86 protein-coding genes, 11 tRNA genes, 3 rRNA genes, 1 other RNA gene, 3 pseudogenes, 1 CRISPR repeat array and 1 riboswitch (2 of these 106 running past the window's edge) are annotated in these 115,343 nt (G+C 72.3%); of the genes and pseudogenes, 52 read left to right on the top strand and 52 right to left on the bottom strand.

The window, feature by feature from the left end:
- The 6 genes from ACSLIC_RS12260 to ACSLIC_RS12235 form a co-directional block, all read right to left on the bottom strand.
- Positions 1-164: the beginning of an RNA polymerase sigma factor SigF gene (locus tag ACSLIC_RS12260; protein WP_436740359.1), read on the bottom strand. 727 nt of this gene lie to the left of the window's left edge; only the first 164 of its 891 coding nucleotides appear in the window; it begins with the start codon at positions 162-164; its stop codon lies off the left edge, out of view.
- Positions 165-526: 362 nt separating this feature from the next.
- Complete coding sequence (locus ACSLIC_RS12255) at positions 527-703, bottom strand: hypothetical protein (RefSeq protein ID WP_436737696.1); 177 nt, start codon at positions 701-703, stop codon at positions 527-529.
- Between the two features lie 472 nt (positions 704-1,175).
- Positions 1,176-1,260 (bottom strand) — tRNA-Ser (locus tag ACSLIC_RS12250).
- Between the two features lie 68 nt (positions 1,261-1,328).
- Positions 1,329-1,757: a tRNA adenosine(34) deaminase TadA gene (gene tadA / locus ACSLIC_RS12245; RefSeq protein WP_436740358.1), complete on the bottom strand. Its 429-nt coding sequence runs from the start codon at positions 1,755-1,757 to the stop codon at positions 1,329-1,331.
- A 119-nt stretch (positions 1,758-1,876) separates the two neighbouring features.
- A complete protein-coding gene (locus tag ACSLIC_RS12240) occupies positions 1,877-2,419 on the bottom strand; it encodes a tRNA adenosine deaminase-associated protein (protein WP_436737695.1) in 543 nt (180 codons plus the stop codon).
- Positions 2,420-2,671: 252 nt separating this feature from the next.
- Positions 2,672-2,863, bottom strand: a complete 192-nt coding sequence (locus ACSLIC_RS12235) for a hypothetical protein (RefSeq protein WP_436740357.1) — start codon at positions 2,861-2,863, stop codon at positions 2,672-2,674.
- Positions 2,864-3,238: 375 nt separating this feature from the next.
- Here ACSLIC_RS12235 and upp point away from each other — a divergent pair, with 375 nt between their 5' ends.
- Positions 3,239-3,874 (top strand): uracil phosphoribosyltransferase, encoded by a 636-nt coding sequence (upp, locus tag ACSLIC_RS12230; RefSeq protein ID WP_436737694.1) that lies wholly within the window; start codon positions 3,239-3,241, stop codon positions 3,872-3,874.
- Between the two features lie 75 nt (positions 3,875-3,949).
- Here the strand turns inward: upp and ACSLIC_RS12225 are convergent, their stop codons facing one another.
- The 5 genes from ACSLIC_RS12225 to ACSLIC_RS12205 all read right to left on the bottom strand — a co-directional run bounded on the left by ACSLIC_RS12225 (position 3,950) and on the right by ACSLIC_RS12205 (position 8,533).
- Positions 3,950-4,675, bottom strand: coding sequence for a LytR C-terminal domain-containing protein (locus tag ACSLIC_RS12225; protein ID WP_436737693.1), 726 nt, complete (start codon positions 4,673-4,675; stop codon positions 3,950-3,952).
- A gap of 158 nt (positions 4,676-4,833) precedes the next feature.
- Positions 4,834-5,130, bottom strand: coding sequence for a type II toxin-antitoxin system VapB family antitoxin (locus ACSLIC_RS12220; protein WP_360849173.1), 297 nt, complete (start codon positions 5,128-5,130; stop codon positions 4,834-4,836).
- A gap of 130 nt (positions 5,131-5,260) precedes the next feature.
- Complete coding sequence (locus ACSLIC_RS12215) at positions 5,261-6,841, bottom strand: M28 family peptidase (protein ID WP_436740356.1); 1,581 nt, start codon at positions 6,839-6,841, stop codon at positions 5,261-5,263.
- A 221-nt stretch (positions 6,842-7,062) separates the two neighbouring features.
- Positions 7,063-7,656, bottom strand: a complete 594-nt coding sequence (locus ACSLIC_RS12210; RefSeq protein ID WP_436737692.1) for an HhH-GPD-type base excision DNA repair protein — start codon at positions 7,654-7,656, stop codon at positions 7,063-7,065.
- A gap of 64 nt (positions 7,657-7,720) precedes the next feature.
- Complete coding sequence (locus tag ACSLIC_RS12205) at positions 7,721-8,533, bottom strand: SDR family oxidoreductase (RefSeq protein WP_436737691.1); 813 nt, start codon at positions 8,531-8,533, stop codon at positions 7,721-7,723.
- Positions 8,534-8,781: 248 nt separating this feature from the next.
- On the opposite strand from ACSLIC_RS12205, the gene ACSLIC_RS12200 reads away from it, so the two are divergent.
- The 7 genes from ACSLIC_RS12200 (at position 8,782) to ACSLIC_RS12170 (ending at position 14,715) form a co-directional block, all read left to right on the top strand.
- Positions 8,782-9,531 carry a sulfite exporter TauE/SafE family protein gene (locus ACSLIC_RS12200; RefSeq protein WP_436737690.1) on the top strand — a complete coding sequence of 250 codons (750 nt, stop codon included), beginning with the start codon at positions 8,782-8,784 and terminating at the stop codon, positions 9,529-9,531.
- Positions 9,532-9,706: 175 nt separating this feature from the next.
- Complete coding sequence (locus tag ACSLIC_RS12195) at positions 9,707-10,198, top strand: DUF5994 family protein (protein ID WP_436737689.1); 492 nt, start codon at positions 9,707-9,709, stop codon at positions 10,196-10,198.
- A 234-nt stretch (positions 10,199-10,432) separates the two neighbouring features.
- Positions 10,433-11,140 (top strand): restriction endonuclease, encoded by a 708-nt coding sequence (locus ACSLIC_RS12190; RefSeq protein WP_436737688.1) that lies wholly within the window; start codon positions 10,433-10,435, stop codon positions 11,138-11,140.
- Between the two features lie 705 nt (positions 11,141-11,845).
- On the top strand, positions 11,846-12,187 hold the full coding sequence (locus ACSLIC_RS12185; RefSeq protein ID WP_436737687.1) for an ArsR/SmtB family transcription factor: 342 nt from the start codon (positions 11,846-11,848) through the stop codon (positions 12,185-12,187).
- A gap of 68 nt (positions 12,188-12,255) precedes the next feature.
- A complete protein-coding gene (locus ACSLIC_RS12180) occupies positions 12,256-13,875 on the top strand; it encodes a SulP family inorganic anion transporter (protein ID WP_436740355.1) in 1,620 nt (539 codons plus the stop codon).
- 20 nt (positions 13,876-13,895) lie between these two features.
- Positions 13,896-14,261, top strand: a complete 366-nt coding sequence (locus ACSLIC_RS12175; RefSeq protein WP_436737686.1) for a zinc ribbon domain-containing protein YjdM — start codon at positions 13,896-13,898, stop codon at positions 14,259-14,261.
- Between the two features lie 109 nt (positions 14,262-14,370).
- Positions 14,371-14,715 carry an ArsR/SmtB family transcription factor gene (locus ACSLIC_RS12170; RefSeq protein WP_436737685.1) on the top strand — a complete coding sequence of 115 codons (345 nt, stop codon included), beginning with the start codon at positions 14,371-14,373 and terminating at the stop codon, positions 14,713-14,715.
- A gap of 707 nt (positions 14,716-15,422) precedes the next feature.
- Positions 15,423-16,183: a CRISPR direct-repeat array (repeat unit 29 nt; unit sequence GGGACCACCCCCGCACACGCGGGGACCAC).
- 454 nt (positions 16,184-16,637) lie between these two features.
- Here ACSLIC_RS12170 and ACSLIC_RS12165 read toward each other — a convergent pair.
- Positions 16,638-16,725 (bottom strand) — tRNA-Ser (locus tag ACSLIC_RS12165).
- A 71-nt stretch (positions 16,726-16,796) separates the two neighbouring features.
- On the opposite strand from ACSLIC_RS12165, the gene ffs reads away from it, so the two are divergent.
- The 6 genes from ffs to ACSLIC_RS12135 all read left to right on the top strand — a co-directional run bounded on the left by ffs (position 16,797) and on the right by ACSLIC_RS12135 (position 26,201).
- An RNA gene (gene ffs, locus ACSLIC_RS12160) (signal recognition particle sRNA small type) lies at positions 16,797-16,895 on the top strand.
- 37 nt (positions 16,896-16,932) lie between these two features.
- Entirely contained in the window at positions 16,933-18,999 is a 2,067-nt protein-coding gene (locus ACSLIC_RS12155; protein ID WP_436737684.1) for a DNA polymerase III subunit gamma and tau, read from the top strand.
- Between the two features lie 60 nt (positions 19,000-19,059).
- A complete protein-coding gene (gene purD, locus ACSLIC_RS12150) occupies positions 19,060-20,334 on the top strand; it encodes a phosphoribosylamine--glycine ligase (protein ID WP_436737683.1) in 1,275 nt (424 codons plus the stop codon).
- 403 nt (positions 20,335-20,737) lie between these two features.
- On the top strand, positions 20,738-22,576 hold the full coding sequence (locus ACSLIC_RS12145; RefSeq protein ID WP_436737682.1) for a hypothetical protein: 1,839 nt from the start codon (positions 20,738-20,740) through the stop codon (positions 22,574-22,576).
- A 1,114-nt stretch (positions 22,577-23,690) separates the two neighbouring features.
- A complete protein-coding gene (locus ACSLIC_RS12140; protein ID WP_436737681.1) occupies positions 23,691-25,184 on the top strand; it encodes a N,N-dimethylformamidase beta subunit family domain-containing protein in 1,494 nt (497 codons plus the stop codon).
- A gap of 114 nt (positions 25,185-25,298) precedes the next feature.
- The gene (locus ACSLIC_RS12135; RefSeq protein WP_436737680.1) at positions 25,299-26,201 is read left to right on the top strand and encodes a phosphoribosylaminoimidazolesuccinocarboxamide synthase; all 903 of its coding nucleotides are present in this window, start codon (positions 25,299-25,301) and stop codon (positions 26,199-26,201) included.
- A gap of 119 nt (positions 26,202-26,320) precedes the next feature.
- Here the strand turns inward: ACSLIC_RS12135 and ACSLIC_RS12130 are convergent.
- From ACSLIC_RS12130 to ACSLIC_RS12095, 8 genes are all read right to left on the bottom strand, one after another.
- Positions 26,321-26,396 (bottom strand) — tRNA-Gly (locus ACSLIC_RS12130).
- 25 nt (positions 26,397-26,421) lie between these two features.
- Positions 26,422-27,087, bottom strand: coding sequence for a response regulator (locus ACSLIC_RS12125; RefSeq protein ID WP_436737679.1), 666 nt, complete (start codon positions 27,085-27,087; stop codon positions 26,422-26,424).
- A gap of 9 nt (positions 27,088-27,096) precedes the next feature.
- Positions 27,097-28,452 (bottom strand): sensor histidine kinase, encoded by a 1,356-nt coding sequence (locus ACSLIC_RS12120; RefSeq protein ID WP_436737678.1) that lies wholly within the window; start codon positions 28,450-28,452, stop codon positions 27,097-27,099.
- Between the two features lie 32 nt (positions 28,453-28,484).
- Positions 28,485-29,294 (bottom strand): ABC transporter permease, encoded by an 810-nt coding sequence (locus ACSLIC_RS12115; RefSeq protein WP_436737677.1) that lies wholly within the window; start codon positions 29,292-29,294, stop codon positions 28,485-28,487.
- Positions 29,291-30,277, bottom strand: coding sequence for an ABC transporter ATP-binding protein (locus ACSLIC_RS12110; protein ID WP_436737676.1), 987 nt, complete (start codon positions 30,275-30,277; stop codon positions 29,291-29,293). The genes ACSLIC_RS12115 and ACSLIC_RS12110 overlap by 4 nt, the downstream gene beginning before the upstream one ends.
- A gap of 159 nt (positions 30,278-30,436) precedes the next feature.
- Positions 30,437-30,512 (bottom strand) — tRNA-Gly (locus ACSLIC_RS12105).
- A 97-nt stretch (positions 30,513-30,609) separates the two neighbouring features.
- Positions 30,610-30,681: transfer RNA gene (locus ACSLIC_RS12100), tRNA-Gly, on the bottom strand.
- Between the two features lie 143 nt (positions 30,682-30,824).
- Complete coding sequence (locus ACSLIC_RS12095) at positions 30,825-31,142, bottom strand: histone-like nucleoid-structuring protein Lsr2 (protein WP_436740354.1); 318 nt, start codon at positions 31,140-31,142, stop codon at positions 30,825-30,827.
- A gap of 381 nt (positions 31,143-31,523) precedes the next feature.
- Here ACSLIC_RS12095 and purS point away from each other — a divergent pair, with 381 nt between their 5' ends.
- The 6 genes from purS (at position 31,524) to purM (ending at position 38,527) form a co-directional block, all read left to right on the top strand.
- A complete protein-coding gene (gene purS, locus ACSLIC_RS12090; protein WP_008409760.1) occupies positions 31,524-31,775 on the top strand; it encodes a phosphoribosylformylglycinamidine synthase subunit PurS in 252 nt (83 codons plus the stop codon).
- Positions 31,772-32,482: a phosphoribosylformylglycinamidine synthase subunit PurQ gene (gene purQ, locus ACSLIC_RS12085; protein WP_436737675.1), complete on the top strand. Its 711-nt coding sequence runs from the start codon at positions 31,772-31,774 to the stop codon at positions 32,480-32,482. Before purS ends, purQ begins: the two co-directional genes overlap by 4 nt.
- Positions 32,479-34,728: a phosphoribosylformylglycinamidine synthase subunit PurL gene (gene purL, locus ACSLIC_RS12080; RefSeq protein ID WP_436737674.1), complete on the top strand. Its 2,250-nt coding sequence runs from the start codon at positions 32,479-32,481 to the stop codon at positions 34,726-34,728. Before purQ ends, purL begins: the two co-directional genes overlap by 4 nt.
- Positions 34,729-34,905: 177 nt before the next feature.
- Positions 34,906-35,700, top strand: coding sequence for a sterol carrier family protein (locus ACSLIC_RS12075; RefSeq protein WP_436737673.1), 795 nt, complete (start codon positions 34,906-34,908; stop codon positions 35,698-35,700).
- 147 nt (positions 35,701-35,847) lie between these two features.
- Positions 35,848-37,365, top strand: a complete 1,518-nt coding sequence (gene purF / locus ACSLIC_RS12070) for an amidophosphoribosyltransferase (RefSeq protein WP_436737672.1) — start codon at positions 35,848-35,850, stop codon at positions 37,363-37,365.
- 91 nt (positions 37,366-37,456) lie between these two features.
- Positions 37,457-38,527: a phosphoribosylformylglycinamidine cyclo-ligase gene (purM, locus tag ACSLIC_RS12065; protein ID WP_436737671.1), complete on the top strand. Its 1,071-nt coding sequence runs from the start codon at positions 37,457-37,459 to the stop codon at positions 38,525-38,527.
- A 346-nt stretch (positions 38,528-38,873) separates the two neighbouring features.
- Here purM and ACSLIC_RS12060 read toward each other — a convergent pair whose 3' ends face one another.
- Both ACSLIC_RS12060 and ACSLIC_RS12055 read right to left on the bottom strand, forming a co-directional pair.
- Positions 38,874-39,125 carry a DUF3073 domain-containing protein gene (locus tag ACSLIC_RS12060; RefSeq protein ID WP_436737670.1) on the bottom strand — a complete coding sequence of 84 codons (252 nt, stop codon included), beginning with the start codon at positions 39,123-39,125 and terminating at the stop codon, positions 38,874-38,876.
- Between the two features lie 594 nt (positions 39,126-39,719).
- The gene (locus ACSLIC_RS12055) at positions 39,720-40,802 is read right to left on the bottom strand and encodes a Leu/Phe/Val dehydrogenase (RefSeq protein WP_436737669.1); all 1,083 of its coding nucleotides are present in this window, start codon (positions 40,800-40,802) and stop codon (positions 39,720-39,722) included.
- A gap of 184 nt (positions 40,803-40,986) precedes the next feature.
- Here ACSLIC_RS12055 and ACSLIC_RS12050 point away from each other — a divergent pair, with 184 nt between their 5' ends.
- Both ACSLIC_RS12050 and bldC read left to right on the top strand, forming a co-directional pair.
- Complete coding sequence (locus tag ACSLIC_RS12050; protein WP_436737668.1) at positions 40,987-41,865, top strand: hypothetical protein; 879 nt, start codon at positions 40,987-40,989, stop codon at positions 41,863-41,865.
- A gap of 472 nt (positions 41,866-42,337) precedes the next feature.
- A complete protein-coding gene (bldC, locus tag ACSLIC_RS12045) occupies positions 42,338-42,544 on the top strand; it encodes a developmental transcriptional regulator BldC (RefSeq protein ID WP_003949541.1) in 207 nt (68 codons plus the stop codon).
- Positions 42,545-43,555: 1,011 nt separating this feature from the next.
- Here bldC and ACSLIC_RS12040 read toward each other — a convergent pair.
- From ACSLIC_RS12040 to ACSLIC_RS12010, 7 genes are all read right to left on the bottom strand, one after another.
- Positions 43,556-43,630: transfer RNA gene (locus ACSLIC_RS12040), tRNA-Asp, on the bottom strand.
- Positions 43,631-43,765: 135 nt separating this feature from the next.
- Complete coding sequence (hrpA, locus tag ACSLIC_RS12035; protein ID WP_436737667.1) at positions 43,766-47,797, bottom strand: ATP-dependent RNA helicase HrpA; 4,032 nt, start codon at positions 47,795-47,797, stop codon at positions 43,766-43,768.
- 247 nt (positions 47,798-48,044) lie between these two features.
- Positions 48,045-48,118, bottom strand: a tRNA-Phe gene (locus tag ACSLIC_RS12030).
- 22 nt (positions 48,119-48,140) lie between these two features.
- Positions 48,141-48,215, bottom strand: a tRNA-Asp gene (locus ACSLIC_RS12025).
- Positions 48,216-48,251: 36 nt separating this feature from the next.
- A tRNA-Glu gene (locus ACSLIC_RS12020) sits at positions 48,252-48,324 on the bottom strand.
- Positions 48,325-48,435: 111 nt separating this feature from the next.
- Complete coding sequence (locus ACSLIC_RS12015) at positions 48,436-50,013, bottom strand: metallophosphoesterase family protein (protein WP_436737666.1); 1,578 nt, start codon at positions 50,011-50,013, stop codon at positions 48,436-48,438.
- A 96-nt stretch (positions 50,014-50,109) separates the two neighbouring features.
- On the bottom strand, positions 50,110-50,460 hold the full coding sequence (locus tag ACSLIC_RS12010; protein ID WP_436737665.1) for a metallopeptidase family protein: 351 nt from the start codon (positions 50,458-50,460) through the stop codon (positions 50,110-50,112).
- Positions 50,461-50,556: 96 nt separating this feature from the next.
- Here ACSLIC_RS12010 and ACSLIC_RS12005 point away from each other — a divergent pair, with 96 nt between their 5' ends.
- The 6 genes from ACSLIC_RS12005 to ACSLIC_RS11980 all read left to right on the top strand — a co-directional run bounded on the left by ACSLIC_RS12005 (position 50,557) and on the right by ACSLIC_RS11980 (position 58,521).
- Complete coding sequence (locus tag ACSLIC_RS12005; protein WP_436737664.1) at positions 50,557-51,246, top strand: hypothetical protein; 690 nt, start codon at positions 50,557-50,559, stop codon at positions 51,244-51,246.
- A 257-nt stretch (positions 51,247-51,503) separates the two neighbouring features.
- Positions 51,504-53,585 (top strand): DEAD/DEAH box helicase, encoded by a 2,082-nt coding sequence (locus ACSLIC_RS12000; protein WP_436737663.1) that lies wholly within the window; start codon positions 51,504-51,506, stop codon positions 53,583-53,585.
- Positions 53,586-53,974: 389 nt separating this feature from the next.
- Positions 53,975-57,022, top strand: a complete 3,048-nt coding sequence (locus ACSLIC_RS11995) for an FG-GAP-like repeat-containing protein (protein WP_436737662.1) — start codon at positions 53,975-53,977, stop codon at positions 57,020-57,022.
- A 138-nt stretch (positions 57,023-57,160) separates the two neighbouring features.
- A tRNA-Lys gene (locus tag ACSLIC_RS11990) sits at positions 57,161-57,233 on the top strand.
- A gap of 159 nt (positions 57,234-57,392) precedes the next feature.
- Positions 57,393-57,977, top strand: a complete 585-nt coding sequence (locus tag ACSLIC_RS11985) for a hypothetical protein (protein ID WP_436737661.1) — start codon at positions 57,393-57,395, stop codon at positions 57,975-57,977.
- Positions 57,978-58,050: 73 nt separating this feature from the next.
- On the top strand, positions 58,051-58,521 hold the full coding sequence (locus ACSLIC_RS11980; RefSeq protein WP_436737660.1) for a GNAT family N-acetyltransferase: 471 nt from the start codon (positions 58,051-58,053) through the stop codon (positions 58,519-58,521).
- 128 nt (positions 58,522-58,649) lie between these two features.
- Here the strand turns inward: ACSLIC_RS11980 and ACSLIC_RS11975 are convergent.
- Together ACSLIC_RS11975 and ACSLIC_RS11970 are read right to left on the bottom strand one after the other, a co-directional pair.
- Positions 58,650-59,118, bottom strand: a pseudogene (locus tag ACSLIC_RS11975) (nuclear transport factor 2 family protein).
- A gap of 107 nt (positions 59,119-59,225) precedes the next feature.
- A complete protein-coding gene (locus ACSLIC_RS11970) occupies positions 59,226-61,811 on the bottom strand; it encodes an ATP-dependent Clp protease ATP-binding subunit (RefSeq protein ID WP_436737659.1) in 2,586 nt (861 codons plus the stop codon).
- Between the two features lie 358 nt (positions 61,812-62,169).
- Between ACSLIC_RS11970 and ACSLIC_RS11965 the strand changes: the two genes are divergently transcribed.
- The 5 genes from ACSLIC_RS11965 to ACSLIC_RS11945 all read left to right on the top strand — a co-directional run bounded on the left by ACSLIC_RS11965 (position 62,170) and on the right by ACSLIC_RS11945 (position 67,606).
- Complete coding sequence (locus ACSLIC_RS11965) at positions 62,170-62,745, top strand: TerD family protein (protein WP_436737658.1); 576 nt, start codon at positions 62,170-62,172, stop codon at positions 62,743-62,745.
- A gap of 677 nt (positions 62,746-63,422) precedes the next feature.
- A tRNA-Met gene (locus tag ACSLIC_RS11960) sits at positions 63,423-63,496 on the top strand.
- Positions 63,497-63,691: 195 nt separating this feature from the next.
- Positions 63,692-64,864: a PP2C family protein-serine/threonine phosphatase gene (locus ACSLIC_RS11955; protein WP_436737657.1), complete on the top strand. Its 1,173-nt coding sequence runs from the start codon at positions 63,692-63,694 to the stop codon at positions 64,862-64,864.
- 258 nt (positions 64,865-65,122) lie between these two features.
- Positions 65,123-65,259, top strand: a riboswitch (cyclic di-AMP (ydaO/yuaA leader).
- An 11-nt stretch (positions 65,260-65,270) separates the two neighbouring features.
- Positions 65,271-66,338 carry a M23 family metallopeptidase gene (locus tag ACSLIC_RS11950; protein WP_436737656.1) on the top strand — a complete coding sequence of 356 codons (1,068 nt, stop codon included), beginning with the start codon at positions 65,271-65,273 and terminating at the stop codon, positions 66,336-66,338.
- 323 nt (positions 66,339-66,661) lie between these two features.
- Positions 66,662-67,606, top strand: a complete 945-nt coding sequence (locus ACSLIC_RS11945) for an aldo/keto reductase (protein ID WP_436737655.1) — start codon at positions 66,662-66,664, stop codon at positions 67,604-67,606.
- Between the two features lie 33 nt (positions 67,607-67,639).
- Here the strand turns inward: ACSLIC_RS11945 and ACSLIC_RS11940 are convergent, their stop codons facing one another.
- From ACSLIC_RS11940 to ACSLIC_RS11925, 4 genes are all read right to left on the bottom strand, one after another.
- Positions 67,640-69,157 carry a PrsW family intramembrane metalloprotease gene (locus tag ACSLIC_RS11940; protein ID WP_436737654.1) on the bottom strand — a complete coding sequence of 506 codons (1,518 nt, stop codon included), beginning with the start codon at positions 69,155-69,157 and terminating at the stop codon, positions 67,640-67,642.
- Between the two features lie 146 nt (positions 69,158-69,303).
- Positions 69,304-70,200 carry a tRNA (guanosine(46)-N7)-methyltransferase TrmB gene (trmB, locus tag ACSLIC_RS11935; RefSeq protein ID WP_436737653.1) on the bottom strand — a complete coding sequence of 299 codons (897 nt, stop codon included), beginning with the start codon at positions 70,198-70,200 and terminating at the stop codon, positions 69,304-69,306.
- 212 nt (positions 70,201-70,412) lie between these two features.
- On the bottom strand, positions 70,413-71,612 hold the full coding sequence (gene lhgO, locus ACSLIC_RS11930) for an L-2-hydroxyglutarate oxidase (protein WP_436737652.1): 1,200 nt from the start codon (positions 71,610-71,612) through the stop codon (positions 70,413-70,415).
- A 133-nt stretch (positions 71,613-71,745) separates the two neighbouring features.
- Positions 71,746-73,167: an MFS transporter gene (locus tag ACSLIC_RS11925; protein ID WP_436737651.1), complete on the bottom strand. Its 1,422-nt coding sequence runs from the start codon at positions 73,165-73,167 to the stop codon at positions 71,746-71,748.
- Positions 73,168-73,748: 581 nt separating this feature from the next.
- Here ACSLIC_RS11925 and ACSLIC_RS11920 point away from each other — a divergent pair.
- Complete coding sequence (locus ACSLIC_RS11920; RefSeq protein ID WP_436737650.1) at positions 73,749-75,962, top strand: asparagine synthase-related protein; 2,214 nt, start codon at positions 73,749-73,751, stop codon at positions 75,960-75,962.
- A gap of 7 nt (positions 75,963-75,969) precedes the next feature.
- On the opposite strand, the gene ACSLIC_RS11915 is transcribed toward ACSLIC_RS11920, so the two are convergent.
- Both ACSLIC_RS11915 and ACSLIC_RS11910 read right to left on the bottom strand, forming a co-directional pair.
- Complete coding sequence (locus ACSLIC_RS11915; RefSeq protein WP_436737649.1) at positions 75,970-77,955, bottom strand: sigma-70 family RNA polymerase sigma factor; 1,986 nt, start codon at positions 77,953-77,955, stop codon at positions 75,970-75,972.
- Positions 77,956-78,628: 673 nt separating this feature from the next.
- Positions 78,629-79,372 carry a TetR/AcrR family transcriptional regulator gene (locus ACSLIC_RS11910; protein WP_436737648.1) on the bottom strand — a complete coding sequence of 248 codons (744 nt, stop codon included), beginning with the start codon at positions 79,370-79,372 and terminating at the stop codon, positions 78,629-78,631.
- Between the two features lie 334 nt (positions 79,373-79,706).
- Here ACSLIC_RS11910 and ACSLIC_RS11905 point away from each other — a divergent pair, with 334 nt between their 5' ends.
- Positions 79,707-81,188, top strand: coding sequence for an NAD(P)/FAD-dependent oxidoreductase (locus ACSLIC_RS11905; RefSeq protein WP_436737647.1), 1,482 nt, complete (start codon positions 79,707-79,709; stop codon positions 81,186-81,188).
- Positions 81,189-81,458: 270 nt separating this feature from the next.
- Positions 81,459-83,117 (top strand): ATP-binding SpoIIE family protein phosphatase, encoded by a 1,659-nt coding sequence (locus ACSLIC_RS11900; protein ID WP_436737646.1) that lies wholly within the window; start codon positions 81,459-81,461, stop codon positions 83,115-83,117.
- 54 nt (positions 83,118-83,171) lie between these two features.
- Here the strand turns inward: ACSLIC_RS11900 and ACSLIC_RS11895 are convergent, their stop codons facing one another.
- Complete coding sequence (locus tag ACSLIC_RS11895) at positions 83,172-84,506, bottom strand: MFS transporter (protein WP_436740353.1); 1,335 nt, start codon at positions 84,504-84,506, stop codon at positions 83,172-83,174.
- Positions 84,507-84,623: 117 nt separating this feature from the next.
- Here ACSLIC_RS11895 and ACSLIC_RS11890 point away from each other — a divergent pair, with 117 nt between their 5' ends.
- From ACSLIC_RS11890 to rrf, 4 genes are all read left to right on the top strand, one after another.
- Positions 84,624-85,169 (top strand): MarR family winged helix-turn-helix transcriptional regulator, encoded by a 546-nt coding sequence (locus ACSLIC_RS11890; protein ID WP_436737645.1) that lies wholly within the window; start codon positions 84,624-84,626, stop codon positions 85,167-85,169.
- A 692-nt stretch (positions 85,170-85,861) separates the two neighbouring features.
- Positions 85,862-87,386, top strand: a 16S ribosomal RNA gene (locus ACSLIC_RS11885).
- A gap of 309 nt (positions 87,387-87,695) precedes the next feature.
- Positions 87,696-90,817, top strand: a 23S ribosomal RNA gene (locus tag ACSLIC_RS11880).
- A gap of 97 nt (positions 90,818-90,914) precedes the next feature.
- Positions 90,915-91,031 (top strand): 5S ribosomal RNA (rrf, locus tag ACSLIC_RS11875).
- The 16S, 23S and 5S rRNA genes sit together here, the layout of an rRNA operon.
- A 239-nt stretch (positions 91,032-91,270) precedes the next feature.
- On the opposite strand, the pseudogene ACSLIC_RS11870 reads toward rrf, so the two are convergent.
- The 7 genes and pseudogenes from ACSLIC_RS11870 to ACSLIC_RS11840 all read right to left on the bottom strand — a co-directional run.
- A pseudogene (locus tag ACSLIC_RS11870) lies at positions 91,271-91,434 on the bottom strand (IS5/IS1182 family transposase); the annotation flags it as partial.
- 111 nt (positions 91,435-91,545) lie between these two features.
- Positions 91,546-93,153 (bottom strand): type VI secretion protein, encoded by a 1,608-nt coding sequence (locus tag ACSLIC_RS11865; RefSeq protein WP_436737644.1) that lies wholly within the window; start codon positions 93,151-93,153, stop codon positions 91,546-91,548.
- A gap of 1 nt (position 93,154) precedes the next feature.
- Positions 93,155-94,609, bottom strand: coding sequence for an ATP-binding protein (locus ACSLIC_RS11860; RefSeq protein WP_436737643.1), 1,455 nt, complete (start codon positions 94,607-94,609; stop codon positions 93,155-93,157).
- 36 nt (positions 94,610-94,645) lie between these two features.
- Positions 94,646-96,199, bottom strand: coding sequence for an SCO6880 family protein (locus ACSLIC_RS11855; protein ID WP_436737642.1), 1,554 nt, complete (start codon positions 96,197-96,199; stop codon positions 94,646-94,648).
- Positions 96,196-97,500 (bottom strand): hypothetical protein, encoded by a 1,305-nt coding sequence (locus tag ACSLIC_RS11850; RefSeq protein WP_436737641.1) that lies wholly within the window; start codon positions 97,498-97,500, stop codon positions 96,196-96,198. Before ACSLIC_RS11850 ends, ACSLIC_RS11855 begins: the two co-directional genes overlap by 4 nt.
- Entirely contained in the window at positions 97,490-98,323 is an 834-nt protein-coding gene (locus ACSLIC_RS11845) for a hypothetical protein (protein WP_436737640.1), read from the bottom strand. The genes ACSLIC_RS11850 and ACSLIC_RS11845 overlap by 11 nt, the downstream gene beginning before the upstream one ends.
- A 175-nt stretch (positions 98,324-98,498) precedes the next feature.
- Positions 98,499-98,807, bottom strand: a complete 309-nt coding sequence (locus ACSLIC_RS11840) for a hypothetical protein (protein ID WP_003949576.1) — start codon at positions 98,805-98,807, stop codon at positions 98,499-98,501.
- Positions 98,808-99,968: 1,161 nt separating this feature from the next.
- Between ACSLIC_RS11840 and ACSLIC_RS11835 the strand changes: the two genes are divergently transcribed.
- Both ACSLIC_RS11835 and ACSLIC_RS11830 read left to right on the top strand, forming a co-directional pair.
- Positions 99,969-100,532 carry a hypothetical protein gene (locus tag ACSLIC_RS11835; protein ID WP_436737639.1) on the top strand — a complete coding sequence of 188 codons (564 nt, stop codon included), beginning with the start codon at positions 99,969-99,971 and terminating at the stop codon, positions 100,530-100,532.
- 234 nt (positions 100,533-100,766) lie between these two features.
- A pseudogene (locus ACSLIC_RS11830) lies at positions 100,767-101,258 on the top strand (GNAT family N-acetyltransferase).
- Between the two features lie 44 nt (positions 101,259-101,302).
- Here ACSLIC_RS11830 and ACSLIC_RS11825 read toward each other — a convergent pair.
- The 4 genes from ACSLIC_RS11825 to ACSLIC_RS11810 all read right to left on the bottom strand — a co-directional run bounded on the left by ACSLIC_RS11825 (position 101,303) and on the right by ACSLIC_RS11810 (position 104,127).
- A complete protein-coding gene (locus ACSLIC_RS11825) occupies positions 101,303-101,710 on the bottom strand; it encodes a RidA family protein (protein ID WP_436737638.1) in 408 nt (135 codons plus the stop codon).
- 563 nt (positions 101,711-102,273) lie between these two features.
- A complete protein-coding gene (locus ACSLIC_RS11820; RefSeq protein WP_436737637.1) occupies positions 102,274-102,963 on the bottom strand; it encodes a hypothetical protein in 690 nt (229 codons plus the stop codon).
- 143 nt (positions 102,964-103,106) lie between these two features.
- Positions 103,107-103,211, bottom strand: a complete 105-nt coding sequence (locus ACSLIC_RS11815) for a DUF397 domain-containing protein (RefSeq protein WP_436740352.1) — start codon at positions 103,209-103,211, stop codon at positions 103,107-103,109.
- Complete coding sequence (locus ACSLIC_RS11810) at positions 103,186-104,127, bottom strand: helix-turn-helix domain-containing protein (protein ID WP_436737636.1); 942 nt, start codon at positions 104,125-104,127, stop codon at positions 103,186-103,188. Before ACSLIC_RS11810 ends, ACSLIC_RS11815 begins: the two co-directional genes overlap by 26 nt.
- A 188-nt stretch (positions 104,128-104,315) precedes the next feature.
- Between ACSLIC_RS11810 and tgmA the strand changes: the two genes are divergently transcribed.
- Genes tgmA through ACSLIC_RS11795 form a run of 3 tightly spaced genes read left to right on the top strand, consistent with a single transcriptional unit; the run spans position 104,316 to position 105,851 of the window.
- The gene (gene tgmA, locus ACSLIC_RS11805) at positions 104,316-104,510 is read left to right on the top strand and encodes a putative ATP-grasp-modified RiPP (protein WP_436737635.1); all 195 of its coding nucleotides are present in this window, start codon (positions 104,316-104,318) and stop codon (positions 104,508-104,510) included.
- 3 nt (positions 104,511-104,513) lie between these two features.
- A complete protein-coding gene (locus ACSLIC_RS11800) occupies positions 104,514-105,464 on the top strand; it encodes an MvdC/MvdD family ATP grasp protein (protein ID WP_436737634.1) in 951 nt (316 codons plus the stop codon).
- 3 nt (positions 105,465-105,467) lie between these two features.
- A complete protein-coding gene (locus ACSLIC_RS11795; protein ID WP_436737633.1) occupies positions 105,468-105,851 on the top strand; it encodes a hypothetical protein in 384 nt (127 codons plus the stop codon).
- A 13-nt stretch (positions 105,852-105,864) separates the two neighbouring features.
- Here ACSLIC_RS11795 and ACSLIC_RS11790 read toward each other — a convergent pair whose 3' ends face one another.
- Positions 105,865-107,751, bottom strand: a complete 1,887-nt coding sequence (locus ACSLIC_RS11790; protein ID WP_436737632.1) for a serine/threonine-protein kinase — start codon at positions 107,749-107,751, stop codon at positions 105,865-105,867.
- Positions 107,752-107,920: 169 nt separating this feature from the next.
- Between ACSLIC_RS11790 and ACSLIC_RS11785 the strand changes: the two genes are divergently transcribed.
- The 4 genes from ACSLIC_RS11785 to ACSLIC_RS11770 all read left to right on the top strand — a co-directional run bounded on the left by ACSLIC_RS11785 (position 107,921) and on the right by ACSLIC_RS11770 (position 112,200).
- Positions 107,921-108,994 carry a DUF4034 domain-containing protein gene (locus tag ACSLIC_RS11785; RefSeq protein WP_436737631.1) on the top strand — a complete coding sequence of 358 codons (1,074 nt, stop codon included), beginning with the start codon at positions 107,921-107,923 and terminating at the stop codon, positions 108,992-108,994.
- A gap of 141 nt (positions 108,995-109,135) precedes the next feature.
- Complete coding sequence (locus ACSLIC_RS11780; protein ID WP_436737630.1) at positions 109,136-110,530, top strand: aspartate aminotransferase family protein; 1,395 nt, start codon at positions 109,136-109,138, stop codon at positions 110,528-110,530.
- A gap of 216 nt (positions 110,531-110,746) precedes the next feature.
- A complete protein-coding gene (locus tag ACSLIC_RS11775) occupies positions 110,747-111,439 on the top strand; it encodes a GntR family transcriptional regulator (RefSeq protein ID WP_436737629.1) in 693 nt (230 codons plus the stop codon).
- A 110-nt stretch (positions 111,440-111,549) separates the two neighbouring features.
- Complete coding sequence (locus ACSLIC_RS11770) at positions 111,550-112,200, top strand: hypothetical protein (protein ID WP_436737628.1); 651 nt, start codon at positions 111,550-111,552, stop codon at positions 112,198-112,200.
- Between the two features lie 23 nt (positions 112,201-112,223).
- On the opposite strand, the gene ACSLIC_RS11765 is transcribed toward ACSLIC_RS11770, so the two are convergent.
- Positions 112,224-112,970: an SLATT domain-containing protein gene (locus ACSLIC_RS11765; protein ID WP_436737627.1), complete on the bottom strand. Its 747-nt coding sequence runs from the start codon at positions 112,968-112,970 to the stop codon at positions 112,224-112,226.
- Between the two features lie 412 nt (positions 112,971-113,382).
- Here ACSLIC_RS11765 and ACSLIC_RS11760 point away from each other — a divergent pair, with 412 nt between their 5' ends.
- The 3 genes from ACSLIC_RS11760 (at position 113,383) to ACSLIC_RS11750 (ending at position 115,188) form a co-directional block, all read left to right on the top strand.
- Positions 113,383-113,724, top strand: a complete 342-nt coding sequence (locus ACSLIC_RS11760) for a YbaB/EbfC family nucleoid-associated protein (protein WP_436737626.1) — start codon at positions 113,383-113,385, stop codon at positions 113,722-113,724.
- 212 nt (positions 113,725-113,936) lie between these two features.
- Positions 113,937-114,536, top strand: coding sequence for a recombination mediator RecR (gene recR, locus ACSLIC_RS11755; protein ID WP_436737625.1), 600 nt, complete (start codon positions 113,937-113,939; stop codon positions 114,534-114,536).
- Positions 114,529-115,188: a DUF5063 domain-containing protein gene (locus ACSLIC_RS11750; RefSeq protein ID WP_436737624.1), complete on the top strand. Its 660-nt coding sequence runs from the start codon at positions 114,529-114,531 to the stop codon at positions 115,186-115,188. Before recR ends, ACSLIC_RS11750 begins: the two co-directional genes overlap by 8 nt.
- Before the next feature lie 22 nt (positions 115,189-115,210).
- Here ACSLIC_RS11750 and ACSLIC_RS11745 read toward each other — a convergent pair whose 3' ends face one another.
- Positions 115,211-115,343, bottom strand: partial view of a DUF7691 family protein gene (locus ACSLIC_RS11745; protein ID WP_436737623.1) — the end only. It continues 518 nt past the right edge of the window; only the last 133 of its 651 coding nucleotides appear in the window; its start codon lies beyond the right edge, outside the window — the gene reads right to left on this strand; the stop codon is at positions 115,211-115,213.

Genomic DNA, 115,343 nt, shown 5'->3' with positions numbered 1-115,343 from the left:
AGGAGCTGGGTGAGCGCACGGGTGTCCGCCCCGCGCTTGCGGGCGGCCGGGTCGGAGGCGCGCCCCGGCCGGAACGGCGCGCTGCGCTGCGTCCGCCCCGGCCCCGTACCGGTGCCGGAGCCGGGCACGGTTTCGGCACCCGGGGCGGGGCCGGCCCCGGGCACGGTGTTCGCGCCGCCGGGGCCGGGACCGTCCTGGGGCGGTGCGTGAGGCGCGGTTCTGGCCGGCACGGGCAACGCCACCCCTTGATCGTCCACTATCCGTCAAAAGCGGTCATAGCATCACAAGACGGACGCACTGTGTGCAAGCACCGCAGAAAGCCGTGTTGAGGGGCAAGTTGACGCGATCGATACCAACGTGCTGGGGCGCGCGTGGCGTGTGCGGAGTGTATGAGCGTGGGGACGCGCGCCGGGGCACGCGGCGCGCACGGTGCCGCGTCCGGAGGCCGCCGAAGGCGTACTCCCTCCGGATGGCCGCCGCCACTCGGGGGTGATGCCGCGCGGGCGGCGGGCGGGGGAGGGGCGGGTCAGGAACTTCCGCCGTTGGCGATCCAGGTCATGAAGTCGCCGACCGCCGAGGCGGCGTTGGAGATGCCCTCGAAGCCGAGCGTGACGTAGTCCCCCGCCGTGTCGGGGTCACTGATGATCACGTACAGCACGAAGACCACCACCACGCACAGCGCGATCTTCTTGGCCTGCGCCACCCCTGCCGCCTCCCCTGGCGTCCGACTCTCCGTGCCGGGGACTCCCCGGCCGGCCCTCCCGGTTCCGCCACCCGTCTGGTCGTCCGTGCGGCGATCGCGGAAGTCTAGCGCGATGAGCCGATCAACGACCGGTGAGCCGGGGGAGGTTCTGGGACCAATGGCCCCCCGGGTGGGGTCGTTCTCCGCTGTGCGGGCGGCTTCGGAGCGCGCAGCATGGAGGTGCGCCCGGCGGCCGGCAGGAGCCCGCCGGGCAGGAACGGGCCCGGACTGCGGGGTCCACGACACGGGTCTCCTCCCGTACGCGTGGACAACCGGGCCCGTTCCCGCCGGAGGGGGCGGCTCCTCCCCCGTCGCCGCTCCCTCCGACCCTCACTCGGCGGGGGCGGCGCCCGCGTGGGCGCGCAAGAGTCACCGGAGTCCCGGACAAGCAGAACGTCCCCCACCCGTTTTCATAGGTGGGGGACGTTGTCAGCGGTAGCGGTGGGATTTGAACCCACGGTGACTTGCGCCACACTCGCTTTCGAGGCGAGCTCCTTCGGCCGCTCGGACACGCTACCGAGAGAGAGCTTAGACCATCGGGGGCCATGGGCCGAAATCCGTATCCCGGGGGCGAGGGGGCGGAAGGTCAGCGGGCGCGGAAGAACTCGGTCAGGAGTGCCGCGCAGTCCGTGGTCAGGACGCCCTCGATCACCTCGGGGCGGTGGTTGAGGCGGCGGTCGCGGACCACGTCCCACAGGGAGCCCGCGGCGCCGGCCTTCTCGTCGCGGGCGCCGTAGACCACGCGGTCCACGCGGGACTGGACGGCCGCGCCCGCGCACATGGTGCACGGCTCCAGGGTGACGACCAGGGTGCAGTCGGTCAGCCGCCAGCGGCCGGAGCGGGCGGCGGCCCGGCGCAGGGCGAGGATCTCGGCGTGCGCCGTCGGGTCGCCGCCCGCCTCGCGCTCGTTGTGGGCGGCGGCGAGCAGGCGGCCGTCCGGGCCGAGGACGACGGCGCCCACGGGGACGTCGCCGCCGCGTCCAGCCCGCTGGGCCTCGGCGAGGGCCTGCCGCATGGCGGGCTCCCAGGGCGTGCGGACGGGATCGGGGACGGGGCCGGCCGGACCGGCCGGTTCCGGGCGTGTGCTCTTCACACCCGGAACCTACCGGCCCGGCCGGCCGACCGCCCGGGCGGTCAGCGGACCGCCTCCAGCACCTCGGCCGCGCCGAGCACCTCGGCGATCTCGCCGAGCGCGTCGCCGGGGCGCAGGGCGCGCAGTTCCCCTTCGCCGACGCCGAGGTCGGCGAGGAGCGCGCCGTCCCCGAGGGGACCGGCCCCGGCCTGGTCGGCCGGGTCGCCGGAGTCGTAGGTGTCGTCGTCCTGGTCCTCGCGGTAGGGCTCGCCCTCCTCCGTGCCGTCGAGGTCGAGGCCGGCGAGGACGTCGTCGTCCTCGGGGGTGCGGCCGAGCAGTTCGTCGGTGAGGAGCAGCTCCCCGTACGAGCTGCGGGCGGCTGCCGCGGCGTCGGAGACGTAGATCCGCGGGTCGTCCTCACCGTCCACCCGGACGATGCCGAACCACGTGTCCTCCTGCTCGATGTAGGCCAGGACCGTGTCGTCCTCCGAAGCGGCCTCGCGGGCCAGATCGGTGAGGTCCGACAGGGTCTCCACGTCGTCGAGGTCTGTGTCGCTCGCTTCCCACCCGACTTCGGTGCGCGCGAGCAGTGCGGCGAAGTACACCGTGACTCTCCCACTGTCCTAGGTGTGCCGGTCGGCGGTTCCTCCGGCGGAGGCAGGCGGGGTGCCCCGCCCACCGGAATCGTGGCAGAAAGGAGCCCCTCAGGTGAGGTCTTCCGCGTGCCGTGTGCGCGTCGTGCGTCCGGCGGGGTGGATCGGGGGTGTCCGGGGGCGCACCGGGCCGGGAGCGGGCGTGCGGCGCGTCGCGTGCCGGTCCGGTGGGGCGCCCGGGGGCCGTGGGGCCGACGGCGGCCGTCACCAGCGGAACGTACGCATCCGCATCTGCTGGCGCATCCGGGCGGCGCGGGCGCGGCGCGGCTGGACCCTGGCGCGCAGCTCCTTGGCCTCGGTCAGCTCGCGCAGGAAGGCGGCCCGCCGGCGGCGGCGCTCGGCGTCGGAATCCGGCTCGGCGGGGCGGACGGTGTCCTCGGCGGGCGGCGCGGATATCTCCGGGGCGCCGTCCGCGTCCGGTGCGCCCGTCGCGCGCCGGTGGGGGTCGGTCTCGCGGGCGGTGCCGGGGGTGTGCTCCAGGGCGCGTCCGAGGGCGCGCTCGCGCAGGCGGGCACGGGCCCGGCGCCGGGACAGCTCCTCCTCGCGGCCGGGGCCGGGCGTGGCGTCGGGCACACCGCCGCGGTCGCGGGCGTCGTCGCGCTCCGTGCGGCGTCCGGCCGGTTCCGGCATCATGCCCCCGTCCCTGGGCTGCTGTTCACGCCCCCCGCGCGGACCGGAGGAGCTTTCCTCCACTTTCCCCCCGCGCCCCGCGTTGATGCCATCGCGGGCGCCCGGGATGCCCGCTCCGACCTGCCCGTTACTGTGGATGGCATGCGGATACACGTCGTCGACCACCCTCTGGTGGCGCACAAGCTCACCACGCTGCGCGACAAGCGCACCGATTCCCCCACTTTCCGCCGTCTGGCGGATGAGCTGGTCACCCTGCTCGCGTACGAGGCGACGCGGGACGTGCGCACCGAGCAGGTGGACATCGACACCCCGGTCGCGCGGACGACCGGCGTCAAGCTCTCGCACCCGCGTCCGCTGGTCGTGCCGATCCTGCGGGCCGGGCTCGGCATGCTCGACGGGATGGTGCGGCTGCTGCCCACCGCCGAGGTCGGCTTCCTCGGCATGATCCGTGACGAGTCGACGCTCCAGGCGTCGACCTACGCGGCGCGGATGCCGGAGGACCTCACCGGCCGCCAGGTCTACCTCCTCGACCCGATGCTGGCCACCGGCGGCACCCTGGTCGCCGCCGTCCAGGAGATGATCCGGCGCGGCGCCGACGACATCACCGCCGTGGTGCTGCTGGCCGCGCCCGAGGGCGTCGAGATCATGGAGCGCGAGCTGGCCGGGACCCCGGTCACCGTCGTCACCGCCTCCGTCGACGAGCGGCTGAACGAGAACGGCTACATCGTGCCCGGCCTCGGTGACGCCGGCGACCGCATGTACGGCCAGGCCGACTGAGGCGTTCCGCATACCGGTACGACCGCGCCCCCGGGTCCGTGAGGACGTCCGGGGGCGCGTCGCGTGCCGGGCGGGTCAGCAGCGGGCGCCCGGTGCGGGCGTCGGGGAGGGCTTCGGGGCGTTGAGGGCCTTGAGGGCGCCGGTGGCGGCGGCCTCGGGGGCCAGCTTCTCGAAGCCGTCGCCGAGGATCAGGTCGACCTCGTTCGGCTTGCGGGGGCCCTTGGGGGCGTCCGCCTCGTCATCGGCCCCGGTCGCGTCGGTCTGGGCCGCCTCGGCCTTGGCGGGCTCGCTCCCGGCCGGGGTCTCGACCTTCTGCCGGGCGCCGCCGACCTGGGTGGCGAGGACCGGGAAGGCGCCGTCGACCGCGTCGGCCGCGCCGAGCAGCAGGACGGTGCCCTTGACCTTCTTGTCGTACTCCTCGGTGGCGTTGCCGACCTCGCCGATGGCGAAGCCGCGCTTCTTGAGGGCGTCGGCGGTCTTCTTGGCGAGGCCGCCGCGCTCGGTGGCGTTGAGGACGTTGACCTTGATCCTGCCCGGGGCGGGGAGCGGCTTGACCGCGGCGGGGGACGCGCTGGTGGCGGGCCGGGGGCAGCTCTTGCCGCCCGCCGCCGTGACGGTGGAGCCGCCGGTGAAGACGTCGACGAGCTGGAAGGTCCCCCAGCCGACGAGGCCGAGGGCCAGCAGGCCGCCGGTGGCCGCCAGGACCAGCTTGCGGCGGTTGCCCGTACGGCGCATGCGGGGGTACTTGTCCCCGGTGACGCGGTACTTGCCGCCCATACCGGGGGGAGTGAGCATGCTCATGAGGCGCAGCGTAGTGCGGGCCTGGGGCAATGCCTACTAAAGGATCTACCGCTTGGCCCTGACCGGTGGGAAAAGGGCCCATTCGGTCGCCTGCGGATGCGGAACGGTCACGTCCGTGGTCGGACGCGGGACGGGGCCGGGGTCACCCCCGGGTCCGCTCAGCCCAGTTCGAGGACGCGGGCGTGGAGGACCTGGCGCTGCTGGAGCGCGGCGCGGACGGCGCGGTGCAGGCCGTCCTCCAGGTAGAGGTCGCCCCGCCACTTCACCACGTGGGCGAAGAGGTCGCCGTAGAAGGTCGAGTCCTCGGCGAGGAGGGTTTCCAGGTCGAGCTGGCCCTTGGTCGTCACGAGCTGATCGAGGCGGACCGGGCGCGGGGCCACGTCCGCCCACTGGCGGGTGGATTCCCGGCCGTGGTCGGGGTACGGCCGGCCGTTTCCGATGCGCTTGAAGATCACACGGAAAGCCTACCGGGCCGGGGTGGGGAGCCGCAGCCCCGTGTGCCGGGCCCCGGCCGCGATGGGGGCAACTGTCCGGTTTGGTGCCCCCGGGGCGCCGGCCGGGGCCCGGCCGGCGCTCCGCGGCGGCCTACTCGGTCAGGCCGTGCTGGTGGCCTCCGGCGCGGGCCTCACCCCGCTGGCGCTGGGCCTTGGGGGCGGCCTTGCCCTTCACGGGCTCGGTGAGCGAGGAGAGGTCGTGCGCGTAGGTGCCGACCGCGTGGGCGATCACGTCGATGTTGGTGTCGAACGCCTCCGTCGAGATGTTCTCCAGGTCGTCGCAGGCCGAGTGGTAGCAGGGGTCGTACGCCTCGCCGGCGGTGCCGCCGTACCGCTTGGCCTGCTCCTTCGTCTTGAGGCCCTCGGCGCCGGTGAAGGTGCCGCCCGAGGGGATGCCCGCCTCGACGAAGGGGCCGTAGTCGGAGCGGCCGTCGAAGTCGGTGCCCTCGTGCGGCGCGCCCTGGCGGTCGAGGAAGGCGGTGATGTCCCGCTCGATCTGGGCGGAGCCCTCGGGGCCGGGGCCCTCACCCTCGCCGTCGGAGTCGTCGCCGTCGAAGACGAACTGGGCGGCGTTGGGCGAGGCGATCATGTCGAAGTTGAGGTAGGCCGGGATCTGGCCGCGCTGCTTCTCGGAGAGCGTGCCGACGTAGTGCTCGGCGCCTAGCAGGCCGTTCTCCTCCGCCGACCACCAGGCGAACCGGATCTTGTTGCGCGGCTGTTGCGCCTTGCCGTGCTTGCCCGGGCGGTTCTGGTTCGTGGCGTCGGCGAGGTCGAGGGCGACCTCGACCAGGCCGGCCGAGCCGGAGCCGTTGTCGTTGATGCCGGCGCCCTCGGTGACCGAGTCGAGGTGGGCGCCGAGCGTGACGGCCCGATCGGCGGAGCCGCCGCGGGTCTCGGCGAGGAGGTTGTCGGTCTCGCGCTCCTCCTGGAGCTGGCGGATCTCCAGGGAGACCTTCGCGCCCTTGGCGGCGTCGGCGGCCAGCGCCTTGCCGTCGGCCTGGGTCACGCCGCCGGTCGGGACGCGGCCCGCCCCGGCCTCGCCGAGGGTGCCGGAGAGGGCGCCCTCGGTGTTGTTGTAGATGATCGCGGCGGCCGCGCCCGCGTCGGCGGCGGCCGCCTGCTTCTCGCCGAAGGAGCAGCCACCGCGCTCGATCAGCGCCACGGCACCCTTGACCTCGGCCGGGAAGTCGGAGGCGGTGCAGCCGGGGGTGCCGTCGGAGTCGGCCGGGGTGTCGACGAGGGCCGCCTCGATGCCGCCCTCGGGGGTGGAGGCGGTGTACGTCATCGCGTGGACGCCGACGTCCCGGCCGTCGGCCCCGGCCACGGACAGCTTCTGGGCCAGGGTCTCGGTGTACGTGAAGGAGAAGGTCTGCCGGGTGACCTCGTACCCCGCCTTCCTCATCAGCTTCTCGATGTACGCCGCCGACGCCTCGTGGCCGGGCGAGCCCGCGGCGCGGTGGCCCTCGTTCCGGTCGGCGATCGACTGGAACGCGCGCAGATGGCGGTGGGCGTCGCGGGCCGAGGACTCCTCGACCAGCTCGCGGGCGAGCGCGGCGGCGTCCTTGGCCGGCGTCGAGGGCTGGTGGCCGTGGCCGGGCCTGCCGTGCCCGTGGCCGGGCGCGGCGCCGAGCAGCAGCGGTGTGGCGAGCGCGGTGGCGGCGACCACGGCCATGGTTCTGCGGGACAGTGCCTTCACAGGGTTCCCTCCCCAGTGTCCGGTATGAAAAGCCCCGCCTGAGGCGGGAGTTGGCTGAGTCGAACGAAAAGCGCGCAGGTGCTCGACGCGGCTGCTGGGAACCTAGCGATTCGCGCCACCCGGCGAAAGGGGCCCTCGTCGTGATGGGCGGGTTTCGCCGGATCGGTCCACCGGCCGCCGGACAGGCGGGCCGGTGCTCAGGGACCGTCGCCCCGGGCGGCCTTCGCGGCCCGCTTCATCTCCTGCTTGTGCGCGCGCACCCGGGCCAGTGACTCGGGCCCGGTGATGTCGGCGACCGAGCGGTAGGCGTGCTCCTCGCCGTAGACCCCGGCGGCCTCCCGCCAGCCGGGTGGGCGCACGCCGAGCTGCTTGCCGAGCAGGGCGAGGAAGATCTGCGCCTTCTGCGGGCCGTAGCCGGGCAGCGCCTTGAGGCGGCCGAGCAGTTCCCGGCCGTCGGCGGCGTCGCGCCAGAGGGCCTCGGGGTCGCCGTCGTAGTGGTCGGCCAGGTACTGGCAGAGCTGCTGCACGCGCCGGGCCATCGAGCCCGGGTACCGGTGCACGGCCGGTCTGGCGGAGAGCAGCGCGGCGAACCCGTCCGGGTCGTACGCGGCGATCTCGTACGCGTCGAGGTCGTCCGTGCCCATCCGTCGGGCGATCGTGTACGGCCCGTTGAACGCCCACTCCATCGGCACCTGCTGGTCCAGCAGCATCCCGATCAGGTCCGCCAGCGGGCTGCGGCTGAGCAGCGCGTCGGCCCGGGGCTCCTGCGCGAGCCGCAGTGTCTTCTCCATGCGGCCATGGTCACCCTGACCGCGCGGGCCCGCACGCGGTGCCCAGCCGCAGGTGGGACGGGGTTCACCCCAGCCCGTGCCGACGTGCCGTGATCCGCAGCACGGCCGCGCGCGGCAGCAGGCGGCCGAGGGCGTAGACGAGCGGGGCGTTGCTGCCGACGGCGTAGAGCGGGCGCGGGCGCCCGGCCTCGATGGCGCGCAGGATCGTCCTGGCCACCCGGTCGGCCGGGATGCCGGCGGCCTCGTTGGCGTCGAGGTGGCGGAGCATCGTGGCGTACTCGGCGCGGTACGGGGAGTCCGCGGCCAGGTACGCGGTGCGGCGCTCGCTGATCCCGGTGGCGATCGAGCCCGGCTCCACGGTGGCCACGCCGATGCCGTACGGGGCCAGTTCGCGCCGGGACGCGTCGGCGAAGCCCTTCAGGGCCGCCTTGGAGGCGACGTAGGAGGAGCGGTGGGCGAGCGGGAAGCTGGCCAGCATCGAGCCGACCATCACGATCCGGCCCGCGCGGCGCTCGCGCATGGCGGGCAGCAGGAGCTGGGTGAGGCGGACGGCGCCGAGGACGTTGACCCGGAAGAGGCGTTCCAGCGCCTGGGGCGGCAGTTCCTCCAACGGGCCGCTCTGACTCTCGCCGGCGTTGTTGACCAGCACGTCCACCGGACCGGCGGCCTCGGCGCAGGCCCGTACCGAGGCGTCGTCGGCGAGGTCGAGCGCCAGGTAGGCGACGCCGGGGACGGGCTCGGCGACCCGCTCCGGGTTCCGGCTGGTGCCCAGCACCCGGTAGCCGCGCTCCACCAGCCGGGCCGCGAGGGCCGCCCCGATGCCCGAGGAGGCCCCCGTCACCAGCGCCGTACGCCGTCCTCGTCCCGCCTGCTCCATCGGCCCGCCTCTTCCCGCTCGTCGCCTCGGCCGGGGGAACGTACCGGACGGTGGGCGGGGCGACAAGGGAACGGGGGCGGCGGCCGGCCTCCCGCGCCCGTCGGCGGGCACCGTTCGCCGGGCACCGAAACGTCCCGGGCGTACCGTCGCCGCATGTCCCGACAGCCCCACCCCGTCTCAGGCTCCCGCCGCCCGGTACCCCGCATACCCGGCGACCGCGGCCCGACCCCGACCGCCGAGGCGGCCTCGTGACGCTCGCGGAGGCGGTCGCGGTCCTGCTCGCCGGGTTCGCGGGCGGGGCGCTCAACACGGCGGTCGGCTCCGGAACCCTGGTCACCTTCCCGGTGCTGCTCGCCACCGGGCTGCCCCCGGTCACCGCCACCGTCTCCAACGCGCTCGGCCTCATCCCCGGCTCGATCAGCGGCGCCTTCGCCTACCGGAGTGAACTGGCCGGGCAGCGCCGCCTGTTGATCCCGCTCTGCGTCAGCGCGGCGATCGGCGGGCTCTGCGGGGCGGTGCTGCTGATGGTGCTGCCGCCCGGCGTCTTCGCCACCGTGGTGCCGGTCCTGGTGGGGCTCGCCCTGCTGCTGATCGCGGTGCAGCCGCTGCTGACCCGCGTGCTGCGTGGCCGCCTCACCCGCCCCGGCGGCGGCCTCCCGCTCCGTGTCGGCCTCGGCCTGGCCAGCGTCTACGGCGGCTACTTCTCCGCCGGGCAGGGCATCCTCTACGTCGCCCTCTCCGGCGCCCTGCTGGAGGCGCCCCTCCAGCGGATCAACGCCCTCAAGAACGTGCTGGTCGCCCAGGTCAACGCGGTCGCGGCCGGCTTCTTCCTGGTCGCCGCCGACCCCGACTGGACCGCCGCCCTGCTGATCGCCGCCGGGGCCACCGCCGGCGCCCCCTTCGGCGCCCGCGCCGCCCGGCGGCTGCGCCCGCTCGCCCTGCGCCTCCTCATCCTCACCGTGGGCACCGCCGGGCTGCTCCACATGACGCTGGGCTGACCGCCGGCTCCGGGGTGTTCCGGTCGCGCAGATTTCTGTGATCCGCCCTGGTCAGAGCCGACATCCGGGCTCCTCGCGCAGTACGTTGGAAGGAGCGGCACGCCCGTCGCGGCGGCCGTGCGACAGGCCCCCCGGGGGCGGCGTCGTCCCCGGTCACGTGGGAGGTGCGCAAGCCATGGCAGAGACGGACCCCGACACCGGAACCGTGTGGGACACCGGAGCCCACCGGGCCGCGGAGGCGGGCGGGTTCGGGCCCGGCCCGGTCCTGCGGCTGGAGATCACCGAGCACCGCGAAGGGCTCTTCGACGGCGCCTGGTGGCCGTACTCGCACCGGGTCGCCGTCGAACTGCCCCGGCTCGTCGCCGGGTTGTCCGGGCACTGGGACCCGGTGACGCGGATCGGCGTGGACCTTCAGGCCTGGGAGGCGCTGCCGACCCGGCTGGTGATGGACGGCCGGGTGGTACGGATCGACGGCTACCCGGTCGCGGACGACACCGCGCTCGTCACCCGCGGCGACCACCAGCTCTTCTCCCTCCTCGTCGTCCCGCCCGAGGCCGACCCCGAGGCCGCCCTCGCCGCGATGGCCCGCGCCCTGGACCCCGGCAACACCACGTCGGCGGGGGACCTCCTGCGGGAGACCGGAGTCAGGCGGACGCACGGCGGCTGAGCCGGGCGGGAGTGGCCGCCTTGCGCGGGGGGCCGGTACCGGGCGGGCGGGCCCGGACCGGTCGTACCGCGCGGTGAGCGGTTTCACGCCACCTGGCCACCAGGCGCCCTTCCGGGGCGGACCGCACCCCCGCAGACTGGCCGGCGGTCGTGCGCGCCGTACGGCCGGGGAGACGGGGGAAGGCGTATGGCGGCGAGGCGGGGTGGCCGGCGGCCGGCTGGGCGCGGGGCGCCGGTGCGGCGGGGGTACGGGAGGCGTCGCACCCGGCGCCGCAGCGCCCGGCGCCGTGACCAACTGGCCACGGCCCGGCTCGGGGTGGGCGCCGCCGCCCTGCTCCTGCTGGCCGCGTCCTGGTCGACGGTGTGGCCGTACCTCCTCGGGGCGGCCGTCGCGGGAGCGGGCGGCGGCGTGCTGTGGTGGCTCCGGCGCACCGACCGGCTGCGCCGGCGGTGGCGAGAGGCCGAGGCGGTGCGCGCCGGGCAGCTCTCCCTCGCCGAGGTCGACGCGTTGAGCTGGCAGGAGTTCGAGCGGTACGTCGCCGGCCTCTGCCGCCGCGACGGCTGCCGGGACGTGGTCGTCACCGGCGGCTCGGGCGACCTGGGCGCCGACGTGACCGCGACCCTCCCCGACGGGCGGCGCCTGGTGATCCAGTGCAAGCACTACGCCCCGCACCGGTACGTGCCCAGCGGCGACATGCAGAAGTTCCTCGGCACCGCCTGGCTCCACCACCGCGCCGACGTCGCGGTCTTCGCCGCCACCTGCCCCTTCGGCAAGGCCGCGCTCACGCTCGCCGCCGAACACCGCATCGTCGCCGTCCACCGCGACCTGCTCGGCCTGTGGAACACCGGCACCCCGCTCACCGCCCTGCTCGACCTCGGCGGGGCGGGGCAGGGCGACACCGCCCACCGGCGCCGGTGGCGCGAGACGTACGGCCGCGGGTGAGGCGGGAGCCCGCCCCACCCGCGCCGGGTGCGCCTATCCCCGCTTCTTCCGCCGCGGCTGCTGCCGGGGTGTCCACGTACCCCGGTGCAGCTGGCACCGGGAGTACCCGACCATCGCGGGGTTCCCGCACGGTCTGCCCGTCTTCGTCTGCGTCGAGCCGCACTTCATCTGCTTGCCCACGCGTCCTCCGTCCTGATGCGCCGGTATCGGTGGCAGTGCCCGGCCAGCCTGGTCCGGGGCCTCGCCCCGGGATGGCGGAATCCGCCAACTCGGCTGCATTTGCACGCTGTTGGGCTGATACCGCCCGCTCCCGCACAATCGGAAGCCTCCGCTCCGCCCGTACCGACGCCGGACGCGACGGCGGTCGCGTCGTCTTCGAAGGCGCCCCGGCCGACCTGGTGGCGGAACGGGGGGCGGTCGCGGGGGAGCGCCTGGCGGCGTACGTGGGGCGCTGAGCAAGGCCGGCCACCGGTCACCGGCCCGCCGGGCCGCCCGTGCGGGGTGCGGCGCGCACGGGCGGTTCCGGCGTGTTCGTCCGTCCGGGGTGCGGCTGGAGGGGAGCCGCGAATCAACGAATTGCGAAATTAAGCAATTCCCTACATGCTGTGTTCGCCGTGCCCGTCGTGTCCGCGGTGTCCGCTGTGTGCGCCGCGCCGGGGAGGTGCCCCGGGAGGTCGGCCGGGGCGACGAAGGGAGTCCGTGACCGTGGCGATTCCGCTGTACCAGGCCAAGGCCGAGTTCTTCCGGATGCTCGGGCACCCCGTGCGGATACGGGTCCTGGAGCTGTTGCAGAGCGGCCCGACCCCCGTCCGCGACCTGCTGAGGGCGATCGAGGTCGAGCCCTCGGCCCTTTCCCAGCAACTGGCCGTGCTCCGGCGCTCGGGCCTCGTCCGCTCGACGCGGGAGGGCTCCACCGTGGTCTACGCGCTGGCCGGTGGGGACGTGGCCGAACTGCTGCGGGCCGCCCGCCGCATCCTGACCGAGCTGCTGGCCGGCCGGTCCGAACTCCTCATCGAACTGCGGGAAGCCGAGGTGCGGACGCCGTGAGCACGCTGACTGCCCAGGTGTGGGGCCGGGTACGGTCCCTGCTGCCCGCCCGCGCGGACTTCGCCGCCATGACCCGCGACCCGCGCCGTGACCTGCTCGCCGGCCTCACCGTGGCGATCGTGGCGCTGCCGCTCGCGCTCGGGTTCGGGGTCTCCTCCGGCCTCGGTGCCGAGGCCGGACTGGCCACCGCCGTCGTCGCGGGCGCCCTCGCGGCGCTGTTCGGCGGCTCCAACCTCCAGGTCTCCGGCCCGACCGGCGCGATGACGGTGGTCCTGGTGCCGATCGTCGCCCAGTACGGCCCCGGCGGGGTACTGACGGTCGGACTGCTGGCCGGCGTCCTGCTGCTCGCTCTGGCCCTGCTGAAGGCCGGCCGGTACATGCGGTACGTCCCGGCGCCGGTGGTGGAGGGCTTCACCCTCGGCATCGCCTGCGTGATCGGCCTGCAACAGGTCCCGAACGCCCTCGGCGTCACCGCCCCCGACGGCGACACGGTCCTGGTGGTGGCCTGGCGGGCGGTCGAGGAGTTCGTACGCGCCCCCAACTGGACCGCGACCGTCCTGGCCCTCGGCGTGGCCGCCGTGATGCTGCTCGGTGCCCGATGGCGGCCCGCCGTGCCCTTCTCGATCGTGGCCGTCGTCATGGCGACGGTGGCCGCCCAGCTCCTCCACCTGGACGCGGCGGCCCCGATCGGCGACCTGCCCTCCGGACTGCCCGCGCCCTCGCTGGACTTCCTCGAACTCTCCGCGCTGGGCTCGCTGCTCGGCCCGGCCCTGGCGGTCGCCGCGCTGGCCGCGCTGGAGTCGCTGCTGTCGGCCACGGTCGCGGACGGCATGACCACCGGCCAGCGGCACGACCCCGACCGGGAACTCTTCGGGCAGGGCATCGCCAACCTGGCCGCCCCGCTGTTCGGCGGCGTACCCGCCACCGCCGCCATCGCCCGTACCGCCGTCAACGTCCGCAGCGGAGCCCGCTCCCGCCTGGCCGCCCTGACCCACGCGGCGGTCCTCGCGGTGATCGTGTTCGCCGCCGCCCCGCTCGTCTCCAGGATCCCGCTGGCCGCGCTCGCCGGAGTGCTGCTGGCCACCGCGATCCGCATGGTCGAGGTCGGCGCCCTGCGGGCGATGGTCCGCTCGACCCGCTCGGACGCCGTCGTCCTGGTGCTGACCGCCGTGGCCACGCTCGCCCTCGACCTCGTGCTCGCGGTGATCATCGGCCTGCTCGTCGCGGGGGCCCTGGCCCTGCGGGCGGTCGCCGGGCAGGCCCGGATGGAGCGGACCGAGGTCACCCCCGAACTGCCCGACGGCCACCGCGAGGCGGAACACGCCCCGCTGAGCGGGCACATCGCCGTCTACCGCATCGACGGCCCGGTCTTCTTCGCCGGCGCCCACCGCTTCCTCCTGGAGCTCTCCGAGGTCACCGACGTCCGCGTGGTGATCCTGCGGATGGCGCGGATCACGACGATGGACGCCACCGGCGCCCTCGCCCTCAAGGACGCCCTGGAGAAACTGGACCGGCGCGGCATCGCCGTACTGGCCTGCGGCATCCGCCCCGACCACCGCCAGGCCCTCGCCTCGGTCGGCGCGCTGGACCTCCTGTCGGGCCACGAGTACGCCACCGAGCCGGAGGCTCTCGCCGGCGCCCACGCCCACCTCCGGCGGGCCGGACTTCTGCCCGCCGCCACAGCCTGAACACCGAACGGGGAACGCCCATGAGCGACGCGACCGAAACCCTGCCGCCGTGCCCTGAGTGCGCCGGCGTGTACACCTACGAGATGGGGGCCCTCCTGGTCTGCCCCGAATGCGCCCACGAGTGGTCACCCACGGCCGACGAGCCCGCCGAAGGCGCCGGAGCGGCCGGGGCGATCAGGGACGCCGTGGGCAACGTCCTCGCCGACGGGGACACGGTGACGGTGACCAGGACCCTCAAGGTCAAGGGCAGCCCCAGCGGCATCAAGGCCGGCACCAAGGTGCGCAACATCCGCCTGGTGGACGGCGTCGACGGGCACGACATCGACTGCCGGATCGACGGGTTCGGCCCCATGCAGCTCAAGTCCGCCGTGGTGAAGAAGGTCTGAGCCCCTACCCCTCCCACGCGGCATTGCTATCTTGGCGATTTCCGAGATCCCAGGCCAGGAGTTCCGAGGTGGACGCGATGCACGGCACCCGCACGAAGGCAGCCGTCCGGTGAGCACACCGCTGTACCAGCTGAAGGCCGAGTTCTTCAAAACCCTCGGCCACCCGGTCCGCATCCGGGTCCTGGAACTCCTCAGCCGCCGCGAACACGCCGTCTCCGAACTCCTCTCCGACATCGGCGTCGAACCGGCCCACCTCTCCCAGCAGCTGGCCGTCCTACGCCGCTCCAACCTCGTCACTCCCCGCCGCGAGGGCTCCGCCGTCCACTACTCCCTCACCAACCCCGACATCGCCGAACTCCTCCACGTGGCCCGCACCATCCTCTCGGGCGTCCTCACAGACCAGGCGGAACTGCTGGCGGGGTTGCGGGCGGCGGAGGGCGAGGGGAGTTCGTAGCAGGGCGAGACCGGGGGGCGGGCAGGCCAGAAGGCCAGGTTCGGCGCCGGGGCAGCGGGCCGGGCGCCGGGGTGCCCGCCCCGGCGCCGGTGGGCCAGGTCCGTCTGCTGTTGGTGGGCCGGCCTCGTCGTGCCGTCGGCGGGGCCTGGTCCGTGTGCCGTTGGTGGGCCCGGCCCCCGTCGTCGTGCCGCCGGTGGGCCAGGCCCGTTCTGCCGCTGGTGGGCCAGCCGTCCCGGCGGCGGTGGGCCACCGCGCCCCGCCGTCCCGGACCGGCACCGCGCCCCGGCACAGCGCCGTGCCGCCGGCCTTGCGGCAACTGTCCTCCCGGCCGTGCACCTCGCGCCGACGGGTGCGGACGCGCGCACGGCACAGATCCCCCTCAAGCCCGCCCGGCGCCCCGCTGAGACGCAGCCGCGATCGGCACTCCGCGCCCCGCAACTTGGCGACCGCCGCCCAGCCCTCCGCGCCGGAAGCGCCCCTTCCTCCACGGTCGGCCTCCCCTTCGGCAAGGACGACGAGCACGGCCGCCTCCATCGGTGCCATCCGCGACGAGCCCCGGGTGAGCGCCTTCCCAGGCAACGAGGTCTGCCCCTTCCAGGGGCAGAAGGGCATCGGGGACGAGGGCTACCTGCCCTGGCACGAGGCCGAGTTCAGCGCCCCCCTTCAGCGGGGACCACCTCGACAACGCGAGCTACTCGAACGTCCGGAGGACCACCCCCGCACACGCGGGGACCACCTGCTGGGTGTCGAGCCCCCGCCGTACGGGGAGGGACCACCCCCGCACACGCGGGGACCACCGGGCGAGGCGGGCGTAGTTCAGCGGTACGCCGGGACCACCCCCGCACACGCGGGGACCACCCCCGGCTCCAACTCCGCTCAGCGCATCCGGAGGGACCACCCCCGCACACGCGGGGACCACAGCCCCCGAAAGTGGGCAGGCCACACCCCAGGGGGACCACCCCCGCACACGCGGGGACCACCGCGGACAGGTTCGGCCGTTCGGTGGCCGGTCGGGACCACCCCCGGACACGCGGGGACCACCTCTTCACGGTCGCCTCGATGGGCGGCGCCGCGGGACCACCCCCGCACACGCGGGGACCACGCCGACCTGGATCTGGGCGACCGGCGGAGGGCGGGACCACCCCCGCACACGCGGGGACCACCCGATCCCTGGACTGTCGCCCATCGTCACGCAGGGACCACCCCCGCACACGCGGGGACCACCGCGAGCTGGGCTGGAAGATGAGCATCGACCGGGGACCACCCCCGCACACGCGGGGACCACAGTCAGAGGGCGCAGAGCTCTTCCGGCTTGTAGGGACCACCCCCGCACACGCGGGGACCACAGCGTCGGCCGCGCCGCCGGGCGCGTCCGCTGGGGACCACCCCCGCACACGCGGGGACCACACCGGGCAGGCAACACGCCCCCGGCGCCGGAGGGGACCACCCCCGCACACGCGGGCACCACAGAAGCTGACCTGCGCAGCTACCCCACCGAGTAGCGAATTTTACCCACTTTGCCAAACTCCGACGTATAGGTCATAGAGCACATTGCACCTACCCCATGCGACATCCCAACTCCTCACCCCCTCAACGGTGATGACGCCGCTTACGTTCCTCCGCTCGGCCTGGCGCGGGCCTTCAAGCCCTGCTGTCACGCCGTCCCCGCCCGCGCTCCACGGCGGGGACCGTGCGAGGGAGTCGGAGCTACCCGCCGCGGGACGGTTGCGGCGCCTGCCCGTGTGGAAGGCGCTCGGGCTGCGCCGGTCCTGAGGGGATCGAGGCTCGTGTGCGCATCGTTGATCTTGGGCCGCGAAGTCGAGAGTCCGGTGGCGGTGCTTGGCGTGAGGGTTGGGGGGGCAACGTCGAAGGCCCCCGCAGCGAGCTGCGGGGGCCTTCGACGTATTGCCCGGTGAGAGCAATGGCGGAGGATACGAGATTCGAACTCGTGAGGGGTTGCCCCCAACACGCTTTCCAAGCGTGCGCCCTAGGCCTCTAGGCGAATCCTCCGCGGCAAACATTACATGACCGCGAGGAGTGGTCGCGAACTCGTATCCGCAGGCGGGATCGGGTACCTTGTGCGGAGCCCCTCACGTGGCGCTATCTGACTGAACTCCCCCAGGGCCGGAAGGCAGCAAGGGTAGGTCGGCTCTGGCGGGTGCGTGGGGGGCGCTTGCGTTTCTCGGTGTGTGGGTGGTCGCCAGTACGCTCGTAGGCGTGTCGTCTCTCGCGCTGTACCGCCGTTATCGCCCGGAGTCGTTCGCCGAGGTCATCGGGCAGGAACATGTCACCGACCCGCTGCAGCAGGCGCTGCGGAACAACCGGGTCAATCACGCGTACCTGTTCAGCGGACCGCGCGGCTGCGGCAAGACCACCAGTGCCCGGATTCTCGCGCGCTGCCTGAACTGTGAGGAGGGTCCCACCCCGGACCCCTGCGGGACCTGCCAGTCCTGCCAGGACCTGGCGCGCAACGGACCCGGCTCGATCGACGTGATCGAGATCGACGCCGCCTCGCACGGTGGCGTGGACGATGCGCGTGACCTGCGGGAGAAGGCGTTCTTCGGGCCCGCCTCCAGCCGGTACAAGATCTACATCATCGACGAGGCGCACATGGTGACCTCGGCCGGGTTCAACGCTTTGCTGAAGGTCGTCGAGGAACCGCCGGAGCACCTGAAGTTCATCTTCGCGACGACCGAGCCCGAGAAGGTCATCGGGACGATCCGGTCGCGTACGCACCACTACCCGTTCCGGCTGGTGCCGCCGGGGACGCTCCGCGAGTACCTGGCGGAGGTCTGCGGCAAGGAGGGCAGCCGGGTCGAGGACGGCGTGCTGCCGCTGGTGGTGCGGGCCGGAGCCGGGTCGGTGCGCGACTCGATGTCGGTGATGGACCAGCTGCTCGCCGGCGCGGCCGACGACGGTGTGACGTACGCCATGGCCACCGCGCTGCTCGGGTACACCGACGGCTCGCTGCTCGACTCCGTGGTGGACGCCTTCGCCGCCGGGGACGGCGCCGCCGCCTTCGAGGTGGTGGACCGCGTCGTCGAGGGCGGGAACGACCCGCGCCGCTTCGTCGCCGACCTGCTGGAGCGGCTGCGCGACCTGGTGATCCTCGCCGCCGTGCCGGACGCCGCGGAGAAGGGCCTCATCGACGCCCCCGCCGACCTGGTCGAACGGATGCAGGCCCAGGCTTCGGTCTTCGGCGCCGCCGAACTGAGCCGCGCCGCCGACCTGGTCAACGAGGGGCTGACCGAGATGCGCGGCGCCACCTCGCCCCGCCTCCAGCTGGAGCTGATCTGCGCGCGGGTGCTGCTCCCCGCCGCCTACGACGACGAGCGCTCCACCCTCGCCCGCCTGGAGCGCCTGGAGCGCAGCGGGCCCCCGGCCCGAGCCGCCGCCCCCCTCGCCGCCGCGCCCCCGGCCCCGCAGGCGTACGCCCCCGCGCAGCCGCAGGCCCCACAGGCGCCCCCCGCGCCCGCACCCCAGCAGAGCGCCCCGCACGCCCCGGCGCCCGACGCGCCCCCGGCCGACGCCACCCCGGCCCGCCCGGGCGCGTGGCCCGGTTCGGCGCCGCCCGGCTCCGGCGCGCCCGCGCCCGCCATGCGCCGCCCCGGCGGCTGGCCCACGGCTGGGGCAGGCGGGCCCGGACCGCAGCAGGCCGAGCCGCAGGGCCAGACCCCGCCGCAGCCAGACCCCGCCGTGCCCCGGCCGGGCGCGGTCGACGCCCGCGCCCTGTGGCCGAACGTCCTGGAGGCGGTCAAGAACCGCCGCCGCTTCACCTGGATTCTGCTCAGCCAGAACGCCCACGTCGCCGGGTTCGACGGCGCCACGCTCCAGCTCGGCTTCCTCAACGCCGGTGCGCGGGACAACTTCGCGAGCAGCGGCAGCGAGGACGTACTGAAGCAGGCGCTCAGCGAGGAGTTCCAGGTCAACTGGAAGATCGAGACCGTCATCGACGCCTCGGGGGGACAAGGTCCCGCGACCCCGCCCGGCGGCGGGGGTGGCGGCTGGGGCCAGTCGCCGGTCCAGCCGAGCCCCGCGGCTCCCGCTCCGCCCCCGGCGCCCGCCCCGCCGCAGCCCGGTCCGGCGGCGCCCCGGGCCCAGGCCGCCGCGTCGCAGCGTGAGCAGCGGCCCCCGGCACCCGAACCGCCGAGACGGACGACCTCCATCGAGGACGACATCCCCGAGGCGGACGACCCGGACCTCGACGAGTCCGCGCTCTCCGGCCACGACCTGATCGTGCGCGAGCTGGGCGCCACGGTGGTGGAGGAATATACGAACGAGTAGCGGGCCGCTTCTCGGCAGCCCGTACAGGGGTGGTGGCCCGGCCCGGTTAGGCTGAGGCGCGTGAAGGTCCTTGTCATTGGCTCCGGCGCCCGCGAACACGCCCTGTGCCGCTCCCTGTCCCTCGACCCCGACGTCACCGCGCTGCACTGCGCGCCCGGCAACGCAGGCATCGCCGAGGTGGCCGAGCTGCACGCGGTCGACGCACTCGACGGTGCGGCCGTCGCCCGCCTCGCCACCGCTCTCGGCGCCGACCTGGTCGTGGTCGGCCCGGAGGCGCCGCTGGTCGCGGGAGTCGCCGACGCGGTCCGCGTGGCCGGGATCGACTGCTTCGGGCCGTCCGCCGAGGCCGCCCGGCTGGAGGGGTCCAAGGCGTTCGCCAAGGACGTCATGGCCGGCGCCGGGGTGCCGACCGCCCGCAGCTACGTCTGCACCACCCCCGCCGAGATCGACGTCGCGCTCGACGCCTTCGGCGCGCCTTACGTCGTCAAGGACGACGGGCTCGCGGCGGGCAAGGGCGTCGTCGTCACCGAGGACGTGGACGCGGCCCGCGAACACGCGCTGAACTGCGTCTCCGTGGGCGGCGGCCGGGTCGTCGTCGAGGAGTTCCTGGACGGCCCCGAGGTCTCGCTCTTCGCCGTCACCGACGGCCGCACCGTCGTCCCGCTCCAGCCCGCGCAGGACTTCAAGCGCGCGCTCGACGGCGACCAGGGCCCCAACACCGGGGGCATGGGCGCCTACTCGCCGCTGCCGTGGGCCGACCCGAAGCTGGTCGACGAGGTCCTGACGACCGTCCTTCAGCCGACCGTGGACGAGCTGCGCCGCCGCGGCACCCCCTTCTCCGGGCTGCTCTACGCCGGGCTCGCGATCACCTCGCGCGGCATCCGCGTCATCGAGTTCAACGCCCGCTTCGGCGACCCCGAGACCCAGGTGGTCCTCGCCCGCCTGCGCACCCCGCTCGCCGGGGTGCTGCGCGCCGCCGCCGACGGCACCCTCGCCGAGCTTCCGCCACTGCGCTGGAGCGAGGAGGCCGCGGTCACCGTGGTCGTCGCCTCGCACAACTATCCGGCGACGCCGCGCACCGGCGACCCGGTCGAGGGGCTGGCAGAGGTCGCGGAACTGGACGCTCCGGCGGCGTACGTCCTGCACGCCGGTACGCGCCAGGAGGGCGACGCCGTGCTCAGCGCCGGCGGCCGGGTCCTCTCGGTGACCGCCACCGGGGCCGACCTGACCGAGGCGCGCGACCGCGCGTACACCGCCGTGGCGCGCATCCGGCTCGACGGCTCCCAGCACCGTTCCGACATCGCGGCCCGCGTCGCGGTGGAGGAGCGCGGCTGACCGCACCCCGCGTACGCCCCGCGCTCCGCGTACGCCGCCTTTCGCCTCCCCCGTCCACCGGCCTTGAGCCGTGGGCGGGGGAGGTGGCGTTTCCGGGGCGTGCGGGGGCGTTGGCAGGGGGCGCGCGAGGATCGCAGAAGCGCGCGCTTTGCGAGCAAGCTCTGCCCAAAGGCATTCCATCGAGTGACCGATCCGCCATCCGGCTGACGCTCCGCCCACCCCCAACTAGGGTGCCGCGCAAGCGCTCTGCGGCCCGTGGACCGGGGTGTGCGGCACTTGGCCCACCGGCATTGCGCCGTCGGCGCCGGGTGCCACAGTGGGGGAATGAGCAACGCCGTCGAAGCGCGTCGGCACCGGCTGGGACAGCGGGCGCCGGGCGGGCGATAAAGGGGTGTGACCGGTCGTGTCAGGTGTGAGTGCGCAGGCGGACGCCGAAGCGGCGCGCGCCGGAGCCGTCGCCGTGCTGCGGACCCGCGGCCGGGCGGTGGCCCTCGCCCTGCTCCCGGCGGCCCTCGCCGTCATCCTGCTGGCCGGGGCCCCCACCGGGGTCCTCGCCGGGACGGGCTGGGACGCGGCCCGCGCGCTGGTCTCGGCCGTCGCCGTGCTCGTCCTGGTCGCCGTCGGGGCGCTCGCCCTCGCCGTGGCGCGGGCGCGGCCCGCGGTCAGCCCCACCGTCCCGGTGACCGAGGACTCCGCCCCCGACCTGCACCGCCTGGTGCGCGACCTCGCCGACCGGCTGGAGGTGCCCGCCCCCTCGGCGGTAGCCCTCACCCCTGACTGCGACAGCTGGCTGGAGGACCGCAGCCACCCCGCGCTCGGCGCCGACGCGATCCGCTCCGCCCCCGGCCAGGCGCCCCCCGCCCCGGTACTGGTGATCGGCTCACCCTTCCTGTGGTGGATGCGCGTCGCCGAACTGCGCGCCGTGCTGGCCCCGGTCGTCGCCGGTACGGGGCCCTCGGCGCAGCCCGACATCCTCGCCGCCCGCCGCTTCGTCCGCGGCCTCGACGCGGCCGCCGCTCTGGGCACCGAGCCCGGCCGGGGGCCGCTGGCCAGGCTGGTCCTCGGCGGGACGGCCCGCCTCGCCCAGCTGTTGCTGCGCGCCTGCCGCGAGGAGGCCGCCGAGATGGAGCGGGCGGTCGCCGCCACCTCCTCCGAACGCGCCAAGGCGGTCGACTACGGCCTGCGCATCGCCGCCCAGGAACAGGTCGGCCTCGCCTATGCCGGCTGGGACCGGCTGCTCAACCGGGTCGCCCTGCCCGCCTGGCGGATAGGGCGTTGGCCTGCCCGCCTGGACGCGGGCGTGGTCGCCGCCCTCACCGAGCTGTCCCGCCGCGACCGGCTCGCCGACGACTTCACCACCCGGCTCGGCGAGCGCCCCGCCTGCGACCTCCTGGAGGAACCCGGCACGGTCGACGAGTCCGCCTCGCTCCTCGCCGCCCGCCTCTTCCACGGCGAGCCCGCCGGCCGCGAACCGCAGTGGCTGCCCGTCGACTGGGAGGGGTACGCCGACGAGGTCGTCGACCGCACCTGGCGCACCGAGGCGGCCCGCCTCCACCGGGTTCTGGACGAGCTGGGCGTGCCCGGCTCGGGCCGCGCGGACCGGGCAGGGCTGGGCGGGGCAACCCTCGCCAGGGTGCTGGAGCACTTGGCGGTACCGGACCCGGTGCCCGCGCCCGAGCCCGGCCGGCTCCCCGAGCTGACCGAGGAGGAGCTGGCCGCCGCCTCCGACGACGAGCTGGCCTTGCGGACGGGCGTCGACATAGGGGGTGAGGCGGGCCGGGCCGCGGGGGCACAGGTGGCCGGCGTCCCCCAGCCCGGGGGCGAGGTGCGGCGGCGGGTGGCCGAGCGGGCCGAGGAGTTGGCCGAGGCGCTCGCGGCCGAGGTCGCCCGGGAGCAGGCGCGGGTTCCCGCGGCGGCTCCGGCCCCCGTGGGCCAGGGGGCCGACGAGACCCTGTGGGCCGGGGGGCGGTTGCCGCTCTGCCCGCTTCAGCCGCCGCGTACGGGCAGGGAGTTGCTCGCCGAGCACGTGGTCGCCATGGTGTGCTGCTCCGCGATGGACACCGCCGGGGCCCTGCCCGGGCTCGACTGGCTCGACGGGCCTGTGCTGCTCCTGCGGGGCCGCCGCGTGGCGGACCTGGGGGTCCGCGTCACCGGGCTGGTCGAGCAGGGTGACGGGGGGCCCCTGCTCGACTGGGTCCACCGTGCCAGGGTCCGCCCCGACAAGCCTGTCCGCCTCGTCTGACCTGACGCCCAGCTCAGCCCCGCCCTGAGGCGGGGCGGGGCTCCGCCCGGTTGCTGTCTTGGGCTGGGCTCCGCCCCGATCTGCCGCCTTCTGACCGTTCCGGTCACCGATGGCCTCAAACGCCGGCCGGGCTATAGGGGTTCGCGGTTCCTCCGGTGCGTGGGTGGGGCGGGGCCGCGCCGCGGTACCTCCTCACAAACTGCCAGGTGCGGGGACAGTTGGAGCATGGCGGGTTGGCGGCAGTTTGCTGCGGGGGCACCCCGACACGACCCCACCCCACGGTCTCGTACGCGGCCAACCGCCGGGAAGTGGATAGGGCCGTCACCCATTGCCCGCTCCCCCACAGTCACCACCGTCCTCCCCTCAGCAGGCCACAAAGACTCCTCGGGGACGGTCTGTCTTTTCTCCTCCCACCGGCGGTTCGACGCCGACGAGAGGGAAGGGCGGGGTCGTGCCGGGGTGCCCCCGCAGCAAACTGCCCTGAGCCCGCCTTGAAGCGACTGTCCCCGCACCTGGCAGTTTGTGAGGAGGTACCCCGGTGCGGCCACGCCCGACCAAGACGACGAACGAACCGCGAACCCCTATAGCCCGGCCGGCGCTTGAGGCCATCCGTGACCGGCACGGGCAGAAGGCGGCACAGTCGAGGCGGACCCCGGCCGAAGACAGCCCGGCCGGCGTTTGAGGCCAGTCGGGGGCCGGCACGGGCGAACCGGAGCCCGGCCGAAGACAGCCCCGCCGGGGCTGAGGGCACCGAGCCGGGCCGGCAAGTGAGGCCACCGCGAAGCAGACCCCGAGTCAAGTGGGGACCGGGGATTGTCTGAAATCCAGCCCCGCGTCACCCGACTGCCTAGCCGGGGACGCCGACACGGGCGGACCCCCCCCACCCCCCTCACGCCGCAGGCGGAACGTGCCCGTGAGGCCACTCCCGGACCGGGGCAAGTACCCCCATAGCCGGACCGAAACGGCGCGACCAACGGGAGCGATGCGCTCCGTTCCCGTCAATTCGAGACGAACGGTGACGGAGCGCCTGCGTAATGTGATGTGCTGGGCGCGGTCGCCGGATGCGGAGTGGACGCGGCAGCGCGGACTCCGGTGAGCGAGGGAGGGGAGCCGCATGGGGTCGGGACACATCCGCCGGTGGGAATCGGGTGCGTACGCGCACGCCGTGTCGGACCCTTTCGGCCAGGGGCCGGTCCCCTGGTTGCGCGGGAGCGAGAACTACTTCGACGACACCGGCCAGGTGGTCCCCTGGTACGTGGAGCACGCCCCGGCCCCCGGCGCCTCGGGCCCGCGCATCCCCCCGCCGAGACCGGGCGGCGGCCCCCGCACCGCCGACGACGTGGACCAGCAGATCAAGGGCTTCGCCTCGGCGGGAGCCGTCGCCCCGGGCGAGTCGATCGACTTCCACATCACGGTCAACCCGCCCCAGCAGTTCTCCGTGGACGTCTACCGCATCGGCCACTACGGCGGCGACGGCGCCTCCAAGATCACCACCAGCCCCCGGCTCTCGGGCATCGTGCAGCCCCCGCCGCTCACCGCCGACCGCACGGTCTCCTGCCACCACTGGTGGCTCTCCTGGCGGCTCCAGGTCCCCACGCTGTGGAGTATCGGCGCGTACGTCGCGGTGCTGACCACGGCCGACGGCCGGTACCGCTCGCACGTACCGTTCACCGTCCGCGACAGCCACCCCGCCGACCTGCTGCTGGTCCTGCCCGACGTGACCTGGCAGGCGTACAACCTCTACCCGGAGGACGGGCGGAGCGGCGCCAGCCTCTACCACGCGTGGGACGAGTCGGGGAAGCTGCTCGGTGAGGAGGACGCCGCCGTCACCCTCTCCTTCGACCGGCCGTACGCGGGCGCGGGCCTGCCCCTGCACGTCGGCCACGCCTACGACTTCATCCGCTGGGCCGAGCGGTACGGCTACGACCTCGCCTACGCCGACACCCGCGATCTGCACTCCGGCCGTATCGACCCGACCCGCTACCGGGGCCTGGTCTTCCCCGGCCACGACGAGTACTGGTCGGTGCCGATGCGCAACACCGTGGAGCTGGCCCGCGACCACGGCACCTCGCTGGTCTTCCTCTCCGCCAACACCATGTACTGGAAGGTCGAGTTGTCGCCCTCGGCCTCCGGCGTCCCGGACCGCATGCTGACCTGCCGCAAGCGCCGCGGCCCGGGCCGGCCCACGCTCTGGCGCGAGGTGGAGCGGGCCGAACAGCAGCTCCTCGGCATCCAGTACGCGGGCCGGGTCCCCGAACCCCACCCGATGGTGGTCCGCAACGCCTCGCACTGGCTCTGGGAGGCGACCGGCGCCCACGAGGGCGACGAACTGCCCGGCATGGTCGCGGGCGAGGCCGACCGGTACTTCCCGCGCACCCGGCTCCCCGAGCACGACAGCCGCATCCTGCTCGCCCACTCCCCGTACCGCGATCACGAGGGCGCCAAGCGCCACCAGGAGACCTCTCTGTACCGGGCCCCGAGCGGCGCCCTCGTCTTCGCCTCCGGCACCTTCGCGTGGTCCCCGGCGCTCGACCGCCCCGGCCACGTCGACGAGCGGGTGCAGCGCGCCACGGCCAACCTCCTCGACCGCATCTGCAAACGCGACTGAGCCGTACCGGGGGCCGGACACCAGGCCGCCGCCCCCGCCCGCCACCCTGACCGGGCCGGACCTCGGGCGATACGGAAGAATCGGGGGCATTGGCCAGAACCACGGGGAGGAACCGTGTCCGGATTCGTCGAAAAGCCCGAGCCCGTCGAAGTACCGGGCCTGGTGCATCTGCACACCGGCAAGGTGCGCGACCTCTACCAGAACGAGGCCGGTGACCTCGTCATGGTCGCCAGCGACCGCGTCTCGGCGTACGACTGGGTGCTGCCGACCGAGATCCCCGACAAGGGACGGGTCCTCACCCAGCTCTCCCTGTGGTGGTTCGACCAGCTCGCCGACCTCGTCCCCAACCACGTGCTCTCCACCACCCTCCCCGAGGGGGCGCCAGCCGACTGGCGGGGGCGCACGCTGGTGTGCAAGTCCCTGGAGATGGCGCCTGTCGAGTGCGTCGCGCGCGGCTACCTGACCGGTTCCGGCCTGGTCGAGTACGAGGAGAGCCGGACCGTCTGCGGCCTCGCCCTCCCGCCCGGCCTCGTCAACGGCTCCGAGCTGCCCGCCGCGATCTTCACCCCCGCCACCAAGGCGGCCGTCGGCGACCACGACGAGAACGTCTCCTACGAGGAGGTCGCCCGTCTGGTCGGCCCCGAGACCGCAGCCTCGCTGCGCCAGACCACCCTCGCCGTCTACGGCCGGGCGCTGGAGGTGGCCCGCGAGCGGGGGCTGATCCTCGCCGACACCAAGTTCGAGTTCGGCCACGACGCCGAGGGCACCCTGGTCCTCGCCGACGAGGTCCTCACCCCGGACTCCTCGCGGTACTGGCCCGCCGACCAGTGGGAGCCGGGCCGCGCCCAGCCCTCCTTCGACAAGCAGTTCGTCCGCGACTGGCTCACCTCGGCCGAGTCCGGCTGGGACCGCCACGGCGAGCAGCCGCCGCCGGCCCTGCCCGAGGAGGTCGTCGCCCGCACCCGCGCCAAGTACATCGAGGCGTACGAGCGGCTGACCGGGGTCAGCTGGGGCTGAGCCGCCGCAAGGCGTTCCGTGCCGCCCGCGCCCTCGTACCGGGGCGCGGGCGGCACGCGACCGGCATCGGCAACGCGCATACGGAGAAGCCCCGGTCCGATGGACCGGGGCTTCTCCCGTGGAGCGAACGACGAGGTTCGAACTCGCGACCTCAACCTTGGCAAGGTTGCGCTCTACCAACTGAGCTACGTTCGCCTGCTGCGCCGTGGCGCGAGCACCACTATACCCAACCGCGCTCGCGCGCGAGACGGACCGCCGCGTGCCGGTTCTCGGCGCCCAGCTTGGTGACGGCCGAGGAGAGGTAGTTGCGGACGGTGCCCCGGGAGAGGGCGGCCCGCTCCGCGATCTCCGCCACCGGCGCTCCGTCCGCCGCCAGTTCCAGCACCTCCGCCTCGCGGGCGGTCAGCGGTGAGTCCCCGGCCGCGATGGCGTCGGCGGCCAACTCCGGGTCGATGTAGCGGTTTCCCGCGTGGATGGTGCGGACCAGCTCGGCCAGCCGCTGCGCGCTCACCGTCTTCGGGACGAAGCCGCGTACCCCGGCGGCGAGGGCCTGCTTGAGGGTGCCGGGCCGGCCGTGACCGGTGACGATCATGACGCGGCAGGCGGGCAGTTGCTCCCGGAGCGCTGTGGCCACCGCCACACCGTCGGCGCCGGGCATCTGGAGGTCGAGGACGGCCACGTCGGGCCGGTGGGCGCGGGCCATCGCCAGCGCCTCGGGACCGGTCGCCGCCTCCGCGACCACCACCAGGTCGTCCTCCAGCGCGAGCAGCGCGGCCACCGCCCCCCGGATCAGGTGCTCGTCGTCGGCGAGCAGGACGCGGACGGGTGCCGCGCCGGGAACGGCGGGACCCGCGGGCGCGGACGGTTCGGGGCTCTGGTCGGTCATGGCCTCTTCCTACTCCACTTCCCCACGGGCCGACCTCACGGCGTCCCCCGCCGGAACGCCGGCCTCCGCCACGTCCCCCGCCGGCACGGGTACCCGCGCCACCACGCGGAACGCGCTCTTCCCGGCCGGCCCGGCCTCCAGGCTCCCCTGCTCGGCGGCGAGCCTCTCCCGCAGCCCGGCCAGGCCGTGGCCGCCGGTGGGCCCGGCGGGGGAGGCGGAAGGCGTCGGTGCGCCGTCGTTCTCCACGGTGAGTTCGGCGACGGCGGGCCGCCCCTTCGCGCCGGGGCCCTGCGGGGTGACGGTCAGGACGATGCGGCAGTGCTCGGCGTTCCCGTGCCGCAGCACGTTGGTGACCGCCTCCCGGACCACCCAGGCCAGCGCCGCCTGGACCGGGCGGGGCAGCCCGGCCGGCGAGCCGCTCACCGTGCAGGTGATCCCGGCGGCGCTCAGCACGCCCCGTGCGCCGAGGAGTTCGGTGAACAGGTCGGCCTCCCGGTACCCCCGGACCACCTCGCGGACCTCGCGCTGCGACTCCCGCGCGATCCGCTGCACCTCCTCCATCTGCCCGACCGCCTCGGGCCGCTCGCGCCGCGCCAGCCGGACCGCCAGCTCGCTCTTGAGCGCGATGACGGAGAGGTTGCGGCCCAGTACGTCGTGCAGGTCCCGCCCGAACCGCAGCCGCTCCTCGGCCACCGCGAGGCGGGCCCGGGTGTGGCGGGCCTCATCGAGCTCGTAGACGGCCTGCAGCAGCCAGACGGAGAAGCGCGAGGCCAGGGTGAGTCCGCCCGAGCTGAGCAGGGCGGAGAGGGCGAGGGCGGCGGCGGCCGGGGTCGGCATCAGGGGAAGGCCGAGCAGCAACCCGCCGAGCGTGGCCACACCCACCGCCACCACGCTCTGCCGGTGGGTCCGCAGCGCCAGCACGCCGAGGCCGCAGCCGAAGGCCAGGAGGAGGGAGTACGTCGCCGCGCAGGCGGTGTAGTAGGCGTCCGGGGGGCCGTCGGGCAGCGCGACGAGGAGAAGGGCGGCGAGTGCCGCGCCGACGAAGCTCCACGCGCCGTACACCCCCAGCAGCCGCCGGGGCTGCGCGCGGCGCCCGGCCGCCCAGTCCAGCGCCCGCCCGGCCAGCCTGTGCCCGAGGGCCGCGTGGACCAGCACCGCCCCCGCCACCGGCAGCGCGATCCCGGCCGGTACGGGGGCGAGCATGAAGAGGGCCGTCAGCAGCTGGATCACCGGGAAGATCTGGAACGAGATCCTGGTGTACGACTCCACCTTGGCGGCGGTGCTCTTCCGGCCCCACCAGGAGCGGGGCCGCCGGATCGCCGCCCGCGCGGTGGCGCCGTATGTGCTCTCCCCGGTCCCGGTCACGGTGATCCGTCCCTCAGCGCTCGTCGGTGCCGTCAGCGGCGGGGTTCCCAGCGGAACCACCGGCGTACAGCAAACAGGCTGAGCCCGATCCAGGCCAGTGACGTCAGCGCGGTGGTGAGGCTGGCGCCGGCCGTCAGCTCGCCGGTCCAGCCGCCGCGGATCAGGATCATCGCGCCGGAGAGCGGCAGCCGTTCGCAGACGGAGGCGAGGGAGTCGGGGAAGACCTCCAGCGGCACGACCATGCCCGAGCTGATGATCAGGACCATCAGCACCGGCATCGCCATGACCTGCGCGGACTCGGCGGTACGGCTGACGGCGCTGGTGAGGGCGGCGAGCGCCACCATCAGCACGATGCCGAGCAGGATGCCGGCCACGGCCAGGTGGGGCGCGGTGGGCGCGCCCACGTCGAGCAGGACGGCGCAGCCGACGATCAGCACGACCGACTGGACGAGCCCGATCACCACCGACGGCAGCGCGGTCCCGGCCAGGATCTCGGTGTCCCGCAGCTCGCCGGTGCGCAGCCGCTTGAGGACCAGTTCCTCGCGGCGGGTCGCGTAGATGGCGACCAGCGAGCTGTACACGGCGAAGAGGAGGGAGAAGCCGATGGCGCCGGGCAGGAGCATCAGCCCGAGGGTGAGCCCGTTGTTCTCCAGCATCTCGACGTCCACGGTCTGGGCGACGCTGAACGGCAGCGCGAACGGCACGAAGAGCGCCGCGAACATCACGCCCTTGCTCCGGACCAGCAGCGCCAGTTCGGCGCGGGCCAGGGCGGCGAGCCGCCCGAGCGGCCGGGTGCGCCGCGGCTGCCCGGCGGGCGCGGGGGAGGTGGTGACGGCGCTCATACGGCGGTCTCCTTCCGGCTGTCGAGAAGTGCGGGAGAGCCGGCGGCGGGCTCGCCCCGGCCGTCGGCCTCGCGGGCGATGTGCAGGAACGCCTCTTCCAGCGAGGCGGCCCTGACGTCCAGCGAACCGAGGGTGACGCCCGCGTCCCGGGCCCACAGGAGCAGGGAGGTCGCGGCCTGCTGGAGGTTCTGCGTCATCAGCCGCACGGTGCGCCCGTCGTGGGAGTGCCCGGTGACACCGAGCCGGTCCAGCGGCGGCAGGTCGCCGGGGAACCAGCCGTCGGGCAGGTCGAAGGTGATCCGCGACGGCTGCGCGCTCACCACGTCCTCGACGGTCCCCTCACTGGCGATCCGGCCCTCGTGGAGGATGGCCAGCCGGTCGGCGAGCGCCTCGGCCTCCTCCAGGTAGTGCGTGGTCAGCAGCACCGTGGTGCCCTCGGCGCGCAGTTCGCGGACGAGCGACCAGGTGTCCTGCCGGCCCTCGGCGTCCAGCCCGGTCGTCGGCTCGTCCAGGAACAGCACCTCCGGACGGCCGAGCAGCGCCAGCGCCAGGTCCAGGCGCCGCTTCTCGCCGCCGGAGAGCACCTTGACGCGTACGTCGGCCCGCTTGCCGAGCCCCACCATCTCCAGCGCCTCCCCGACCGGGCGGGCACCACTGGTGCACCCGGCCCACATCCGCAGGGTCTCGCGGACGGTCAGCTCGGAGGGGAACCCGCCGTCCTGGAGCATGACGCCGATCCGCGGCCGCACGGCGTCGCGTTCGGCGGCCGGGTCGTGCCCGAGAACCCGCACCCGCCCCGAGGCGGGCCGCGCGAGCCCTTCGAGCACTTCGAGCGTGGAGGTCTTGCCCGCGCCGTTGGTCCCCAGCAGCGCGAACAGCTCCCCGCGGCCGACGCTGAAGGAAACGCCCCGAACCGCTTCGAAGCCGCCCCCGTACACCCGCCGCAGATCGGTCACATCGATCACGTGGTCTTCGGTCTTCATGCCTCCACCCTCCCCGCCACCCCGGCCCTCCGGCAGTGCGCGCTGTCACCGGTCCACATGACAAATGTCAGAGACAGAGGGTTCAGCCCGGCGATACCCGGCCCGGCGTCGGCAAGAGCCCAAAGCGAAAGGCCCCAGTCAACGACTGGGGCCTTTCGATGGAGCGGACGACCAGGTTCGAACTGGCGACCTCAACCTTGGCAAGGTTGCGCTCTACCAACTGAGCTACGTCCGCATCGCATCCGACCGGCTCTCACCGATCGGCGCTTCCCTCACTCTACCCGAACTTCCGGGTGGTCCGAAGACCCCCGGAGGTTCGGGTGGTGCTGAAGAGCGGGTGACAGGAATTGCACACTGCGCCTCCCTCTTGGAAAGAGGGTGTTCTACTACTGAACTACACCCGCACGACCTGGGGGTTTCGGCCTTTCGGCCTCGCCCCTCGGCGTGCTCCAGACTTTAGCTGATCACCGGGGGTGTTGCGCAAGTCGGCTGCTCGCACCCCGGCGTCGAGCCCGGTGCCCGCACCCCCCGGCCGGCCCGGTCCCCCTCAGTTGGCCTCTTCGAACGCCTCGTAGACCCGCTTCGGGATGCGCCCGCGTGGCGGGACGTCCATCTGGTGCGAGCGCGCCCAGGCGCGCACCGCGGCGGGGTCGGCGGCGACGGAGGTCCGCCGGTAGGCGCGTCCGGAGGCGGACCGCTTGCGGCCGGCCCTCAGGTACGGCTCCAGCGTTTCGCGGAGCTTTTCCGCATTGGCTCGGTTCAGGTCGATCTCATACGACGTGCCGTCCAGCCCGAAGGCGACCGTTTCCGACGCTTCACCGCCGTCGATGTCGTCGAAGAGGGTGACCACGACTCGCTGCGCCACGAATATCGGTCCCTTCATGTGGCATCCCGGCCCGGGCTCCGCGGCCCGCGAGGCGGGCCCCGGTCGGGTGGCCGGGGCGCCGACTGCCGGGACGCGGTCGGGACGTGCGGTGATGCCGGTGGTTCGGCTGTTTCTGTGGAATGCCGCATTACTGCGGCCATTCCTTTGTACAGCGGCGGACAATCCTTGGGGAAGACCCTCTCATTGTTCCCTCGCGATGGCCCGGAATCCCTGCTGCGCGATTTTCCCTCGATTTTCCGCGAACGCATCACTTCTGATACCTGGACGTGATGCCCGTCACGCTCGCTACGCGCGTAGAAATTTTGGACGGGTACGCTGACCGAACCTGCTCAGCACCAGCACCACACACCGGGAGTGCCAGTGGCACGCGTCGTAGTCGACGTCATGCTCAAGCCGGAGATCCTCGACCCTCAGGGCCAGGCGGTGCAGCGTGCACTGCCGCGTCTCGGCTTCGAAGGAATCTCCGACGTACGTCAGGGAAAGCGTTTCGAACTCGAAGTGGACGGGCCGGTGGACGACGCCGCTCTCGCCCGTATCCACGAACTGGCGGAGACCTTCCTCGCCAACACCGTGATCGAGAACTTCACCGTGAAGGTCGAGGAAGAGAAGTGACCGCGGGACCCACCCCGGCCGCCCGTTCGCACACCCGGGTCGGCGTCGTCACGTTCCCGGGCAGCCTGGACGACCGCGACACCCAGCGGGCGATCCGGCTCGCGGGCGCCGAGGCCGTGCCGCTCTGGCACAAGGACAAGAGCCTCCAGCAGGTCGACGCCGTGGTCCTGCCCGGCGGCTTCTCCTACGGCGACTACCTGCGGGCCGGCGCCATCTCCCGCTTCTCGCCGCTGATGGAGAAGGTCATCGACGGCGCCCGCGCGGGTCTGCCGGTGCTCGGCATCTGCAACGGCTTCCAGGTCCTCACCGAGGCCCACCTGCTGCCCGGCGCCATGCTCGGCAACGACCACCTGCACTTCGTCTGCCGCGACCAGAAGCTGCGCGTGGAGAACACCGCCACCGCCTGGACCGGCGACTACGTGGCGGGGCAGGAGATCCACATCCCGCTGAAGAACATGGACGGGCGGTACGTCGCGGACTCCCGCACGCTCGACATGCTGGAGGCCGAGGGCCGCGTCGCCTTCCGGTACCTCGACGTCAACCCGAACGGCTCGCTCCGCGACATCGCCGGCATCACCAACGAGGCCGGGAACGTCGTCGGCCTCATGCCGCACCCGGAGCACGCCGTCGAGCCGCTGGTCGGCTCCGGCCGCACCGACGGCCTGCCCTTCTTCACCTCGATCATCAAGAAGCTGGTCAGCGCATGAGCCTGGACACGGTCAAGCACGCGGCCGACACCCCGGACACCGAGCAGCCCTGGGCGGAGCTGGGCCTCAAGGAGGACGAGTACGCCCGGGTCCGCGAGATCCTCGGCCGCCGTCCCACCGGCGCCGAACTCGCCATGTACTCGGTGATGTGGTCCGAGCACTGCTCGTACAAGTCGTCCAAGGCGCACCTGCGCCAGTTCGGCGAGAAGGCACCCGCGTCGGACGCCCTGCTCGTCGGCATCGGTGAGAACGCCGGCGTGGTCGACGTCGGCCAGGGGTACGCGGTCACCTTCAAGGTCGAGTCGCACAACCACCCCTCGTACGTCGAGCCCTACCAGGGCGCGGCCACCGGCGTCGGCGGCATCGTCCGCGACATCATCGCGATGGGCGCCCGCCCGGTCGCGGTGGTCGACCCGCTGCGCTTCGGCGCCGCCGACCACCCCGACACCCGGCGCGTGCTGCCCGGCGTCGTCGCGGGCATCGGCGGCTACGGCAACTGCCTGGGCCTGCCCAACATCGGCGGCGAGGTCGTCTTCGACGCCTGCTACCAGGGCAACCCGCTGGTCAACGCCGGCGCCATCGGCGTCATGCGGCACGAGGACATCCACCTCGCCAAGGCGTCCGGCACCGGCAACAAGGTCATCCTCTACGGCGCCCGCACCGGCGGCGACGGCATCGGCGGCGCCTCCATCCTGGCCTCCGAGACCTTCGACGACGCGAAGCCCAGCAAGCGCCCCGCCGTCCAGGTCGGCGACCCCTTCCAGGAGAAGCTCCTCATCGAGTGCACCCTGGAGGCGTTCGCCGAGAAGCTGGTCGTCGGCATCCAGGACCTCGGCGCGGCCGGGCTCTCCTGCGCCACCAGCGAGCTGGCCTCCAACGGCTCCGGCGGCATGCGGGTCACCCTGGACGACGTACCGCTGCGCGACTCCACGCTCTCGCCCGAGGAGATCCTCATGAGCGAGTCGCAGGAGCGCATGTGCGCCGTGGTCGAGCCGGAGAAGGTCGACCGCTTCCTCGCCATCTGCGAGAAGTGGGACGTCATCGCCACCGACATCGGCGAGGTCACCGACGGCGACCGGCTGGAGATCTTCTGGCACGGCGAGAAGATCGTCGACGTGGACCCGCGCACCGTCGCCCACGACGGCCCGGTCTACGAGCGCCCCTTCGCCCGCCCCGAGTGGCAGGACGCCCTCCAGGCCGACGACGCGGCCAAGCTGCCCCGCCCGGCCACCGGCGACGAGCTGAAGGAGCAGGTGCTCGCCCTGCTCTCCTCGCCCAACCAGGCGTCCAAGTCCTGGATCACCTCCCAGTACGACCACTTCGTGCAGGGCAACACCGTCCTCGCCCAGCCCGAGGACGCCGGCATGATCCGGGTCGACGAGGAGTCGGGGCTGGGCGTCGCCATCGCCACCGACGGCAACGGCCGCTTCGCCAAGCTCGACCCGTACCACGGTGCGCAGCTGGCGCTGGCCGAGGCGTACCGGAACGTCGCGACCACGGGCGCCAAGCCCCTCGCGGTCTCCGACTGCCTCAACTTCGGCTCGCCCGAGGACCCGGCCGTCATGTGGCAGTTCGTCGAGGCCGTCCGCGGTCTGGCCGACGCCTGCCAGATCCTCGGCACCCCGGTCACCGGCGGCAACGTCTCGCTCTACAACCAGACCGGCGACGTGGCCATCCACCCGACCCCGGTGGTGGCCGTGCTCGGCGTCATCGACGACGTGGCCCGGCGCACCCCGGTCGCCTTCGCCGAGGAGGGCCAGCTGCTGTACCTCCTCGGGGAGACCCGCGAGGAGTTCGGCGGCTCGGCCTGGTCCCAGGTGGTCCACGACCACCTCGGCGGACTGCCGCCCCAGGTCGACCTGGAGCGGGAGCGGTTGCTGGCCGACATCCTCATCTCGGCCTCCCGCGACGGCATGGTCGACGCGGCGCACGACCTCTCCGACGGCGGTCTGGTGCAGGCGGTCGCCGAGTCCTGCCTGCGCGGCGGGAAGGGCGCCCGGCTGGTCGTGCCGGACGGTCTGGACGCGTTCACCTTCCTGTTCAGCGAGTCGGCGGGGCGCGTGGTCGTCTCCGTGCCGCGCTCCGAGGAACTGCGCTTCACCGACATGTGCGGAGCGCGCGGTCTGCCCGCCACCCGGATCGGCGTGGTCGACGGGGACACGCTGGAGGTGCAGGGCGAGTTCGCCCTCTCCCTGCGCGAGGTCCGCGAGGCGCACGAGGGCACCATCGAGGCACTGATGGCCTGACGGCCCCCCCGAGGTCCCGGCACCGGTCCCGCGACCGGTGCCGGGACCTCGCGCGTCCACTCACTGTCTCAACTGCCGCCCTGCGGAGGGTGGTTGGGCCTGCCGTTCGGCCACAGGGCGCGGGCCGGGTCCTCGCCCGGGGCCACATCCGTCCCCGGGCGCCGTAGTCTCGGGCCCATGCCAGCAGCCTCCGCACGCCGCCCCCGTTCGTACGACCCGGTGAAGACCCGCGCGGCCGTGCTCGCGCAGGCCGCGCACGTGGCCGAGGCCGTCCGCGCGCTCCGCCCCGACCAGTTGGGCGCCCCCAGCGGGCTCGGCGACTGGAGCGTCGCCGAACTCGTCGCCCACCTGGCGAGGGGCGTCGACGGGCTGGGCTCGGGGCTGGTCGAGCCCGCGCCGGCCGCCGCCGAGACCACCCTGCTCGACTGGGCCGCCGGGACCGGCTCCCGCGCCGAGGGCAACGCCCGGGCCGCCCGCGAGGCCGCCGCCGGCCAGGACCCGGTGGAGCGGTACACCCAGGCCGCCGCGGACTTCGCCCGGCTGCTGGCCGACGTCCCGCTGGACCGGGTCATCGCCGTCCGTGCCGGGGCGATGACCTTCACCGACTTCCTTCTCACCCGCGCGGTGGAGCTGGTCGTGCACTCCGACGACCTGCGGCGCTCCACCGGAGTCGACGTCCCGCTCGACCGGCAGGCGCTCGCCGCCGTGGTCCGCGCCCTGGCGGACGCGCTGGCCGCCAAGGCCCCTGGCGGCTCGGTCGAGGTCCGCGTCCCGCCGTACGCCGTCGTGCAGTGCGTCGCGGGCCCGCGGCACACCCGCGGCACCCCGCCCAACGTGGTCGAGACCGACCCGCTGACCTGGGTCCGGCTCGCCGCCGGCCGTACCACCTGGGGCGAGGCCGTCGACGGCGGCCACCTCACGGCGGGCGGCGAGCGCGCCGACATCTCGGCCCTGCTGCCCGTCCTGTCCTGACCCGGACGAGCCGCCGGGTCAGGGGCGGCGAGCGATACCTCACACCCGCCCATCCGCCCGGAGAACCCGCAGGTCATGCGGGTGCGCTCAGGAAAAGGCGGGGTCCCCCATTCGGACCGGTGGTCGATCTCCCCTACACTCGGGGACGTGCCACGTGGTGACGGTCGACTCAATCACGATCTGCTCCCCGGTGAGAAAGGCCCCCAGGACGCTTGCGGCGTCTTCGGTGTCTGGGCTCCGGGCGAAGAGGTCGCCAAGCTCTCCTACTTCGGGCTGTACGCCCTCCAACACCGGGGCCAGGAGTCCGCGGGAATCGCGGTCAGCAACGGTTCCCAGATCCTCGTCTTCAAGGACATGGGCCTTGTCTCCCAGGTCTTCGACGAGACTTCCCTCGGCTCCCTGACGGGCCACATCGCGGTGGGCCACGCCCGCTACTCCACCACCGGTGCCTCGGTGTGGGAGAACGCCCAGCCGACGTTCCGCGCCACCGCGCACGGTTCGATCGCCCTCGGCCACAACGGCAACCTGGTCAACACGGTCGAGCTGGCCGAGATGGTCGCCGCGCTGCCGAAGGAGAACGGCCGGGCCACGCAGGTCGCCGCCACCAACGACACCGACCTGATCACGGCACTCCTCGCCGGGCAGACGGACGACGACGGCAAGCCGCTCACCCTTGAGGAAGCGGCCGCCAGGATTCTCCCGGACGTCAAGGGCGCCTTCTCCCTCGTCTTCATGGACGAGCACACCCTCTACGCGGCCCGCGACCCCCAGGGCATCCGTCCGCTGGTCCTCGGCCGCCTGGAGCGCGGCTGGGTCGTCGCCAGCGAGAGCGCCGCCCTGGACATCTGCGGCGCCAGCTTCGTCCGCGAGATCGAGCCCGGCGAACTCGTCGCCATCGACGAGAACGGCCTGCGCAGCTCCCGCTTCGCCGAGGCCAGCCCGAAGGGCTGCGTCTTCGAGTACGTCTACCTGGCCCGTCCCGACACCGACATCGCCGGGCGCAACGTCTACCTCTCCCGCGTCGAGATGGGCCGCCGCCTCGCCGCCGAGGCCCCCGCCGAGGCCGACCTCGTCATAGCGACCCCGGAGTCCGGCACGCCGGCCGCCATCGGGTACGCGGAGGCCAGCGGCATCCCCTTCGGCGCCGGACTGGTCAAGAACGCCTACGTCGGCCGGACCTTCATCCAGCCCTCGCAGACCATCCGCCAGCTGGGCATCCGCCTCAAGCTGAACCCGCTGAAGGAAGTCATCAAGGGCAAGCGGCTGGTGGTCGTCGACGACTCCATCGTCCGCGGCAACACCCAGCGGGCCCTGGTCCGGATGCTCCGCGAGGCGGGCGCCGCCGAGGTGCACATCCGCATCTCCTCGCCGCCGGTCAAGTGGCCCTGCTTCTTCGGCATCGACTTCGCGACCCGCGCCGAGCTGATCGCCAACGGCATGACCGTCGAGGAGATCGGCACCTCCATGGGGGCCGACTCGCTGGCGTACATCTCGATCGACTCGATGATCGAGGCCACCACCATCGACAAGCCGAACCTCTGCCGGGCCTGCTTCGACGGTGAGTACCCGATGACGCTGCCCGACCCCGAGCTGCTCGGCAAGCAGCTCCTGGAGACCGAGCTGGCGGGCGGCGCCGACGCCGCCGACGCCCTCCGCCGTCCGTAGCCGCAGGTAGCCCCGCCGCCCCTCCGCCGCGTGCCGTCACCGTCGACGGCGCGGGCGGGCCGCCGGGCCGGCCGACACGAAAGTCCGAGCCATGTCTGAAACCCCCACCGGCGCTTCGTACGCCTCCTCCGGCGTCGACATCGAAGCGGGTGACCGCGCGGTCGAGCTGATGAAGGACTGGGTCCGCAAGACCCGGCGCCCCGAGGTCCTCGGCGGCATCGGCGGCTTCGCCGGTCTCTTCGACGCCTCCGCCCTCAAGGGGTACGAGCGCCCGCTGCTCGCCTCCGCCACCGACGGCGTCGGCACCAAGGTCGACCTCGCCCGGCAGCTCGGCGTCTACGACACCATCGGCCACGACCTGGTCGCCATGGTCATGGACGACATCGTGGTCTGCGGGGCCGAGCCGCTCTTCATGACCGACTACATCTGCGTCGGCAAGGTCCACCCCGAGCGGGTCGCCGCCATCGTCAAGGGCATCGCCGAGGGCTGCGTCCTCGCCGGGTGCGCGCTGGTCGGCGGCGAGACCGCCGAGCACCCGGGGCTGCTCGGGCCGGACGACTTCGACGTGGCGGGTGCGGGCACCGGTGTCGTCGAGGCCGACCGGCTGCTCGGCCCCGACCGCATCCGGGAGGGCGACGCGGTGATCGCGATGGCCTCCTCCGGTCTTCACTCCAACGGGTACTCGCTCGTCCGCCACGTGGTCTTCGACCGGGCCGGCTGGAGCCTGGACCGCGAGGTGCCGGAGTTCGGCCGCACCCTCGGCGAGGAACTGCTGGAGCCGACCAAGATCTACTCGCTCGACTGCCTGGCACTGACCCGGACCACCGCGGTGCACGCCTTCTCGCACATCACCGGCGGCGGCCTCGCCAACAACCTGGCCCGCGTCGTCCCGGACGGGCTGCACGCCGCGATCGACCGGTCGACCTGGACCCCGGCGCCCGTCTTCGACCTGGTCGGCAAGGCTGGCCAGGTGGAGCGGCTGGAGCTGGAGAAGACGCTGAACATGGGCGTCGGCATGATGGCCGTCGTTCCGGCCGGTTCGGTCGAAGTGGCGCTGACCACGCTGCGCGACCGCGGGGTCGACGCCTGGGTGGCCGGTGAGATCACCCGCCGCGGCGGCGAGGCCACCGGGGCGACCCTGACGGGTGACTACGCGGCCTGAGCGGACGGTGCCGCGCCGTGACCCCCCGGACACGGCGCGGCACCCGCCCAGAGCGGTGACCAGGAATGGCGATCATGGCTTCGAGAAGGACGGCGGGAGCGGAGCGAGTGGCCCGGAAGCTGCCGAAGCGACCGACGGCGGTGGTGCGGATCGCGGCATCGCCGACCCGGCCCGGGACCGGTCGCACTGAGGCGGCGGCCCCCGGGTGGCCGTGCGGTGCGCGGGTACGCACGCTTCAGCGCGTGGCTCGCACCACGCGCTCGCTCACTCGGTCTGTTGTTGCGCAGGACAGCACAGAACCCGGTCCGGAACCTGGATGGTCCCTGACCGGGTGCTCGGTGCTAAGTCAAACGCCGCGGCGTTGCTTCGACGCGGGACCGGACTCGTCGTCCTCGTCCTCGTCGTCGTTGTACAAATCCGCGTACTGTGCGTACGGGTCCTCGTCCTCGTCATCCTCGAACGGCTCGCCGTTCGGAGGTTGACTCGAAGTCGATGCGCCCAGCTCGCTGGCCAGACGCGACAGGTCAGTCCCGCCGCTGTTGTACTTCAGCTGGCGGGCGACCTTTGTCTGCTTGGCCTTGGCCCGGCCGCGCCCCATGGCTCGACCCCCTCGGTGACGGGGCTCGACGGCCCCAGAGTCTTGACACGCGTTCATGTTTCGAGACGGACTCTCCGTGGGGAGTCCGTGCCCGTAGGGCTTCCACGGTACCTGCTTCCGCGTGCTTCCGGTACGCCGCCCACCGTACGGACCGGTGGTCAGCACCGTCGAGGAGCCCCTGTCCTCGCTGGTCAGCTGCGAGTTTAACCCGCCGGGTGACGGCGACCCGCCGACGGGCGTGAGTCTTGTCTCCCCCTTGGCCGGGTGTGCCGACCGCCCTGACCAGTACCTGACCAACTCCGCCGGTCGCCCCTCCCGCACCGGCGTGCGCCGCTCCAGGGCCTGTTCAGAGCGTGATCGACAGTGAGCCGAAGCGTGATCGCCCTGCTGGCGCGCCGTTTCCCCGGCCTTCGCCAGCGACCGGCCGGCCGCCGCGCGCACTGCCTTCCCCGCCGAGCCTCTCGGGCGTTTCGGTCGGATACGTCCCGTGATCGCCACCGCGCTCTCTGCGCGCCCCCAGCCAGTCGAATCCCCCGCCGTGTGCGTTCACGGCGGGGGGAAGTTGGCTGGAAATGATCGCTGTCCGGGGGTGGATCAGGCCCGGCCGCCCTCCGCCATGCGCTGTTCGGCGAGCCGGTCGGCGGCGGCCGCGGGGGGCACGCCATCGGACTTCGCACGTGCGAAGATCTCCGACGTCGTGTCGAAGATCTTCGTCGCCTTCTGCTTGCAGCGGTCGAAGTCGAAGCCGTTCAGCTCGTCGGCGACCTGGATGACCCCGCCGGCGTTCACCACGTAGTCCGGCGCGTAGAGGACGCCGCGGTCGGCGAGGTCCTTCTCGATGCCGGGGTGGGCTAGCTGGTTGTTGGCGGCGCCGCAGACCACCCGGGCGGTGAGCGCGGGGACCGTCGCGTCGTCCAGCGCGCCGCCGAGGGCGCACGGGGCGTAGACGTCGAGCCCGGCCGTGCGGATCAGCGCCGCGGTGTCGGGGACGGCCGTGACCTCGGGGTGCCGCTCGGTGAGCAGCCGCACGGCCTCCTCGCGGACGTCGGTGACGACGACCTCGGCCCCCTCTTTCAGGAGGTGGTCGACGAGGTGCCGCCCTACCTTGCCGATCCCGGCGACGCCCACCTTGCGCCCGCGCAGCGAGGGGTCGCCCCACTGGTGCTGGGCCGAGGCGCGCATGCCCTGGTAGACGCCGAAGGCGGTGAGGACCGAGGAGTCGCCGGCGCCGCCGTTCTCGGGGGAGCGCCCGGTGGTCCACCGGTTCTCGCGGGCGACCACGTCCATGTCGGCGACGTAGGTGCCGACGTCGCAGGCGGTGACGTACCGGCCGCCGAGCGAGGCGACGGCGCGGCCGTAGGCCAGCAGCAGCTCCTCGGTCTTGTCGCGCTCGGGGTCCCCGATGATCACGGCCTTGCCGCCGCCGTGGTCCAGCCCGGCGAGGGCGTTCTTGTACGACATGCCCCGCGCGAGGTTGAGTGCGTCGGCTACCGCCTCGGCCTCGTCGGCGTAGGGGTAGAAGCGCGTGCCGCCGAGGGCCGGCCCCAGGGCGGTGCTGTGGAGGGCGATGACGGCCTTGAGGCCGCTGCTTCGGTCCTGGACGAGCACGACCTGCTCGTGGCCGCCCCGCTCCGAACGGAACAGGGTGCGCAGGACGCCGTCGGATACGTCGGTCACGGTGGTGACTCCCGGTGAGATGCGGCGGATGGGCGGTGTCCGTAGAGGTGGCGGACGCCGTGGCACGAGAGTAGAACGAGCACGTGCCCCGGTCGTCCCCCGAGCCTGATCTTCCCTCGCCCGGGTGGCCCGGCGTGGCACGATGCGCGAGATGCCCGAGCCGGAGTCACAGGGAGGGAGCGGGGTGCCCCAGGTGTCCGCGGTCAGGTTTCCGTACGCGTCGTACCTGCGGGTCTACGAGCCGCTCGGCGCCTTCCTCGAGCCGGAGCGCGGCTACTGGGAGCGGTACGCCCACGAGGCCGAGCCGCCCTCGTACGAGGAGGAGCTGCGGGCGCGGCTCACCGCGGTGCTGGCGACGCCCCCGCTGCCGGCCCCGGAGCGGGAGAGCGCCGATGCCTTCGTGCTCTGGTCCGGCGAGACCCCGCTGATCTGCCCGTGGACCACCCGGCTGCGGTGCTGGGAGGCGCTCGGCCAGACGGCCGAGCGGCTCCCGCCGGCGGTGCTGGACGCCGCGCTGCCCTCGGCGGTCCGCGCGGAGGCGGCGGGCGCGTACGCCCGCCACCTGGAGCGCCACCCGGACGCCCGGGCGTGGATCAGGCAGGCCGCCTGGTCGGTCCCGTTGAGCTGGTTCGTCCTCGTCGGCGACGAGGACCGGGAGTACGACCGGGGGACGGAGGGCCAGGCCCCGTCGCTGCGCTACCGCACCCCGATGGCGCAGGCCCGCCGGCGGGTGGCCCGCGGGCTGCGCGCGCTGCGCGACAGCGTGGCCGCGGCCGACCCCTCCGAGCGGGGGGTGCGCCAGGCCGGCGGGCCGCTGGTGGCGAGCCTGGTAGATGTAGGGCGGTGGCTGGAGGAGTTCCACCCGCGGGCACTGGTCGAGTTGGACTACGGCGGGCTGGTGCACGTGCTCTCTCCGGAGGCGCTCGACGCCGACCGCTCAGCGGCCGACGTCGCCTCGGGCGTCCGCGCGCTGGGCGTCGGCGACGACGTGGTGGCGGGCGAGGCGTACGCGCGGCTCGTCGAGCGGTGGCGTGCGGTGCGCGAGCGGCAGTTCGCCAACTGAGCGCGGGCGCGCGGGCCGGGGTCCTAGGACCTAGGTCCCGATCCGGGCGTATACCCCAAACGTGAGGGAACCCACGGAGACGGGACCTTGCGCCCTTCCCCCGCCCTCGTGCCAAAATAGGACAAGGAGCCCGGCGCGGGCTCCATTCGCCCAAGTAGGGGCGGATTGCTCACCCTTGCGTCCTTTGGGCGGTGTGGTGGCTCCTGATCGCTCCTGTGACTGATTGTCACGGGGGTGTGACTGTCCGCTATGGCACGGTCCATCGGCTTACCGCCGCTGATGGCCACCTGAGAGGGCAATTCCATCGGTTTGGCCGACGTGGCTGGACGGATGGTGTAGTTGTAGTGCCGAGGACAAGCCGTTCGTCCTATAACCGACTCGACCCGCGTCCGCCATTTCGGGCAACGCGGGTCAAGGTGCAGAATTTAGAGGAAAGAACCGAGAAGGTTCGGTTCTCCCGAGGAGGCCGCTCATGACCGCTCGCACCCCTGATGCCGAGCCGCTGCTGACCCCCGCTGAGGTCGCCACGATGTTCCGTGTCGACCCCAAGACGGTCACGCGCTGGGCGAAGGCTGGCAAGCTCACGTCGATCCGCACGCTCGGCGGACACCGTCGTTACCGCGAGGCCGAGGTCCGCGCACTGCTCGCGGGCATCCCGCAGCAGCGCAGCGAAGCCTGAAAACCGCCTGAAACAGGGCGTTTCCGGGTCCCCCAACCCGGCGTGCGCCCGTCACGGCCTCGCACAGCACCCCATAGCTCCACACGACGTGGCGGTCTGCCCCAACGGACCCCGTCCCCCGTGCTCCACGGGTAAGTCGTTCTGATCGCGCTGGACTCCGCCGGGTCCAGCGCGATCTTCTTTGTGTCCGGAGCCTTGCCCGGGCGTCCTCGCCGACGCTTCCGGATCGCCTCGGCCCTTTGTGCCGGCACACCTCGCACCTGCGCGAATCTGTCCCGTACGGGTCTCCTCGGGGACTTCGCGGGCGGGGTCGGCGAGGGTGGGGCCCGGGCCGGGGGCGGCTCCTCGCGGAACTCGCCGGTAGCCGCCGAGGGCAGTGCAATTGCACATATTAAATTGATGGGGTGTATGGGGTGGTTAAAGGGGACCTCTTCAAAAACTCTTTCGGTGACACCCGTCACAGGCCGCCCGCCTTGTCCGAGGGAGGGCGGTTGCACTAATGGGGCCCGCCGCCCTGAGCGGCATCCGCTCACCTTCCCTCCCCGGGGCGGTCGGCGCCCCGCGTGCCGTCGCTCCTCGTCATCCCGGGGGTGGGGCCTTCGCGCGTACGGACGTGCCGGGCCTCCGCCGGCCGTCGTGGCCGCCGGCCCGCCGCGTACCGGCCGGTGCGCGGGCACGTGCCCGCGGTGGCGTCCGGGTGAGCGTGGGGGTGGACGCGCGTGACGCGGGCGAGCGGCCAACCGGCCCTGGACGCCCGCGTACAGCCCGGAGGCGGCTCCGCACGGCGTTCGTCCGTGCGGAGCACGCCGGGGGCCTCGGCGGACGGCAGAGCGGCTGTGACGGAATCCGGCACGGGTCACCTCCCCGGGGCGCGCGACGCACCCGCGCCGGGCCCCGCTGCCTGAGTACCGGCGCCCGCGCGGACCGTCAAGGCGGCGCGCCCCCCGCCGGCAACACCCGGGCAGGACAACGAAGAAGGCCCCACATCCGAAGATGTGGGGCCTTCTGCTGCGGTCCTGACGGGATTTGAACCCGCGGCCTCCACCTTGACAGGGTGGCGAGCACTCCAAACTGCTCCACAGGACCTTGCTGGTGCGCACCGCCCGTTTCCGCGCCGTGCTGCGTGACAGGACTGTACCCCAGTCCCGGCCCGCCACGCGAACTCGCTCTGCGCGACCGCACGCTCACGCTCCCAGCTCCCCTCCCGCGGGTCCGCCGCCCTCACGGAGCCGCCGCGTCCACCGCCTTCACGATGCGTTTGTCGGAGACCGGGTACGCCGTGCCGAGGGCGTGCGCGAAGTAGCTGACCCGGAGTTCCTCGATCATCCAGCGGATCTCCAGGACCTCCTTCGGTACGGGTCTGCCCTGCGGCATCTGCTCCAGCAGCCAGGCGTACTCGTCCTGCATCTCCTTGACCTTGGCCATCCGCGTCGTGTCGCGCTGCACCCCGGTCGGCATCTGCGCCAGGCGCCGGTCGGCCGCGACCAGGTAGCGCTTGAGGTCGCCGAGGCGCCCGAGGCCGACCTCCGTGACGAAGCCGGGGTGGATCAGCGCCGAGACCTGCTCGCGGACGTCGGCGAGGTTGGCGAGCAGCGCCGGCGAGCGGGTCGACTTCAGCCGCCGCTCCACCGCGCCCCACGCCGCCAGCACCTGCTGGACCTGCTGGATCGCCCGCAGCGTCGTGTCGACCAGGTCGGCGCGCACCTTCTCGTACAGCTTCCGGTACGCCTCCTCGTCCCAGGCGGGCCCGCCGTGGTCGGCGATGAGGCGGTCGGCGGCGGCCGTCGCGCAGTCCTCGAAGAGGGCCTGGACGGAGCCGTGCGGGTTGGCCGAGAGGTTGAGCTTCTGCTGGTTGGTCAGCCGGTCGGCGGCGAACTTGGCCGGGTTGACCGGGATGTTGAGCAGGATCAGCCGCCGGATGCCGCGCCGCATCGCCTGCCGCTGCTCGGCGGGCGAGTCGAAGAGGCGGACGGCGACCGAGGAGCCCTTGTCGACCAGGGCCGGGTACGCCTTGACGGGCTGGCCGGCCCGGCGGGTCTCGAAGACCTCGGGCAGCGCGCCGATCGTCCAGTCGGTCAGGCCCGTCCGCTCGATCGAGGGGCCGCCGGAGCGTTCGGCGGTGGCCGCGGCCGCCTGGGAGAGGGCCTGGCGGGCCTTGGGGCGCAGCTGGAGCTTGAGCGCCTGGAGGTCCTTGTCCTCGGCGAGGGTGCGGCGCCGCTCGTCGACGATCCGGAAAGTGATCTTGAGGTGGTCGGGGACCCGCGAGGTGTCGAAGTCGTCACCGGTCACCGGGACGCCCACCATCCGCTGCAACTCCCGGGCGAGCGTCACCGGCAGCGGCTCCTGGAGCGGGGCGGCGCGTTTCAGGAACGCCTGCGCGTAGTTGGGCGCGGGCACGTAGTGGCGGCGGACCGGCTTGGGCAGCGAGCGGATCAGTTCGGTGACGACCTCCTCGCGCAGGCCGGGGATCTGCCAGTCGAAGCCCTCGTCGGTGACCTGGTTGAGCACCTGGAGCGGGATGTGCACGGTGACGCCGTCCGCGTCCGCCCCCGGCTCGAACTGGTACGTCACCCGGAACTTCAGCTCCCCCTGCCGCCAGGAGTCCGGGTAGTCGGCCTTGGTGACCGTCCGCGCCGCCTCGGTCAGCAGCATCGACCGCTCGAAGTCGAGGAGTTCGGGCTCCTCCTTCTGCTTCCGCTTCCACCAGGAGTCGAAGTGCGCGCCGGAGACCACGTCGGCCGGCACCCGCTGGTCGTAGAAGTCGAAGAGCGTCTCGTCGTCCACCACGATGTCGCGTCGCCGCGCCCGGTGCTCCAGCTCCTCGACCTCGGTGAGCAGCTTCCGGTTGGCGGCGAAGAACTGGTGGTGGGTGCGCCAGTCGCCCTCGACCAGGGCGTTGCGAATGAAAAGGTCCCGGGAGACCTCCGGATCGATCCGGCCGTAGTTCACCTTCCGGTGCGCCACGATCGGTACGCCGTACAGCGTCACCTTCTCGTAGGCGACCACGGCGGCCTGATCCTTCTCCCAGTGCGGCTCGCTGTACGTCCGCTTCACCAGGTGCTCGGCGAGCGGCTCGACCCATTCCGGTTCGATCCTCGCGTTGACCCGCGCCCAGAGCCGGGAGGTCTCCACCAGCTCGGCCGACATCAGGAACCGCGGCGGCTTCTTGAACAGCGCCGAACCGGGGAAGACCGCGAACTTGGCGCCCCGGGCGCCGAGATACTCGTTCCGGCCACCGCGCGCGCCGTCGCGCCCCTGTTTGGCGGCGGAGGCGGCGGGGGTGGTCTCCTTCACGTCCTTCATGCCGATGTGCGAGAGCAGACCGGAGAGCAGCGAGATGTGGATCGGCTCGTCCGCCGCGTCGTCCTCGCTCAGCTCCAGGCCCATCTGCCGGGCCACCGTGCGCAGCTGGGTGTAGATGTCCTGCCACTCGCGGATGCGCAGGTAATTGAGGTACTCCGCCTTGCACATGCGGCGGAACGCCGAAGACGACCGCTCCTTCTGCTGCGCCCGCAGGTAACGCCAGAGGTTGAGATAGCTGAGGAAGTCGCTGGTCTCGTCCTTGAAGCGGGCATGCTGCTGGTCGGCCTGGGCCTGCTTCTCGGACGGCCGCTCGCGGGGGTCCTGGATCGACAGGGCCGCCGCGATGACCATGACTTCGCGGACGCAGCCGTTCCGGTCGGCCTCCAGCACCATCCGGGCCAGCCGCGGGTCGACCGGCAGCTGCGCCAGTCGGCGACCGCGCTCGGTCAGCCGCTTGCGCGGGTCCTTCTCCGCCGGGTCGAGCGCGCCGAGTTCGGTCAGCAGATGCACGCCGTCGCGGATGTTGCGGTGGTCCGGCGGGTCGATGAAGGGGAACTTCTCGATGTCGCCGAGGCCGGCCGCCGTCATCTGGAGGATGACCGAGGCGAGGTTGGTGCGCAGGATCTCCGCGTCGGTGAACTCCGGCCGCGCGAGGAAGTCCTCCTCGGAGTAGAGCCGGATGCAGATGCCGTCCGAGGTACGCCCGCAGCGGCCCTTGCGCTGGTTGGCGCTGGCCTGCGAGACGGGCTCGATCGGCAGTCGCTGCACCTTGGTGCGGTGGCTGTACCGCGAGATGCGGGCGGTGCCCGGGTCGATGACGTACTTGATGCCGGGGACCGTCAGCGAGGTCTCGGCCACGTTGGTCGCGAGCACCACGCGGCTGCGGACCCCCGGGCCGGGGCGCTGGAAGACGCGGTGCTGCTCCTGGTGGGAGAGGCGGGCGTAGAGCGGCAGGATCTCGGTGCCGCGCAGGTTCCGCTTGGCCAGCGCGTCGGCGGTGTCGCGGATCTCCCGTTCGCCGGAGAGGAAGACCAGCACGTCGCCGGGGCCCTCGGCCTGCAGTTCGCCGACGGCGTCGCAGATGGCGGTCACCTGGTCGCGGTCGGCGTCCTCGCCGCCCTCCTCCAGCAGCGGCCGGTACCGCACCTCCACCGGGTACGTCCGCCCGCTGACCTCGATCACCGGCGCGGCCGCGTCCTCGCCGGCCGGCTCGCCGCCGACGGTCGCCATCCGCGGGCCGAAGTGGCGCGCGAACCGGTCGGTCTCGATCGTCGCGGAGGTGATGACGACCTTCAGATCGGGCCGGCGCGGGAGCAGCTGCGCCAGGTATCCGAGGAGGAAGTCGATGTTGAGGCTGCGCTCGTGGGCCTCGTCGATGATGATCGTGTCGTAGGCGCGCAGCTCGCGGTCGGTCTGGACCTCCGCGAGGAGGATGCCGTCGGTCATCAGCTTGATGAAGGTGGCGTCCTGGCGGACCTGGTCGGTGAAGCGCACCTTCCAGCCGACCGCCTCGCCGAGCGGCGTGTCCAGCTCGTCGGCGATCCGCTCCGCCACCGTGCGGGCTGCGATCCGGCGCGGCTGGGTGTGGCCGATCATGCCGCGCACGCCCCGGCCCAGCTCCAGGCAGATCTTGGGGATCTGCGTGGTCTTGCCGGAACCGGTCTCGCCGGCGACGACGACCACCTGGTTCTCCCGGATCGCGTCGGCGATCAGGTCCTTCTTCTGGCTGACGGGCAACTGCTCGGGATAGCTGATCTCCGGCACACGCGCCCGGCGCTCGGCCATCCTGGCCGCGCCCTTCTCCGCCTCCGCCCTGATCTCCTCCAGGACGGCCGCCCTGGATTCCGGCTTACGTATACGGCGGGTGCCCTCCAGGCGACGGCCGAGCCGGTGCGCGTCGCGCAGCGACAGCTCGGCCAGCAGAGGGTGGAGGTCGGAGATCGTAGACATACCAGTCCCAGGATCTCACCCCGGCGCGGAAAGTGGCGACCCAGTTTCCCAGCAGGACCGACCGCCGACGCAACAACGGCCCGGCAGGCGTCTGAGGCCATCTTGAGCCGGTGCTGGAGATGCACCTTGGCCATCAACAGCCTGGCCGGCGTTTGAGGCCACCCACCCCGGCCGGACGACGGCCGAAACTCGGGGGCAGCCCGCGCAAGCAAAAGGCCCCCCGTCCGAGAACGGGGGGCCTCACCTGTGGCTGGGGCCGGGATCGAACCGGCGACCTATCGCTTTTCAGGCGATCGCTCGTACCAACTGAGCTACCCAGCCACGCGACCTCGAAAGGTCAGCGCGGTCCTGACGGGATTTGAACCCGCGGCCTCCACCTTGACAGGGTGGCGAGCACTCCAAACTGCTCCACAGGACCAGAGGTGTGTGAGACGAGTCCCACACGGGTGTTGCGTGCCCCCAACGGGATTCGAACCCGTGCTACCGCCTTGAAAGGGCGGCGTCCTGGGCCACTAGACGATGAGGGCTAAGAGGCCCGCCTGGGCGCTGTGTCAGCGCGTCGGGGACGTGAGAAGCATATGGGATGGCGACCCCGATCGCCAAAACGCTTTTGCCCGCGCCCGCGGAGCCGGCCCCGGCTACTGGTTCGGCCGGGGTGCGGGCGGCTTTGGGGACGGGCTCCCCGGCCCGCCGGGCGAGGGCTCCGCACCCGGCTGGTTCTCCTCCGGGAGGTGGCGGCTGACCTCGGCGGTGCTCAGGCCGAGCCCGCCGAGGCTTATCTCGTCCCATGCCTGGAGGCGCTTGGTGTCACGGTCCAGGTAGAGCACCGAGGCCATCATCGGGTCCGGGGTGTCCTGCTCGACGGCGCGCAGGCCGCTGCCGCCGGTGGAGCCCTCGACGCGCAGCCGGGTGCCGCCGGGCAGCAGCTGGGTGCTGCGGTGGTGCAGGTGTCCGGCGAGGACCAGCGGCACCTCGCCGTCGGTCTCCTCGGCCGCGACCGGGTTGTGCGCGACGGCGATGTCCACCGGCGCCCCGGCCGCCGCCTGCCGGCGCAACTCGGCCGCCAGCTTCCTCCCGGCCGCCGCCTCCCCGGGGTCGCCGGCCGCCTTCTGGCTTCGGTCGGGGGTGTACGCGGGGTCGCCGATGCCCGCTATCCGCAGCCCGCCGACGTTCACCGCCCTGCCGTCGTCGAGCACCCGGACGTTCTCGAACTCGCCGAGGTAGCGCTGGGTCGCGGCCGAGTCGTGGTTGCCGCGCACCCAGACGTACGGGGTGTCGAGGCGGCTCACCGGGTCGAGGAAGGCGTTCTCGGCGGCCGATCCGTGGTCCATGGTGTCGCCGGAGTCGACGATCACGTCGATCTCGTACTGCTCCACCAGCGACTCGACGATGTGCCAGGCGGCCGGGTTGAGGTGGATGTCGGAGACGTGCAGGACCCGCAGGGTGCCGGGGTCCGGCTGGTAGGCGGGGAGGGTGGAGGTGGCGTCGTAGAGCTTGGTCATGTTGGTGACCAGGCGGGCCAGCTCCTTCTGGTAGACGTCGAACTCGCTGACGATCGACCGGGCGTTGCCGACCACCGAGGGGGCGCTGGTCAGCAGCCCGGAGAACTTCGGCTCCAGGACCGACTTCGGGTTCCAGGTGGCGTACGCGGCGACGCCGCAGGAGGCCAGCAGGGCGAGGGAGAGGCCGCCGGCGGCCAGGGCGCGGCGGGGGCGGCGGAAGACGATCAGGCCGAGCGCCGTGGCGCCGACGGCGACGGCGGCGACCGAGCGGAGTGCGAGGTCCAGGGTGCCGTCCTGGACGTCGGCGGCGACCTCGTCGCCGAGCTGGGAGAACAGCTCCGGGTTCTGCACCAGGGCGGCCGAGCGGTCCGGGTCGAGGCGGTCCACGTCGACGTCGAGGCGGAGCGGCGCCACGTGCGAGTCGAGCGTCAGGTCGCCGAGCGGCGAGACGTTGATCTTGGTGCCGCCGGTGAGGGAGGGGCGCAGGGTCAGCCGGGTGTCCATGGGGCCGACGGGGGCGCGCACGCCGCCCACCGCGAGCAGCCCGAGCCAGGCGCCGAGCAGGACCACGGCGGTCAGCGCGGTCCAGCGGCGCAGCGGCCCGGGTTGCGGGCGGACGGGCAGGAGGGGCGCGGTACCGGTGCGGCTCTTCGGGGCGGGGTGTCCGCGGTGGGCACGGGTCCGCCGGGGGTGTTCCTCCGTCGCGTCGGCCATGCCCGGCGCCTGCCCATGGCGGGGCCCGGGCATGCCTCGCGCCGGGCTCTCCCACGGGCGGGCGCCGGTTTCGCGGGGGCCCGGCGCCAGGGGCGGTCAGCCCCAGCCGAGTTCGTGGAGGCGGTCGTCGTCGATGCCGAAGTGGTGCGCGATCTCGTGGACGACGGTCACCGCGACCTCGTCCACCACCATCTCCGGCGTGTCGCAGTAGCGCAGGGTGGGGCCCATGTAGACGGAGATGCGGTCGGGCAGCACGCCCGCGTACCACTCGCCGCGCTCGGTCAGCGGCGTCCCTTCGTAGAGGCCGAGGAGTTCGGGGTCGGACGGGTCGGGTTCGTCCTCCACGAACACGGCGACGTTGTCCATCACGCGGGTCAGCTCGGGCGGGATCTGGTCGAGGGCCTGGCTCACCAGTTCCTCGAAGGCATCGCGAGTCATTTCCAGCACGCCGCCATTGTCGCCCGCGAGCCCGTCTCCGTGTCCTGCGCGGCGCGAGGGGAGTTGGGCAGGGGAGTTCCGCTCCGAACGCCGGGAGGCCCTGAAGTGCACCAGTTGTCCCGTCCCGTCCGTCTCCTCGCCGCCGTGGCGGCCCTCGCCTCGGCGAGCGGATGCGTGAGCGTCGGCGAGGAGACCGGTGACGCCGCCCCCGCCCCCTCCACGGCCTCCCCGGAGAACGGCAGGCCGGCCCCCGACGGCGGCACGGAGTACGGCACCGGCGGCAGCGGCTTCCACGGCGGCCACGGCGTCGGCCGCGAGGGAGGGGCGGGACCGGTCACGGACGGCGGGCGGGAGGATCGGGTCGAGGACGGCCACCGCGTCCGGGACCACGACGGCAGGGTGACCGAGCCGACCGACGCGCCCTCCGGGCCCACTCCTTCGCCCCGGCCGCCCGGTGCGGGTGATCCCGGACCCGGTGGGCCCGGCGGCGGTACCGCGCCCACCCCGTCGGGGGGACCCGGTCCCGAGCCCGGTCCGGGCACTCCGCCACCCGAGGAGCCGGGGCCGGGCCCCGAGCCGGGGCCGACGCCGCCGCCGGGGGAGGAGGGGCCCGGGGAGTCCGGCGGGGGGACCTTGCCGAAGGCCCCGGAAGGCGACGGGCGGAGCGGGCCGGCCGGGACGCCGTCGCTGTACCGGCAGGTGGTGGAGGCGGCGCCCGGGGCGGCTCCCGGGAAGGAGGGCGAGGGGAGCGTGCAGGCCGCGCGGGGCCCGGTGGAGAGTCCCGTGGAAGGGTGACGTACCGCTCCGGGCTGCGAGTTTGCCACGACGGGGGAGGGGTGCGTATGGTGGTAGATCGTTTGATCCCATTTGCCCGGCGCACTGTTTCTCCCCGCTTTCATCCGAAGGGGAGGGGCCGACCAGCGCCGCGTGGCGCGTTCTCTTTTCCTAGCCGTGGCCGGACCGCACTGAGGCGGTCGATTGCGACTTCATCAAGTTGCGACTTCACGGAGTAATGGGCGCGTGCCGAGACTCCGGAAGGTTTCGCATTTCGCATGTCCGTTTCCAGCACTGACCACACCGTCCTGCCCGAGCAGTCCCAGCTGCGGCACGACGACATCCCGGCCGCCGAGGCCATCACCCCCGAGGCCGTGACGGCCGAGATCCCCGCCGCCGAGCTGCCCGAGACCGCGCAGGCCGACGCCGCCGACGTGGCCGATGTGGCCGACGCCGCCGATGTGGACGACGCCGACGCTGTCGCCGCCGAGGCCGACTCCGCCGCCGAGGACGAGGCCGACTCCGAGGACGACGGCGTGACCTTCGCCTCCCTCGGTCTGCCCGAGGGCATCGTCCGCAAGCTCGCCCAGAACGGCGTGACCAAGCCCTTCCCGATCCAGGCCGCGACCATCCCGGACGCGCTGGAGGGCAAGGACATCCTCGGCCGCGGCCGCACCGGCTCCGGCAAGACCCTCTCCTTCGGTCTGCCGCTCCTCGCCACCCTGTCGGGCGGCCACACCGAGAAGAAGAAGCCCCGCGGCGTCATCCTGACCCCCACCCGCGAGCTGGCCATGCAGGTCGCCGACGCGCTCCAGCCGTACGGCGACGTCCTCGGCCTGCGCATGAAGGTCGTCTGCGGCGGCACCTCGATGGGCAACCAGATCTACGCCCTGGAGCGTGGCGTCGACATCCTCGTGGCCACCCCGGGCCGCCTGCGCGACATCATCAACCGCGGTGCCTGCTCGCTCGAGAACATCGAGATCGCCATCCTCGACGAGGCCGACCAGATGTCGGACCTGGGCTTCATGCCCGAGGTCACCGAGCTGCTCGACCAGGTGCCCGAGGGCGGCCAGCGCATGCTCTTCTCGGCCACGATGGAGAACGAGATCTCCAGCCTGGTCAAGCGCTACCTGAAGAACCCGGTGAGCCACGAGGTCGACGCCGCCCAGGGCGCCGTCACCACCATGAGCCACCACATCCTCATCGTGAAGCCGCGCGACAAGGCCCCCGTCACGGGCGCCATCGCCGCCCGCAAGGGCCGCACGATCATCTTCGTCCGCACCCAGCTCGGCGCCGACCGCGTCGCCGAGCAGCTGCGCGAGTCCGGCCTGAAGGCCGACGCGCTGCACGGCGGCATGACCCAGGGCGCCCGTACGCGGACGCTGGCCGACTTCAAGGACGGCCACGTCAACGTCCTCGTCGCCACCGACGTCGCCGCCCGTGGCATCCACGTCGACGGCATCGACCTGGTCCTCAACGTCGACCCCGCCGGCGACCACAAGGACTACCTGCACCGTTCGGGCCGCACTGCCCGCGCCGGCCGCTCCGGCACCGTCGTGTCGCTGTCCCTGCCGCACCAGCGCCGCCAGATCTTCCGCCTCATGGAGGACGCCGGCGTCGACGCCACCCGCCACATCGTGGGCGGCAGCGGGGTCTTCGACCCGGAGGTCGCCGAGATCACCGGCGCTCGTTCGCTCACCGAGGTCCAGGCCGACTCGGCGGACAACGCCGCCAAGCAGGCCGAGCGCGAGGTCGGCGACCTCACCCGCCAGCTGGAGCGTGCCACCCGCCGCGCCGCCGAACTCCGCGAGGAGGCCGAGCGGCTGACCGCCCGCGCCGCCCGCGAGCGCGGCGACGACCCGGAGGCCGCTGTCGCCGAGGTGACCGAGGCCGCCAAGGCCGAGGTCGCGGCCGAGGCCGAGGCGGCGCTCGCCGCCGAGGAGCGCGAGCGCGAGCGCAGCAACTTCCGCCGGGACGACCGTGGCGGTGACCGTCGTGAGGGCGGTTTCCGTCGGGACGACCGGGGTGACCGTGGTGGGGACCGTGGTGGTTTCCGTCGTGACGACCGCGGTGGTGACCGTGGTGGTTTCCGTGGCGGTGACCGTCGTGAGGGTGGCTTCCGCCGGGACGACCGCGACGACCGTGGTGGCTTCCGCCGCGACGACCGCCCCTCCGGCCACCGTGGCAGCGAGCGCCCCTTCAACCGCGACCGCCGCGACGACCGCCCGACGGGCGGCCACCGTACCGGCGGCGACCGTCCCTACGGCCGTCGTGACGACCACCGAGGCGGCCCGTCCTCCTCGTCCTCGTCCTCCTTCGGCCGCCGCGACGACAAGCCGCGCTGGAAGCGCAACGGCTGATTCCTGCCGGTGACCCCGGCCGGGACGACGTCCCGCCGGTGAACCCACCGGACCGAAGAGCCCGTCCTCTCCTTCCACGGAGAGGACGGGCTCTTCCGTTGTCCCGCGAGAGGCCCGCTCCGCGAACCCCTCCACATCGAGGAGGCTTCGGCCCCTTCCGGCGCAGAGCACTCCGTTTCCAGTGGCCCACACTTTCATCACAAGATCTCCGCTGTTAGCATCCGTCATCACGCGTGGGCAGGGCCGGAGTTGGGCCCATGGGACGAGAACCACGCGGACCGCCGTCCTCTCCGGGCCGCCGGGCAGGCCCCCGCGGAGCCGACGTCGGCCGCAGGCTGCCCCGCCGTCCGGCCGTGGACGGGCCGTATCGCATCCCTGGGGGGATCTCCTTGGCCCAGCACGCCCGCATGCGCCCGACGGTGGCCGCCCTCTGCGCGCTCGCCGTCTCCGCCGGACTGGTGGCGGTCGCGGCCCCGCCCGGTACGGCGGCCGCCGCGCCCGCCGAGGCCGTCATCGACGCGCCGTCCCGTTTCCAGCCACGCGTGGACGAGTTGTTCGTCGCGGGCGAGCAGGGCTTCCTCCACCGGGAGGAGGGCCGCTCGGTGGAGTACACGGAGTACGCCACCGGGGCCACCCGGAAGGCCGAGAACGCGACCTGGTGGAACGGCACGCTCGGCGCCTGGTGGTCGGCCTCCGCCCGCACCCTGGAGCTGCGGCAGTTGGAGGGCACGGCCCCCTCGGTCACGATCGCCCTGCCGAAGAAGCAGACCTGGCAGCGCGGCCACAACGCCTCGACCGTGCTGACCACGAGCCGGGAGACCGGCGATCCGACCGTCATGCACCTGCTGCGCGGATCGGCCGACGGCACGGTCACGGACCAGGAGATCCCCCTCGGCGAGGGCGAGAGCTTCGTCAACGTCCTCGACCAGACCCACGAGTCCGCGGTCATCGGCGTTCGCGGGGCCGACGGGGTGAAGAGGGCCTACCTCCTCGACTACGCGACCGGCACCACCACTGCGCTCTTCACCGGCCTTCCCGCGACGCCCGGCAAGGTCACGCTGACCGATCGCTACGTCGTCGGCTGGGAGCCGAGTTCCCCCGAGGTCCTCACCCTCGACCGCCGCGACCTGGACGAGCCCGTCGTACGCACCGTGGTCCCCGGCCCGGTGAAGACCACGACCAGGCACCAGATGATGCTGGAGGTCTCCGGCGACCATCTGCTCGTCGTGCACCAGGAGGCGCAGCCCGACCACCACATCGGCCAGCCGCTCTCCGCCGTCCGTATCGGCGGCGGCGACCCGGTGACCGTGCTGCCGCACGCCCAGGCCCGGCTGATCCCGGCTCCCGACGGGAGTGCCCTGGTCGCCGGTGGCGGTTCGGTCTCCGACTGGGCGGTCCGCCGGATCAGCGTCAGCGCCGACGGTGAGGCCACCGCCACGCCGGTGCACGCGCTTGAGCCGGTGGCGGGGACGGTGAAGGGCCTCGCCCTCGGCGGCGGCCGCCTGCTGACCGTCGGCACCGACCCGGCCCAGGGCCAGCCCTCCCTCCGCTCCTACGAACTCACCACCTCCGGCGCACCCAGGATCGTCTCGGGCCCGACCACGGTGACCCGCTCCCTCGGCGACTACCGGGCATGCCCCGACGGGGGACCCTCCTGCGCCAGTCTCACGGCGCTGGGCAACGGGTGGGCCGCCCACCCGAGCGGCAACGGGGTCAACGTCCCTCTCGGGCAGAACGTCTTGCGCGGCATCGGCCCGATGAGCTGGGAGCGCCCACAGATCGTCGCCGCCACCGGCCGCCACGTGCTGGTGAAGGAGTGGGACTCCGGCAAGTTCGCCGTGGGCGACCTGGAGGAGTTCTACGACTCCAACGTCATCCACACCTTCACGGCCACCGCTGCCGCGCTGTGGGGCAACAAGGTGTGGAAGCCCGCGACGGCGACCGGCACCGTCGCCGCCTACGACGTGAAGACCGAGAAGACCGCCGCCGCCGTCGACACCGGCTCCGGCTGCAAGCCCACCGAACTCCAGGCGGTCGGGCGCTGGATCTACTGGGCGTGCGGGGGCAAGAAGGCCGGGGTCCTCGACCAGACTCTCGGCAAGAGCGTCAGCGTCCCGGCAGGCGGTGAGCCCCGCCTCGGCGACGGCTTCCTCGTCCGGGCCACCGGGGACGACCTGATGGTCACGGACTTCGCCCGCGGAGCCGGGGCCAAGCCGGCCACGTCCCTGCTGGCCTCCGGCGTCGAGTGGGGGCACGGCATCGGCTGGGCCGTCGACCCGTTCGGCGGCAACGTCGCCCATGTCGACGCGGACCAGCGCATCCACGTCACAGAAGTGCCCGTCCCCCGCTCGCCCGTCACCTCCATCGAGTCCCGCGTCGAGCGGAACTTCGTCCGCGCGGGCGGCACGGAGCCGTGGACCGGCCACTGGCAGCTCAGCCGCCCGGCCGACGCCTGGAAGGTCACCTTCACCGACGTCAGCAAGAAGACCGTCGCCACGGTCAGCGGCACGGCGCGCACCGCCGCCTCGATCTCCGCGACCTGGGACGGCCTCGCCACCGGCGGCAAGAAACCCCGGAACGGCACTCACACCTGGACCGTGAGCGTGAAGGCGGCGGGGGAGCCGTCCTACGTGCCGGTGAAGACCGGCACCGTCCAGGTCAGCGGCGGTACCGCCGGCTACCGTGACGAGCAGGCGGACGGCCGGGGCAATGTCCTGACCGTCAACAAGAGCGGCATCCTCACCTCGCACGACTTCCCCGCAGCGGACGTCCACGACAAGTGGGGCCGCGCCGGCTGGCACACCAAGTACACCTACGTGCCCTTCGGCGACCTGACCGGCGACGGCTGCAACGACCTGCTCGTCCGCAACACGGTCGGCAACCTCCACCGCTACGACGGCGTCTGCGGTCACCCGCCGGCCAAGACCAGTACCCGCACCTCGCTCGGCGGAGGCTGGGAGGCGTACAACGTCCTGACCTCGCCCGGTGACCTCACCGGGGACGGCCTCCCGGACCTGCTGGCACGGAAGACCTCCACCAGCGACATCTGGGTCTTCCCCGGGACCAAGGCCGGCAAGCTGGGCGCCGGCAAGAAGATCCGCACCGCGTGGAAGTCCTACACGCATGTGCTCGGCGCCGGTGACCTCAACGGTGACGGGCACGGCGACGTCCTGGCCCGCGCCAAGGACGGCACGCTCTACCGGTACAACGGTGCGGGCGACGGGACGCTGAAGAGCCGCGCCACCGTGTTCACCAAGTGGGGCAGCACCTACACCCACGTGCTGGGCGTCGGCGACATGACAGGCGATGGCAAGAACGACCTCCTGGTGGTCGACAACAAGGGCGTCGTGTACCGCAACACCGGTAATGGCAAGGGCTCCTTCTCGTCCCGGACCAAGATCACGACCGGGTGGCTGACCTACAAGGGGATCTTCTGACCGGTCCGGCCCGTCCGGTGCCGCGAGCGGTCTGACCACCGCCGCGGTACCGGACGCCCGGATTCGACGGGCGCGGCAGCCGATACCCCATCGGCTCCCGGCCACCGGCGGGCTATGCTCGGGTGTGCCGATCAGCACGGGCCGTTAGCTCAATTGGCAGAGCAGTGGACTTTTAATCCATTGGTTGTGGGTTCGAGTCCCACACGGCCTACCGCTCAACCCCTGGTCAGGGGCTATCTGGCCGGGGGTCATCGCCTTTTTCCGGGCGCTGGCTCCACCCGTGCTCCACTGAGGTGTCGAGCGGGGCGGCCCGACCAGGGTCCGGTGCGGTGCCGACGGCCGGTTTCGTGGTTGTGGAGGTGTGGACCGGATGAATCATGCGCAGATGGTGGCGTTGGGGCGGATGCTCCGGGTGCTCGGTGAGTCGGGCGACGAGCTGCGAGGCGATACGCCCGAGGAGACCCTGCACGAGATCCGCGCCGACCTGAAGCGGGCACTGGACCTGTTGGAGGAGTCCACGGGCCCGGCCCCCACCACGCGCTGTTCCCAGCATCCGTACGGGCCCGTGGACAAGGCGGCCCCGGACGGCTGCCTCCTCTGCGAGACCCGGCGCCGCTCCCACCACCGCTCCGCCTACCGCGACCGCTGGGGCGGCGCCCCCGCCGCCGAGGCCGGCGAACGCCCCGCCCCGGTGCCCTCGCGGTACGGCATCGCCGCCGACACCCCGGAGCCGATGGTCAGGTGGCGTCCTGAGGCGTGGTCGGGGCAGGCGTGGCAGCTCTGCGGCACTCCGCGCCGGGACCAGCGTGAGGCGGAACTCTTCCTCGCCGCCTGCCGCCGCAAGGCCGACCGGGCCGCCGCCTACCGGCTGGTCCGGGAAAGCACCTCCTTCGAGGTCGTGCGGATATGGGGCGAGCCGATCGTGATCCGGCCGGAGACGGGCGGCGGGCTCTAGCTGGGGGGAGCCGAGGGCCGGGCTGGACGGGCTGCCTGGCTCTGGCGGCAGGGTGAGCCGCTAGGCTCGCCGGATGATCATCAGGCCCGCTCTGAGCGCCGACGTTCCCGGACTGCTCGGTCTGGCAGCCGAGGTGGAGCACTGGTTCGGCCCGATGGTCGACGAACCTGGCTTCCACCGGGCTCTGGACGAGCGCATCAGGGAGGGGCGAGCCCTGGCCGCGGTGGCTGACGGCGGAAGCCTCGTGGGCGGACTGCTCTTCAGCAGCGAGCCGCCCGTCCACCACGTGCGCTGGGTCGTCGTTTCCGGCCGCGCGCGGGGGACCGGTGTGGGCCGTGCCCTCATAGCCGAAGCCGTACAGAGGTACGTCCGAGGCCCGGGGACGCTGGAGGTGGTCACCTTCGGTGCCGACCACTCCGGTGCCGTCACCAGTGGCGCGCGCGCCTTCTACTCCTCGCTCGGCTTCACTCCTGCCGAGCAGGCCCCTGTCGGCCCCGAAGGCGGTTCGCGACAGGTCTACCGCAAGGTGCTCGCCCGCGACTGACAGCTGCCGCAGGGGGGAACAAGCCGTGCCACGTCCGGGGGGCGCGACCGCACTCCCCCGCCCGGCCCTTTCCGGGCGAGCGGCTCGTCGCGTACCGCGCCGGAGCGGGCCGGCCCACAGGGCCGGGGTCACAGCGGGCGTACATGGTGGGCGCGCCAGGGCGGGGAGGGGTCGCTGCCGGGCATGGTCCAGTACTCGCGGCCGGAGGTGATCAGGCCGTCCTCCACGGTCCAGAAGGAGACGACGACGTGGGTGCCGACCTCCTCGTGGTCGACGCGGACCTCGAAAGACCACGGTGGCGCCCTGGGCTATGACGTGTGGTTCGTGGATCGTCCAGCCCTCCGGGTATGCGGCGTTGACCGCCGCGTAGGCGTCGCGGTCGGGCAGGCGTGCGGCGCTGATCGGCCAGTCGACGACCGCGTCCGGGGCGAGGAGCGCGGCCACGCCACTCCAGTCGCGGGCCTGCATCCGGGCCCACAGGGCGGTGACCACGGCGGTCGGGGTGTCGGGAGCCGGAGCGGTGGGCCAGGCGGCCAGGGGCGGGGCGGCAGGGCGGAGGGTGTTCTCAGTCATGCCGTTGAGCTTGCCATCCGTCACTGACAGTGACAATTCTCCGTAAGGGTGAATGGGGGTGGCGTGCGGCTGACCGGTCCGGAGGATCTCCCTCCGGACCGGTCGGGGGTGCGTAGGAGCAGGTCCGCCTGTCAGGCGGGGGAGGCTCCGGTGGACTTCGGGGTGTCGGACTTCCCGGTACCGGATTCGGCCGTGTCACCGTCGGTGTCCGATCCGCCCGACTTGCGGGGACGCTCGATCCGGCAGACCAGGGCGTCGTTGTCGACGTCGGCGACGATGAGGTCGCCCGGTTCGGCCTCGCCGAGGAGCATGAGTTCGGCGAGGCGGTTGTCCAGCTCGGTCTGGATGGTGCGGCGCAGGGGGCGGGCACCGAATTCCGGCTGGTGGCCGTGGGCGACCAGCAGCTTCTTCGCCGCGTCGGTCACCTCCAGGGTCATGTCCTGGGCGCGGACCCGGCGGGCGCTGCGCTCCAGCATGAGGTCGACGATCTGCGACAGCTCCTTCTCGGCCAGGCCCTGGAAGATGATCGTCGCGTCGACCCGGTTGAGGAACTCCGGCTGGAACCGGGTCTTCAGCTCGTCCATCAGGTCGTCCTTGATCTCGGACACGTCGCCCTGGTGGGCGAGGATGAGCTGCGCGCCGATGTTGCTGGTCATGATGACGACGGTGTTGCGGAAGTCGACCGTCCGCCCCTGGGCGTCCGTCAGCCGGCCGTCGTCCAGGACCTGGAGCAGCGCGTTGAAGACGTCGGGGTGCGCCTTCTCGATCTCGTCGAAGAGCAGCACGCTGTAGGGCTGCCTACGTACCTTCTCGGTCAGCTGGCCGGCCTCCTCGTGGCCGACGTATCCGGGCGGGGCGCCGACCAGCCGGGAGACGGTGTGCCGCTCCTGGAACTCGCTCATGTCGAAGCGGACCATGCGGTTCTCGTCACCGAAGAGGAGTTCCGCCAGCGCCTTGGCCAGCTCGGTCTTGCCGACGCCGGTCGGGCCGAGGAAGAGGAAGGAGCCGGTCGGGCGGTTGGGGTCGCCCATCCCGGCCCGGCTGCGGCGGACCGCCTGGGAGACCGCGGTGACCGCCTCGTCCTGGCCGACGACGCGCGAGTGCAGCGCGTCCTCCAGCTTGAGCAGCTTCTCCTTCTCGCTGGCGGTCAGCTGGGCGACCGGGATGCCGGTGCGGCGGGCGAGGACGTCGGCGATGTCGTCGACGGTCACTTCGACGACGCCCTCCCGGCGCTCCTCGATCCCGGCCAGCTCCGACTCGATCCGGGCGATACGTTCCTTCAGCTCGCCGGCGCGCTCGAACTGCTCCGCGTCGACCGCCTCGTCCTTCTCCCGGGTGAGCTTCGCCAGCTCGTCCTCGCGCTCGATCTCCTCGCCGGAACGCCCGAGGGACTTCAGCCGCACCCGTGCTCCGGCCTGGTCCATCAGGTCGATCGCCTTGTCGGGGAGGAACCGGTCGGTCAGGTACCGGTCGGAGAGCGCCGCCGCCGCGCCGAGGGCCTCATCGCTGAACCGCACCCCGTGGTGCGCCTCGTACCCGTCGCGCAGCCCCTGGAGGATCTCCACGGTCTCCGGAACGCTCGGTTCCTCGATCAGCACCGGCTGGAAGCGCCGCTCCAGCGCCGCGTCCTTCTCGATGTGCTTGCGGTACTCGTCGATGGTGGTGGCGCCGACGACGTGCAGCTCACCGCGGGCGAGGGCGGGCTTGAGCATGTTGCTCGCGTCCATCGCGCCCTCGCCGGAGGAACCAGCGCCGACGACGGTGTGCAGCTCGTCGATGAAGAGGATGGTCGAATCCGAGGCGGCCTTGACCTCGTCGATGACGTTCTTCAGCCGCTCCTCGAACTGCCCGCGGTACTGCGCCCCCGCGACCAGCCCCGACAGATCCAGCCCGATCACCCGCTTGTCGTGGAGCGTGCGCGGGACGTCTCCCGCGATGATCCGCTGGGCCAGGCCCTCCACGATCGCGGTCTTGCCGACGCCGGGCTCGCCGATGAGCACCGGGTTGTTCTTCGAGCGGCGGGAGAGGATCTCGATGGTCTGCTCGATCTCGTCGGCCCGGCCCACCACCGGGTCGAGCTTGCCCGCCTTGGCCTCGGCGGTCAGGTCGCGGCCGTACTCGTCGAGCGTCGGCGTCTCACTGTCGGGCTTGCCCGAGGCCGGCGTGCCCTCGGAGCGCGCTGTCGCGTCCGCACGCCGTGAGAGCGCGCCGGGGTCTGTGCCCTGCGCCTGGAGGAAGCGTCCCGCGCCGGAGTTCGGGTCGTCCAGCAGCGCTCCGAGGACGTGTTCCGGCCCGATGTACGAGACGTCGGCCGCCTGCGAGCGGGCGTGCGCCGCGATGAGGACGCGCTTGGCCGCTGGGGTGAGCCCCGGTTCGGCGGACGGGGTCCGGCTCTCGCCCGGCAGCACCTGCGCGACGGCGGTCGCGAGCTTGTCCGGGTCGACGCCGGCCCGCGCCAGCAGCGAGCGGGAGGGCTCGACCTGGGTGCACGCCCACAGCAGGTGCTCCGTGTCGAGGTCCTCGGAGCCGTCCTCCTCGGCCTTGGCGGTGGCGCGGCCGAGCAGGTCACGGGCCGAATCGGTGAGCAGCCGGCCGATGGGGACCCGCTGGACGGCGGGCGGGGAGGCGCCGGGAGTCATCCCGAAGAAGCGGTTCAGCAGATCGGAGAAGGGGTCGGGGCCCGGGCCCCCGAAGGACCCGAAGGACGACAACGACATGGTGGGTGCCTCCGCGGAGGTTCGCTGGCTGATGGCTCTTCCGTCGATTGGCGACTTTTCCCACTAGAACAAAGGGTGACGGGATGCGCCTGTTGGGCAGAGAGGACGTGCGGGCCGCGGCAGGAAGGCGAGGGCACCCGGGACTGCTTCTACATGCGTGTAGAGATGAGGTAGATTCGACGGCGTCGGCGCCGCCACCCACGGCGCCCGGCGCAGGCGTGGCGGCTGCGAGTCGTACGACGACACGCGGCCGGCCCTCCGGTCCGGCCGCCGCTCCCCGCCCGCACCCGGGGCAGTACGGCGCCGCGGTGCGGGACCCGGCACCAGCACGCAGGACGAACCGCAGAAGGAGAAGACCATGGGCGTTTCCCTGGCCAAGGGCGGCAATGTCTCTCTCAGCAAGGAAGCTCCCGGGCTGACCGCGGTCCTTGTCGGGCTCGGCTGGGACGTCCGCACGACGACCGGCAACGACTACGACCTGGACGCCAGCGCCCTGCTCTGCGACGAGTCCGGCAAGGTCGTCTCCGACCGGCACTTCGTCTTCTACAACAACCTGACCAGCCCCGACGGCTCCGTCGAGCACACCGGTGACAACCTCACCGGCGAGGGTGACGGCGACGACGAGGCCGTGAAGGTCGACCTCGCGGCGGTCCCGCCGCAGGTCACCCGCATCGTCTTCCCCGTCTCCATCCACGAAGCGGAGTCCCGCGGTCAGAGCTTCGGCCAGGTCCGGAACGCCTTCATCCGCGTGGTGAACCAGGCGGGCGGCGCCGAGATCGCGCGGTACGACCTGACGGAGGACGCCTCCACCGAAACCGCCATGGTCTTCGGCGAGCTCTACCGGCACGGCGCCGAGTGGAAGTTCCGCGCGGTCGGCCAGGGATACGCCTCGGGCCTGGCCGGGATCGCCCAGGACTTCGGCGTCAACGTCTGACCCACCCCCCCCCGAACACCCGTCGCCCGGCCGGCAACCCAATCCCCCGGGCGGGCGACGGGCTCTCCGCGACCCCTTCTCCGTGCTCCTGGTGGGCGCGGGGAGGGGTGTTGCCGTGGCTGCGAGAGGCGTACGCCCGGTGTCCCACGCGCCCTGCGCGCACCACCCAGAGTCCGGCGAGGCCGCGGATCGCCTGATTCCGGCCGGTGCGGGACTGGCCCGTCGCGGCGCGGGGGACATGCTCGCCAACGGTCCGCCAGGCTCGGCACGGCGGAAACGAGCGGCGTGGCCCACAGGAATGGCGGGCCCATCGGTGCGATCGGCACCGGCGTCGCCATCGGAGTCCTGGGGCGCGTGGTCGTCCCCGGCCGCCAGCGTGTCGGCTGCCGCTGACCGTCGTCGGCATCGTGGGGGATGCACATCGGCGTCTTCGTCTCCGGCCGGTCCGGTCTCGCCGGGATCAGGGGCGTCGGCTGGGCCGAACGGGGAAGCCAGATCGCGCTGGCCGTGACCGCCCTTGCCCGGGCCGCAGGCGGACGCCGGCGGCGGACCGGCCGGGCGGCCCGCTGCCGTCCGGCCGTCCGTGCTGTCGTCGCCGGATGGCGGCGGGCCCGGGGAGCCCGGAGCGAGGGGTGGCGCGAGGGGCCTCCCAGATGGCGTACAGTTGGTCTTACCGACGCGGGGTGGAGCAGCTCGGTAGCTCGCTGGGCTCATAACCCAGAGGTCGCAGGTTCAAATCCTGTCCCCGCTACTGAAGGCCAAGGCCCGGATTCCTTTCGAGGAGTCCGGGCCTTCGTCGTGTGTGCGTGGTCCCGGTACTCGTTCGGCGCTGTCCGGTCGCCGTTGCACGGGGCCGGCGGAAGCATGGGGGGAAGCGCCGGCGCGGGAGCGTGCGTGTCCGGGCCGGGCCGACCGGGGGCCGGCCGATAAATCAGGAGACAGGCTGGTGGGGAAACGCGGCGAAGCGGAGAAGGAGACGGGCCGCCCGGCCGCCGAGGCACCTCCCGCCGAGCGGGGCGCGGCCCGCCGGGGTCTTCTCGGCGACGGCCGCACGAGGAGCAGGTCCCGAATGCTGGTGCGGCTGCTGCCCGCGGCGCTGATCGTCGCGGGGATCGTCTTCGACGAGGCCACGCCGCCGCGTTTCAGCGCCAGCCCGCTCTACGCCGCGGCGCCGCTGATCGCCGCGCCGTTCTTCTCGCTCTTCGGCACCTTGCTGACCGGGGGCGCCGCGCTGGGCGTCGTGGGCCTGCTCCAGTGGCAGACCGCGACCCTGGGCGGGGTGGTCTCGACCACCGAGCTGCTCACCATCCTGACCTGCGCCCTCCTCGCGGTGCTCAGCAACCGCCTGGTCATCCGCAGCGGAGAGGAACTCGCCAGTGCGCGCAACATCGCCGAGGCCGCCCAGCGCGCCGTGCTGCCCATCCCCGCCGAACGCATCGGCGGCTTCGACGTCGCCGCCCGCTACGAGGCGGCCCAGGCCGACGCGCTCATCGGCGGCGACCTCTACGCCGTGCAGGAGACTCCGTACGGGGTGCGGTCGCTCGTCGGCGACGTACGCGGCAAGGGGCTCGGCGCGGTGGAGGCGGTCGCCGTGGTGATCGGCGCGTTCCGGGAGGCCGCCGAGCAGGAGCCGAGCCTGGAGAGGGTCGCCCAGCGGCTCGAACGCGCCCTCGCCCGCGAGGGGGTGCGGCGGGAGGGGCTGGACCAGTTCGAGGGGTTCACCACCGCGCTGCTGGCGGAGATCCCGCCCGGGCAGTCGGTCGTCCGCACGGTCAACCGGGGCCACCCTGAGCCGCTGGTGCTCCACGGCGACGGAAACGTACGGGCCCTGGTGCCGACCCAGCCGGCGCTGCCGCTCGGTATGGGCGATCTCGGGGTCTGGCCGGACCGTTCGGACGCGGTGCCGTTCCCGCCCGGCGCCACCCTGCTGCTCTTCACCGACGGCCTGACGGAGGCGCGGGATGGGCGCGGAGTCTTCTACGACCCGGTGACACGGCTGACGGGCCGTCGCTTCGAGACGCCCGGCCATCTCCTGGAGGCCCTCTCCCGGGAGGTCGGCGCGCACACCGGCGGCGGTCCGCAGGACGACATGGCGCTGCTCGCGCTCCGGCGGCCCTGAGGCGCCCGCCGCGGCACGTCGCCGGGCAGGTCACCGAGAGTGAGTGAACGGACGCTCCCCGCATAACAACTGACACACCGTCAGGTGTGGATGCGGTGGTTCGGGGCAGTCAACTCGCCCGACTCCGCCCCCCGGTGCCCCGGTACGTCCAGGCCCCGGAGTCCAACGATCACCTGGAACAGCTTGGAATCCGGGGTGGGTGTCTATTAACGTTCGATAACGCAGCGCGGTTGTCCCGGCCGTCACCCGAGACGGCTCCGCGCGCACGCGCCGAATCCCGTAGGGAACCGGGGAACCACTCCTTGGGGTGAATCGGACGCCTTTCGAGGCGCCCGTAGGAGACCTTCCTGCTCCGAACCCGTCAGCTAACCCGGTAGGCGAGAAGGAAGGAAAGGAGAGCGCCCGCGTGGCGTCGAACCGTCCTGCCCCTGAGGCCCTGTTCGTGCCGAACGACGAGGAACCGGTCACCGGTCCCACGGCCTACGGACCCGCCGGGGGGCCCTGGGAGGAATGGAATCCCACCGAGGAGTCCATCCGCCCCGTCCGTGGCCGACACCGTGTCGCGAAGCAGCGCGGCGGCGGCCTGGCCCGCTCCTCCACCGTCCTCGGTGTCGGCGTGATCGCCGCGGTGGGCGCCGGCGGTATCGCCACCGCCAAGGAGAAGCCCCCCGTCTCCATCTCCCTCCCCGACCTCTCGTCCGTCAAGGCGTCCCTCCCCGAGGTCGACTCGCTGCCGGGCGTCGGCACGCTGCTGGGCTCCGACGCGGAGTCCGACACGCAGGTGGCGGCCAGCCCGCTCACCGGCGCCGGAGTCACCGTCGCCGACGTCGAGCAGGGCACCACCGATGCCGGCGAGGCGCTGCGGGCCCGCATCATCCAGCAGGCCGAGCACCAGCAGGACCAGGCCGACCAGAGCGCGGCCCACGCCGCCGAGCAGGCCGCCGCCGCGCAGGCCGCCGCTGAGGCCGCGAAGGTCCAGGAGGCCGCCGAGAAGAAGCTGGCCGAGGCGGAGCGGGAGAAGGCCGAGAAGAAGCGGAAGAAGGAGGAGGCCGAGCGCCTCGCCAAGCTCGCCGCCAGCTTCTCGCTCCCCACCACCTCGTACACCCTGACCTCGACCTACGGCCAGAGCGGCACCATGTGGTCCTCCGGCTACCACACCGGACTCGACTTCGCCGCTCCCACCGGGACCCCGCTGAAGGCGATCCACTCCGGCACCATCAAGGAAGCGGGCTGGGCCGGATCGTACGGCTACCGGACCATCCTGGAGCTGGAGGACGGCACCGAACTCTGGTACTCCCACCAGTCGTCGATGTCGGTCAGCGCCGGTCAGAAGGTCACCACCGGCGACGTGATCGGCCGCGTCGGCGCCACCGGCAACGTCACCGGGCCCCACCTCCATCTGGAGATCCACCCGGGCGGCGGCGACGGCGTCGACCCGCTCAGCTGGCTGCGGAGCAAGGGCCTCAACATCTGACGTGCCGACGGGCGGGCGCCTCCCCGAGGTCTGAACGGGGCACGGGCGCCCGCCTGTCGCTTCACCCCGGCACGGTTCACAGCCGGTGTGTCCACATCCTCCGAGCTGGTCCCTTCCCGCGTCTCCTGCGCTCCTTCTGCGTGACTCACCGGCCGCTGCGGGGCGACCGCGTCCCGCAGCGGCCGGGCTGAACTCCGGCGGTCCTGACGGCTACCCCCCGACGTCAGGGCCGCCGGACCTGTTCGTCTCCACACCACCCGCGCGTCCCCTCCGGATGCGGCTGCACCAGGAATGGGCGGACCGGCTCGTTTGTTGATCTCCCCATGACCTCTCTCCGTCCTCTCGGCAACTCTGATCTCGACGTCTTTCCGCTGGCCCTCGGCGGCAACGTCTTCGGCTGGACCGCGGACGAGGCGCAGTCCTTCGCCGTCCTCGACGCCTACGCCGCCGCGGGCGGCAACTTCCTCGACAGCGCGGACACGTACTCCTCCTGGGTGCCGGGGAACAAGGGCGGTGAGTCCGAGGCCGTGATCGGCAAGTGGCTCGCCTCCCGTGGCCACCGTGACGAGATCGTCGTGGCCACCAAGGTCGGCGGCCACCCCCAGTTCAAGGGGCTCTCCGCCGCCAACGTGAAGGCGGCGGCCGAGGAGTCGCTCCGGCGGCTCGGCACCGACCGGATCGACCTGTACTACACCCACTTCGACGACCCGTCGGTGCCGGTCGAGGAGATCGTCACCGCCCTCGACGACCTGGTGAAGGCCGGCAAGGTGCGCGCCGTGGCCGCCTCCAACATCAGCCCCGAACGCCTCCAGGAATCCCTCGACTTCGCCGACCGCGAGGGCCTGGCCCGGTACGTCGCGCTCCAGCCCCACTACAACCTCGTCTCCCGGGACACCTATGAAGGCCGCCTCCAGCAGGTCGCGTCGCGTGCGGGCCTGGCGGTGGTGCCGTACTACGCCCTAGCCGCCGGCTTCCTGACGGGCAAGTACCGCCCGGGCACCACCGTGGAGAGCCCCCGCGCCGCAGGTGCCGGGCAGCTCCTGGCCACCGAGCGCGGCCAGAAGGTCCTGGCCGCCCTGGACACCGTCGCCGAGGCGCACGGTGTCGAGGTGGCGTCGGTCGCCCTCGCCTGGCTCGCCGCACGCCCGACCGTGGCCGCGCCGAGCGCCAGTGCCCGCACCGTGGAACAGCTCCCGGCGCTGCTGGCCGTCGCCGACCTCACGCTGACCGACGAGGAACTGAGCCTGCTCACGGTCGCCTCGGCCTGAACCCGACCGCAGCCTCCCGGGAGGCGGCCTCGGCTACCGGTGCTGCGGGGGTATGTGCGGCGGGGCCGCGTACGGCCACGGCTGCGGCGCCGGGGGTCCGGCAGATGCGGGCCCCCACCCCGCCGCGGTCGGCCCCTGCCACGGCGCGCCCCAGGCAGCCCCGCCCCTGCCCGGAGGTCCGTACGGACCACCCCAGCCCCAGCCCCCGTGCTGGGGCGGCAGCCACATCGCGGGCGGCGGGGGCGCCAGCAGGCGGGCGGCGTGCAGCTGGGCCGGGCGGATCGCCTCCCTGCGCTCCCAGAGGGAGGCGAGCAGGGCGCGCTCGCGCTCGACGAAGTCCGGCTCGGCCCGGCCCCGCTCGCCGCGGCGGCGCAGCAGGGCCAGAGTGGTGGCGTCGCGCTGGTAGGCGGCGAGGGCGCGCACCGCCTCGCGGCCTCCGGCGCGTCGGGCGTGGTCGCGGGCGAGGTGACGGCCGTTCATCGTGCCGAGGGCGGTCGGCTCGGCCGGGGCGAGCCAGCCCGCCGCCACGTACGCGGGGAGATGGGCGCGGACGCCGCGCAGCACGTCGGCGCGGGCCCACACCAGCAGCCAGACGGAGAGGCCGAAGACCGGAACCATCACCAGCGCGTAGACGATGACGAAGCCGAAGGGGCCCATCAGGGTGGCCGAGCCGTTCCACAGGCCGTGCATACCCATGGAGAGCAGCAGGCCGCCCAGCGGCAGGAGGGCCCGGCGCAGGCGATGGCGGCTGAGGGTGCGGGCGGCCAGGCCGAAGCCGATCCCGGTGAGCAGGGTGAAGAGCGGGTGGGCGAAGGGCGACAGCACGATCCGTACGAAGAAGGTGGCGGCGGTGACCGAGGCCATGCCGCTGTCACCGCTCAACTGGTCGCGGCCGAAGGCGTTCCCGAGATAGAGGATGTTCTCGGTGAAGGCGAAGCCGACGCCGGTGAGACCGGCCGTGACCGCGCCGTCCAGCAGGCCGCGGAAGTGCTGCCTGCGGAAGAGGAAGATCAGGAGTACGGAGACCGCCTTGGCCGACTCCTCGACGACGGGGGCCACATAAGTGGCGCCGACCGCGTTGGGTTTCAGCGGCTCGTCACCGCCCGCGAACGGCTCCAGGGTGGAGCCGACGAGCCACTCGGTGGCCAGGGTGTTGGCGACGATGGCGATCAGCGCCGCTGCGCAGGCCCCCCAGGCGAAGCAGAAGACCAGATTCCGCCACGGGCCCGGTTCGACCGCCTCCACCCAGCGGAACACCGCGAACAGCAGCGGCACCGGGAGCAGGGCCAGGCCGAGACCGACGAGGAAGCCGTGCGTACCGGTCTGTTCGCGGACCAGGGCGAGGATGATGCCGCCCGAGACCGTGAGCAGACCGACCAGCAGGCCCACCCGCACCGCGTGCCGCTGCCACCAGCGCATGCGGGCGAGCGCGGCCGGATACGGGGGCATCGGCGGCGGGGGCGGCAGCGCCTCGCCGGGGCCGGCGCCCTCGGCACCGACGCCGCGCGGCTGCTCGGGCGGCGAGGCCGAGTACGACGGGCTGTTGATCACGAGAACGACCCTAACCAGTTCTGGGAAGGCTGATTAGTCCCGGCGAGTGAAAAGACCGCCACAGAATGTCGCGAAGATTTGTCGCCCTGCGCCCCGGTGGCGTCCATTCCGGTCCACCGCGTCACCCTCGGGCAGCCGTCCCGGACTCACCCCGCGGCAGGCTCCGTCACCTTGCGGAAGAGCAGGTCGTGGACGACGTGCCCCTTGTCGAGACCCTGCCCCTCGAACCGCGTGCGCGGCCGGAACGCCGGACGCGGCGCGTACCCGTGCCGCACCACGCCGTCCGTTCCCTCCACTGCCTGCCCGGTCGGTTCCACCGTGTTCTCGAAGGCCGGGTGGGCGCTGAGTACGTCGTGCATCTGCTCGGCGTACGGCTCCCAGTCGGTGGCGCAGTGCAGGACGGCGCCGGGGGCGAGCCGGGGGGCCGCCAGGCTCAGGAACTCGGACTGGATCAGGCGCCGCTTGTGGTGGCGGGTCTTGGGCCACGGGTCGGGGAAGTAGACGCGCAGGCCGGCCAGGGCCCCGGGGGCGAGCATCTCGCGGAGCAGGATGATGGCGTCCCCGTTGGCCACCCGGACGTTGTCCAGGCCCAGCCGGTCGGCGAGGCCCAGCAGGTTGCCCTGGCCGGGGGTGTGGACGTCGACGGCGAGGATGCCGGTGCCGGGGTCGTCGGCGGCCATCCGGGCGGTCGCCTCGCCCATTCCGAAGCCGATCTCCAGGACCACCGGCCGTTCGCCGAACATCGCGTCGAGGTCGAGCACGCGCTGCCCGTCCACGTCGATGCCCCAGGTCGGCCAGAGCCGCCGCAGCGCGTCCTCCTGCCCTGTGGTGACCCGGCTGCGGCGTGGCTGGAAGCTGCGGATGCGCCGCTCGAAGTGGGAGCCCGCCGGGTCCGCCGCTGGGCCGGTGCCGTCGGCGAACATCCGGAGGCGCTCCGGCTTGGCCGCCGACGTCCGGGCACTGCGGGGCGGCGCCGGGACCTGCGGGGTGCCCGGCGGGGCGGTCGCGGGGGCGGGGGGCTGGGGCGCGTTCTGGTTGCTCACGGGAGGCGGAACCGCATTTCGGCGTACGGGGACGGGGACGTCCGCCAGGCACGGCTGAGACGCGGCCCGGCGCGGGGGAGGGGCACGGAAGCGTCCGCGCCCTGGGCCCCCGGAGGGGCGGATCGCTGGACGGTGCCGCCGCCACGCCCTCCAGTCTACGGAGCCGGGCGGGAAGCGTCGGATGGCGGCGTGCACCAGCGACCGGCCCCCCCTCAGCCCCGCTCCAGCGCCCCCAGGGCCCGCCGGGCCACCTCGCGGCCGATGGGCAGGGAGGCGGTGGCGGCCGGGGACGGGGCGTTGAGGACGTGGACGGTGCTGGGGCCCTGGCGGATCAGGAAGTCGTCGACGAGCGTGCCGTCGCGCAGCACCGCCTGGGCCCGCACCCCGGCCGGTGCCCGCACCAGGTCGCTCTCGCGGACGGCGGGGAGCAGTCCGCGCACCGCCTGGGTGAACGCCCGCTTCGACAGGGAGCGGCCCACCTCGCCGAGCCCGTGTCCCGCGTGGCGGCGGGCGAGGTGCCAGAAACCCGGCCAGGTGAGGGTCCCCGCCAGGTCGGCGGGGCGCACAGTGGGCCAGGAGTAGCCCTCACGGGCGCCGGCCAGGACGGCGTTCGGCCCGACGTGCACGCCGCCGTCCACCCCGCGGGTCAGGTGGACGCCGAGGAAGGGGAAGGCCGGGTCGGGGACCGGGTAGACCAGGCCGCGGACCAGTTCGGGCCGGGCCAGCTCGTAGTACTCGCCGCGGAAGGGGACGATCCGCATTTGTGGATCGTCGCCCGCCAGCCGGGCCACGCGGTCGCAGTGCAGGCCCGCGCAGTTGACCAGCACGCGGCCGCGCACCACTGTGCCGTCCTTGGTCCGCACGGCCACGCCCCGGCCGAGGCGGCGGGATATGAGGTCGGCCTCGGCGCCGTACCGGATGTCGGCCTTGGACTCCTCGGCGAGCACCCGGGCCACCGCGCCGTAGTCGCAGATGCCGGTGGTGGCGACGTGGATGGCGGCGAGGCCGCGCGCCTCGGGCTCGTACGCGGGGATCTGGGAGGGGCCCAGCTCGCGGACCGGGATGCCGTTCTCCCGGCCGCGCTGGACCAGGGCGTGCAGGCGGGGCAGCTCCTCGCGGCCGGTGGCGACGATCAGCTTGCCCGTGACCCGATGGGGGACGCCGTGCTCCGCGCAGAAGCGGACCATCTCGGCGGCCCCGCGCGTCGCGTACCGCGCCTTGAGGGAGCCGGGGCGGTAGTAGACGCCGCTGTGGATGACGCCGCTGTTGCGCCCCGTCTGGTGGTGGGCCGGGCCGTGCTCCTTCTCCAGCACCGTCACGCGGACGCCGGGACGCTGGCGGGACAGCGCGTACGCCGTCGACAGCCCGATGATCCCGCCGCCGATCACCACCACGTCGGTCTCGTCCCGCACGCGCACCACCTCCCTGCCCCGATAGTGGCCTGCGCCTCTGACACCGGACTCAAACCCCTCACCCGGTGATCATGGGTGGTGCGGATGCGTCCGGGCAGTGGCGCCGGTCACCCCGTGCGCGCCGGGGCGCCCCCTACGCGGGCGCCGTCAGCAGCGGCCGGGCCCGCTCGCGCAGCTCCACCACGCGCGGCTCGTCACCGTACGGCTCCAGGCGGTGCAGCAGATCGCGGACGTACTCCGTGGTGCGGGCGGAGGAGATCCGGCCGGCCACCTCCAGGGCGCGTACGCCCTGCTCGCAGGCGGCGTCGAGGTTGCCCGACTCCAGCTCGGCCACGGCGGAAACGATCAGCCGCAGCCCGTGCGAGCGGACGAACTCGTCGGTCGGCTGGGAGAGTGCCTGCTCGGTGAAGCGCCTGACCTGGCGCGGCGCCTTCAGATCGCGGTAGCACTCGGCGGCGTCGGCGGCGAAACGGTCGTAGGTGTAGAAGCCGAGCCACTGCGGGTCGGCGTCGCCATCCCGGGACCGCTCCAGCCAGCCCTCCGCCGCACGCAACGCGGCGCCCGCGGCCTGCGCGTCGCCCGCCCGGGCGTGCGCCCGCGCCTCGACCAGCCGGAAGAAGCTCATGGTGCGCGCTGTCGCGAGCCCCCTGTTGCGCTCCACGGCGGCCTGCGCGAGGTCCACCCCTTCGTCGCCGAAGCCCCGGTACGTCGACTGGAGCGACATCGTGGCGAGCACGTACCCGCCGAGCGGGACGTCGGCCGCCGCCCTGGCCAGGCGCAGCGCCTGGATGTAGTACCGCTGCGCCGCCTCCTGCTGGCCGGTGTCGAAGGCCATCCACCCCGCCAGCCGGGTCAGTTCCGCGCTGGCGCCGAAGAGCGCGCGGCCCACCTCGTCGGAGTACGAGCCGAGCAGCAGCGGTGCCGCCTCGACCCGCAGGCATTCCGGGACCATCGACGAACGCCAGTCGCCGCCGCCGTACTTGGAGTCCCAGCGGCGCGCGTCCTCCGCCGCCTCCTTGAGTTTGCGGACATCCGCGTGGCCGACCCTCTGCCGGGGGGAACCGCCCTCCGAGGGGGCGGCCTCCCGGGCGACCGAGGAGTCGGCCGGGGTTATCAGCCAACGGGACGCGGGGGTCGCATAGGCGCTCACGGCGAAGGAACCGGCCAGCGACTGCCAGATCCCGCCGCCGGCGCGGCGGCCCGCGAGGTCCAGCCGGTACAGCTCGGTGGCCGACTTCACCGCCGCCCCCACGTCGCGTGGGAAGGCGAGGCCCACCTCCGGCGCCGGATCGGCGTCGGCCAGCCCGATCTCGTGCAGCGGCACCGGGCGGCCGAGCTTCTGCCCGATGGCGGCCGCGATCAGATGGGGCGCGGCGCCCTGCGGCACCATCCCCTTGGACACCCAACGGGCGACCGAGGTCTTGTCATAGCGAAGCGTCAGTCCCCGCTGCGCGCCGAGGTCGTTGACCCGGCGTGCCAACCCGGCGTTGCTCATTCCCGCGAGGGCGAGAACGGTGCCGAGTTTCTCGTTCGGCCCGCGTAGCTCCCTGGACATGCGCCACCCCTCGACACAGACGGCTGCCGGGGCGCGGCATAGGCGTCCGGCATTCGTAAACCCAGCGTAGTTCGCCGCATCCCAAGCGTTAAGGGGCATAGTTCCGGTTGGCGGGATTGTGGCCGGTGCTCGTCGGGCGCGCGGACGGAGTGTGCTCCGGGCGTGTGGTCGTGCGCCCGGCCGTGCGCCTTACTCCGGCCGCTGGGCGGGCGTTTCCATGGATGGTGCGTGGGTCGGCCCGCTGACACCGCGTTCAGTGGGCTGGGGGACACCGTCGCCTTCATCCCCGCGGGCGACGGCCCGGTCCGGGAGGCTCTCGGCGCCTCCCGGACCGCACGACACGCCGCGTGCGGCGGCCGGTCTCGTAGACCGGTTCGAAATGGCTGGAACCCGATGGTGCCCCCGCCGCTTCCAGCTCCGGGGCCCGATGACGGCCCAACTGGCTCTTGCCAGGGGCGCATTCGGCTTGGCGGGAGCGCCACCGCAAGCGCTCCCGCGCGCCTCCTTCGTGGCAGCATGGTGCCCATCCCGTGGGTGTTTCCCCACGGCCCCCTGTTCTGTCCACAGCCTGTGGAGGCCGTATGCGGTGGTTGGTGGGGTGGAGCAGCGCCTCCGCCGGACTCCGTCCGCGCCGGGCCGCGCCCGGCCCGCCACCCCACGCCGCGCACGCCACCACCCAGGGCGGCACCGGCTCCGGGTACGGCACGTACGCCTCCGAACCGGGGGCGGGGCCCTTCGGCGCGGGCGCCGAATCCGTCGGCATCGACGATGAGGACGGCGGTCTGCTCACGCCGGTCGGCGCGCGGCTGCTCTGGGACGGCCCCGATCCGCTGTGGGCGGTCGGGGACTGGCGGCCCGACGAGATCCGCGTCGTCCGGGCCGACGCCGACACCCGCATCGCCGTCCTCGGCACCTGCGCCGCCACCGACGAGCAGCTGAGAGTGGGCCTGTTCGCCGCCCGCGGCGGAGCCCTGCGCCACCTCACGGCCTGGGCCGGCAGCTACACCGCCGTGGTCCAGGCCGGCCGGCGCACCACCGTCCTCGGCGACCTCGCCGGCGCACGCCCCGTCTTCCACACCCCCTGGGCGCGCGGCACCGCGTACGCCACCGCTGCCCTGCCGCTCGCCGACCTCATCGGCGCGCCGCTCGACATCGGCCACCTCGCCGCACTGCTCGCCCTGCCCGACGTGCCCGAGGCCGTCCACGACACCACCCCCTTCCTCGGCGTCCACCGCATCCCGCCGGGCCACGCCCTGATCCTGCGCAACGGCGCCCGCGAGATCGCCGGTTACGAGCCGGTCGCCTCCCTCGCCGTCGCCGCCCCGGCCGCCGACGCCCGCAGTGCCGTCGACGGGGTCCGCGACGCCCTGGTGGAAGCGGTACGCGCCCGGCTCGACGCGCCCCGGCACGTGCCCGCTTTCGACGCCGACCCCGGCCCGGTGCCCGGCATGGGCCCCCACGAGCGGCGCGCGGCCCGCGGCCTGCCCTCTCCCGGCATGGGCGCCGACCTCTCCGGTGGCCCCGCCTCCGCCACGCTGGCGCTGCTCGCGGCGGGACTGCCCGGGCTGCCCGGGACCGTCCTCGGCCACGGCTCGGGCGCCGGGGAGCGGCTGCGTGCCCTCACCTTCAACGACCTCTCCGCGGCCGGCTCCGGCGCCGAGACCGAGCGGGCCGCCGGGCTCGCGGCCGACCCGCGCCTGCACCACGTCGTCGTCGCCGGCGCCGAGGACGCGCTGCCCTTCGCCGAACTGGACGGGCCGCTCACCGACGAACCGGGCCCCACCCTCGCCGTCGCCGCCCGGCACCGGCTGCGCCTGCAGTCCGGCAGTGCCGACCACCTCACCGGGCACGGGGCCCGCCAGGTGCTCGACGCCCACCCGGCGCGCCTCGCCGACCTGCTGATGGACCGCCGCAGACGCAACCTGGTCCGCCCGGTCGCCGCCCTGACCCGCGCCGACGGCTCCGCCACCGTCCCCGCCCGCGTCTACGCCGCCGCCCGCCGCCTCGCCAGGACGCCGTACCGGGCCGGCATCGAGGCCGCCGCCGACCGCCTCCTGCACCGCGCCTTCGACGAGCGCCCGGGCGCCGTCGGTGCCTCCCTCGCCGCCCTCACCTGGGCCCGGCCCGGCCCCGCCGCCCGCTGGCTGACCGGTGAGGCCCTCGCTGAAGTGTCGTTCCGCCTCGCCGACGCCGCCGCCCGCCCCGGCCCCGGACCCGGCCAGCGCCCCGGCGAGTTCCGGGCCCGCGCGGCGCTGGCCCGCCACGCCGCCGACCTCCGAGTCCTCGAACAGGCCGCCGAGGTCCGCTTCCAGCGCCTGCACACCCCGTACCTCGACAACCAGGTGGTGCGCGCCTGCCGCGCGCTCCCCGAAGCACTCCGGGTACGCCCCGGCGCGCGCGCCGAGGTGCTGCGTACGGTGCTCGAAGGGGCCGGGGTCACCGAGCTTCCGGAGGGCTGGGGCGCGCCCGAGCCAGGGGCCGCCGCGACCGTCGCCAGGACCGGGCTGCGGGTCGCCATGGCCGAACTGGTCGCCCTTTTCGACACGCCCTTCCTGGCCCAGACCGGCCTGGTCGAGGCGCGGACCGTGCGGCGCGCGCTGCGGGCCGCCGCCGACGGGGACCCGCTGCCCGTCGACGGCCTGACCCAGCTCGTCTCGCTGGAGATGTGGCTGCAACGGCTCGCCAAACGCCGGGGCTCCTGCTGGACCGGCACTTCGCCGAGGCGTCAGCGGGCCGTGCCCGAAGGGATCGCGCCGGCGCAGCGCGGTGCGCTCGGCGCTGCCGGGCGCGGCTGACCGACGCTCACCCGCTCTCTTTCGCGCCCCGCGCGCCCTCTTCACCGCCGGCCTCTCCGGCGCCTTCGTCGCCGCTTGCCGATCCCGCTGCCGAAGGTGCCCCGTCGCAGGTGAACCGGGACTCCGCCCAGTCCGCGAGGGCGAGGTTGTCCCCGGGGGACCTCGGCTCGGCGACCAGCGTCACGGTCTTCCGCCCGGTCAGCCCCACCCGTACCGGAACGGCCGGGTCCCCGCCCTTGAGCCACGGAGAGTCCCAGAGCGTGGCTCCGTCCGCCCGCACCGAGAACCGGGCCGCGCCCAGCCCCATCGTCAGGTCGTCGATCCCGACCAGCGCCCGGTAGGCGGAGCAGGGGCGGTTCAGGTCGACCGTCACCGACGAGGAACCGTGCACCGTCACCCCGTCCGCGTACCGCGTCCCCCCGACCGACAGCCCCTGCCGCTGCCACACCCAGCTGCTCCCGCCGGGCCGCATGCGCGGCTGCGTGGGGTCACCGAGGGGGGCGTACGCCAGCTCGCTCCAGCGGTACGCCTCCGGGGGCGGAGCCGGAGCCGAGGGTTCCGGTGCCGGGGAAGGAGGTGTGGGCTTCGGTGTGGGGGACGGCGGCGGGGTCGGGGCCGGGGTGGGTTCCGGGCTCGGGCTGGGAGGCGGTTCGGGAGTGGACTCCGGTGCCGGGGCCGGGGCCTGAGCGGGAGGTTCCGGTGCCGGGGAGGACGGCGGAGGCTGCGGAACGGCCGGCTGGGCGACCGGGGGCTTTTCGAGGGGCGGCTTGGCCGGGTCGCTGTCGCCGATCAGGGCGAGGGCCAGCGCGACCCCCGCCGTCACGGCCAGCGCGGTGCCGATCCCGATCTTGACCGGGGTGGCGGCTCCTTCCGCCGCGGCACCGCCGGCCGCGCCCCCGGAGGCCGCCGCCGAACCGGCTCCCGCCGCGCCCGCCGCACCGCCGCCGATCAGCGCCAGCGCCTTGGCGTAACCCGCCGCGCCGAACCAGCCGATCACCGCGACCGGGACGACGGCCGGGATGCCGCCCGCGACTTCCTTGATCTGGAGCGCCGCCAGTCGGCACTGCGAGCACTCCTTGAGGTGCTTGCGCAAGCCTTGCTCGGCCCGCGTACGCAACCCGCCCCGGGCGTACGCCCCCAGCCGGTCCGCGTACCGGGCGCACTCCTCGTCCCGGGTGAGCGCGGTGCTGACGTGCGCCTGGAGGTACGCCTGCCTCAGACCCTCGCGTGCCCGGGAGGCGAGCACCCGGGTGCCGTTGGCGTCGAGCCCGAAGAGGGTGGCCACCTCACTCGGCGACTCGTCCTCCACCTCGGTGTGCCACAGCACCGCCTGCCACCGTTCAGGCAGCGTCCGGAAGGCGCGCATCGCCATCGACTGCTCGGCCTCGTGCATCGCCAGGACGTCCGCGCCGAGATCGAGGGTGTCCTCGTCCGACACCTCGGCGGTACGCGCAGCCTGCGCGGCGAAGACCGCGAAGTCCTCGACGAGCTGTTCGCGCCGGGTCGTACGCGTCCAGCCGGCCGCTACCCGGCGCACCGTGGTGAGCAGGTAGGCACGGACCGCATGGGTGGGCCCGGCCCCGCGCCGCACCGCCTGGAGGGTACGGGCGAACACCTCTGCGGTCAGGTCCTCGGCCGTGTGTGCGTCCCGGCAGCAGGTCCGCGCGTACCGGCGCACCGCCTCGGCGTGCCGCCGGTACAGCTCCTCGTACGCCCCGTCGTCGCCGCCGCGCATCCGGCGGACCAACGCCGCGTCCGGAACCGGGCCGTCCGGGAGCGGTGCGGGCGACTCCGCCTCGGTGAACTCGCGCCGCCGCTGTTCGGGCACGCCCGTGAGGTCACCGGGGGCCGGAGTGCCGAGCGGCGGTCGGACGCGGCGGTCGGACGGCGTCTGCGCCCAGCCGCCCTGAACGCCCCCCTGCGCCGGCACCTGGCTCTGCTCGTATCCCCCGGACGTACCGCCGCTCGTCCGGTTCGGACCGTCATCCCTCATGGCGGAAGCCCCCGCTGGCCGACCCGTAAACGCTTGCGGGCGAAAGCCTGGCACAGGCCGCTTCCCCTGATCCTTCACACGCAACCGGATCACCCGTCCGTGGGGTTTTCCAGCGGTCTCCCTACACGCCGGGCCACCCGGTGGGGGATCATGCGCCGCGCAGTCCGGCGCCCAGGGCACAGCGGGTCGACCGCATCACCCTCTCGCCCGTGGCATCGGGGCCTGATCCCAGCGGAGGCGCCCGGGGCGCACAGCCCGAGTCGGCGCTCCCTCCCGCGCCTCCGATTCCGGGCGGGCGCGGGCGTGTCGGGCGCCGGGCACCGGTGCCGCGGGGCGTACTCGGCTCACCTCCGCCTCGGCAGAGCGGGGAACATGGGGCGCCCCCGACCGGACGCGGCGGGAGCGGTGCCGAGGGCTCCTGGAGACGGAGCCGCGTCCCGGGCGGGGAGCACCGCCCGGCGGCGGCTCGTCCGGGGTGGAGTACGCCGGAACCCGGCGCGCGGTGGTATCCGCCCACAGCTGCGGCTCGCAGGCGGCGGCCACGCTGCGGGCGGGGCGCTCCCGGCTATCCCAGCCCGCGCTCTGCCCGCGCAGGAGTGGGCCGGGCGCGGGCCGAAGCGGCCGAACCGGGTGCCGGCCGTACGGCCCGGTGGGGACACGGCCGCGCCGCGGCTCAGGCGGGGCGCGAGCGCAGGCCCTCCAGCAGGATCTCCAGCAGCCGCTCGGAGGCGGCGGCCTGCTGAGCGGTGTCCGGCAGCGCCGGCGCTGCCGTGGCGATCACCAGCAGGACGTCGGCGACGGTCACGTCGGCGCGCAGCTCGCCCGCGTCGCGGGCCCGGTCGACCAGCCGGCCGACGACATCGAGCAGCGCGCCCGTCCCTGCGGAGTCCTGCTCGGCCTCGGGCGCCTCCCGGGGCTCGACCAGCCGCAGCTCGCCGCCCGCACCGGGCTCCGCCTGCCGCTGCTGGGGCACCCGGGCGGGGTCCTGGCCGGTCAGTGCCGTACCCACCTCGACGCGGAGCATCCGGGGCGGCAGCAGTCGGCCCGCGCCCGACTCGACCGAGGTGCGCAGGAAGCGGGAGAGCGCCGACCACGGCTCGTCCTCCTGGCCCAGCGCCGCCCTCGCCTGGTCGGTCAGGCGGGCCGTCTCCTCCTCGGCGATCCGCCGGACCAGCACGTCCTTGCTGGGGAAGCGGCGGTAGACCGTGCCGACCCCGACCCGGGCGCGACGCGCGACATCCTCCATCGGCGCGCCGTAGCCGAGTTCACCGAAGACCTCGCGGGCGGCGCGGAGCACGTGCTCCAGATTGCGCTGGGCGTCCACCCGCAAGGGTGCCGAACGGCCGGCCGGGCCGGACGGTGCGGTTCTGGGTGCCGTCGACGTCGTCGCCGGCCACTGAGAGTCCTGAATATGCATGCGTTCCCCCGGTCATGGCGTCTCCCCCCGGAGACTCCCCGCCATATGTGAGTCGCGACGTCTGAGGAGCGGCAAGCCTGCGGGCGCCCCCAGCACCCCGACGGTTCACGAACATAGTTGAGCCGGAGTCAATTCAGAAGAGGCCCGTTCCGCGAGGGGCGCGCCCTGATCGAGGTACGCACCGGTTCACCCCGCAATGCGCCCCCCGTGACCGCCGGTCACCAACCGGCTGACCTGCGTAACTTCGATTCCGGCCAACCTCGGACGCCGCCCCGGCTCTTCCTTCCGTCCGGTCATACGAATCGTCGGGCCTGTGGACAAAGTCCGTCCGCCGATGCGTCATGGGAAGGTGAAGGCCACGAAATCCCGGGACACCTCCGGCAGCGCACCGGCACGCATCCTCATCGTGGGCGGCGGCTGCGTCGGCATGTACACCGCCCTGCGGCTGCACGCGAAGAGCAGACCCCGGGAGACGGAGGTCGTCCTCGTCACCCCTGAGCCGTACATGACGTACCAGCCGTTCCTGCCCGAGGCGGCGGCCGGCTCCATCTCGCCGCGCCATGTGGTCGTGCCGCTCCGCCGCGTCCTGCGCGGCTGCCGCCTGCTGGTCGGCGAGGCCGTCACGGTCGACCACACCGCGCGCACCGCCCTCGTCCGTACCAAGGCCACCGACGACGAGGGCACGGGGCCGCTCGAAGTGGCCTACGACGAGTTGGTCATGGCACCCGGCTCGGTCTCGCGGACCCTGCCCGTGCCCGGCCTCGCCCAGCACGGCATCGGCTTCAGGACCGTCGAGGAGGCCATCGGCCTGCGCAACCACGTCCTCGAACAGATGGACATCGCCTCCTCCACGCGCGACCCCGCCCTCCGCGACGCCGCCCTGACCTTCGTCTTCGTCGGCGGCGGCTACGCGGGCGTGGAGGCGCTCGGCGAACTGGAGGACATGGCGCGCTACGCCACCCGGCACTACCGCAACATCCGGCCCGAGGACCTGAAATGGCTCCTGGTGGAGGCCGCTGACCGGGTGCTGCCCGAAGTCGGCCCCGACATGGGCCGCTACACCCTCCGTGAGCTGCGCCGTCGCAAGATCGACGTACGGCTCGGCACTCGCCTGGAGAGCTGCGAGCGCCGGGTGGCGGTGCTCAGCGACGGCTCCCGGCACCCCACGCGCACCCTGGTGTGGACCGCCGGCGCCAAACCCCACCCCCTGCTGGCGGCGACCGACCTTCCGCTCGACGGGCGGGGTCGACTGCGCTGCACGCCCGAACTGGCCGTCGTCGGTACCCCGCACGCCTGGGCGGCCGGCGACGCGGCCGCGGTACCGGACCTCACCACGGGGCCCGTGACGCGTGCGGGTGCCGCCGGAGCGGGCGCCCCGGACGCAGAAGAGAGCGGCTCCGACCCCGGTCCCTCCGCGCGCCCCGCCGCACCCTCCGGCGCGCGCGAATGCGCCCCCAACGCTCAGCACGCCGTCCGCCAGGCCAGGGCACTCGCCGACAACCTGCTGGCCTCGCTGCGCGGCGGCGCCCCGCGGCCCTACCGGCACGCCCATGCCGGATCGGTCGCCTCGCTCGGGCTGCACAAGGGCGTCGCGCACGTCTACGGACGCCGTCTGAAGGGCTACCCTGCCTGGCTCATGCATCGCGTCTACCACCTCGGACGGCTCCCGACCTTCAACCGGAAGGCTCGCGTGCTGGCCGAATGGACCCTCGCCGGCCTCTTCAGACGCGAAGTCGTCTCCCTCGGCTCCCTGGAGCACCCCCGTGCGGAATTCGAACTCGCAGCCGGGAACAAACGCCCGAACGAGTCCTCCTGACGCCCACCCGGAACCTCCTTCACACACCAGGCGTCTGACGGAAACGACCGGGTCCGCTTGGCAGGCCGTGTGACGATGGTCCAGCTCCGGACCGCCGGGCACCGCCCGGCCGCCACCGGCCGCGGACGGGCGACGCCCCACCGGAAGCGACACAGCAGGCATGATCCAGCGCCCACCGGGAAGCACCCGTTCCGACCCCCATTCGGAGCCGACGGCCCTCACCCACCCCACCCTTCACACCCCGCACACGACAACACGAGGCGAGAATCGGTGAACTTCACGCGATGGAGCCCCCGGTTCCCCGGCGTCCAACGCCGCATCACCCGCCGCGCCGACACCGGCGCCGTCCCGGCCGCCCGCGCGGGCACCGCCCCCTCCGGGCCCGCCGCACGCCTCGAAGACCTGCCCGTACGCGCCGTCCTGGACCGTGTCCCGGCCCTGGTCGCGGTCCTCCAGGGCCCGGCGCACCACATCGCGTACGTCAACGACGCCTACACCGAGGCGTTCGGCGCCCGCCCGATCGGCACCCCCGCCGACGAGACCATGCCCGAACTGGAAGAGTTGGGGCTCCTCCCCCTCCTCGACCAGGTCCTGCGCAGCGGGCGTCCCCGTACGGTCAAATCACGCCGACTTCCCGGCGGCCGCTCGTACACCTTCACCTGTACCCCCGTCACCGTGCCCACCGCCGACGAGGACGCACACCGGGCCGCCGGCGACGGTGCCCCCAAGAGCGCCGAATCCGGCGTCCTCGTCTTCGCCGCCGACGTCACCGACCAGGCCGACGCCGCCGAACGGCTGCGCGCCAGCGAGCGCCGGCAGCGCGAGACCGCCGTCACCCTCCAACGCTCCCTGCTCCCGCAGGAACTCGAACAACCCGACGACCTGCGCATCGCCGCCACCTACCAGCCCGGCGGCGCCGACGCGGCGGTCGGCGGCGACTGGTACGACGTGATCACTCTCGGCGGCGGTCGCACCGCCCTGGTCATCGGGGACGTCATGGGGCGCGGGGTCCGCGCCGCCGCCGTCATGGGCCAGCTGCGCACCGCCGTCCGCGCCTACGCCCGCCTCGACCTGCCCCCGCACGAAGTCCTCCAACTCCTCGACGGACTCGCCACCGAGATCGACCCCAGCCAGATCGCCACCTGCGTCTACGCCGTCCACGACCCCAACGAAGGCCGCCTCGTCTACGCCTCCGCGGGCCATCTGCCCATCCTGGTACGCGACGAGCACGGCGCCATCCACCGCGCACCGGAACCCACCGGTCCGCCACTCGGCACCGGCGGCTGGCTGCACACCTCGGACACCATCCCGCTCGCGCCCGGATCCACCGCCGTCCTCTACACCGACGGCCTGGTCGAACGCCGCGACGCCGACATCGACGAGGGTCTCCACCTCCTCGAAGCCGCCCTCGCCGGAGCCACCGGCAGCCCCAAGGTCGTCTGCGACCGGCTGATGCGCGCCCTGGGTGTCACCGAGACCCACGACGACGATGTCGCGGTCCTCGTCCTCCAGCACCCCGCCCGCGCCGGAGCCGATGCCGAACTCTTCCGGAACGCCGCCCTCGACCTGCTCGGCGGAGTCGAGGCCGCGCCCCGGGCCCGCGCGTTCGCCTCCGGGGTCCTCACCAGTTGGCGGTTCCCTTCCGATCTCCACGACCTCGGCGTCCTGGCCGCCAGTGAGCTGGTCGCCAACTCGCTCCAGCACGGCACACCGCCGATGCGGCTGAGGCTGCGCAGGACCGACCGCCGCCTGATCATCGAGGTCACCGACGGCGACGACCACCTGCCGCGCCGCCGCCGCGCGGAGGCCGGTGACGAGGCCGGACGCGGGATCGCGATCATCGCCACCATCGCCTCCAGCTGGGGCAGCCGACGCACCCCCGGCGGCGGCAAGTCGGTCTGGTGCGAATTCGCCCTCCCCACCACCTGACACGCCGAAGCGCGCCCGCCCCCGACCAGGGGACGGACGCGCTCCGTGCGACTCCTACACGCGCGACGGAGCAGACTCGGCCGGCCCCACGACCGGAACGGCCGCCACGACCACCGGCTCGGCCGCCTCCTCGGGCCGCCCCGCCGCGACCACTCGGCTCCCCACCGGCTCGGGCCTGTCCTGCCGCGGCAGCAGTACCCGCCCCAGCCGCAGTGCCAGCACCGATATCAGCAGCGAGAACAGCACGAACGTGACGATGTACGGACCGTGCAGCGTCGCCGCCATCGGCCCGCCCACCGCGGGGCCCACCGCCAGCGCCAACTGCTTCACCAGCGCGAAGGCCGAGTTGTACTGCCCCACCATCCGCGCCGGGGCCAGGTCCGCCACCAGCGGCGCCACCGTCGGCGCCAGCATCGCCTCACCGAGCCCGAAGAGCGCGTACGTGGAGATGAAGGCCGCCGTCGCCATGGCCTCGCTGCCGTGCCCGAGACCGGCGTAACCGGCGGCCAGCCAGGCCACCGTCCAGATCAGCCCGACCAGCGCCACGACCCGGCTGCGCCGGCGCCGCTCGACCGCCTTCAGGACCGCGAACTGGGCTATCACGATCACCGCGGTGTTGGCGGCCAGGGCCACGCCGAGCGTCGACGGGGAGATCCCGGCCGCCTCGACGCCGTACGCGGAGAGGCCCGACTCGAACTGGCCGTAGCAGGCGAAGAAGACCACGAAGCCCAGCACGCACAGCTGCACCATGGCGCGGTGGCGCAGCAGCGCCCGCATGCCCCCGCCTCCGGCAGAAGCCTCCGTACCGGGAGCCTGGTCCGTCAGCACAGGGCTCTGCGGCAGGCGCACGGTGAGCGTGACCCCGGCCAGCACCAGGAACATCACCGCTTCGATCGAGAAGAGGAGCAGAAACGAGCCCGCCCGGTGCTCGTCCACGATCTGGCCGCCGATGAGGCCGCCCACGCCGAGACCGAGGTTCTGCAGGAAGAACTGCATGGTGAAGGCCCGGGTGCGGGTCAGCGGCGTGGAGCACCAGACGATCATCGTGGCGAGGGCCGGCTGCAGCACGGCCGTACCGGCGCCCAGCAGCGTCGCCGACAGCACTGCGGTCGCCGCGGTCGACGAGAACCCCAGGCAGATTGCGCCCACCGCGCCCAGCACAGAGGCGACCAGCACGACGGGCAGCGGCCCACGCCGGTCGATCACGCGCCCCACGACCGGCAGGACGACCAGCGCCGCCATCGCGAACGCGGCGAGGACGAACCCCGCCGTACCCGCGCCCAGCCCACGCACCTGCGCCACATAGACATAGAGGAACGGGACCGTGAACCCGGTCCCGAACGCAGCGAGTGCGCTGCCCAGCTGAATCCTGTGCAGCGCCGCACCCATCGCCCTGGTCACCTTCACCTGCCTTAGAGTCGCAAGAGTTCAGAGCTAAACTTCGAAGCTAAACGATACACGTCGAAGGACTTCAACACCAAGGCGAGCCGTGCCATACTGCCGCCCATGGCCGACACCCCTGACGCCGAGCCGTCCATCGAGGAACAGATCGCCGCCTACCAGCGGGAGTTTCAGGACCTCGATCCCCAGGTGGAGCAGATCGTCTCGGCCCTGGGCCGCCTGAACAGACGGATGAGCGTCGCCTACAACCGGCAGACCGCTGCCCTCTCACTCACCAACGCGGAGTGGGAGGTCCTCAAGGCCCTCGTCCTCTCCGGTGCCCCGTACCGGCTGGGTCCGGGCGAACTGGCCAAGCGCCTGGGGCTGACCCCCGCCGCCATGACGCACCGCATCGACCGCATGGTCGCCGAGGGCCTGGTCACCCGGGACCGCGACGAGGCGAACCGGGTCCGGGTCATCGTGGAGATCACGGCGGAGGGTCGCGAGAAGTGGCTGGACGCCATGCGCCTCGCCACCGTCTTCGAGGAGGAGCTCCTCCAGGATCTGGATGACGGCGAGCGGCACAAGCTGGGCGAGGTGCTGACCAGGCTGCTGCGCAGGGTCGAGGACGCCCAACCGGACGCCGAGGGCCGGCTCGCGGACCTGGACTGAAGCGGATCGCCTGACGGGGTTGACACGCTACGAGGCGGTCCGTAAGGTACCTCGAGCTGCCACAGCCCGACAGGTGCTTCGGGCAGCATCTCAGCCGCGCGAGCCGCGGCAATCCACACCCCAGCAAGATCCCTTCCGGAAGAGCTCTGGGCATGCCGTCGCGGCGCCTGGAATTCACTTTTCGGAACTGACGCATCTCGTGCGGACCGCATCGGCCCGATTATGAGTTGCGGCGGGAATCCACTAGGGTTCTGGATGTCGGAACGGCCCAACAGCCGCGAAGGCGAATCCCGCTGACCGGGAATCAGGCCCGAAAGGATCTGATAGAGTCGGAACCGCCGGAAAGGGAAAAGCAAAGCGGAAACGCGGAGCTGGAACCGGAAAGGCACCGAGGAAGTCGGACACGAAAGAGTCTGATAGAGTCGGAACACGAAATACCGAAGGGAAGCGCTCGGAGGAAAGCCCGAGAGGGTGAGTACAAAGGAAGCGTCCGTTCCTTGAGAACTCAACAGCGTGCTAAAAGTCAACGCCAGATATGTTGATACCCCGACCGGCCAGGTTTCTGGCAGGTTGAGGTTCCTTTGAAATACAACAGCGAGGACGCTGTGTACGACAGGGACTATTCCTCCTTGTCGTACCGCTCTTGTGTCTGTTGCACCCGCAGTCCTTAACCGGACGCAGTCGGGTACACATTCACGGAGAGTTTGATCCTGGCTCAGGACGAACGCTGGCGGCGTGCTTAACACATGCAAGTCGAACGATGAAGCCCTTCGGGGTGGATTAGTGGCGAACGGGTGAGTAACACGTGGGCAATCTGCCCTGCACTCTGGGACAAGCCCTGGAAACGGGGTCTAATACCGGATATGACCGTCCAACGCATGTTGGACGGTGTAAAGCTCCGGCGGTGCAGGATGAGCCCGCGGCCTATCAGCTTGTTGGTGAGGTAGTGGCTCACCAAGGCGACGACGGGTAGCCGGCCTGAGAGGGCGACCGGCCACACTGGGACTGAGACACGGCCCAGACTCCTACGGGAGGCAGCAGTGGGGAATATTGCACAATGGGCGAAAGCCTGATGCAGCGACGCCGCGTGAGGGATGACGGCCTTCGGGTTGTAAACCTCTTTCAGCAGGGAAGAAGCGAAAGTGACGGTACCTGCAGAAGAAGCGCCGGCTAACTACGTGCCAGCAGCCGCGGTAATACGTAGGGCGCAAGCGTTGTCCGGAATTATTGGGCGTAAAGAGCTCGTAGGCGGCTTGTCACGTCGGTTGTGAAAGCCCGGGGCTTAACCCCGGGTCTGCAGTCGATACGGGCAGGCTAGAGTTCGGTAGGGGAGATCGGAATTCCTGGTGTAGCGGTGAAATGCGCAGATATCAGGAGGAACACCGGTGGCGAAGGCGGATCTCTGGGCCGATACTGACGCTGAGGAGCGAAAGCGTGGGGAGCGAACAGGATTAGATACCCTGGTAGTCCACGCCGTAAACGGTGGGCACTAGGTGTGGGCAACATTCCACGTTGTCCGTGCCGCAGCTAACGCATTAAGTGCCCCGCCTGGGGAGTACGGCCGCAAGGCTAAAACTCAAAGGAATTGACGGGGGCCCGCACAAGCGGCGGAGCATGTGGCTTAATTCGACGCAACGCGAAGAACCTTACCAAGGCTTGACATACACCGGAAACGTCCAGAGATGGGCGCCCCCTTGTGGTCGGTGTACAGGTGGTGCATGGCTGTCGTCAGCTCGTGTCGTGAGATGTTGGGTTAAGTCCCGCAACGAGCGCAACCCTTGTCCCGTGTTGCCAGCAGGCCCTTGTGGTGCTGGGGACTCACGGGAGACCGCCGGGGTCAACTCGGAGGAAGGTGGGGACGACGTCAAGTCATCATGCCCCTTATGTCTTGGGCTGCACACGTGCTACAATGGCCGGTACAATGAGCTGCGATACCGTGAGGTGGAGCGAATCTCAAAAAGCCGGTCTCAGTTCGGATTGGGGTCTGCAACTCGACCCCATGAAGTCGGAGTCGCTAGTAATCGCAGATCAGCATTGCTGCGGTGAATACGTTCCCGGGCCTTGTACACACCGCCCGTCACGTCACGAAAGTCGGTAACACCCGAAGCCGGTGGCCCAACCCCTTGTGGGAGGGAGCTGTCGAAGGTGGGACTGGCGATTGGGACGAAGTCGTAACAAGGTAGCCGTACCGGAAGGTGCGGCTGGATCACCTCCTTTCTAAGGAGCACTTCTTACCAGGCTTGCCTGGTCAGAGGCCAGTTCATCAGCGAATGTCTGGTGCTGGTTGCTCATGGGTGGAACGTTGACTATTCGGCACTGTCAATCTGCTTGAGATGTGAGTACTGCTTCGGCGTGGAAAACGGATCTTGGGGTTGGGGGTGTCGGGCACGCTGTTGGGTGTCTGAGGGAGCGGCCATGTTGTGGCTGTTTCTTCGGTGCCGGCCCCAGTGAACTCGGGATGTATGTCTCGGGGTGGTGGGTGGTTGGTCGTTGTTTGAGAACTGCACAGTGGACGCGAGCATCTGTGGCCAAGTTTTTAAGGGCGCACGGTGGATGCCTTGGCACCAGGAACCGATGAAGGACGTGGGAGGCCACGATAGTCCCCGGGGAGTCGTCAACCAGGCTTTGATCCGGGGGTTTCCGAATGGGGAAACCCGGCAGTCGTCATGGGCTGTCACCCGCTGCTGAACTCATAGGCAGTGTGGAGGGAACGCGGGGAAGTGAAACATCTCAGTACCCGCAGGAAGAGAAAACAACCGTGATTCCGGGAGTAGTGGCGAGCGAAACTGGATGAGGCCAAACCGTATGTGTGTGATACCCGGCAGGGGTTGCGCATGCGGGGTTGTGGGATCTCTCTTCTACGGTCTGCCGGCCGTGGGACGAGTCAGAAACCGTTGATGTAGGCGAAGGACATGCGAAAGGTCCGGCGTAGAGGGTAAGACCCCCGTAGTCGAAACATCAGCGGCTCGTTTGAGAGACACCCAAGTAGCACGGGGCCCGAGAAATCCCGTGTGAATCTGGCGGGACCACCCGCTAAGCCTAAATATTCCCTGGTGACCGATAGCGGATAGTACCGTGAGGGAATGGTGAAAAGTACCGCGGGAGCGGAGTGAAATAGTACCTGAAACCGTGTGCCTACAAGCCGTGGGAGCGTCGCGCATCGAGTTTTCTCGGTGCGTCGTGACTGCGTGCCTTTTGAAGAATGAGCCTGCGAGTTAGCGGTGTGTAGCGAGGTTAACCCGTGTGGGGAAGCCGTAGCGAAAGCGAGTCCGAATAGGGCGTTTGAGTTGCACGCTCTAGACCCGAAGCGGAGTGATCTAGCCATGGGCAGGTTGAAGCGGCTGTAAGAGGTCGTGGAGGACCGAACCCACCAGGGTTGAAAACCTGGGGGATGACCTGTGGTTAGGGGTGAAAGGCCAATCAAACTCCGTGATAGCTGGTTCTCCCCGAAATGCATTTAGGTGCAGCGTCGTGTGTTTCTTGCCGGAGGTAGAGCACTGGATAGGCGATGGGCCCTACCGGGTTACTGACCTTAGCCAAACTCCGAATGCCGGTAAGTGAGAGCGCGGCAGTGAGACTGTGGGGGATAAGCTCCATGGTCGAGAGGGAAACAGCCCAGAGCATCGACTAAGGCCCCTAAGCGTACGCTAAGTGGGAAAGGATGTGGAGTCGCAGAGACAACCAGGAGGTTGGCTTAGAAGCAGCCACCCTTGAAAGAGTGCGTAATAGCTCACTGGTCTAGTGATTCCGCGCCGACAATGTAGCGGGGCTCAAGCGTACCGCCGAAGTCGTGTCATTGCAGCAATACTCCCAACGGAGGCTGTGATGGGTAGGGGAGCGTCGTGTGCCGGGTGAAGCAGCCGTGGAAGCGAGTTGTGGACGGTTCACGAGTGAGAATGCAGGCATGAGTAGCGATTCACACGTGAGAAACGTGTGCGCCGATTGACTAAGGGTTCCTGGGTCAAGCTGATCTGCCCAGGGTAAGTCGGGACCTAAGGCGAGGCCGACAGGCGTAGTCGATGGATAACCGGTTGATATTCCGGTACCCGCTGTGAAGCGTCAAACATTGAATCCAGTGATGCTAAGCCCGTGAAGCCGTTCCGGACCCTTCGGGGGATGGAAAGTGGTGGAGCCGGTGACCCGAGCTGGTAGTAGGTGAGTGATGGGGTGACGCAGGAAGGTAGTCCATCCCGGGCGGTGGTTGTCCCGGGGTAAGGGTGTAGGACGTCAGGTAGGTAAATCCGCCTGGCTTGTGTCTGAGACCTGATGCCGAGCCGATTGTGGTGAAGTGGATGATCCTATGCTGTCGAGAAAAGCCTCTAGCGAGTTTCATGGCGGCCCGTACCCTAAACCGACTCAGGTGGTCAGGTAGAGAATACCGAGGCGTTCGGGTGAACTATGGTTAAGGAACTCGGCAAAATGCCCCCGTAACTTCGGGAGAAGGGGGGCCATGTCTGGTGATCCGATTTTCTCGGTGAGCTGGGTGTGGCCGCAGAGACCAGCGAGAAGCGACTGTTTACTAAAAACACAGGTCCGTGCGAAGCCGTAAGGCGATGTATACGGACTGACGCCTGCCCGGTGCTGGAACGTTAAGGGGACCGGTTAGTCACATTTCGGTGTGGCGAAGCTGAGAACTTAAGCGCCAGTAAACGGCGGTGGTAACTATAACCATCCTAAGGTAGCGAAATTCCTTGTCGGGTAAGTTCCGACCTGCACGAATGGCGTAACGACTTCTCGACTGTCTCAACCATAGGCCCGGTGAAATTGCATTACGAGTAAAGATGCTCGTTTCGCGCAGCAGGACGGAAAGACCCCGGGACCTTTACTACAGTTTGATATTGGTGTTCGGTTCGGCTTGTGTAGGATAGGTGGGAGACTGTGAAGCATGCACGCCAGTGTGTGTGGAGTCGTCGTTGAAATACCACTCTGGTCGTGCTGGATGTCTAACCTGGGTCCGTGATCCGGATCAGGGACAGTGTCTGATGGGTAGTTTAACTGGGGCGGTTGCCTCCTAAAGAGTAACGGAGGCGCCCAAAGGTTCCCTCAGCCTGGTTGGTAATCAGGTGTTGAGTGTAAGTGCACAAGGGAGCTTGACTGTGAGACCGACGGGTCGAGCAGGGACGAAAGTCGGGACTAGTGATCCGGCGGTGGCTTGTGGAAGCGCCGTCGCTCAACGGATAAAAGGTACCCCGGGGATAACAGGCTGATCTTCCCCAAGAGTCCATATCGACGGGATGGTTTGGCACCTCGATGTCGGCTCGTCGCATCCTGGGGCTGGAGTCGGTCCCAAGGGTTGGGCTGTTCGCCCATTAAAGCGGTACGCGAGCTGGGTTTAGAACGTCGTGAGACAGTTCGGTCCCTATCCGCTGTGCGCGTAGGAATATTGAGAAGGGCTGTCCCTAGTACGAGAGGACCGGGACGGACGAACCTCTGGTGTGCCAGTTGTTCTGCCAAGGGCATGGCTGGTTGGCTACGTTCGGGAGGGATAACCGCTGAAAGCATCTAAGCGGGAAGCCTGCTTCGAGATGAGTATTCCCACCTCCTTGAGAGGGTAAGGCTCCCAGTAGACGACTGGGTTGATAGGCCGGATATGGAAGCCCTGTAAGGGGTGGAGTTGACCGGTACTAATAGGCCGAGGGCTTGTCCTCAGTTGCTCGCGTCCACTGTGTTGGTTCTGAAACCACGAACACCAACCATAGGCCCCCCTGTTTGGGTGGGTGTGGTTGCTGGTGTGTTTCGTAGTGTTTCGGTGGTCATAGCGTGAGGGAAACGCCCGGTTACATTCCGAACCCGGAAGCTAAGCCTCACAGCGCCGATGGTACTGCAGGGGGGACCCTGTGGGAGAGTAGGACGCCGCCGAACTATTTTTGAGAGTGGTGGTCCCCGGATTTCGATCCGGGGACCACCACTTTTTTGTTGCCCGGGTGGTGGGAAGCGTCTCCGCTTCCCACCACCCGGGCTTTTCTGCGTTCAGGGGCTTTCAGCGTGCTTCTTCAGCGTGGCAGCTCCAGGGTGAGGATGGCCTTGGCGATTGACGTCATGCGGTTGAGGCTGCATCGGACCTGCAGCAGATCTTTCAGGGGCCGGCGTTTGATGTCGGCGGCTGCGATCTTCGTCAGAGTGGTGTGCTCGCACAGGTACACCGGTTCCGCATCGCGCGCTGGGACGGACGGAGCTTGCAGTGCTGGCTGCCCTCACGGGTGATGACCAGCCTGGTGCCCCACTCCACGAGTGCCTGCGCCAGGAGTGCGGGATGGATGACCAGCGAGGCCCCGAGCAATGCAGTGGAGACACCAGACATGTCGATCAACGGCCCGGGGCCGAACTCGTTGCGCTTCACGGCACATCAGCCGATCGGTGACCAACTCGATGAAGCTCAGTGTGCTCCGAAGGGGAGTGACTGGTCGGGCCAGCGGCTCCGGGCCTGTTCCACGGAGCGGAGCAGGACCAGTGGGCGGATGCCCTCAAGAGGCGCCGCGGCCAGAAGGCCGGCGAGCTGCGGCAAGGGGGCGACGGTGGCCAGGTCCTCCAGGAGCAGGAGGATTGGTGGGTCGAGCCGACCGGCGGGTGACCGTGCGGCCACACGGCGGCCGTGCTCGACCACGTATGAGGCGAATGCGGTGACCAGGGGCATCGCACCCGGATGGGACTTCGGGTCCTCGACGGACTCGCCCACCACGTAGAGAGTGCCCCCTTCGCCTGCGAATGACTCCACCGCAGACGCGTCGGACCGGTTTGAGCCGCACGCGTTGCGGATGTGGACTGAGCTGAGCGATGCCAGGGACTTCCCGATGAGCTGGAGGGCCTGGTCCCTGCGCACCGGGTGGGCGGTGAGGGCGCTCTCCAGCTCGCCCGAGCTGCCGGCTGCCGCGCGGGGATGGGTCCGAAGGACCGTCACGGCCTCCTGGATTCGGCTGCCTTGGGACCACCGGTGAAGGTGCTTGATCCCCTTGCCGGCGGTCTCCGCGGCGTGCAGGAGGCACCGGAGCAGCGTGTGCGCGGTGTCCGCGACGGCGGCGTCCAGGGCGGAGTGCGGCTTGACGGGTGCGAGGAGGGCGACGGACCTGGCGGTGGCCGTCTCCATGTCCTGGCAGCCGGCACTGGGCGACCAGCGGAGCCGGTCCGGGGTGTCGCAGAGGTGCGACGGGTCGTAGAGGTGGACAGGTCCGAGCTTGGCGCGAGCGTCCTTGGTCTCGGCCCAGAGTGTGGGGGCCGAGGTGACGACGAGAGCGGCACCTTCCGCCGCCTGCAGGGCTCGACCGGCCAGGTCAAGACGGGTTTCCCGGGAGCCCAGCTGAATTTGCCGTGGTGATTCGGGCAGGCCGGCACCGACGCCGTAAGCACTCGAACGAGTGAGCAGGGGAGCCGCTTGTTCCGGTCGCGGCGGGGGGAACATCGTTTCGACGGGGGTGCTTGGAGGGGCAGCCGCGAACGATCGGACGTCTGAGGAGGAAGGCTCTGGCCTGGGTGCGGCCGGGGGGCGTGGTGCGGGGTTCTGTGTGGAGGTGGTGGGCGTGGTTTTCAGGAGGCTCGGCGCGGAGGCGGCCGGCGTGCTGGCTGGCGTGGTGTTCGGGAGGAGGCGCTCGTCGTACGGGACGGTGCGGGCTCTTCGGGCGGCCCTGCGTCGGGCGACAGAGAAGGCGACGACCAGTACCAGGGTGAGGGCCAGGAGGAGCTGGCCGATGGCAAGGCCCCAGAAGAGGCCCCAGCCGGAAAGCTGGCTTGCAGGTGTCTCAGGCCAGGCTGCCGGCAGATCCTGGGGTGCGGAGAGCAAGGAGCGGAGAGCCGTCGGGGTGCGGGTGAACTGCACGCCGTCCGGCCAGGCGCCGTGGCTGAGGAGGCCGGCGAGGCCGGTGGCTGTCCACACCAGGCAGGTCGAGGCCAGGAGGAAGGCGAGGACGCCGATCAGCATGCCGTCGGGTACGCCGCGCTGCGCCGGTGCCGCGGCGCTCGAGGAGCCGTGCTTTCGAGGGACGGCGGCCATGTCAGGCCACCGTGGACGTCGACTCGGGGTAACCAGGGTGTCCTGCGTCGGGGTAGTGAGCGCGGACGTGCTGTTCCATCATGGCCGCTCGCTCTTCCGCCTCCTGTTCGGCGGCGAGGAGGTCGTCGTTGAACCCGAGGTCGTCCGGATCGACGGAGGACTCCGTCATGGCGCGGTCGGTGAAGACGAGGGGGCGTTCGGTCTCCGTGATCAGGTGTTTGACGACCTGCACGTTCCCGTTGACGTCCCACACGGCGATGCCCGGGGTCAGGGTCGGGATGATCTCGACCGCCCAGCGTGGCAGGCCGAGTACCTGGCCGGTGGCGCGGGACTCGTCGGCCTTCTGGGCGTAGATGGTGCGGGTGGAGGCCATCTTGAGGATGGCGGCCGCCTCCTTGGCCGCCGCACCGTCCACGACGTCGGAGAGGTGGTGGACCACGGCCACGAAGGAGAGCCCGAGGCGCCGGCCGAACTTCAGGAGCCGCTGGAAGAGCTGGGCCACAAAAGGCGAGTTGATGATGTGCCACGCCTCTTCGACGAGGAAAATGCGCTTCTTGCGGTCGGGCCGAATCCAGGTGTGCTCCAGCCAGACACCGACGATCGCCATGAGGATCGGCATGGCGATCGAGTTCCGGTCGATGTGGGACAGGTCGAAGACGATGAGGGGAGCGTCGAGGTCGATGCCGACGGTCGTGGGGCCGTCGAACATGCCTCGCAGGTCACCGTCGACCAGTCGGTCCAGGACGAGTGCCACGTCCAGGCCCCAGGCGCGGACGTCGTCTATGGCGACGTTCATGGCCTCGGCCGACTCCGGCTTCGGGTGTCGGAGTTGGTCGACGATGTCGGTCAGGACCGGCTGGCGGTCGGTGACGGAGGTGGTGACGTACGCGTGGGCGACCTTCAGGGCGAAGCCGGAACGCTCGTCGAGGCTGTGCCCCATGGCGACCTCGATGATGGTGCGCAGCAGCGCCAGCTGGCCTGTGGTGGTGATCGAGGGGTCGAGCGGGTTGAGACGGATACCCATGTCGAGCGCGGCCGCCGGGTCGAGGCGGATGGGAGTTATGCCCAGCTGTTCGGCGATCAGGTTCCATTCGCCGACTCCATCCTCGCCCTGGGCGTCCAGGACGACGACCTGGCGGTCGCGGAAGCGGAGCTGACGCAGGACGTAGGTCTTCTCCAGCGCGGACTTGCCGTTGCCGGACTCGCCGAGAACGAGCCAGTGGGGCGCTGGCAGTTGCTGGCCGTAGAGCTGGAACGGGTCGTAGATGTAGCCCTTGCCGCTGTACACCTCCCGGCCGATGATCACGCCCGAGTCGCCGAGTCCGGGAGCGGCAGTCGGCAGGTACACGGCCTGGGCCTGCCCGGTGGAGGTGCGGACGGGAAGCCGGGTCGTCTCCACCTTGCCGAAGAGGAACGAGGTGAACGTGTCCGTCAGGGCGGTCAGCGGATCGCGCATGGCAGGCCCTCCTTCAGCGGGTCGCGGCGTACGGGTTCAGCGGCGGATGCCGGTGGCGAAGGGCAGGGTGTTGACGAAGGCGCGGTGGTGCTCGCGGTCGCACCACTCCAGCTTCAGGTACGACTTTCCGGCCGAGGCGCGGATGGTGCGTTTGTCGCGGGCGAGGGCTTCCGGGCTGCGAGAGGAGACTGTGATGTAGCCGACGAGGTTGACGCCGGCGGCACCGCTGGCCAGGTCCTCGCCGCGCTGGTCGAGGCGGGAGTTGGCGGCGGCGTCCCGTGGGTCGACCGTGCGGTTCATCTTGGCCGCGCGGGAGGCGTCCGCGTCGTCGTTGGTCTTCTCGGTGAGCATCCGCTCGATGGCGACCTCGGTCGGTTCGAGGTCCATGGTGACGGCGACCGTCCGGATCACGTCCGGCGTGTGGACGAGGAGAGGGGCGAGGAAGTTGACGCCCACCGGGGTCATCGGCCACTCCTTCACCCACGCGGTGGCGTGGCACCAGGGGGCCCGGGTGCTGGACTCGCGGGTCTTCGCCTTGAGGAAGGTCGGCTCGACCGCGTCGAGTTCGGCGGGCCAGGCGTTGCGCTGGGACATCGCCTGGATGTGGTCGATCGGGTGGTCCGGGTCGTACATGGAGTGGATCAGGGAGGAGAGGCGGCTCTGGCCGAGAGGCTGACGGACGCGGATGTCCGCCTCCTGCAGGCGCGAGCAGATGTCGGTGAGTTCACGGGCCATGACCACGGCGAGGCCCGCGTCACGGTCGAGGCGACGGCCGCCCCCCTGGCGTCGGGAGGCGCGGGCCATGGCGTTGGCCTCGGAAGCCAGGTCGCGGGAGTAGTGCATGCAGGCGACCAGGTAGGCGCGGTGCTGCTCGCTGGAGGTGGAGACCATCGACTGGAGCTGGTCGTACGAGCTCTGGAGCCAGCCGGGGGAGCGGGAGTCGCCGCGCTGGGCGACGTCCTTGGCATGGGCGTCGGGGTCGGCGGGCAGGGTGCGGGCCAGCATCTGGATGCGGGTGACGAAGCCGTCGCCGTTGGCGACGTGCTTCAGCAGGGTGCCGAAGCGGTCGACGAGGGCTTCCTGGTCCTCGGAGTCGCGCAGGCCGACGCCGGGGCCCTCGATCTCGATGGCGGCGGTGACGGTCCGTCGGTCGGCGTGGAGCAGGACGGCGATCTCGTCGGGGCCGAAGGGTGCGGCGAGCCAGTTGATGCGGCCGATGCCCGGCGGGGGGCCGACGGCGACCTCGCGACCGTCGAGCCGGGTGCCGGCCTCGGCGACGGAGGACCGGTAGGTGGTGCCGCGGCGCAGCATCCGCTTGAAGCTCCGGTTGATCTCGAACCACCTGTAGAACGTGCGGCCCTTGTAAGGGACGTAGACGGCGGCCAGCCCGACCATGGGCAGGCCGGCGAGGAGGGCGATGCGTACCGAGAGGGCGGGCACCAGCAGCCCGCACATCATGCCGAGGAACGCGCCGAAGACGATCAGGACGATCTCGCCGGTCTCGCGGTTCTTGCCGATGACGGCGTTGGGACGGGCGCGGCCGATGAGATAGGTACGGCGCGGTGCGATCGAGTGGGACGACGTCGTCAACGCCCGTCACCTCCGGAGCGGGGGGTGCCGGTGGAGCTGCCTCGGGAGCCGGCGTGCGGGCTGTTGAGCGGGTTGCCGGAGCGAGGAGGGGGCGCACTGGGGGAGCCGCCGCCCGAGCCGCCTCGCGAGGCGTGGGCGGCCATACCGCCGCTCGCCTGGTTGGCGGGGCGGGGCTGGGAGGAGCCGCCGCCGTCGCCCCCGCTCTGGCGACCGCTGTGGGCCTTGATGCCCTGCGAGACGAGGGCCGCGGGCGAGGAGAGGACAGCGGCGGCGCGGCTCTCTGCGCCCTGGGAGAGGCGGTTGTTGCGCGAGCCGGCGATCTCGTCGCCGAAGCCGGGGACGAAGCGGTAGATCATGGCGCTGGCGAAGATGGCGAGGAGGATGATGGCGAGGCCGGAGACGACCGCGGAGAAGGCGTTGGGGCCGTCCCCGGCGGAGAGCGCGCCGGCGAGGCCGAGCACGATCACGATCACGGGTTTCACCAGGATCACGGCGATCATGATGCCCGCCCAGCGGCGGACGTGCTTCCAGAGGTTCTTGTCGACCAAGCCGGCGTAGACGACGGTGCCGAGGAGGGCGCCGACGTAGAGGAGCGCGGCGCGGATCACCAGTTCGAGCCAGAGGACGCCGGCGGCGACGATCGAGACGAGGGAGACGACGATCAGCATGATCGGGCCGCCGCCGATGTCGTCGCCCTTCTTCAGGGCTTCGGCGAAGGTGCCGAAGAAGGCGTCGGTCTGGCCGCCGGTCGACTTGGCCAGGACCGCGGTGACGCTGTCCGTCGCGGAGACCACGGTGTAGAGGATCAGGGGGGTGAAGGCGGAGGCCAGCACGGTCAGCCAGAGGAAGCCGATCGCCTCGGAGAGCGCGGTGGTCAGCGGCACGCCGCGGACGGCGCGCTTGGCCACGGCGAGGAGCCAGAGCAGCAGGGTCAGGACCGTGGAGGCGGCGAAGACGACCGCGTACTGCTGGAGGAACTTCGGGTTGGTGAAGTCGACGTTGGCGGTGGAGTCGACGGCGGCGGAGAGCTTGTCGACGGTCCATGCGGCGGCCTGGGCGCAGCCCTTGGCCAGGGAGGAGAGGGGGTCGAGGGTGGAGCCCAAGGGGTCGGTGGGGGAGCTGGTGCCGGCTCCGCCGCCCGAGGAGCCGGAGCCGCTTTCGCAGTAGTCCCTGGCGGGGCCGTGGATGAGGTCGCAGGGATCGTCCTTCGGGTCGGCGTATGCGCGACCCGGTGACAGCAGGGCTGCAGACGCGATCGCAACAACAGCGGGAGTCCTCCACGACCTGAGTTCACCTCGCATAGGTCAGTCCCCCATACCCTTCAACAGCCTTGGCGATCTCCTCGGATGTCGCGGCACGTTCGTCACCTGGTACCGGTGCGGGGCCGTCCTTCTGCGAGTGCGTGAAGATCTTCCAGTCTCCATCGACCCAGTGCAGTTCCATCGAGATCGTGAACCAGCTACTTGTCACGGGATTGGTCGAGGCCTCGCCCGCCATGCCCAGGAGTCCGGAGCACCACACGGACACGTTTGTCTTGGTGTCCGTGTACTCCGCGGCGGTCGTCCCGATAGGAGTCGTCCTGGACACGAAGGTCAAGCCATCGGGTGACGTGCCGTCCTCCTTCAGGCCCAGGTTCTGGAAAAGTGACTTGGAATAGCCCCTGTCCAGCGCGCCCAGGAACCGGTGCATCTCCGAGGGGACGATGATGGCGTCCAGGATCTCTTTACGCCGCTCCTCGTTGAACATCTCGGCTGACCCCAGCGCTACCGCGTAGTTCGCCGCCGCGCTCTCCGCGCCCTGCTGCGTGCGGGGGTGCCCTGTGGGGATGCCCGAAGTGTTCGTGCCGACCGGGGCGGTGCCGGTGGGGGCCGTTGCGGAGGCGGCGGGGCCTCGGGCGTCCTGAGGGGCGTCGGGGTCGTCGGGGGAGTTGCCCTGGTTGGCGAAGGCGATGGCGGCGATGAGGAGGACGACGACGCCGACGACGGTGATGAGGCTCCTGGAGGGGCGCATGGAGCGGCGGGCGGTGTCGTAGGCGTCCTCGTCGCCGGGGAGGCGGGTGCGGGTCTGGCCGCTGCCGCCGTACCGCTCGTCGGTGTCGTAGCCCTGTTCGTCTCCCGGGTTCATGCCGCGTACGCCCCCTCGACGTCGACGCAGTGCCGCACCGTTCGGTGGGCTACGTACGACGGTAGTCCTGCTCGTGGCCGCGTGGGCGCGATGTGGTGACTGGACATCAGGGAGACACGACCTCAGCCGGTGGGCGCGACGGACGGGTGGTGGGGGCGGAGTGCGGGGCGGGCGGTCAGACGGCCATGCCGTACACGATCGTGAAGAGGGTGCCGAGGGAGCCGATGATGAAGACGCCGGTCAGGCCGGCGATGATCAGGCCCTTGCCCTGTTCCGCGCTGAAGGTGTCGCGCAGGGCCGTCGCGCCGATGCGCTGCTTGGCCGCGCCCCAGATCGCGATACCCAGGCAGAGCAGGATGGCGATGGCCATGACCACCTGGATCATGGTCTTCGCTTCGTTCCCCAGCTCGCCGAAGGGCCCCCAGTTGGGGGCGATCCCGCCGATGATGGTGGTGATGTCGCCCTTGTCGGCTGCCATAAGCATGTAACTCACCGCCCCTAGTGGGTTGTTCTTCGACCTCTGCCGATGTGCAGAGGTCACGCCCATTCTCGCCGAGGAGTGTGGTGTTGCGGCACCTCATTGGCGCCAATCCCTGGCCGAGTTTGCGCGGGAACCCGTCCGCGCGCCTCGCCGGTAACGAGGAGCGGTGCACGAGGACACGCAATGTCACTCTGTGTATCACGCCGTGTGACGTCGGGCAATGAAGATCGTTGCGGCAAGTGGATGGAGTGGGGCAGCGCTGACCTGCGATGGAAGGGGCGGGGCGGAGGTGGAGGGGGGCGTTTGGCTGAGGTGGGAAGGCGAGGGGCAGGAGTGGGGGAGTGAGGGGTTCCGGAATCTGGGATGACGGGGTGTGAGGGAGCGGTAGTGAGGGCTCGTAAGGGGGCGGGGGAGGGAGCGCGGGTGAGGTGGACGAGGGTGAGGTGCGTGGGCAGGTCGAGCAGGTCTACGGCCAGAACCGCCTCACGGCGGTCGGGAGGTCGGACCACCGGCCGGTGCGGCTCGCCGACCATCCCCACCAGCGCGGCGGCGCGACCTCGCTGCGGTACGCGGTGCACGAGGAGGCCGGAGGCGTGGCGAGCGGGTACGAGCTCTTCCGGCACGCCTCGGTGCCGCAGGGGTTTCGGGGGCGGGGGACGGCGGCGGAGGAGTCGTCGGTCCGGGTCGTCCGGGAGGCCATCAGGTCGGTCTGCCCGACGGGGAAAGCCCGGCGGTCGGGGAAGGGTTCGCATCATCGAGGAAGTGGCGCCGTTCGGACTCCGTGGGCCACGGACGCCTGCCGCGGGCCTCGCGTGGCAGGGCGTGGCGGGGCTGGCCATCCGGTGATGTCCGGCGGGGACTGCGTTTCGGGTGGCCGATTTCTTACGGTGGTGTCGTCGACGATGGGCCGGGACCAGCTCGGGGTCGGTTTCGGTGAGGAGGGAGACGAGGGGGCACCGCTCATCGAGTGGCCGAGGACCGCCGCCGGGCTGAGGACCAGGGCATGGAGCAGGGGGCGGTGACGGCACCGTACTCCTGCGGGGGAAGGTGCCGCCGTTCTCCGAGAGGCCGTGTCCGCGTAGGCCGGGGGCGAGGGCGCGGTTCCGGCTGGTGCTCCGGGTCCGTCGGAGTGCGTTGTCGGTCGGGTCGCCTACTCTTCCCGGCATGAGCAACGACAGCAGCGCCCTTCTCGGGGAGAACGCCACCTGGCAGGCGCTCCAGGGCACTCCGCTGGGCGAGATCAGGCGTCGCGCCGCGCTGGTCGCCGTCGAGGCGGACGTGGAGCCGACCGAGGTCGACGGCGCCGAGCGCCTCGCCTGGAACGACGGCGGTGGTCAGTCCGCCGTCTGGTACTTCACCGCCGACGGCCGCGCTCTCCTGCTGACCTTCGACCACGAGGGCTCCCTCAACCTCTACGCCGAGGGCGACTACGCCCTCCAGGTCTCCCTCTACGAGGGCGTCCCCGACGCCCTGGTCGCCCTGGTCCGTGACCGCCCGGAGAACTACGAATCGCTCAACCTCACCGACCCGGACTCCGGTGCCACCATCCACTACGCGGGCGGCGTCTTCTGGTTCGACGGCGCTGCCGAGGGCGGCTGGCGCATCGCCGACGGTCTGGCGGCCTACTGCGAGCGGGAGAAGATCGAGCTGAACGGCGAGGCGGGCTTCAGCTACTGCCTGGCCCCGTACCACTTCGGCGAGGAGTTCCCGGAGCCCGGCCGTAGCTGAACCGCCGCCCGCCCGCGCCGCATGAACGAGGTCGGTCCGATGATCCGCCCCGTGGAGAGAACACCTAGCCACGAGGCCCGGCGCCTGCGGCTGTCCGTCATCCCAGCGCCTCTCGCACGCTGGGGGAGTTCGGGGCCCCGCGCGCTATCGCTCCCGGAAGCCCCACCGTGCAGACCCGGACCGAGCACACCGCAGCCGGGAAGACGGAGCACGACCACGGCACCGACTGTCGAACTGCGACGGTTCCCCATTCTGGGATGACGTACGCGAGGACACGGCCGAGGTCTGCGCAGAGGTGCGAGCACCGCTCCTGCACCTCCCGAACCGCACCACGCCCGGCTTCGGCGAGAGGCTGGACCGGCACGGCCGCGAACCGGGCTTCGTCCCCGTTCTCGCGTACGCGCAAGGCCAGCTCGGCGGCTACACCTACGCCAACCGCATCGGGCACGGCGTCCGGTACGGGCAGCGCACCACCCCGCCGTCCGGTGACGCGTGCGCCGCGCAGCCGACGCTCGCCCTCAAGGAGATCGGCGTACGACCTGCGTGGCGCGGGACAGGTACCGCCCGCCGCGTCCACGGCGTACTCCTCGCCGCGAGCGGCGACCAGTACGAGACCCTGATGGTCGACTCATCGGCAGGAGAGGGGAAGTGCGTGCCCTCTACCGCTCGTGGGGGTACGAGGACATCGGTACGAGCCAGCCCTCACCGGCCTCAGCGGGAGGCTGAACCTCTCCGCCCGCCCCCCGGGGCCGAAGTGGCGGGGCGGCCGGTCAGTCCAGTACCGCTGTCGCCTCCACCTCGACCAGGTGCTCGGGGACGTCGAGGGCGGCGACGCCCACCAGCGTGCCCGGCGCGGCCGGGGCCGTTCCCAGCCGGGCGCTGGCGCGGGCGACGCCCTCCTGGAACTGCGGCATCTTGTCGGGTGTCCAGTCGACGACGTACACGGTCAGCTTGGCGACGTCCGCGAAGGTGCCGCCGACGGCGGTGAGAGCGGTGTGGACGTTGAGGTAGCACTGCTCGACCTGGGCGGCGAGGTCGCCGGCGCCGACCGTGGTGCCGTCCGCGTCCCAGGCGACCTGACCGGCCACGAAGACCAGCCGCGATCCGGTCCCCACGGCCACCTGCCGGTAGGCGCCGACCTTCGGCAGTTCCTCGGGGTCCACCAGGGTGATGGCCATGTTGCGGCCTCCTTGTCGTCATACGCGGGCGTGAGCGCCGGAGCGGGGCCGAGGCCACGCGCTCCACGGTCACTTGTGGTTACTCGAGAACCGTAAGAGAGTTCCCGCCGCCTGGGAAGAACGCACTTTTCGGTGACGGGGGAACCTGATGGTGACCGAGCAGCTCAACACGGCACACCGGAGGGGCGCGGGGCTGAGCCGTGCCGGCTCCCCGGCGCGCGGGGTCTTCTCGGAGGCCGCCGACCAGTGGGCGCTCCTGATCGTCGACGCGTTCGGCGAGGCCACCACGGGCTCCAGCGAGATCCGCGACCGGGCCGAGGGCAACGGCCACAGGACGCACTCCCAGCCCTCCGCGTGCTCGAACGCGACGGACCGGCGGAGCGGTAGGCGCACCCGACGGTTCCGCCCCGCGTCGGTGACACGCTCACCGAGCCGGGCCGGGCCCCGCGTGGGACGACCCGCCTGCTGTGCGCGTGGACGCGGCGGTACCCGGGAACATCGACGGGGTGCGGGGGCGGTGTGAGGAGCGACGGTTCCGGGTACCCCGGGTACCCGGTCGGCGGTCAGCGGAGCAGGCCCAGGGTGTCCAGCGAGGTCCCGGACGCCCACTGCTGCAACTGGCGTCCGTCGACCAGGTGGTCGCCGCCGGGACGGGAGGCCCACTCGATCTCGGTGGGGCTGTACGTCCCCCGGCTGACGACGACGCGGATCACCCGGTCGTCGGCGGGGCCGCCGGGCTCGCGCAGGGTGGCCGGGCCGCCGGGCGGTTCGCCGGCACCGGAGCCGTCTTCGGCAGGGCGGAACGAGACGTCGAGGCGGCGGTCGCGGCGGTCGCGCGCGTACAGGCGGGGCCGGCCGTCGTCGGGCATGGGCAGGACGTGCCAGCCGTCGCGGCGCAGGATGCGTTCGGCGGCGACGGCGAGGCCGTGGTCGTCGAGGACGGCGAGTTCGGCCGGGGTGTAGCGGCCGCTGCGCCGGCGCACCACGGCGCGCCGCCAGGGCACACCGACCAGGGTGGCGGCTGCCAGGAGTACGGCTCCAAGGAGCAGGGCGCCGACGCCGTACACCCGGAACAGCCAGGCGAGGCCGATCACCGGGCCGGCGGTGACCAGGACCATGCCGGCCAAACCGGGGAGGATGTCGCGCAGCTCGGGACCGGCACGGCCCTGGGAGCGCAGTTCGGCGACGGTCTCGCGCCGCTGCGCACGGCGCGAGGTGGGTGCGGTCCGGTGGTCCTGACCCTGCTCCGCCACAGCCGACTCCCCTCACCCGGCGTGCGCCGTCTCCGCAGGCGAACCGTTCCGCCTCCGCCTGACACCCTCGCACGCCACCCCGGCCGGCGCCCGCGCCGGGGCCCACCGGGCGTACGCCTCGGGCGCGTGCTGGTGGACGGCTCCTAACCCCGCGTCACGCCCAGGAACACGTGCCACGCCCGGTTGGAGACCCGTACCGTCCCCCGGCCCGGGTCCTTGCTGTCACGTATCGGAACCAGGCCAGGCAGGTCGTCGCGGACCTCGACGCAGTCCCCACCCTGCGTGTTGCTGTAGCTGCTCTTGCGCCACGGACCGGCGACGTCGTCGGGAGACGCGAGTGACACCGTAGGAGCCCTCCAACACGTTGCGGATCATGGCTGCGGACGCATGGGGTGAGAGCGCCTGGGCGTGAAGCTGATCGAATGCTAGCCCGTAGCCCGCAGCCGTTTCCGGGTCGTCGATCAGCTCCCCGGAGTGCGAACTCTCCAGGTAGGCGACGTCCGGGCGACGGTCGAAGCTGAGGACGGTGACCGAGCCGCCGAGCGCCGGGTGCACGCCGGCGGAGAAGGGCAGCACCTGGAGCGAGACCCGCTCCGTCTCCTGCATGTGCAGCAGGTAGGTCAGCTGCTCCCGCATCACCTCCGGCGGCCCGATCGGTCTGCGCAGCACGGCCTCGTCGAGGATGGCCCAGAAGTACGGCGGCGACTCCCCGGTGAGCAGCAGCCGCCGCTCCAGCCGGGCGCGTACCAGGCTCTCCAGGGCGCCGCCGACGCTGGGCCGGGCCGCGGCCAGCAGGGTGCGGACGTAGCTCTCGGTCTGGAGCAGGCCGGGGACGGTGGCGGCCATGTACTTGCGCATCCGGGTGGCGCGCTGCTCGAAGCGCATGAAGGCGCGCGACCAGTCGGGGTACGGGGTGCGCTCGATGTGGGCCCAGAGCGCGAGGAGTTCGCCATCGGCGTCGAGGGCCTGGTCCAGGAGCCGGCAGACCGTCTGACTGGGGGTCTCGCGGCCGAGTTCCATCTGGGCGAGGCGGCCCTGCGAGGTCGCCGCCTTCGCGGCCAGTTCCGTCTGGCTCCAGCCCTTCGCTCTCCGCAGCCTGCGGATGCGCGCGCCGAGCAGCGCCGCGAGCGAGGCGGTGGGGTCCACGGACTTCGGCGCTGGCATCTGCCCCCCGGTCTGGGTAATCAGGAACGCGATTGATTACCGGATTGTCCCTACTTTCGCCACGCTCTGGGCACAAGTTCCCTTGACCGGACGTCCGGTCGGGCGGACGCGCCCCGGGGCGTCCGCGGCGCCACCCGTACACCCCCGCCCGAGACCCGACAGAGGCCAGACGCCGAGGAGAGTGCACGATGACGATCACGCCCTTCGCCCTCCGGTTCGCCCGTCCGCAGGCCGACGAGCCGGCGGCGCCCTACGCCTTCGACCGGACCGAACAGGTCAACGTGCTGGCCGACGGCGGGTACGCGGCCGAGGACACCGCGCTCCTGGCGCGGCTCGGCTCCACCGCGTCCACCGCCGGGAGCAAGACCCACTGGGACGACTGAGCGATGACCGTTCTCGTCCTGACCTGCGAGGAGGACGTCACCGCCGACGCGGTCGTGCTCCAGCTGCGCGGGCGTGGCGTTCCGGTCCTCCGGCTGGACCCGGCCGACTTCCCCGGCCGGATGGACCTCGCCGTGCGCGTCACCCCGGACGGCGGGGTCACCGGCCACCTGGCCTCCCCCGCCGGGCGCGTCGCGCTGGAGGAGATCCGCTCGGTGTGGGTGCGCCGCCCCGGCGTGCCCGGCCGGCACGTCGCGGCGGAGCAGCGCGAATGGATCACCCTGGAGTGTGAACGCGCCCTCTGGGGCGCCCTGCGCGCCACCGGCGCACGCTGGATGAACCATCCGGACGCCCTGGAGCGCTCCCGCCACAAGCTCTGGCAACTGGCCACCGCCGCCCGCGCCGGGCTGCGCGTCCCGGACACCCTCGTCACCACCGACTCCGACGAGGCCGTCCGCTTCCAGAGGGCGCGCGCGGACCTCGGGGGCGGCCTCATCGTCAAGTCCGTGTCCGGCCGTCACCCGCAGAATCCGCCGCTCACCCTGGCCACCGCCGCCGTCCCGCCCGACGCCGACTTCACCGGCGTCGCGGCCTGCGCCACCTGCCTCCAGCAGCGCGTTCCCAAACGCACCGACCTGCGGCTGACCGTCGTCGGCGACCGGTACTTCCCGGCGTACGTCACCCCGCGCACCGACACGCTCGACTGGCGCTTCCTCCCCGCCGACGCCTGCGAATGGGGGGCCGGCGAGGTGCCCGGCGCGCTGCGCACAGCCGTCCGCACCTATCTGCGCGAAGCTCAACTCGCCTACGCTGCATTCGACTTCGCCATCGACGAGGACGGTACTCCATGGTTCCTGGAGGCCAACGCGGGCGGCCAGTTCCTCTTCGCCGAGATCGAGACGGGTATGCCCATCACGGAGGCGATAGCCGCCTGGCTGGCCATGCGACGGGAGTGAGTGATGGCGGGACGACTGCCCGACGACCGCGAGTACCCTGCGCCCATGGGCTACTTCGACGACCTGTCTCCCGAGCGGACGTGGACGCCCCGCGCCTGCACCCTCTGCTGGGACGCGTCCCGCCCGCTGGCCCTGATGTTCCCGGTGAAGTCCGTCCACTTCTGGCGGGTCACCGACGAACAGGGCACCAGGCAGAAGCTCCGCCACGAGTCCCAGCAGTGGTTCGCCTGCGACCGCTGCAAGGAGTACGTGGTGGAGCACCGCTGGGAGGAGCTGGCCGCCGAACTCGGCGAGCCCGAGGGATACTTCGAGCCGCTCGCCGAAGCCTGCCTGAACACCGGGTGGAGCTACCGCAAGGGCGGGCGGACGGGGCGGCCCTCCGCCTGACCGGCCTGCTCGGTCAGCCCGCCTTCGTGTAGGTGAGGGATTCGCCGGTCGCGTCGTTGAGGCGGGTCAGGCGGCCGTCGCCGTGGAGGGTGAGCGTGGTGGACTCGCCCGCGCCGCACGAGGTCATCGGCCGGCCGACCACCACCTGGGACGGGCCGACGCGCACCGGTCCCCCCGAGCCCGGCTCGGCGCTCAGCTCCGCCTGGAAGACGCAGCGGTAGGAACTGGCGCTGCCCTTGACGGGCCCGGTCGCGGTGAGGGAGAGCACGAGGTCGCCGACCTCGCCCTGCTGGAGCGTGAGGCGCCGCTCGTCGGCGGTGCCGATGGTGGTGGTCCAGGTGCCCAGGAAGGCGGCGGGGACGGCGCCCCCTGCGGCCTCGTCGTCTCCGGACGGCGTCCGCTCCGCCGGGCCGGAGTCGCCGCCCGGGGCGGCGGAGGAGGGCTGCTTCGGGTCGCTGGCGAGGTCGCCCCCGCCGTCCTCGCGGAGCGAGGCGTACACCCCGGCGCCCGCGCCGAGGGCCACGATCAGGGTGATGAGCAGCAGGAGGACCGTCGGGCCGCGCCTTCGCGAGGGCGCCGGGAGCGGGGTGGTGGCCGGCCCCGGGTGCTGGTGGGGCTGGGGGTAGCCGTAGGCGGGGGGCCCGCCGTGGGCCTGTGCCGGGGGAGTGGCGGCGGCCGGGGCCGCGTGGGGCTGGGCGGCATGCTGCGGGGGAGGGGGCGGGGTGGTGCCGTCGACGACCGTGGGGAGGTGGTTGACGCCACCGGCCTGGGGTGTGCCGGGGGTGCGGGGGCCGGGCGGGGCGGGAGCGCGCGGCGGGCTCGCGGGGCCGGCGGGTACCTCCGGGGCGCCCTGGGGCGCCGGGTGGACGGCCTCGGCGGAGGGTGCCGGGGGTGGCGGTGTGCCCGGGGCGGTGGGTGCGCCGGCCGCCGGGGCCTCGGCGGAGGCGCCGGGTCCGGGGGCCGGGGTCGCGGGGCCGTTCTCCGGGTCCTCCCGGTCGAGCAGGCGGACCGCGTGGCGGCCGAGCTGGGCGACGAGGCTGCCGGGGAGCCACGGGTCGAGGGCCCTGCCGTCGCCGACGGTGTCGTCGGCGCCGGTCAGGGTGAGCAGGCGGCCGGGGGTGGGACGGGCCTCGGGGTCCTTGTCGAGGCAGGCGCCGATGAGGGCCTGGAGGTTCTCGGGGACCTCCGCCAGGCTGGGCGGTTCCTGGGCGATGCGGTACATCAGGGCGTGGACGCCGCTGTCGGCCGTACCGAAGGGGAGCGTTCCGGTGGCCGCGTAGGCGAGGACCGAGCCGAGGCAGAAGACGTCGGCGGCCGGGGTGACGCGGTCGCCGCGGACCTGCTCGGGGGCCATGAACCCGGGCGAGCCGACGACGGCGCCGGTCCGGGTGAGAGCCGCGTCGGCGGTGGTCTCCAGGGCGCGGGCGATGCCGAAGTCGATGACGCGCGGGCCGTCGATGGTGATGAGGACGTTGGACGGCTTGAGGTCGCGGTGGATGAGGCCCGCGGCGTGGATCTCCTTGAGGGCGTGGGCGAGGCCGGCCCCCAGGATGCGGACGGAGCGCTCGGGCAGCGGGCCGTGGTGCGAGGCGACCACCGACTGGAGCGAGGGGCCCGCGACGTATCCGGTGGCCAGCCACGGCACCTCGGCCTCGGTGTCGGCGTCGAGGACGGGGGCCGTCCAGGCGCCGCCGACCCGCCGCGCGGCCGCGACCTCCTTGCGGAACCGGTCGCGGAACTCCGCCCGTTCGGCCAGCTCCCGGCGGACCAGCTTCACCGCGACGGTGCGCCCGCGCTCCGACCGGGCCAGGTAGACCTGCCCCATGCCGCCCATGCCGAGGCGGGCCTGGAGGCGGTACGCCCCTATGCGCTGCGGGTCCCCCGGACCGAGCTGTTCCATCGCGGCGCCGCCTCCCCCGTAACACGCGTCTGCCACTGGTCCGGAGGATAGTCGGCGGGCCGCGTCCGCGCTCCGCTCGGCCGCCCTTCGTATCCGGACCGGGACGAAAGGCGGTCCCAGCGCCGCGAATCCCCTTGCCGAGCAGGGCACGTGGCGTCATGATCACGCGGTGATCAGCATCTTCGTCATCGCGGCCGCCGGTTTCGGTGTGGCCTCCCTGGCCTCCCGGGCGCGCCGTTCCCGGGAGCGGGCGGCGTTCGACCCCGCCCTGCACGGGCTGGTACCCCGTGACGCACTGGACCCGGACCGTGCCGGGCCCCCGCGCCCCGACCCGGACCACGACACGGTGATCGAGGTCGTCCTCGCCGTCCGCCGGGGGGAGTGGAAGCAGGCCGCCGCCTACGTGGAGGCGGCCGGGCAGGACTGGGACGAACGCTGGTCGCGCGTCGAGCTCCTCCAGGAACTGGCCCAGGAGGACGACGACTGGCTCAAGCGGTGGCGCAAGGCGTGTCCGGAGAGCGGCGACGCCGCCACCGTGCGGGCCGGGCTGATGGTCCACCGGGCCTGGGCGATCCGGGGCAGCGCCTACGCCCACAAGGTGTCCCAGGCCGACATGGCCACCTTCCAGCGGATGCTCCCCGATGCGATGAAGGCCGCCCACGAGGCGTCCGAACTGGCTCCTGCCGACCCCGGTCCCTGGGTCGTGATGATGACGGCCGCCCGCGCGCTCAACTACGACCACGGCCAGTTCTCCCGCCTCTTCGCGGGCCTCCAGACCCGCGCCCCCTACCACTGGGCGGGCCACCTCCAGGCCCTCCCGTACTGGTGCGCCAAGTGGCACGGCTCGGACGAGCTGATGTACGACTTCGCCAAGCGGGCCCTCGCCGCCGCCCCGCCCGGCAGCGTGCTCCCCGGCGTCTACCTGTACGCGCTGGACGAGGAGGAGCAACGGTCCGGCCGGCGCCTGATGCGGACCGACCCGGCCGACAAGGGGCTGCTGCTGACGGTGGCCCGGGCCCTCGCCTCCGTCCCCGGGACCGACCCGCGCCTGCCCGGCCTGCTCCACCTCCTCGCGTACCACCTGACGCGGTGCCAGATGTACGAGGCCGCGCTGCCGGTCTTCCGCACCCTCGGGCCCTGGTGCGGAGCCTCGCCCTGGCGCAAGGGGGACCGGGACCCGGTGGACGCCTTCGACGCGGCGCGGACCACGGCCGCGCTCAAGGTGGCCGAGGGGCGCGGCTGATCCCGGGGCGGCCCGGGCGCTCCCTCGCCCGGGCCGCCCCTCGATGGGACCGCGCCACCCGACAACCTGTCGCCCCCGCCTCCCGGCACCAGACACACCGCCCATTGCCCCGACCGCACCCTCCGCTCTTAGCCTGTGGGCATGACCCCTCAGTCCAGCCAGCACGGCTCCCCCCGTCCGGGGCTCCCCGAGCCCGACCCGCAGACCGGTGCCGCCGTCAAGGCCGCCGACCGGGCGCATGTGTTCCACTCGTGGTCCGCGCAGGACCTGATCGACCCGCTCGCCGTGGCCGGCGCTCAGGGGTCGTACTTCTGGGACTACGAAGGCAACCGCTTCCTCGACTTCTCCAGCGGCCTGGTCTTCACCAACATCGGCTACCAGCACCCCAAGGTGGTCGCGGCGATCCAGGAGCAGGCGGGCCGACTGGCCACCTTCGCCCCCGCGTTCGCCGTGGAGGCGCGCTCCGAGGCGGCCCGGCTGATCGCCGAGCGGACCCCGGGCGACCTCGACAAGATCTTCTTCACCAACGGCGGCGCCGAGGCCGTCGAGAACGCCGTGCGGATGGCCCGCGTCCACACCGGCCGCCCCAAGGTGCTGAGCGCCTACCGCTCGTACCACGGCTCCACCGCCGCCGCGATCAACCTCACCGGTGATCCGCGCCGCTGGGCCTCCGACAACGGCAGCGCCGGCGTCGTCCACTTCTGGGCGCCGTTCCTGTACCGCACGCCGTTCTACGCGGAGAACGAGGCGCAGGAGTGCGAGCGCGCCCTCGCGCACCTGGAGTCGACCCTCGCCTACGAGGGCCCGCAGGCCATCGCCGCGATCATCCTGGAGACCATCCCCGGTACCGCGGGCATCATGACGCCGCCGCCCGGCTACCTCCAGGGCGTCCGCGAGATCTGCGACCGGTACGGGATCGTCTTCATCCTCGACGAGGTCATGGCCGGGTTCGGCCGCGCCGGCACCTGGTTCGCCGCCGACCTGTACGACGTGGTGCCCGACCTGATGACCTTCGCCAAGGGCGTCAACTCCGGGTACGTGCCGCTCGGCGGCGTCGCCATCAGCGGCAAGATCGCCGAGACCTTCGCCAAGCGCCCCTACCCGGGCGGCCTCACCTACTCCGGGCACCCGCTGGCCTGCGCCGCCGCCGTCGCCACGCTGAAGGTGATGGCGGAGGAGGGCGTGGTCGAGAACGCCGCCCGGCTCGGCGCCGAGGTCGTCGAGCCGGAGCTGCGCCGGCTCGCCGAGCGCCACCCGAGCGTCGGCGAGGTCCGAGGCGTCGGCATGTTCTGGGCGCTCGACCTGGTCAAGGACCGCGAGACGCACGAGCCCCTGGTGCCGTACAACGCCGCCGGCGAGGCCAACGCGCCGATGGCCGCCTTCGGTTCCGCCGCCAAGAAGCGCGGGCTGTGGCCGTTCATCAACATGAACCGGACCCACGTGGTGCCGCCGTGCACCGTCACGGAGGAGGAGCTGAAGGAGGGCTTCGCCGCTCTCGACGAGGCCCTGACCGTCGCGGACGAGTACACGGTCTGACGCTCCGGCCCGGTCCGGGCGGAGCCGCCGCACGGAGGGTGACCGGGGTTTCACGTGAAACCCCGGTCACCCTCCGTGGTTTCACGTGAAACCACGCCCTGCCCGTGCAGGCCGCGACCACCTCCGGCCGACCTCTTTCCCGGCGCACGCGCGGCGCTTCCCGCTCCTGTAGCGCGTAGGCTGACGTGCCCATACGCGACCGGGAAGGACAGGCAGATGTGCGCGACGCGCGAGTACAGCGCCCACGCCATCACCCGCTCCACGCTGCGCCAGCAGATCGCCGGCGCGCTCCGTGACGAGGTCCTCGCCGGACGGCTCCGTCCCGGCCAGGAGTTCACCGTCAAGGAGATCGCCGAGCAGTACGGCGTCTCCGCCACCCCGGTCCGCGAGGCGCTGGTCGACCTCTCCGCGCAGGGGCTCCTCGACTCCGTCCAGCACCGGGGCTTCCGGGTGCACGAGTTCTCGGTCGCCGACTACCGGGCCATGATCGAGGCCCGGGGGCTGATCGCCGACGCGATGTTCAGCGGCCTGGGCGGCCACACCCCCGGCGAAGCCGACCGCTACCTCGCCGTACGGCGCAGGGGCGAGGAGGCCGCCCGCGCCGCCTCCGCCGGGGACCTCAACGTCCTCATCGGCTACGACCTGCGGTTCTGGCAGGAGCTCTGCGCCCTCTTCGGCAACCCCTACCTCTCCGACTTCGCCTACCGCCTGCGCCTGCAGTCCTGGGTCTGCTCCGTCCCCCATCTGCGTCGCCAGAGCGACCTGCGTGGCCGCCTGTGGACCGGCCACGGCGGCCTCATCGACGCCCTCGCCCACCGCCGCCTCCCCGAGGCGCAGGCGATCATCGCGGCCTACAACGCCGATTCGCTCGCCCTCATCGAGGAACTGGCCGGCCCCGACGCCCGCTGATCCAAGCCGTACCACCCGGAGCCGGACGGCCCGGTTGCGCCGTACCCTTCCCGCACGACCCCCCACTACGCTTCCCGTGGTGATCCCAACGGCGACCAAGGAGAGTTCTGTTGGCCTGTGACCTGTGGCTGGTCCCCCTTGTCGACGTGCTGTGCCACGCCCCTGACAACCCGTTCGCCGAGGAACTCGCGCTCTACGACTCCGCGCTGGGCGCCGCCGGACTGCCCTCCGTGCCGGTCTACTCCTACATGCCCGGGCTCTCCGGCGACGTCGCCCCCGTCGCCGGCTTCGACTACGAGGCCCTGCACTTCCTGCGCCGCGCCTACCTGCTCCGGGTCTGCGGCCTCGAAGTGACCCCGGTGGACGAACTGGGCGGCGACTACGAGCAGTTGCTGGAGATGTTCGAGGCGACCGCCCAGCGCTCCCACCTGGTCTGGCACTACGACCACGCCGGCGCCTACGTCCCCGTCGACTTCCCCGAGCCGCTGGCCAACGACGAACTCCTCGCCGGGGGCGGCCCGCTCGGCTCCTCCCACGGCCTGCTGCGGGACCTGGCGTACGTCGCCCCGTCCATCGGTATCGATCCGGCCAACCCGCCGACCGCACCCGCACCCCCGCAGGGCCCCACCGAGCTGGAGGAACCCGCCGCCCCCGCACCCCTCGACGACAGCCCCTTCGCCCGCGAACGCCACGTCTGGCTCGGGCTGCACGCGGCGGTCACCAAGAGCCTCGGGCAGGGCTCGATGATCGTCTTCAGCTGAGCCGGTCACCCCGACCGGGCCGGTCAGCGGGTGTCCGGAGGCCGCTGGCGCGGCATGTTCGGGCGGGCGCCCGGCAGCAGGGCCGGTCGGGCGCTCTGGGCAGGCAGGTCCGCGCGGGCCGGGAGGCTGCCCGAGGCGCGGGCGGCGAGCGGGGCCGGGCCGGTGCGGAACTCCACCATCCAGTCCGCCGTCTCGGTCCTGACCAGGGCGTTCAGGTCGTCCGCGAAGCGGCGCAGCACGCCCAGGCAGCGGTCGGCGGCCTCGGCGGCGGTCCCGTCGGTGGGGCCCAGCACCTCCCGCACACACTCCGAGGCCCAGTCGAACTGGAGCACCTGGAGCCGCTGTTGCACCGCCTGCGCGGTCGCCATGTCCCGCATCCACCCGGAGGTCAGCCCGAGGTACCGGTCCAGGGCGACGCAGGCGGCCGCCGCCAGCACCGCCAGGCAGGCCCACGGCGAGGCGCCGGGCACCGCACCGGTCAGGTCGAGCAGGGGCAGGGCGGCGGCGGTCCCCGCGCCCAGCGCCGCCCCGGCCCGCAGCAGGCGGGCGCCGCGGCGCTTGCGGACCCGGTCGGCGAGGTACCAGTCGGCGGTGGACAGGGCCGACTCCTCGACCCGTTCGTACAGCTCGGTGAGGCGGTCGGCCGGCTGGCCCCAGTCGCCCAGCGGGAAGGGGCGGCCGGTGAGGTCGGCGGGGCGCCGTGGGCGGCGCTGTTCCCGGGGGCGGGCGTCGTCGGCCGGGCCCTCGGGCTGCTCTTCGGGCTGGCTCACCAGGCACTCCCTCTCGGGGTCGCTGTGCGGGACCGTCGTCGGCGGACCGTGCGCGCGGCGGCGGGGCGTGGCGAACGGCCGTACGGGATGGTACGGAGCCGTGGCCACGGTGCGTGCGCACACGCGTGCTTTCCGTGACGCCCGTGGGGTTGGCGGCTCCCGGGCAGGGCGGAAGGCTCCTTACTACCGCGCGGCGGACCGGCGGCGATCCGTCCCGGGTGCCCGAAAAGGGCCCTGATCAGGCCGGGCGCGGGTGGGGGCGGTCACCCGAAAGAGTGCCTCAGCGAGGCTCGGGCCGAGCACGTACGCTCAAGACAGGCGGGTACTCCCGGGCCGGTGCCCGGGCGAGCGACTCCCGTCACGACCCGACCCCCTATCTCTGACCCCAGATCTCAGAACACAGGAGCTGATCGTGATCCCCGGTGGTGGCCAGCCCAACATGCAGCAGCTGCTCCAGCAGGCCCAGAAGATGCAGCAGGATCTCGCGGTGGCCCAGGAGGAACTGGCCCGCACCGAGGTCGACGGTTCGGCGGGCGGCGGCCTCGTCAAGGCGACGGTGAACGGCTCCGGTGAACTCCGCGGCCTGGTCATCGACCCGAAGGCCGTGGACCCCGAGGACACCGAGACCCTCGCCGACCTGGTGGTCGCGGCGGTCCAGGCGGCCAACGAGAACGCCCAGCAGCTCCAGCAGGCCAAGCTCGGCCCGCTGGCCCAGGGCCTGGGCGGTGGCGGCATCCCCGGCCTGCCGTTCTGAACCCCGGCGCGGGAAGGGGTGCGGAACGAGTCCGCCGCGTCCCGTCCCGCACCGCTTGATCCGAGTCCGACCCGGCGCGTTCACCCGTGGTGAATCCGCCTCCCGTAATCCGCCGCACGCCTTCTGGGCGGGCACCCCGGCGGCTACGGTACGAAGCGACGGCCCGGCCCCGGCGAGGGTCCGGCGCCGCGGAGCACGAAGGAAGGCGTTCCGTGTACGAAGGCGTGGTCCAGGAGCTGATCGACGAGCTGGGCAGGCTGCCCGGCGTCGGTCCCAAGAGCGCGCAGCGGATCGCCTTCCACATCCTCCAGGCGGAGCCGACCGACGTGCGGCGCCTCGCGCACTCCCTGCTGGAAGTGAAGGACAAGGTCCGCTTCTGCTCGGTCTGCGGGAACGTCGCCCAGCAGGAGCAGTGCGGCATCTGCCGCGATCAGCGCCGGGACACGACGGTGATCTGCGTGGTCGAGGAGCCGAAGGACGTCGTGGCGATCGAGCGGACCCGAGAGTTCCGGGGCCGCTACCACGTGCTCGGCGGGGCGATCAGCCCCATCGAGGGCGTCGGCCCGGACGACCTGCGCATCCGCGAACTCCTCGCCCGTCTCGCCGACGGAGCCGTCACCGAGCTGATCCTGGCCACCGACCCCAACCTGGAGGGCGAGGCCACGGCGACGTACCTCGCCCGGATGATCAAGCCCATGGGCCTGAAGGTCACCCGCCTCGCCAGCGGGCTGCCGGTGGGCGGAGACCTGGAATACGCGGACGAGGTCACTCTGGGCCGCGCCTTCGAAGGGAGACGACTCCTCGATGTCTGACGCCACGCTCCACTCCACCACGCAGGACCCCGACGACTTCGCCGTCCAGATCGCCGACCAGGTCGAATCCTTCCTGGTCGCCGTCACCGAGATCGCCAAGGGTGACGAGCCGGACAGCGCGGTCCCCTTCCTCCTGCTGCAGCTCTCCCAGCTGCTGCTGGCCGGTGGCCGCCTCGGCGCCCACGCCGACTTCCTCCCCGAGGAGCGGTACGAGCCGGACCTCGGCCCCGAGCCCGACGTCGACGAGCTGCGCGAGCGGTACGCAGCCCTGCTGGCCCCCGTCGACGTCTACTCGGAGGTCTTCGACCCGTACGAGCCGCGCACCGCCCCGGTCCCGGCCCGCATCTCCGACGGCCTCGCCGACATCGTCGCCGACCTGCGCCACGGCATGGCCCACTACCGAGAGGGCCGTACCGCCGAGGCCTTGTGGTGGTGGCAGTTCTCCTACTTCTCCAACTGGGGCACCACCGCCTCCGCCGCCCTGCGCGCCCTCCAGTCCCTGGTGGTCCACGTCCGCCTCAACCAGCCCCTCCCGGCCCTCGACGGCCTCGACACCGACCAGGACCTGGCCGACGAGTCCCTGGACGAGGAGGCCGGCCGCGTCATGGCCGAGGAGATCGCCGGACCCCTGGGCATGCGCCCGGCGCGCTGACCCTCCTCGGGCGCGGTGGGGGTCAGGTGAGCGAGAAGAACAGCGTGTCCTGGGTGTACCAGTCGATGTTCTTCGTGGCGTACTCCCATTCCTCGTGTTCGAAGTCGAGCATCTTGATGAGCAGTCCGAGGTCGTGGCGGAAGTCCTCGGGGACG

The organism is Streptomyces sp. BBFR102, from assembly GCF_051397025.1.
Lineage (GTDB): Bacteria > Actinomycetota > Actinomycetes > Streptomycetales > Streptomycetaceae > Streptomyces.
The sequence above is the reverse complement of the archived record's forward strand: the minus strand, read 5'-3'. Positions and strand labels throughout refer to the sequence as shown.

Excerpts from the sequence above, each read along its gene's own strand:
- ACSLIC_RS11810 (WP_436737636.1), bottom strand. The coding sequence starts at position 104,127 with ATGCCAGCGCCGAAGTCCGTGGACCCCACCGCCTCGCTCGCGGCGCTG.
- ACSLIC_RS11800 (WP_436737634.1), top strand. The coding sequence starts at position 104,514 with ATGACCGTTCTCGTCCTGACCTGCGAGGAGGACGTCACCGCCGACGCG.
- ACSLIC_RS12110 (WP_436737676.1), bottom strand. The coding sequence starts at position 30,277 with ATGAAGACCGAAGACCACGTGATCGATGTGACCGATCTGCGGCGGGTG.
- ACSLIC_RS11790 (WP_436737632.1), bottom strand. The coding sequence starts at position 107,751 with ATGGAACAGCTCGGTCCGGGGGACCCGCAGCGCATAGGGGCGTACCGC.
- ACSLIC_RS11965 (WP_436737658.1), top strand. The coding sequence starts at position 62,170 with ATGGGCGTTTCCCTGGCCAAGGGCGGCAATGTCTCTCTCAGCAAGGAA.
- ACSLIC_RS12215 (WP_436740356.1), bottom strand. The coding sequence starts at position 6,841 with ATGGCCGTGGTCGCCGCCACCGCGCTCGCCACACCGCTGCTGCTCGGC.
- ACSLIC_RS11850 (WP_436737641.1), bottom strand. The coding sequence starts at position 97,500 with ATGCGAGGTGAACTCAGGTCGTGGAGGACTCCCGCTGTTGTTGCGATC.
- ACSLIC_RS11985 (WP_436737661.1), top strand. The coding sequence starts at position 57,393 with ATGAATCATGCGCAGATGGTGGCGTTGGGGCGGATGCTCCGGGTGCTC.
- ACSLIC_RS11865 (WP_436737644.1), bottom strand. The coding sequence starts at position 93,153 with ATGGCCGCCGTCCCTCGAAAGCACGGCTCCTCGAGCGCCGCGGCACCG.
- hrpA (WP_436737667.1), bottom strand. The coding sequence starts at position 47,797 with ATGTCTACGATCTCCGACCTCCACCCTCTGCTGGCCGAGCTGTCGCTG.
- ACSLIC_RS11945 (WP_436737655.1), top strand. The coding sequence starts at position 66,662 with ATGACCTCTCTCCGTCCTCTCGGCAACTCTGATCTCGACGTCTTTCCG.
- ACSLIC_RS11775 (WP_436737629.1), top strand. The coding sequence starts at position 110,747 with ATGTGCGCGACGCGCGAGTACAGCGCCCACGCCATCACCCGCTCCACG.
- ACSLIC_RS11750 (WP_436737624.1), top strand. The coding sequence starts at position 114,529 with ATGTCTGACGCCACGCTCCACTCCACCACGCAGGACCCCGACGACTTC.
- bldC (WP_003949541.1), top strand. The coding sequence starts at position 42,338 with ATGACCGCTCGCACCCCTGATGCCGAGCCGCTGCTGACCCCCGCTGAG.
- ACSLIC_RS11895 (WP_436740353.1), bottom strand. The coding sequence starts at position 84,506 with ATGGGTGCGGCGCTGCACAGGATTCAGCTGGGCAGCGCACTCGCTGCG.
- ACSLIC_RS12000 (WP_436737663.1), top strand. The coding sequence starts at position 51,504 with ATGTCCGTTTCCAGCACTGACCACACCGTCCTGCCCGAGCAGTCCCAG.
- ACSLIC_RS11825 (WP_436737638.1), bottom strand. The coding sequence starts at position 101,710 with ATGGCCATCACCCTGGTGGACCCCGAGGAACTGCCGAAGGTCGGCGCC.
- ACSLIC_RS11845 (WP_436737640.1), bottom strand. The coding sequence starts at position 98,323 with ATGAACCCGGGAGACGAACAGGGCTACGACACCGACGAGCGGTACGGC.
- ACSLIC_RS12225 (WP_436737693.1), bottom strand. The coding sequence starts at position 4,675 with ATGAGCATGCTCACTCCCCCCGGTATGGGCGGCAAGTACCGCGTCACC.
- ACSLIC_RS11890 (WP_436737645.1), top strand. The coding sequence starts at position 84,624 with ATGGCCGACACCCCTGACGCCGAGCCGTCCATCGAGGAACAGATCGCC.
- ACSLIC_RS11970 (WP_436737659.1), bottom strand. The coding sequence starts at position 61,811 with ATGTCGTTGTCGTCCTTCGGGTCCTTCGGGGGCCCGGGCCCCGACCCC.
- purM (WP_436737671.1), top strand. The coding sequence starts at position 37,457 with ATGTCTGAAACCCCCACCGGCGCTTCGTACGCCTCCTCCGGCGTCGAC.
- ACSLIC_RS12115 (WP_436737677.1), bottom strand. The coding sequence starts at position 29,294 with ATGAGCGCCGTCACCACCTCCCCCGCGCCCGCCGGGCAGCCGCGGCGC.
- ACSLIC_RS12195 (WP_436737689.1), top strand. The coding sequence starts at position 9,707 with ATGGCAGAGACGGACCCCGACACCGGAACCGTGTGGGACACCGGAGCC.
- ACSLIC_RS12140 (WP_436737681.1), top strand. The coding sequence starts at position 23,691 with ATGGGGTCGGGACACATCCGCCGGTGGGAATCGGGTGCGTACGCGCAC.
- ACSLIC_RS11780 (WP_436737630.1), top strand. The coding sequence starts at position 109,136 with ATGACCCCTCAGTCCAGCCAGCACGGCTCCCCCCGTCCGGGGCTCCCC.
- ACSLIC_RS11910 (WP_436737648.1), bottom strand. The coding sequence starts at position 79,372 with ATGCATATTCAGGACTCTCAGTGGCCGGCGACGACGTCGACGGCACCC.
- ACSLIC_RS12205 (WP_436737691.1), bottom strand. The coding sequence starts at position 8,533 with ATGGAGCAGGCGGGACGAGGACGGCGTACGGCGCTGGTGACGGGGGCC.
- ACSLIC_RS12060 (WP_436737670.1), bottom strand. The coding sequence starts at position 39,125 with ATGGGGCGCGGCCGGGCCAAGGCCAAGCAGACAAAGGTCGCCCGCCAG.
- tgmA (WP_436737635.1), top strand. The coding sequence starts at position 104,316 with ATGACGATCACGCCCTTCGCCCTCCGGTTCGCCCGTCCGCAGGCCGAC.
- ACSLIC_RS11860 (WP_436737643.1), bottom strand. The coding sequence starts at position 94,609 with ATGCGCGATCCGCTGACCGCCCTGACGGACACGTTCACCTCGTTCCTC.
- ACSLIC_RS11920 (WP_436737650.1), top strand. The coding sequence starts at position 73,749 with ATGCGGTGGTTGGTGGGGTGGAGCAGCGCCTCCGCCGGACTCCGTCCG.
- ACSLIC_RS11915 (WP_436737649.1), bottom strand. The coding sequence starts at position 77,955 with ATGAGGGATGACGGTCCGAACCGGACGAGCGGCGGTACGTCCGGGGGA.
- ACSLIC_RS12175 (WP_436737686.1), top strand. The coding sequence starts at position 13,896 with ATGAGCGACGCGACCGAAACCCTGCCGCCGTGCCCTGAGTGCGCCGGC.
- upp (WP_436737694.1), top strand. The coding sequence starts at position 3,239 with ATGCGGATACACGTCGTCGACCACCCTCTGGTGGCGCACAAGCTCACC.
- purL (WP_436737674.1), top strand. The coding sequence starts at position 32,479 with ATGAGCCTGGACACGGTCAAGCACGCGGCCGACACCCCGGACACCGAG.
- ACSLIC_RS12125 (WP_436737679.1), bottom strand. The coding sequence starts at position 27,087 with ATGACCGACCAGAGCCCCGAACCGTCCGCGCCCGCGGGTCCCGCCGTT.
- ACSLIC_RS11980 (WP_436737660.1), top strand. The coding sequence starts at position 58,051 with ATGATCATCAGGCCCGCTCTGAGCGCCGACGTTCCCGGACTGCTCGGT.
- ACSLIC_RS11795 (WP_436737633.1), top strand. The coding sequence starts at position 105,468 with ATGGCGGGACGACTGCCCGACGACCGCGAGTACCCTGCGCCCATGGGC.
- ACSLIC_RS11905 (WP_436737647.1), top strand. The coding sequence starts at position 79,707 with ATGCGTCATGGGAAGGTGAAGGCCACGAAATCCCGGGACACCTCCGGC.
- tadA (WP_436740358.1), bottom strand. The coding sequence starts at position 1,757 with ATGCGGCAGGCCCTCGCCGAGGCCCAGCGGGCTGGACGCGGCGGCGAC.
- ACSLIC_RS12180 (WP_436740355.1), top strand. The coding sequence starts at position 12,256 with ATGACCCGCGACCCGCGCCGTGACCTGCTCGCCGGCCTCACCGTGGCG.
- ACSLIC_RS11925 (WP_436737651.1), bottom strand. The coding sequence starts at position 73,167 with ATGTCCAGGGAGCTACGCGGGCCGAACGAGAAACTCGGCACCGTTCTC.
- ACSLIC_RS12210 (WP_436737692.1), bottom strand. The coding sequence starts at position 7,656 with ATGGAGAAGACACTGCGGCTCGCGCAGGAGCCCCGGGCCGACGCGCTG.
- ACSLIC_RS12015 (WP_436737666.1), bottom strand. The coding sequence starts at position 50,013 with ATGGCCGACGCGACGGAGGAACACCCCCGGCGGACCCGTGCCCACCGC.
- ACSLIC_RS11835 (WP_436737639.1), top strand. The coding sequence starts at position 99,969 with ATGAGCAACGACAGCAGCGCCCTTCTCGGGGAGAACGCCACCTGGCAG.
- ACSLIC_RS12075 (WP_436737673.1), top strand. The coding sequence starts at position 34,906 with ATGCCAGCAGCCTCCGCACGCCGCCCCCGTTCGTACGACCCGGTGAAG.
- ACSLIC_RS11840 (WP_003949576.1), bottom strand. The coding sequence starts at position 98,807 with ATGCTTATGGCAGCCGACAAGGGCGACATCACCACCATCATCGGCGGG.